Source organism: Duganella sp. GW821-FHT01E12 (assembly GCF_059422325.1).
In genome coordinates, this window is sequence record NZ_JBWKWR010000004.1 from 57,166 (window position 1) to 168,119 (window position 110,954).

Sequence of the window (110,954 nt, forward strand, 5' to 3'; positions counted from 1 at the left end):
CAAGTGCAACCCGCTGATGACCACCTGCACGGGCAACGGCGAAACCACGCGCGGCACCTACCAGACCCACCTGTCGCTGATCGGTATCGCTTACAACTACAAGTTCTAAGCCGAAACGACGCAGCATAAAGGGCCTACGGGCCCTTTTTTTACGCCTATTGGCTGGTGGCCGGCGGTGGCGCGCTGCTTTGGGCCGGCGGGTTGGCGGGCGGTGTGGTGTTGGCCGGCGGCGTGGCAGGGGAGGCCGGCTCGGGCGCGCTGACGCTGGGCGGCGCCTGGTCGGCCGCGTGCTTGTTGCAGCCGCCTAGCACAGCGGCGCACAGGGCTGTGCCCAGTAATAGTCGGGAAGTCAGGGAGAGCGAAGTCATCATTTTTTCCTTTCAACTCGGGGAAAAAATTAGACCGCGCGGCCGCTGGCCGGTTCCGTGATTTACGCTTGCGGCGTAGCCGCGGCCGGGCGCGATGTTATGTTCGACATCGACGCCAAATAAGTTCAGGCGGCCTTGCGGTCGCTGTCGACCGGCAGTTCGGCGTCGCTGTCGAACACGCGCAGGTCGGTCTCGCCCAGCACCCGGCTGGTGACGGTGCCGGCCGCGATCGAGCCGCTGACGTTGAGGGCGGTGCGGCCCATGTCGATCAGCGGTTCGATCGAGATCAGCAGGCCGGCCAGCGCCACCGGCAGGTTCATCGACGACAGTACGATCAACGCGGCGAAGGTGGCGCCGCCGCCGACCCCGGCCACGCCCACCGAACCGATGGTGATGATGGCCAGCAGCGGCGCGATGAAGCCCAGCGTGAACGGATCGATGCCGACGGTGGGCGCGATCATCACCGCCAGCATGGCCGGGTAGATGCCGGCGCAGCCGTTCTGGCCGATGGTGGCGCCGAACGAGGCGGCGAAGTTGGCGATGCCTTCCGAGGTGCCCAGGCGCAGCGTCTGGGTCTGCACGCTCATCGGGATGGCGCCGGCGCTGCTGCGCGAGGTGAAGGCGAAGGTCAGCACCGGCAGGATTTTCTTTACGTAGCGCGCCGGGTTCAGGCCGGCCCCGGCGACGAGCGCCAGGTGCACGCAGAACATCAGGATCAGCGCGCTGTACGAGGCCAGCACGAAGTCGATCAGGTGCAGGATGTCGGTGTAGCTGGAGGTCGACACCACCTGCGCCATCAGCGCGAACACGCCGTACGGGGTCAGGCGCAGCACCAGCGTGACGATGCGCATGACGATGGCGTGGGCGACCTGGATGAAGCGCTCGAACGAGGCGAACACGTCCGGCTTCTTGTCGTGGATGCCGGTGGCGGCGATGCCGATAAACACCGAGAAGATCACCACCGCGATGGTCGAGGTCTTGCGCCCGCCGGTCATGTCGAGGAAGGGATTGGCCGGGATGAAGCTCAGCAGCATGCCGGGCAGGGAGATGGCCTGGGCCGCCCCGACCTTGCCCTGCAGGTAGACGCCGCGGGCGGCATCGGCGGCGGAGGCGGTCAGGCCGACCGCGCTCAGGTGGAACAGCTTGGCCATCAGGATGCCGAGGCCGGCCGCGACGAGGGTGGTCAGCATCAGCAGGCCGATGGTCAGCGCGCTGATCTTGCCCAGCGAGTTGATGCCCTTGAGCTTGAGGATGGCGGAGATGATGGACACCATGATCAGCGGCATGATGATCATCTGCAGCAGCTTGACGTAGCCGGAGCCGACGATGTCGAGGTAGTCGCCGGTGGTTTGCAGCTCGGCCGCGCTGGCGCCGTAGATCGCCTGCAGCGCGGCGCCGAGCAGCACGCCCAGGCCCATGCCGGTGAACACCCGCACCGAGAACGAAGCATGCTTGCGCTGCTGCGCGTACAGCACGCCCAGCAGGGCCAGCGCCGCCAGCAGGTTGAGAATTACGTTGATCGTCATGGGCTGCCCTTTGCTGCGAGATGGATTGTGGTCGAGGCCGGTAAACAAGCGGCCATTTTATATGCGATTGGCGCGCCGGGACGAATATTTGGTGATAACCATATACGCAAAACGGTGGGGTCAAGTCTGACATTCGGACACGAGCTCTGCCGTGGCCGGCCCGCCACGGCAGAGCTCGTGTCCGAATGTCAGACTTGACCCCCGCTGTGTAGCCAGATGTCGAAGCGGGTTGTGCCGTCGCCGGTGGCGGCCAGGCGGTAGGGGTAGCCGTGACGGTTCAGCACTTCGCGCACGAACAGCAGGCCTATCCCCTGGCCGCCTTTCTTGGTGGTGAAGAAGGGCGTGAACAGTTGCCGCGCCGGCACTTCGCCCAGCAGGTCGCCGCTGTCGATCACCGACAGCCGCACGCCGCCTTCCTCGGCCGCCAGCACGAACTCGATCCGCTTGTCGTCGCCCGCGCCCGCTTCCACCGCCTCCATCGCGTTCTTGACCACGTTGAGCAGCGCCTGCTCCATCAGGTGCCGGTCCAGCGCGACGGCCGGCACGTCGTCGCAGCGCTGCCAGCCGATGTGGATGCCTCGGCTGCGGCAGGGCTCGCGATACAAATAAAGTATGTCGTCCATGACGTCGCGCACGGCGTTGGGCCGCAGCTCCGGCGCCGGCATCTTGACCACCCGCGTGAAGCGCTCGATGAACTCGCCCAGGCTGACGTTGCGCCGCTTGACGGCGACAATGGCGGTGCTGAAGTCCTCGCCGTCGCGCTCGGCCAACTGGCTGCGGTAGTACAGCAGCGAATCGAGCACCGAGCCGGTGGCCGCCACCGTGTTGTTGACCTCGTGCGCCAGCACGCGGATCAGCTTGTCGTACGCGGCTTTTTCCGAGCTCTCCAGCTCGGCCGTCAACTCCTCGACCAGCAGGAAGTGGCGGGCGAAGCCGCGGTCGTAGAAGCGCCCCCGCTGGCCACGGTAGCGGCGGCCGTCGGTGTCGGTCAGCAACTGGCTTTCGCCCAGCGGCAGCGCGTCGAGCTGGGCCAGCAGGCCCGGATAGTCGCCGCCGGCGTCGGCCGGCAGGCAGGCCGACAGCGGCTTGCCCTTGGCGTCGTCGCGCTTGAGCAGCGCCTGCGCGCTGGCGTTGAGCAGGCTGATGCGTCCGTCGAAGTCGAACACGATGACCGCGCTCGGCGTGGCCTCCAGCAGGCGGTCGAGGAAGCCCTGCTGTTCGCCCAGCTGCAAACGCTCCTGGTACAGCGCGCCCAGCATGGTGTTGAACAGCTGCACCAGTTCATTGAGTTGCGGATCGCCGCTCTGCTGCAGCCGCGCAGCGTAGTGCTGGTCCTGCAGCAGGTCGTGGAAGTGGCGGGTGTAGCCGAGCGGCTCGAGCGCGCGCCGGATCAGCCGCACGCCCAGCGCAAAGCTCAGCAGCACGGCCGCCTCCAGCCCCAGCATCAGCAGCGGCGCCTGCCTGAACAGGGTGATGGCCAGGCCCAGGAACAGCAGGTGGGCGGCGCACAGGTAGGCGTACAGGCTGCGGCGCAGGCTCATGCGCGCGCTTCGTGGCCGGCCTCGGACCCCAGGCCGTGGCGTTCCAGCCGCCGGTACAGCGCGGTGCGGCTCAGGCCCAGCGCCTTGGCCACGCGCGAGATATTGCCCTGGTGCTGCTCCAGCGCCTTGGCGATCATGTGGCGCTCGACCTGCTCCAGCGTCATGCCGTCCACGCCCAGCCGCTGGCCGCCCGGCGCGCCGCCGTGCTCGTGCTGCTCGGTGGCGATGAAGTCCGCTTGCTTGAGTTCGCTCTTGCCGACCAGCAGCAGGGTGCGCTCCAGCGTCTGCTTGAGCTGGCGGATGTTGCCCGGCCACGGCTGCGCGCTGAGCCACTCCAGCGCGGCCGGCGCGATGGTGGCCGGCCCCAGGCCGTAGCTGGCCGCCACCTGGCCGATGATGTGGCGCGCCAGCAGCGGGATGTCGCTGCGCCGTTCGCGCAGCGGCGGCAGGCGTATCGTGATCAGGTTGAGCCGGTAGAACAGGTCTTCGCGGAACTCGCCGGCCGCCACCAGCTCGGCCAGCTCGCGGTTGGTGGCCGACACCACGCGGATGTCGGCCCGCTCCATGCGGCTGGCGCCCACCGCCTGGTAGGTCTGGTCCTGCAGCACGCGCAGCAGCTTGACCTGGTCCGAGCGGTTGAGCTCGCCGATCTCGTCGAGGAACAGCGTGCCCCCGTGCGCGCTGGCGACGTGGCCCTTGCGGTCGCTCTTGGCGTCGGTGAAGGCGCCGCGCACGTGGCCGAACATCTCGCTCTCGAACAGCGACGGCGTGATCGCCCCCATGTTGATCTTGACGATGGCCTGCGCCGCGCGCGGGCTGTTGCGGTGCAGGGCGTCGGCGATCAGCTCCTTGCCGCAGCCGCTCTCGCCCAGGATCAGCACCGGCGCCCTGGTGGCCGCCACCTGGCCGACGGTGGCCAGCACCTTGAGCAGGCGCGGATGCTCGCCGACGATGCCGCTGAAATCGAACTGGGCGTCGAGCGCGGCGCGCGTCGGACAGCCGGCCGGGGCAGGCGCGACGGTGTCGAGCGTGGTGCGGATCAGCTCCATCAGTTGGGCGTTGTCCCACGGCTTGGTGAAGAAGTTGGCGGCGCCGGCCTGCACGCCCTTGACCGCCAGCGCGATCGAGCCCCAGGCGGTCATCAGCAGCACCGGCAGCGCCGGCTGCAGCCGCTTGATCTCGGCCAGCAGCTGCAAGCCTTCCTCGCCGCTGGTGCGCAGCGAGAAGTTCATGTCCTGCAGCACCAGGTCGACGGGCTGGCGCGCCAGCTGCGCCAGCGCCTGCTGCGGATCGTCGCAGCACACGGTGTCGAAGCCGGACTGCTTGAGCAGCAGCGCCAGCGACACCTGCACCGCGCTGTCGTCATCGACGATCAGGATGCGTTGTTTACGGGATGATTCCATCGATTCAAACTGGCCTATTCATAGTGCAGCGCCTGGGTCGGGCTCAGGCGCGCGGCGCGCCAGCCCGGATAGAGCGAACACAGCAAGGATAGCAGATAGATCACGCCGGCCGATAGCGCCGTGGCCATCAAAAACACCGGCCAGTTCAGGCTCTCGCCCAGCACGCCGGTCAGCGGCAGCTGCACCAGCAACAGCAGCGCGATGACGATGGCGCCCGAACTGAGCAGCATCTGCTCGACGATGATCTGGCCGTAGATGTGGCCGGAATCGGCGCCGATCGCGCGCCGCAGGCCGATCTCCGGGATGCGCTGGGTGGTGTTCTGCCACAGCACGCCGAACAGGCCGAAGGCCACCATCACCAGCAGGAAGGCGCCGATCACGGCCAGCACGGTCAGCGGGATGGTCTGGGCCTTGAACATTGTGGTGCGCATGTCGGCCAGCGGCGAGATGGTGTAGCTCCAGTCGTTGCGCACCAGCTTGAGCTGGCGGTTGAGCGCCGCCTCGAAGGTGCGCGGCGTGCCGGGCCGCACCTTGAGCTGGATCGCATTGAGCGAACCGCCCTCGGTGCTGTTCTGATGGCGCACCAGCATGAAGTTGGTCGGCGACATGAACTCGCCCTGGCTGCGGAATTCCTCGACGATGCCGACCACCTTGTACTGCTTGAGCGCCTGCTTCGGATTGTCCTCGTCCTCGCTGAATACCTGGCCCAGCACCGGCTTGCCGTCGAACAGCTTCTGCGCCAGGCGGCGGTTGATGATCACCGGCTGCTCGGCTGCGCCGTCGTCCGCCCGCGAGAACCAGCGGCCCTCGGCCAGCGTCATGTTGGCCACGGCGGGAAATTCATCGCTCATCTGGAACAGGTTGGAGGAAAACTTGCGCTTGCCTTCGCGCAGCGTGAATTCGCTGGTCCAGTTCGACATCTCGTAGACCGGGAAGCTGGTGAAGCTCACTTCCTCCACTTCCGGCAAGGCTTTCAGGCCCTGGCGCAATTTGTCGTAGACCTGCGGATCGGCTTCGATGCCGGCCGCGGTGCGGGCGTTGAGCCCGACCGACCACACGTCCTGGTAGCGGAAGCCGGTCGGCAGTTGATACAGCTGGTAGCTGCGCAGCGCGAACGCGGCGATGGCGAACACCACCACGAAGGCCAGCAGGATCTCCAGCGACAGCATCATATTGCGCGACTTGCGCTTCCAGATCAATTTCAGTAAGTGGCGCAGCATCATGCGGCTCCTTTCAAGGCGTGGACGGGGTCGAGGCGGGACATCTTCCAGGCCGGCAGCACGCCCGACAGCAGGCCGAACACGGTCGCCAGCAGCAGGCCCATGCCGAAGATGGGCAGGTTCAGCTCGACATGCAGGTAGGGGATCAGGCCCGAGCCCTCCAGCCACCACAGCACCAGCCGCGCACAGGCCAGGCCGATCAGGCCGCCGGCCAGGCACAGCAGCACGTTTTCCAGCACCAGCTGGCGCACCAGGTGGCCGCTGGTGGCGCCGAAGGCCTTGCGCACGCCGATCTCGCTGCTGCGCTCGAGGATGCGGCCGGTGTTCAGGTTGACCAGGTTGAGCGCCGGCAGCGCCATGAACAGCAGCATCAGGGCGCCGATGATGAGCAGCAGCTTGCCGGCGCCGGAGTCGGCCCCTTCCTGCTGCAGCAGCATGCGGGCGAACAGGTCGAGCTTGCTGTCGCCCCAGACGCGGGCGATGTTGTACTGCTTGGGATCGTCGAACACCACGGTCTTGGCGGCCGCCGCGATGTCGCGCTGGATGCGCGGCAGGTCGGCGGCCTGGCGCGCCAGCACCAGCACGCTGAAGTTGCCGAACATCTGGCTGCGGTAGTCGGTCGACGGGAAGGTGGTGACGGGCGCCCAGATGTCGGCGTAGGCGTTGATGTGCATGGCGTCCTCGACCACGCCGATGACGGTGAAGTACTGGCCGCCGATGCTGATCTTCTGGTCCAGCGCCGGCAGGCCGGGGAACAGCTTGCGCGCCGTGCTGGCGTTGACCACGGCCACGAAGCGGCCCTGGTCGACGTCGGCCTGGTCCGGCAGGCGGCCCTGCAGCAGCTTGAAGTCGAGGATCTTCCAGTACTCGGCGTCGGTGCGGCGCATCAGCAGCTCGCTCACGCGGCCTTCCTGGTAGACCGACACGGTCTCCGGCATGGTGGCGGCCGAGACCGCCTCCACGCCCGGCAGCGGCTTGAGGTACTTGTCGATCAGCTTGAAGCCGAGCGGGCTGCGGCGCACGCCCTTGGCCTCGCTGTGGCGCGCCTCGATCAGCATCGCCTGCACGAAGCGCTCGCTCTTGCCCTCGACGCCGGTGGGGTAGAAGGCGTTCTGCAGCAGCGCCGTGACCACCAGCAGCACCACCAGCGTGAGCACGATGCACAGCAGGTTGATCGCGGTGAACAGCTTGCGGCGCATGAAGACCTTCCACGCGGTCAGCAGATAATTCCTGAACATGGCGTCCCCTTAAGCGACCAGCTGGCCGTCGAACACGCGCACGATGCGGCTGGCGCGCTTGGCTTCCTGCTCGTCGTGGGTGACCATCACCACGGTCGTGCCCTCGCTGTTGAGCTTGAGCAGCAGGTCCATCACCTCCTGGCCCATCTTGCTGTCCAGGTTGCCGGTCGGCTCGTCGGCCAGCAGCACCTGCGGCTGGCCGACGATGGCGCGGGCGATCGCCACGCGCTGCTGCTGGCCGCCCGACAGCTGGTTCGGGTAGTGGTCCATGCGCGCGCCCAGGCCGACCTTTTCCAGCGCCTCGCGCGCCAGCCGCTGGCGCTTCTTGGCCGACAGGTCGCGGTACAGCAGCGGCAGCTCGACGTTGTCGATCACGCGCAGGTCGTTGATCAGGTGGAAGCTTTGGAAGATGAAGCCGAAGGTGTTGTTGCGCAGCTTGGCCACATGCTTGTCCTTGTACGAGGCCACCGGCGCGCCGCCCACGTGGATGGCGCCGCTGCCGGGACGGTCCAGCAGGCCGATCAGGTTCAGCAGCGTGCTCTTGCCGCAGCCGCTGGGGCCCATGATGCAGACGAACTCCGATTTTTCGACATGCAGGTCGATGTCCTTCAGGGCCAGGGTTTCGACCTTGTCGGTCTGGTAGGTTTTGCTGACGTTGCTCAGGCGGATCATGATAGTCCTTTCGATGATTATTGGGCGACGCGGATGCTGTCGCGTTCCTTGTAGCGGGTGGTGTCCGAAACGATGAGGCGGTCGCCGGCGCGGGCGCCGGACAGGATCTCGACGGCCTTGCCGTCGCTGGCGCCGATGTTGAGCGTGGTCTTGCGGGCCACGCCGTCGCGCACCACGAAGATGTCCTGCGGGCCGCGGCCGTTGAAGGCCGGGCCGTAGTCGGCCAGCAGCGTGCGCTGCTTCTGCTCGGTGACGATGTTGACCTCCACCCGCAGCTTGTTGCGCAGCATAGGGTGGCTGGGTTGGTTGAGCGTGACCAGCAGCTTGACGGTGCCGTTCTGGATCTCCGGCAGGATGGTCTGCACCACGCCGTCCAGCCGCACGTTGCCCTGCTCGACGCGCACCGCCTGGCCGGCGTTGAGCGCGCGCGCGTGGAAGTCCGACAGCGAGGCCTCGACCTTGTAGTTGCTCAGCTCGGAGACCTTGGCCACCAGCTGGCCGGTGGCCAGGCTGGCGCCCTCGTCGGCCAGCAGCCAGGTCAGCATGCCGGCGAACGGCGCGCGCACCTGGGTCTGCGCCAGCAGCTCCTGTTGCTGCTGCAGCTGCTTTTGCAGGATGCTCTTCTGCAGCCGCGCGCCCTCGATGCCGGACGAGGTGACGCGCTTGCTGTCCTCGATCTGCTCGTGCTGCTGGCGCAGCTGGATCTCGTTGCGTTTGACGTTGAGCTCGGCGGTCAGCAAGTCCTCGGCCGAGACGCCGCCGGCCTTGCGCAGCGTCTGGTAGCGGCCCAGCTTGACGCGGGTCGCTTGCAGGTCCAGCTCCAGCAGCTCGATGGCGCTGAGCAGCTGCTTGCGTTTCTGGTCCATCTCCAGCGTCAGCGCGAGGATGCGGTTTTCCTGCTGGGCCAGCTGCTCGCGGATGCTGTCGATGGCCAGCACGATGGTGCGGTTGTCCAGTTCCAGCAGCAGCTCGCCGGCCTTGACCTGCTGGCCCAGCTTGGCGTGGACCTTGGCCACGTGGGTCTGGATCGGGCTGGAGACCAGTTCCTCGTGGACCGGGATGACGATGCCGGAGGCGTTGATGGTGTTGGCGATGTTGCCGACGCGGACCTCGGCCAGCACCACGCTGGCGGCGTCGACGCTGGGGCTGACCACGCGGTTGATGCCCCACGCTGCCGCGCACAGCGAGGCCAGCACGGCGGCCACGACGAGCGCGGTCTTGCGCTTGCGGCGGGAAAGGATATCGGGGTTGAGCGCCTGGTCCATGGGGTGCGATAGAGAGCTAGAGTTGCGCTCTCCATTGCAATAGCCGTGCCACCTGCCGGCGCGGCGCGCAAAGCCAGCAAAATCAAGGCTACTGCGCGATCCGGCGCGTGGGGCGGGGCGGGCGCGCCTGCCCGCCTTCGTTCAACACCGTCCGGATACGGACACCCCGGCCGCGACTAAGCGGGGCGCGGCCCGAGGTGCTTGCTCATGCCGGTGTAGGCCAGGCTGTGGCCGTCGATGCGGAACAGGTCGGGGATTTCGCCGGTTTGCTGGAAGCCGTTGCGGCGGTACAGCGCGATCGCCGGCGCGTTCACCGACAGCACTTGCAGGTCGATCCAGTCGAGTCCTGCCGACGCGCGCGCCCAGTGCGCGGCGTGGGCGATCAGGCGGCTGCCCAGGCCCAGGCGGCGGAAGGCGCGGTCCACGCCCATGCCCAGCAGGCAGCGGTGGGCGGCGTGGCGTTCGGGATGGGCGCGCAGGTCGACATGGCCGGCGATGCGGCCGTCGTCCGCGCGCGCCACCCAGACCCGGCGCCAGCCGGGCGCGTCCAGCGGCGTCACCATGCCGGTCTTGAAGGCGTCGGCCTTGTCGGCGGGGAAGCGGGAGTCGCCGCGCGGCAGCGGCTGGAAGTAGGCGGTGTCGCCCCGGCCGTTGTCGGACAGGTGATCGTTGAGGTAGCGGAGAAACGCGTCGAAGTCGGCGGGCTCCAGCAGGTCGATAGGTGGTTGGCTCATCGGCCGATTGTAGCGTATCGTCATTCCCGCGCAGGCGGAAAGTCATTTTCCCCAGTGGGGAAAAGTCATTTTCCCCAGTGGGGAAAATGACGGGGGCTTAGGCGGCGGTGCGGAGCGGGGCGCTCAGCGCCTGTTGCGACGGCTTGCGCTGGGCGAGCCTGGACACCGGCGCCGCGCGGCGGTCGGCGGCCAGCTTGAACACGCCCACCAGCTGCACCAGCTGATGCGCCTGGTCCTGCTGCGCTTCGGCCGCGGCGGCCGCCTGTTCGACCAGGGCGGCGTTCTGCTGCGTCACCGTGTCCATCTCGGCGATGGCCTGGTTGATCTGCTCGATGCCGGCTTCCTGCTCGTGGCTGGCGATGCTGATCTCGCCCATGATCTCGGTGACGGACTTGACTGCGGCGACGATCTTTTCCATGGTCGCGCCGGCCTCGCCGACCAGCTCGGTGCCGGTGGCGACCTTGCCGACCGAGTCGTCGATCAACGCCTTGATCTCCTTGGCCGCGGCGGCCGAGCGGTGCGCCAGCGTGCGCACCTCGGTGGCCACGACCGCGAAGCCGCGGCCCTGTTCGCCGGCGCGCGCAGCCTCGACCGCCGCGTTCAGCGCCAGGATGTTGGTCTGGAAGGCGATGCCGTCGATCACGCTGATGATGTCGACGATCTTCCTGGCCGATTCGTTGATCTCGCCCATGGTGTGGACCACGTCGGCCACCACGGCGCCGCCGGCGACGGCGGTCTGCGAGGCGGTGGCGGCCAGCGTGTTGGCCTGGCGCGCGCTCTCGGTGTTCTGCTTGACGGTGGCGGTCAGCTCCTCCATCGACGAGGCGGTTTCCTCCAGCGAGCCGGCCTGCTGCTCGGTGCGCGAGGACAGGTCGAGGTTGCCGGCGGCGATCTCGGTGGCGGCCGTGACGATGGAATCGGCGCCGCCGCGCACCTGGCCGACGATCTCGGCCAGGCTGTCGCGCATGGCGGCGATCGCGAACAGCAGGCTGCGCTGGTCGCCGCTGCGGGTGGCGATGGGCACGGCCAGGTCGCCGGCCGCGATCCGGCTGGCGATGCCGGCCACGTAGTCCGGCTCGCCGCCGAGCTGGCCCAGCAGCTTGCGCGAGATCAGCATGGCGCCCGCCACGCCGGTGGCCAGCGACAGCAGGCCCATCGCGATGGCCAGGTTGCGCGCCTGGACGTAGGTGGCGTCGGCCTTGACGCGGCTCGTTTCCATGGCCTCGCTCTGGTGGGCGATCAGCGCGTCCAGGCGGTTCATATAGGCCGACTGCAGCTCGCGCATCTGGTTCAGCATGTAGTCGACGGCGCCGTCGACGTCGCCGGCGCGGCGCTTGCGGATCACCTCGTCCAGCGCGGCCTCGTAGGGCGTGCGCGCCGCCTGCAGCGCGGCGAACATCTCGCGTCCGGTCGCGGACTTGACCAGGCCGGCCAGCTTTTGCGTGGCGGCCTCGATGTCCTTGCGCTTGTCGGCGATCACGTCCAGTTCCTTGGCGGCCTTGGCGTCGTCGCGGATCAGCAGGGCGTTGCGCAGCGAGCGGGCGATCCGGTTGCTGTGGTTCATCAGCGCCTGCGCCTGCGCCACCTTGGTGTAACTGTCGGCGACGATGGCGTCGGTGCCGTCGTTGAGCTTGCCGAGGCTGGCGATGTTCTGCACGCTGGCGATGGTCAGCATCAGCAGGATGGCGCCGAAGCCCAGCCCCAGCCGGGTGCTGACTTTGAGGTTCTTGATGTTCATGTCGTGATTCCGTTTCTCGTGAAAACGTGCGTCCCCGCAGGGCGGGGCTGGACGCGTTGGCGGGTGCAAGGCCAGGGAAGGCTGGCGACCGCGGGGCTTGGGCGGATCGGCCGTGCGTCAAGTTGTGGGCCGTTAATATACATTAAGATTTATTCCAGAGCAATTAATTGCGTTGGAGCGGGAGGGGGCATGCTATGATCGAAAATCCCGCTTTCTTGCGAAATACACTACTCATGGCCCATCGATTCCACCGCCGGCTGTGTGCCGCTTGGTTGATGTTGGCGCTGGCCGGTACGGTGTCGGCGCAGCAGACCAGCTATACCTTCGGCGTGGTGCCGCAGGAGTCGGCGTCGCAGCTGGCCGTCAACTGGACGCCGGTGCTGACGGCGCTGTCGGAGCAGGCCGGCGTCAAGATCAGCTTTGCCACCGCGCCGGACGTGCCCACCTTCGAGCGCCGCCTGGCGGCCGGCGAATACGATTTCGCCTACATGAACCCCTATCATTTCGTGGTCTACCACGCCAAGCCCGGCTACCGGGCGCTGGCGCGCGCCAAGGGCGAGCGGCTGCGGGGGATGGTGGTGGTGCGCAAGGACAGCCCGCTGCGCGAGCTCAGGCAGCTGTCCGGCGCCACGCTGGCCTTCCCGACTCCGGCCGCCTTCGGCGCGACCCTGCTGGTGCAGGCCGAGCTGCGGCGCCAGGGCGTGCCGTTCAAGGCCGCCTTCGTCAAGTCGCACAACTCGGTGTACCGCGACGTGGCGCAGGGCCTGTATCCGGCCGGCGGCGGCGTGCCGCGCACCCTGGACCTGCTGGACCGCCGCATCGCGCGCGAATTGCGGGTGTTGTGGACCAGTGCGCCTTTCACCACGCACGCCATCGCCACCCGTGCGCAGCTGGACCCGGCCGTGCGCCAGCGCGTGCTGGCGGCGATGATGCAGATGAACCTGGACCCTGTGCAGCTCAAGCTGCTGGCCGGGATAGGCTTCGACGGCTTCGAGCCGGCCCAGGACCAGGACTGGGACGACGTGCGCCGCCTGGCGATCTCGCCGGCCGACGCCCGGATCCAGGAATAAGCCATGCGGCTGGCCCTGAGCTTCCGCGCCAAGACCATCCTCGGCATCGCGCTGATCGAACTGCTGCTGCTGGGCGTGCTGGTGTTCAGCGTGCTGCATTTTTTGCGCGAGTCCAACGAGCAGCAGGTGCTGCGCCATGCGCGCGTGACGGCCGAGACCTTTGCCGCCATGTCGCGCGACGCGGTGATCAGCCACGACCTGGAAGGCTTGCAATCGTTCGCCCGCCAGCTCAGCAGCACCGAGGGCACGCTGTACGCGCAGGTGCTCGACGCCGACCAGCGCGTGCTGGTGGAGGCGGGCCAGCCGCAGGCGCTGGCCAAGCCCTTCGTGCCGCACGCGTCCCTGTCCGAGGCGGCCGACGGCATGTTCGCCGTCAGCAGCCCGGTGGCGGTGGCCGGCGTCACCTACGGCAGCGTGCGGCTCGGGCTCGATGTCGCCAGCCTGGAGCAGACGCTGGCGGCGGCCCAGCGCTGGAGCCTGGGCCTGGCCGCGCTGGAGATGGCGATGGTGGCCCTGTTCTCGCTGCTGCTGGGGCGCTATCTGATCCGCCAGATCGCGCAGTTCACGCACGGCGCGCAGACGATCGCGGCCGGCCAGCTGGGCGGCCAGCTGGCGGTGGTGGGCAACGACGAGATCGCCCAGGCCACGCGCGCCTTCAACCACATGTCGCAGGCGATCCAGCAGGGGCGCGAGACGCTGGAGGCGCGCGTGCGCGAGCGCACCGAGGAGCTCTCGCGCGAGCGCGACGCGGTGCTGGTCGAGCGCAACCGGGCCGAGGCCGCCACGCGCGTCAAGAGCCAGTTCCTGGCCACCATGAGCCACGAGATCCGCACGCCGATGAACGGCATCCTCGGCATGCAGCACCTGCTGCGGCTGACCGAGCTGAGCCCGCAGCAGCGCGACTACGTCGACAAGACCTACGCGGCGGCCCATTCGCTGCTGGGCATCCTCAACGACATCCTGGATTTTTCCAAGGTCGAAACCGGCAACCTGGTGCTGGAGCAGGTGCCGTTCAACCTGGAGCAGATGCTGCGCAACCTGGCGCTGATCCTGGGCACCAGCGTGCAGGACAAGCCGGTCGAGGTGCTGTTCGACCTCGACCCGGCGCTGCCGTCCGAGCTGCTGGGCGACGCGCTGCGGCTCAACCAGGTGCTAGTCAACCTGGCCGGCAACGCGGTCAAGTTCACCGAGCGCGGCTCGGTGGTGCTGGGCGTGCGCCTGCTGGACGGCGACGACCGCCAGGTCCGGCTGCACTTTGCCGTGCGCGACACCGGCATCGGCATCGCGCCCGAGCAGCAGGGCAGCATCTTCGATTCCTTCACCCAGGCCGAAAGCTCGACCACGCGGCGCTTCGGCGGCACCGGCCTCGGCCTGGCGATCAGCCAGCGGCTGGTGCGCCTGATGGGCGGCGAGCTGCAGGTGGAGAGCGCGCCCGGCGCCGGCAGCACGTTTTCGTTCACGCTGTCGTATGGCCGGGGGGCGCCGGGCGCGCCGCGCGCGGACCTGCCGTTGAAGGTGCTGGTGGTGAGCGCCGGCGAACAGTCGCGCCAGCTGCTGCAGGCGATGATCGCCGGCTTCGGCGGCCAGTCCGACCGGGTCGCCGACCTGGCCGGCGCGCTGCCCCTGCTGCGCGCCGGCGGGACGTATGAACTGTTCCTGTTCGACGGCGTGGACAGCTGGGACGGCGTGGTGCGCCTGCGCCGGCTGACGGCGGCGCCGTTCGTGGCGCTGGCCGCGGCCGAGGCCACGCACGGCCTGCATCAGCGCATGCAGCAGGATGCCGGCGTGCTGGACCAGGTTCTGATGAAGCCGCTGACGCCGGCCATGCTGTACGAGGCGCTGCAGGCGCTGGCGCAGCGGGACGGCGCCGCGAGCGCGGCGTCGCCCGCCGCCGTGCCCGCTGCGGCGCCGGGGCTGCGGCTGGCCGGGCTCAGGCTGCTGCTGGTGGAGGACAATCCGCTCAACCAGCAAGTCGCCTGCGCCTTGCTGCAGCTGGAAGGGGCGGAGGTGGACGTGGCCAACAACGGCCGCGAGGGCGTGGATCAGGTGATGAGCGGCCCGTTCTACGACGCCGTGTTGATGGATATGCAAATGCCGGTCATGGACGGCAACGAGGCCACGCGCCTGCTGCGCGCGCATGGCTACCGCAGCCTGCCCATCCTGGCGCTGACGGCCAATGTGCTGGAAGTCGAACGCGACGAATGCCGCGCCGCCGGCGTCGACGACTTCATCGCCAAGCCGATCGAATTCGAAGACATGGTCGCCATGGTGGCCCGGTATTGCGCCCCGGCCGTGTACCGGGCCTGAAAAAACGCGCCGCTGGTAGCGTTTCCATTCTACACTTGGCGTTCTATTCACTTTGCCAAGGTTGATGGAACATCATGCGCGCCAACTCTTCCCGTCTGGACGTGATCGACGCCCTGCGCGGCTTCGCCATTGTCTCGATCATGCTTCTGCACAATATCGAGCACTTCGATTTCTATTTTGTTCCCGCCGGCTTGCCGGCCTGGCTGGTGGCGGTGGACAAGATGATCTGGGACAGCCTGTTCTTCCTGTTCGGCGGCAAGTCGTACGCGATCTTTGCGCTGCTGTTCGGGCTGACGTTCTACATCCAGGATCACAACCGCGAACTGCGCGGCGAAGATTTCCGCGCCCGCTTTGCCTGGCGCATGGTGTTATTGCTGGGATTCGGCCTGTTCAATTCCATGTTTTATCACGGCGACATCCTCAGTATTTATGCCGTATTGGGCCTGGCGCTGATTCCGGTGGCGCGTTTGCGCAGCGGCGCGGTGTTATGTGTCGCTGTGTTGTTATTGTTATTGCCGCACGCCTGGGTCGAATTCTTCCAGGCGCTGCCCAATCCGGACGAGAAACTCGCCGATCCGGCGTCATGGGCATATTTCGGCCGCGCAGAAAAATACATGGCGCATGGTTCCGCACTCGACGTCTGGCTGGGAAATTTAAGCAACGGCAAAATCGGCGTCATACGCTGGAGTTGGGAAAATGGCCGCATATTCCAGATTCCGGCTTTATTTATGTTGGGTATGTTGGCGGGCAGAAAAGGGCTGTTTATTCCCTCCATTCCGAACAAGATATTCTGGTGTAAAACACTGGTCATTGCTGTCCTGGCGTTTATGCCGCTCTATCTTTTGAAAAGTAATCCCGACCTGTGGCATATCGGCGCCGCGCTGCGCCGGCCTTTATTGGTGATAGTGACGTCGTGGTCGAATGTGGCGTTCATGGCGGTGCTGGTATCCGGCTTCACGCTGCTGTCTTATGCGGGCAATTGGTTGGGCATATTCTCGCCGTTGGGCCGCATGAGTTTAACCAGTTATGTGGTGCAATCCATTGTCGGCACGTCGATTTATTATGGCTTCGGCCTGGGGATGTATCAATATACCGGCGCCAGTTTCGCGCTGGCGATAGGATTGACGCTGGCGGTGCTGCAACGGCAGTTCAGCGTCTGGTGGCTGGCCCGGCACAAGCAGGGGCCGCTTGAAACGCTGTGGCACAAAGCCACCTGGATCGGCGCCCGGAGCGAAGCCATGCCAAATATTGGCGCGAATATACCAAAAAACAGCTTGTGAAGGGCGAGCGGCGGCGATGGCTGATCAAGGTCTTATTCGTCGTCGGGAGCGATCCAATGAATGCGGCCATGGCCGGCCTCATTCAATCGGCTGATTAAAGGCGCGGCTGCGCTTTCGGGTAGGCTGAATTCGAACTGCACGTGGTCGGAATGCGCCACATTATCGAGGCTGGCGCCGGCCAGTTCAATTTCGCGGCGAACCAGGCCTTCCATCGCATAAGGCGCGGTGCAGGTCAGATAATGCAGCTTGATAATCGCGATTTTCTCGGATTTTAATAATGCCTGGGCCACGCTGTCGGTATAAGCGCGCACCAGACCGCCGGCACCCAATTTAACACCGCCGAAATACCGCACCACGGTGGCTAATACACCTTCCAGGTCCTGGTGGCGTAATACGTCGAGCATGGGGCGGCCCGCGGTTCCACTCGGTTCGCCGTCGTCGACCGCGGCAGATTGGCCCCCGGCTAATAATGCCCAGCAGACGTGGGCGGCGCCCGGATGTTGCGCCCATAATTCGGCCACCACTTTTTGCGCGGCGCTCCGATCCGTCATGGGCTGAACGCAGGCAATAAAGCGGCTTTTTTTAATCAGCAATTCGTGGTGAACGGCTGTGGCGATGGAGAAGGGCATGGCGGGATTTCTGGCACGGCGGCGGTATAAACCGGGCTATGGTGCCAGAAATCCGGAGGAAAGACAAAAACGCGCTTAGCGGTTGCTGATTTTGAGGCCGTCGCTGTCGGTGAAGTTGCCGAGGACGACGATAATAAAATCGATCAGCGCCCAGATGCCGAAGCCGCCGAAAGTGAACAGCATTAACAGGCCGGTGCCGATTTTGCCGACGTAAAAGCGGTGCACGCCCAATACGCCCAGGAAAAAGCACAGCAGCACGGTGACGACATAATCCTTGTCCGAACGCGGGCCGGAGGCGGCGCTGGCATGTTGCGGCGCGCCGCAATGTGGGCAAGTCGGTGCTGTCTCGTGAATCTCTTTGCCGCAACCGCGGCAGAATACCATGCCCATGTTTTCCCTTTTTGTTTTGTCTATGTTGTTGTAGGCTGGATTGCCTAGGCGGAATATTATAGGTGGGCAGCCGCCTTAGCTTTCTCACCAACTGTAACGATCTGCTAAAATTCCAGCCCACCTACCAGACCATCCCATATGAGCAATTCCTCTCCCGCGCCGCACCACTCCGCCACAGACAGCGATCAGGGGGAAGACGACGACCTGATGCGCCGGCTCGGCCTGAACGCCAAGGGCGTCGTGCTGGCGCGGCAGGAGGGCCGCGTGTTCCTGCGGCTGAGCGGAGTGGTGTCGTACCAGGGCTTGCAAGTGCCGTATGACCTGGTGCCGGCGCAGGGCGTGCTGGCCAAGGCGTCCAAGTGGCGCAAGATGGATGCGGACACCCGCTCCCAGCTGCTGCTGGAGCGCGCCAGCGACGCGGTCGGCGAAGAGCTGCGCGGCTATGTCGGCGTCTTCGTGCAGGAGATGGCCGACGCCTGCGACGATTGCGGCCTCGATGCGCAACCTTTCCTGGGCGCACTGGCCGACATGCAGATTTCCGAGCCGGCCGGCATCGTGTTCGACCGCATCCGGCAGCGTCTGGAGCACGCCGTCGAGCGCGACATGGAGGAGCAGCACGCCGAGCGCACCCGCCAGAGCATCAACCTGGCCGAGTATCCCGCCTCGTTCGACGTGGCGCGGCGCATGAAGCGGCGTTTCATCGCGCTGCTGGGCCCGACCAATTCCGGCAAGACCCACCAGGCGATCGAAGCGCTGGCCAAGGCGCCCAGCGGCGTCTACCTGGCGCCGCTGCGCCTGCTGGCGCTGGAAAACTACGAACGCCTGCAGGCCATGGAGGCGCACGGCAAGCCGCTGGCCGTCAGCCTGGTGACGGGCGAGGAGCGCCGCCTGGTGGCCGGCGCCACGCACGTGGCCAGCACGGTGGAGATGCTCGACACCCGCACCCCGGTCGACGTGGCGGTGATCGACGAAATCCAGATGCTGGCCGACCGCGACCGTGGCGCCGCCTGGACCGCCGCCGTCTGCGGCGCGCCGGCGCAGGTGGTGTACCTGGTGGGCGCGCCGGAAGCGCGGCGCGCCATCGAGGTGCTGGCCGAGCGGCTGGAGTGCGAACTGGAAGTCCACGTGCTCAAGCGCAAAGGCCCGCTGTCGATGGAGCCGAGCGCCGTGCGCAAGCTGAGCAATCTGCGGCGCGGCGACGCGGTGATCTGCTTCTCGCGCCGCGAGGTGCTGATGTGGCGCGACATGGTGACCGAGCTGGGCCTGTCGGTGGCCACCGTGTACGGCAACCTGTCGCCGGAGGTGCGGCGCGCGCAGGCCCAGCGCTTCCGCGACGGCGCGGCCGACGTGGTGGTGGGCACGGACGCGATCGCGATGGGCCTGAACATGCCGATCGCGCGCATCGTGATGACCACCTCGGTCAAGTACAACGGCTACGAGGAGGAAGAGATCCCGGCCGCGCTGGCGCGCCAGATCGCCGGCCGGGCGGGGCGCTTCGGCGTGCACGAGGAAGGCCTGGTGGCCGGCTACGACAACGAGACCCACAACGTGATGCGCTCGCTGCTGAAGGAGAAGCCGGTGCCGCTCAAGACCACCGGCTTCGCCGTGGCGCCGACGCTGGAGCATCTGCACCGGATCTCGTCGGTGACCAACGAGCACGCGCTGGCCAAGCTGCTCAAGCGCTTTGTGCACAACATCGACGTGCCGGACGGTTTCTTCTATCCGCGCATCACCGAGGACCAGTTCGAGCGCGCGGCCTGGCTCGACACGCTGGAGCTGACGGTGGCGGAGAAGTTCGCGCTGTCGCTGGTGCCGATCTCGTCCAAGGTGCCGTCGCTGCAGCGCGCGTGGGAGCACTGGGCCACAGCGCTGGCCGCCAAGAAGATCACGCCGATCAAGACCGAGCAGGTGCCCTTGCACTACATGTCGCTGCAGGAGGTGGAGGACGCCTGCCGCATGTATTCGGCCTACGCCTGGCTGGCCTACCGGCAGCCCGACTACTTCCCCGATACCGAGCGCGCACAGCAGTTGTCGCGCCAGGCGTCCGAGCGCGTGGACGCGCTGCTGCAGGATCAGAACTCCGCGCTGCGCAAGCGCCAGCCGAAGAAGTTCCGGCGCTGATGGCGCACGGCGACGGCGCCAGCGAGCGCATTGACGCGATTGACATCCTGCGCGGCATCGCGCTGTTCGGCGTGCTGATGGTGAACCTGGTGTCCGAATTCCGGGTGTCGATCTTCCAGCAGTTTCTGCCGCCCGATCCGGCCACCGGCATGCTCGATGGCTGGGTCGAAACGCTGGTGCGCGCCGGCTTCGAGATGAAGGCCTTCGCGGTGTTTTCCTTTCTGTTCGGCCTGGGGCTGGCGGTGCAGTTCGAACGGCTGGCGGGAACCGGTCGTCCGCGCTATTGGCTGACGCGGCGGCTGGCCGTGCTGCTGGTGTTCGGCCTGGTGCATCTGCTGCTGATCTGGAACGGCGATATCCTGACCGAATACGCGCTGGGCGGCTTGCTGGTGTTGCCCTTGCTGGCGGCGCCGGTCTGGGCGCTGGCGCTCGCGGCGGCGTGCCTGTTTGCGCTGTATCTGTTCATCGCCGTGGTGCCGGTCGGGATACCCTGGCCGGAAGCCGCGTGGTTTGAGCAGCATGTGGCGCTGGCCAACCAGGTTTGCGCATCGGGCAGCTTTGCCGAGCTGCGCCGCTTCAGCCTTGACGAGCTGCCCTACCTGCTGCCCTTGCACCTCTACGTCTTCCCGCGGACGCTGGCCTTGTTCCTGCTGGGCGCGCTGGCGTGGCGTAGCGGTGTTGCGCGGCAGCCGGGCGAGCATCGGCGCTTGTTGACCGCCGTCGCCGTGCTTGGCGTGGCGGGCGGCGCGGCGTTGTCGGTGCTCGACATGGCGGCGGGCATGGGCCAGACCCTGCTGGCCGCCGGCTATGCGGCGACGGTGCTGTTGCTGGCACAGGGCCGTCTGTTGCGCGCCTTCGCCCCCCTCGGCCGGATGGCGTTCACCAACTACATCGCCCAATCGCTGATCTTCGGCTACATCTTCTTCGGCTATGGGCTGGGGCAGTTCGGCCGCCTCGGCGCCGCGCCGGTGTTCCTGCTCGGACTGGGTGTGTACGCGGCGCAGATGGCGTTCAGTGCCTGGTGGCTGCGCCACTATCGCTACGGGCCGCTGGAGTGGTTGTGGCGGACCATGATGTACGGCGCCGTGCAGCCCATGCGCCGCACGGCTTGAGGCGGGCGCTCAGGCCGCGCGCGCGACCTTGTTCAGCACCAGCTGCTGGAGCGGCTGGTCGTGCTGGTCGCAGCGGGCGCGCAGCAGGGCCAGTTCCAGCGTCTGCTTGTTGGCGAAGGCATCTTTGATGGCTTCCTTGTACCAGTGCGGGTCCAGCGATTCGGTGGCGCCGGCGTGGGATTTGCGGTCGATTTCCTGCTGCAGATTGACCAGGCAGTCGTACGGATCGATCGCCACGCCGAAGTGCTGCTGCATCAGGCCGCGCAGCTTGACGATGTCCTGCACGCTGGTCTTCTTGTCGTAGAGGTAGGTGCCGATGAAGGCCGCGATACCGAGGACGGCGACGGCCATGCCGCCCAGGCTGACGCGGTCGGAAATCGGGTCGCGCGCAAACAGCAGGGCGATGACGACGGCCACCGGCAGCCAGACCCGCAGGTAGCCGCACAGCACCGAGCGCCAGTTCAAGCCGTTCAGTTCATAGCAAGCGTTGGTCTTGCTCTCGACGTAGTAGCTGGCCCTTGGTATCAAAGGCAGGTACCAGAGATGGCCGAAGACGGTCTTGATCGAGATATTGCCGACGTTTTGTACCGAGCCATAGCTCCGTTTGCCCCAGATGAATAACATTTTGTGCCCTTTATGCAATATTGGGCTGAATAATACAGCAATGATGCCATGGAGAAATACGTACTTTCTCACCAACCATGCGCCATCAAGCTGCCAAGCTCGGCTATCATGGCGGCCGGTTGGCGTAAGCTGGATGTTTAGGAATGGGAATGAATGCAGCAAGGGGAGGGGCCGGCGCGGTTCCGCCGCAGTTTGGTTTGATTAATCTGTTGAAGGCCGGTGCGGCGCAGTTGATTGTCCTGCACCATCTGGCGTTTTACGGCCCGATGTCCGATCAGGTGCGGCCGCTGATGCCGGAATTGATCGACTGGCTGGCCGGTACTGCGCGCATCGCCGTGCAGGTGTTCCTCGTCATCAGCGGCTTCCTGCTGGCCAAATCGCTGTCGCCGGCCGGTGCCGCCGGGCTGGCCGATCCGCTGGGTGCGATCCGCCGGCGTTACGCCAAGCTGGCGCCGCCGTTCATGGCCGCCACCCTGCTGGCCGCCGTCGCCTCCTCCTGGGCCGGCAACTGGATGACCCACAGCTCGGTCTCCGCGCCGGCCACCCTGAGCCAGCTGAGCGCCCATGCGCTGCTGCTGCATGGCGTGCTGGGCTATCCCTCCTTGTCGGCCGGCGCTTGGTATGTCGCCATCGATTTCCAGTTGTATGCGCTCACGGCCGTGGCGCTGTGGCTGGCGGGCCGCGTGGCAGGCCAGCGCGCCATGCCGTGGCTGGTGCCGGCCATGGCCATGCTGGGCATCACGGTATCGCTGCTGCATTTCAACCTCGACCCCGACTGGGACAACTGGGCGCCGTATTTCTTCGGCAGCTACGGCCTGGGCATGATGGCGTGGTGGGCCAGCGACCGCCGCCGCGCGCCCGGCGCCGTGGCCCTGCTGCTGGCGATGGCGCTGTTGCCGGTGTCGGCGGCCTTGTTCCTGGATTTCCGCAGCCGCATCGCGCTGGCGCTGGTGGTCGCCTGCCTGCTGTACCTGTTCGGCCGCGCGGAGACGGTGTCGGCCGGACGCGCCTGGGCCGTCGTCAACGGCCTGGGGCGGATATCGTACTCAGTGTTCCTGATCCATTTCCCGGTCTGCCTGCTGGTCAACGCGGCGTTCAGCCGCTTCGTGCCGGAGGGGCCGCTGTGGCAGGGCGGCGGCATGCTGCTCGCGTGGGCCGCCAGCCTGGCCGCCGGCGCCGCGTTTTTCCGCTGGGTGGAAACGCCGCTGGGACGCGCCGTCCAGCTGGCTACCGCGAAGGGCCGCCAGCGCCCCGGTCTATCGTTGCCTTCAGTGCTGTCGTGACCGCCTCGGCGATATCGTCCTGCACCATCAGCAAGTCGTCGACCGGCTTGTCATAGGTTTCCGACCACAGGACGAAGCCGTTGTCTGCCTTCATCAGGCGCGCCGCGACGCGTAAGGTGTTGCCCGATTTGCGCACGCTGCCGTCGAGGATGTAGAGCACGCCCAGCTTGCCCGCGATCTCGGCGACGGGCGCCGGTTTGCCCTTGAAGTAAAACGCCGCGCTGGGCGCCGGCACCTTGTAGCCCGGCAGCTTGCTGAACCTGCCGATCAGTTCCTCGGTCATGCCGTCGGCGAAGGTTTCATTGGACATGCCGTCGGTCAGGTCCGCGAACGGCAGCACGGCGATCGACTTCTGCGGCGGCAGCGCGGGCGCCGTGGCGTGCCGCTCGGTCGCCAGCGTGTTGTGCAGCCAGAAGACGATGCCGATCAAAATCGGGATGCAGGCCGTGGCCAGGAACACCAGGCGGCTGCGCGTGGCGTGCGAGGGCGGTGGCGGGGGCGCGGCCGGCGCGGCGAGCTGGTCCGGCTCGCGCCAGGGGCCGACCTCGGCCACCAGCTTGTAGCCCTGGCGCGGCACGGTGACGATGTAGCTGGCCTCGCCCAGCACGCGCCGCAGCGAGGCGATCGCCTGGTACACCGAATCGGGCGTGACGATCACGCCCGGCCAGACCTGGCTCAGCAGCTCGTCCGCACTGACGAGCTCACCCGCGCGCCCGGCCAGACAGAGCAGCAGGCGCAGGGTGCGCGGATCGAGCCGCACGGAGTCGCCGCCGCGCGCCATCTCGCCCGACGCGGTGTCCACACACCATGCCCCGACGCGGAACTTGGCCATCGCTGAAGTTTCCATGCCGCTCCGAAGATTTGTATTTTTGATAGCGTTGCATTATAGCCCGCCCTTGCGCCGCGCATTTCAGAGACTTTCAGAACTCTTTCAGACGAATTTCAGGACTTGCGGCGCCGCCGGCGGCATTGTGGCGGCTCACCACATTGAAGGAGTTCCCGATGAAATACCTCTTGCTGCCGCTGTTCTCGCTGATCGCCCTGCCTGCCGTCTGTGCGGAGACGCTGACGATCGATCCCTATCACAGCGCCGTCGTCTTCAGCTGGGACCATCACGGCTACACCAACCCGGTGGCCCGCTTCGAGAAGATCGAAGGCCAACTGGTGCTGGATGAGGACTTGAGCAAGTCCTCGGTCTCGGTGAAGCTGGCGGTCGACGGCCTGCACACCGCGGTCGCCGCCCTCGACCAGCAGCTGAAAACCGCCGAGTTTCTCGACGCCGCCACCTTCCCCGACATCACCTTCAAGAGCACCAGGATCGAACAAGGGCCGATGGACAGCCTGAAGATCAGCGGCAATCTGTCGCTGCACGGTGTGACCAGGCTGGTGGTCCTGGACGGCAGGATCAACAAGATCAAGCGCGACCCGATGGGGAAGGAGACCGAGGCCGGCTTCGAGGCGATGGTCAAGCTGAACCGCGCTGATTTCGGCGTCAACAAGTATTTCCCGAACACGGCGCGGGAATTGACGGTTCACATCACGCTGGGCGCGAATTCGGAAGGCTCGTAAGCAGCGGCCCGGCGCCCGTCACAGCTTGACGCTGAGCTGAACCGCCACGGTGCGCGGCGATACCGGGATGTCGAACGGCAGCGCCAGGCCCGGCGCCAGGCTGGGCTCGCGCGCGTCGGCATCGAACAGGTTGCGCACGGTGGCGGTCACGGTCCAGCCGTGCGGCAGCTGCCGGGTGAGGGACGCATCCACGGTGCGGTAGTCGGCAACGGGCGCGCGCGCGTCGCCGGACGGGCGGCGCCGGCCCGCGACCCAGTTCAGCTGCGGACTGAATTGCCAGCCCGGGCCGAGGGTCCAGTCCAGGCGGGTGTTGGCGTGATGGCGCGGCGCGTAGCCCGGATCGCTGTGGGTGGCCGTGTCGTGCGCGTTCTGGCGCGCGTAGTTGGCCTGCCAGCGCAGGCCGGGATTGAGCTCCCACGCCAGTTCGACTTCGCCGCCGTTGCCGTCGATGCCGCCGCTGTTCTGGTAGGTGGCGCCGGGCGCCGGCGCCGGGTTGGGCACGGAGCGTATCAGGTCTTTCAGCGTGTAGCGGAACAGGCTGAGATTGATGTTCAGGTCGGCGCGCGCCTGCCAGGCCAGCGCGGCCTCGGTGGTGGTGATGGCCTCCGGCCGCACCTGCGGGTTGCCCATGTTGACCGGGTTGATGCCGGTCTGTTCGTTGAAGCTGGGCGAGCGGAAGGCGCGGCCGTGCAGCAGCTTGACCGTGATGTCGAGGTCGGCGTCCCACACCAGCGCCAGGCGCGGGTTGGTGGTGCCGCCGAAGTCGGAGTAGTCGTCGTGCCGCACGCCGGCCGTCAGCGCCCAGTCGCGCGCGAACTGCCACTCGTCCTGCGCGTAGACGTAGTTGATCTTGCGGCGCTGCGGCCGGATGTGCGGCTGGATGGGGCCGTAGTCGATCACGGCGCCGGTCGGGATCGGTATGCCTACCGGACTGATCAGGAAATTCTTCAGCGTCTCGACCCCGTACAGGTAGAGGTCGTCGTGGCCCGCGCCCAGGCGCAGCGCGTGCCGGCTGATGCCGCTATAAGTGGCAAAGGCCGAGCTGCGCAGATTGCGTTCCCAGCGGCCGGGGCCGCCGATCATGCCGTTCGGGAACAGGTTGGGGCCGATGCGCGCGCCGGCCGGGAACAAGCCCAAGCCGTCCGGCGATTGCTCGGTGAAAAACATATAGCTCAGCGAACCGCCCACGCCCCAGTCGTTGGCGAAGTCGGGCGCGGTCCACGACAGCTCGCTGGCCGCATAGCCGCTGCGCGGGGTGTGGTCGGGATCGAGCGCCGAATTGACGCCGAGGCCGGTGCCGACGTCGCTGCGCCACTTCAGGTTGGTGCGCCAGCGCCAGCGCTGCCAGGACAGGTCGAGGCTGCCGTCGTAGGCCTTGTAGCCCGTGTTCATCGGGCCGGGGGCCTTGCTCACATGCGTGCCGAAGCGGCGGTCGTTCAGCGTTTGCGCATCGGCTTCGACCAGCGTGCCGGCGCCGTCGGTGCGGCCCACCTGCAGGAACGCGGCGATGGACAGTTGGTCTTGCTTGTGGCCGTATTCGAGCCAGGCGTCGCGCGCGTTGAACGAGCCGGCCCGCGCGCCCACGCGCAGCCCCGGCATTTGTTCCGCCGTCTTGGTGATGATGTTGATGACGCCGGCAAATGCGTCGGCGCCGTACAGCGCGGAGCCGGGGCCGCGGATGATCTCGATGCGCGCCACGTTGGTCAGCGGCATGCTGGCCCACATATTTCCCTTGTCGCCGTTGTAGTCGGTGTTCATGCGCAGGCCGTTGAGCAGCACCAGCACCTGGGGATTGGTGACGCCGCCCGCGCCGATGCCGCGGATGATGTAGTTGGGCGCATACATGGTCGCCACCCGCGTGACGTGGATGCCGGCCACCGCCTCCAGCACATGGTCCAGGTCGGTGGCGCCCATCGCGGCGATGTCCTCGGCCGTGACCACGGAGGCAACCGCCGGCGCGCGGCGCAGCGGCTGGGCCGAACCGGTGGCCAGGCTGATGGCGGAGCGGTCCATGCCGTACAGGGCGAGGTCTTCATCCTCCGGCTGGGCTGCTGCAAGCGACAGGGGATGCCAGGCCGTCAAAGCCAGGGCGACCAGCCAGGCTGGTGGAAAATCTGCCATGCGTGCAGCGCGCGGAAAAAGGAGCGGTTTCATTTCGAAAGTCGAGCAACAGCAGATGCTCCACAATACACGGCGCTTGGCTCTTTAACAATTGACTGTTGTCAAAGCGCATCAGGAGGCGGGCCCGGCTGACGGGGCGCCTGGGCTGAATTTGTTGCATTGTAGAACTTACAAATATATTTCTTGCACTTATCTGGCAAGGCTGATATCTTTCGGTCCTGCATTCAGGAAATTTAAATTTCAAAATAGAAATTTTTGCCAACCTTGCCAGAACCATACAATGAAAACCACCTTTAAAATTGCCTTGTTGAGCACCGCCCTTGTCGCCGCTGTCGCGCAGGCTGGTAATCCCCATTCTGGTCCTGGCACGTCCAGCGCGAAAGACGTCAAGCTGGCCGGGGACAATGCGGACAAGTACGTGCTGGTCCTGGGGGCCAACTTCAACCCCATCCAGTCGACCCAGGGTTTCGACAGCGCCTTTGTGAGCGCTTCCGGTACGGCAGCCAAGGGCTGGAGCCTGGCTGAGACGGTCGAATTCAACGATAAGACCAACTCGCTGACGTTCTTCGACAAGGCACCGACCGACGGCCTGACCTTCTCCTTCACGGAGGCGGCCAACCACATCAGTGGTACCTGGACGGTCACCAACACCAGCGCGACCAAGAACACCACGCTGGACCTGGCCTTGTCCTTCCATGCCGGTAACAACGTCGGCAGCTTCCTGTTTAACGACCAGGCCATCCTGGCCGGCCAGAAGCTGACCGGCAGCTGGGCCATCAATTGGCTCAACAACGTCAAGAGCCCGGACAGCATTCCCGGCTTCTCGAATATCGGTTTCTACACTGGAGAGCGGTCGTACTTCACGTCGCCCGTGCCTGAGCCGGAAACCTACGGCATGCTGCTGGCCGGCCTGGGCCTGATCGGCTTCGTCGCCCGCCGCCGCCGCGCCAAATAAGCGCTTCACGCAAAATCAAACGCCAGCTTGCTGGCGTTTGATTTTGCGCGGCTTTTGTTGCATGGCTACTGCTGCGGCTGATCGGCTTCCCGAATGAAGTCGATGAAGGCGCGCAGCGGTTCCGGCACCAGCCGGCGCCCCGGGTAGTAGAGGAAGGGGCCGGAGAACGACAGCCACCACGGCTCAAGCACCGGCACCAAGGCGCCGCTGGCGAAATGGGGGCGCAACCAGTCCTCGAACAGATACACGATGCCGCTGCCGCCGATCGCCGCGTCCACCAACAGGTCGGCGATCGCCCCGCTCTGCACATGCAGCGGACCTTCGGCGTCGATCTGCAAGGTCTCGCCGTCGCGGGTGAATTCCCATGGCGGCATGGCCCGTCCGGCGAAGCGCAGGCGCAGGCAGTCGTGCTGCAGCAGGTCGCGCGGATGGCCGGGGTGTCCGCGCCGGCCGAGGTAGGAGGGCGACGCGGCCGCGGCAAAGCGCTGGATGCGCGGGCCGATGGGAACCGCGATCATGTCCTGCTCCAGGCGCTCGTCGTAGCGTATGCCGGCGTCGCAGCCTGCCTCCAGCACGTTGACGAAATTATCGTCAGCAGTGATGTCGAGCCGGATCTCGGGATAGGCGGCCAGGAAGCGCGGGACGAGCGACGGCAGTATCAGCCGCGCCCCGCTGACGGGGACGTTGAGCTTGAGCGTGCCGCTGGGACGGCCGCGGTAATCGTTGACGGCATCGAGCGCGGCCTCCACTTCCGTCAGCGCGGCGCCGAGCCGGGTCCGCAGGCGTTCGCCCGCTTCGGTGGTGGCGACGCTGCGCGTGGTCCGGTGGAGCAGCCGCACGCCGACTTGCGCCTCCAGGCGGCGCACCGCCTCGCTGAGTCCCGATGCGCTGAGCCCGCTGGCGCGTGCGCCTTCACGGAAGCCTTTTGCATTGGCGACGGCGAGAAACGCGGTGAGGTCGGCGAGGTCTATTTTCACTGTGCGGATTTTCGTACGGGGTGTGTTGATTATACCTACTTATCGAACGCCGGCTGCGCGTCTACACTGGCCTCTGTTCAAACAGAAGGAATTCAAATGCACCAGTCCTACACCACTTTCAAGCTCGGCAGCCGCACGGTCAACCGGGTGGGCTACGGCGCCATGCAGCTCGCCGGCCCGCACGTTTTCGGCCCGCCGGCCGACCGCGCCGGCGCCTTGGCCGTGCTGCGGGCGGCTGTCGAAAACGGTATAAATCATATCGACACCAGCGACTTCTACGGCCCCCACGTCACCAACCAGTTGATACGCGAAGCGCTCCACCCCTATCGCGACGATCTGATCATCACCACCAAGATCGGCGCGCGGCGCGGAGCGGATGCCTCCTGGCTGGCCGCCAGCTCGCCCGATGAACTGAGGCAGGCAGTACACGACAACCTGCGCAACCTGGGCCTGGGCGTGCTGGAGGTGGTGAACCTGCGCGTGATGATCGATCCGATGCAGCCAGCCGAGGGCTCGATCGAGGAACCGCTGACCGCGCTGGCCGAGCTGCAGCGCCAGGGCCTGGTGCGCGAGATCGGCTTAAGCAACGTCACGGCGGCGCAGGTGGCGCAAGGGCGCGGGATGTGCGAGATCGTCTGCGTGCAGAATCACTACAACCTGGCGCATCGTCAGGATGACGCCCTGATCGATGCGCTGGCGAAGGATGGCATCGCCTACGTGCCGTTCTTTCCGCTGGGTGGATTTTCGCCGTTGCAGTCGGCGACCTTGTCGGCCGTCGCCGCACGGTTGCAGGCGCAGCCCAACCAGGTGGCGCTGGCGTGGCTGCTGCGCCGCTCGCCCAACATCCTGTTGATTCCGGGGACGTCGTCGCTGGCGCATTTGCGCGAGAATATCGCGGCGGGTTCCTTCGTGCTGCCCGATGACGCGCTCGCCGAACTGGATCGCATGGCGCCGCGCTGAGCCGCGCACCGTCGCTGTTGTGGTTTTGCAACTAAACGAAAGTTGTAAGTTCGTCGATATTGTCAATCGAAAGGTTTTTGTGTAAGGAATCTCCCTGATTTGTCGATATTCTTTCTTTTTGTTGACCGTGAATTATTTGTATCCTACATTTGACCGTGGTTAATTTACGAAAGAGAAAGATAACGAAACAAATCGGGAGAGTCTGCATGAAGAAGTCACCTGGGGTACGCGTTGCCGCTGTTTGTAAATCTCTGCTTGTCCTGAGCCTGCTGTCCACCGGCGCCTTGATGCACGGCGCCCACGCCCAATCGATCACCGGCGGCTTGTACGGTTCGGTACCGGAAGGTACAGCCGCCGAGAAAATGAGCGTGACGGTCACGAGCGCGCAGACCGGCTTCAGGCGCGACCTGCAAATCGATGCGCAGGGGCGCTACAAGACGTCGGGCCTCAACCCCGGCCTCTACACCGTCACCTTCAAACGGGGCGAGACGGTCATCGGCGAGCGCCTGGTCAGCGTGAAGCCGAACAGCGAAACGGCGGTGGTTGCCGTCGCGGCGGAAAACCAGGGCGGCAAGGACGCGCAGGCCATCGTCACCGTGAGCGGCCACTCGGCGCAGACGGCGGTGCTCCCGATCGACGTGTCCACCCCGGAGCTGTCGAGCCATTACAGCCGCGAGCTGATCAATACGCTGCCGCTCGGCGGGGCGGCCAACGCCGAATCCATCGCGCGCCTGCGCTCCAACGTGCGCTACGACCAGAACACGACCGGGCTGGTGCAGCTCGGCGGCGCCTCGCCGGCGGAGAACCGCTACTACCTCAACGAGTTCGACACCACCAACGACCGCACTTTGCTGGGCGCCAACCGCCTGCCGCGCGAGGCGATCCAGGACACGGAGGTGATGGCGGGGAACTTCGGCGCCTCGTGGACCAACGCCACCGGCGGCATCATGGCGCAGACCGTGCGCCAGGGGACGAACAAGTTCCAGGCCGGCTACTCGCTGTACTACACGCCGGGCACGTCGGGCAATCTGATGCCGCCGGAAAAGGACATCCGCGACGGCCAGGGCGGCTATTATCGCTACGCCTCCAACAACCGCACCGAGGCCAGCACGACGAACTACCTGTGGGCCTCGGGCGCGCTGATCAAGGACAAGCTGTTCGCCTTCGCGCTGCTGGGCGACAAGCTGCCGTCGCGCAGCTACACCTACAGCCAGAACCGGCAGACGGTGTCCGACTCCAGCAGCAAGAACGCGCTGCTGAACCTGACCTGGAACATCAACGACGACCACACGCTGAACCTGACCGGCTCGCGCACCTGGAGCCGCACCAGCACCGACACCTACCGCCTGCAGTCGGACTACACGACCCAGGTCGGCGCCTACTCGTCGAGCTCGTCGTCGCCGGTGACGGAGCGCATGCTGATCGCCAATTACCACGGCAACCTCACGAACAACTTGTCGGTGCGGCTGATGGGCGGCTTCCTCGGTCAGCTCAACGACCGCGCCCACGGCGCCGAGGACATTCCCTACGTCGATTCGTACAACAGCCAGAACCAGAAGACCACCAACATCGGCATCCAGGACCGCACGGTGAACTTCCGTCCCGACGACTACTGGCGCCGCGGCTACAAGGGCGACGTGACCTGGAACCTGGACCAGCACAAGATCGTTTTCGGCGTCGAGTTCTACAAGCACTTCCTCGGCCAGGACTGGCACACGCCCACGGCCGGCTGGTACACCTACTACGATCGCCCGAGCGCCGTGCAGCTGGCCAACGGCGAGCAGGTCGGCGGCAAGTACGTGGGCTATTACTTCAACCGCGAGTACGGCCGCATGGTGTCGCAGAACAAGGCGGCCTATCTCGAGGACTACTGGAAGGCGGGCGACAGGGTGACGCTGTATGGCGGACTGCGCTTCGACAAATTCATCAACAAGGATGCGCTGGAGCGGCCGCTGTTCTCGTTCCCGATGACCTCGCCGCGCCTGGGCGTGGCGTGGGACGTGAACGGCGATTCCAGCCTGAAGGTCGGCGCCAACCTGGGCCGCTATTCGCTGGCCATGCCGTCCAACTTCAGCTTCGGCGTGGGCGAGTCGCATCTGGAGCAGCGCAAGTGGTACCGCTACAGCGGCATCGACCCGGTCAGCAAGGCGCCGCTGGGACTGACGCAGATCGGCTCCACCTACACCATGCCGGGCCGCGACGGCATTCCGCCGGAGGCCTACCAGGTGGCCACGACCAACCTCAAGGCGCCTTACCAGAACGAGTTGCAACTCTACGTGCAAAAGGCGCTGGGCCGTGGCTGGGTGGGGCAGGCCGACTTCGGCTACGCCGACCTCAAGCGCGTTATTAACTCCACCTGCTACGGCCAGGGCATCGGCGACTACGCCAACGCCCACGGCTATCCGAACTACCGCAGCGACTACGAGTGCTTCGAGCTGAACCCCGGCGAGGACGTGACCGTCACGCGCGATTTCCGCGGCGACGGCAAGCTGGAGTCGCTGACCATACCGGCCTCCGCGTTCGGCCTGCCCAAGCCCAAGCACAAGTACATCCACCTGACGCTGGACGCGAACCACGCGCGCAGCGCGGCCGAGCCCTGGTACCTCAACCTGAGCTACACCTTTACGCGCTCGTTCGGCAACGACAACGGCTTCCTCAACCTGGAGAACCGCAATGCCGGCTACATCGGCCAGACCGGCATCTATGACTTCCCCGAGACCGCGCTCGGCGCCAGCGGCAACCTGACCAACGACGTGCGCCATGCGTTCACCACGTCCGGGGTCTACTACTTCCCGAACGGCCTGCGCACCAGCGGCGTCGTGAGCATGCACAGCGGCGAGCCGGTCAGCTGCTTCGGCCTCAAGCCCGACGTGAACAGCCTCTCCTACAACTGGGGCAGCTGGGGCCACTACTGCGACGCCAGCACCACGCCGGTCGGCGTCAAGACGGCCGGCACCAGCGGACGGCTGCCGTTCTTCTGGCAGTTCGACCTGGGCGTGGGCTACGACGTCAGCGTCGGCGCGCACAACAAGCTGAGCATCGACGTGAGCATCCAGAACCTCACCAACCGCCGTGGCGTCACCGACCGCTACAACACCTACAGCGCCGATGTGAACGCGGACAATACGATCGTGCCGGATGTGAACTGGGGCATCCCCAGCCAGTACCAGACGCCGCGCAGGGTATCGTTCGCGCTGCGCTACAACTTCCAATGACCTAGACCGGAGACGCTACCTTGAAATACTCGAAACCCCTGCAGGCGATCTTGCTGGCGCTGGCCATGACCGGCACGCTGGCGACGGCGGCCGCGCCGGCCGCGCGCGCGCCGCACTTCGCCATCGACGGCGCGCAGTTCAAGCTCGACGGCAAGCCCTACATCATCCGCTCCGGCGAGATGCACTATCTGCGCGTGCCGCGTGCGGCCTGGCGCGAACGGCTGCGCATGGCGCGGGCGATGGGGCTCAACACCGTGACCACCTATGCCTTCTGGTCGCAGCACGAGCCGCAGCCGGGACAGTGGGACTTCTCCGGCCAGAACGATCTGCGCACCTTCATCAAGACTGCCGCCGAGGAAGGCTTGAACGTCGTGTTGCGGCCCGGTCCCTACGTGTGCGCCGAGGTGGATTTCGGCGGCTTCCCGGCCTGGTTGCTGCGCACGCCGGGGCTGCGCGTGCGCTCCATGGACACGCGCTATCTGGAGGCCAGCACCCGCTACTTCCAGCGTCTGGCGAAGGAGGTGGGGGATCTGCAGAGCAGCCGTGGAGGCCCCATCCTGATGCTGCAGATCGAGAACGAGTACGGTTCCTTCGGCCGCGACCATGACTACCTGCGGGCCGTGCGGACGCAGCTGCGCAAGGCCGGCTTCGACGCGCCGTTGTTCACGTCCGACGGCGGCGCCGGGCGGCTGTTCGAAGGCGGCACGCTGGCCGATGTGCCGGCCGTCGTCAACTTCGGCGGCGGCATGGACGACGCCAAGGGTTCCATCGAAGAGCTGGCCGCGTGGCGCAAGCAAGGTCCGCGCATGGCCGGTGAATACTGGGCCGGCTGGTTCGACCACTGGGGCGAGCAGCACCACCGCCAAAGCCCCGAGGAGGCTGCGCGCACGGTGGACTGGATGCTATCGCAGGGCGTCTCGTTCAACCTCTACATGTTCCATGGCGGGACCAGCTTCGGCTGGCTGGCGGGCGCCAACTCGTCGGGCACCGAGCCCTACATGCCCGACACGACCAGCTACGACTACGACGCCGCGTTGGACGAGGCCGGCCGTCCGACGCACAAGTATCTCGCGCTGCGCGAGGTCATCGGCAAGCATGTGAAAGAGGCGTTGCCGCCGGTGCCGTCGGCGCCGCAGCCGCGCGCGGTGCCAGCCTTTGCGCTGAAGCCGGCGGGTGGCCTGCTGCCGCAGCTGGAGATGCTGTCCCAGGCCCGGCCTTCGCGCTGGGTGCGGGCGATGGAGGAGTTCGGCCAGAACTACGGCTACATCCTTTACCGCAAACACCTGGACGCGCCGGCCAAGGGAAGCCTTGTGCTGGAAGGGCTGCATGACCAGGCCACTATTTTTGCCGACGGCCGCGTGATCGGCCGCATGGACCGGCGGCATGGCGAGAGCAAGCTGGCGGTGGACCTGCCGGCAGGCGCACAGATCGACTTGCTGGTGGAGGCCATGGGGCGCATCGGCTTCGGCCCTAGGCTGGTGGACGACAACAAAGGCATTACGCGCGCCGTGAAGCTGAATGAGGACGAGCTGGAGGGATGGATGGTCTATCCGCTGCCGATGGATGCCGCGGCGCTGAAGCGCCTCCCTGTGGCGGCGGCTGGCGACCCTGCGGCGCCGGGCTTCTGGCGCGGCACGCTGCAGCTGGACAAACCGCTGGATACCTTCCTCGACACGCGAGGCTGGGGCAAGGGCCAGGTATGGGTCAACGGCCACCACCTTGGACGCTTCTGGGAGATCGGCCCGCAGCAGACGCTCTATCTGCCTGGCTCGTGGTTGAAGGAGGGCGGCAACGAGGTGTTGGTGTTCACCACCGAGCAGCCCACCGCGACCACCATGCAGGGCTTGGCCGATCCGGTCTTCGATACGCCGCAGCCACGCTGAGCTAAGAACGGCACGGGAGGACGGCTGCTGCCATCCCGTGTCTCGGCCTCGGGCATTGCTTTCTGATGATTTATGGGTCAGCGAGAAGTCCACGTGATAGTGTTCGTCGTGCCTGACCGACGCTTAATTATTTGCAATAATGTCATTATTTCATTATTTTGATGTTAGAATGAATATTCTTTTTGACACTAATCAAAACAACATTCTACGGATAAAAAATGAAATTATTCGCCTCCATTTCGTTAGCTGCGGCATTAACCCTTTCCTCCGCAGCAGCCAGCGCCGCGCCGACTGTCATCACATTTGACGACATCGTCACCAGTTCTTACGCTCAAATTGCAAATGGTTATGCGGGCCTCAATTGGGATAATTTTTATGTGCTCAACGGACCAATCTTCATCCCTGACACGGGGTACACGCACGGTACGGTTTCCTCGCCGAACGTCGCTTATAACCGCAATGCCGATTCGGCGTCGTTCTCGAGTGCGACAGCGTTCACGCTGTTGTCGGTTGATGTTACCAAGGCATGGAAGGCTGGCATCACTCACTTTGATGGCTACGTTGGAAATACGCTGACGTATTCGATGGATGTCACGTCGTCGACAGTTGCGCCGACTCTGGCGACATTCAATTGGGCGAATCTGAACAAGGTGACGGTATCGGACGGCAACGAGACTTATCAGTCAGCGTTTGACAACCTCACCATCTCGGCGGTTCCGGAGCCGGACGCGTACGGCATGCTGCTCGTCGGGCTGGGCTTGATTGGTTTCATGGCTCGCCGCAAATTTGCCGCTTAACCCTGAACCGCCACACCCGATCCCGCTGCATGCGGGATCGCCCCAGGTTTGCGGTAGGCGCTGAGGGGACGGCACGGCAGCGAGAAGTCCACGTGATAGTGTTCGTCGTGCCGGACCCACGGCGTGGTTTTCATGAAGGGCAGGGTGGTGCGCAGATCGCGCCCGCGCGATGTCTGGAACAGCCTTGCCGCCAGTTCTTTTTGGAAGATCACTCGCTCGATTTTCACATGGCGTTTTTTTGCGGCGTCGGCCAACTGGTGCAGGTGTTCTGCCATGGCCTCAAAATCGATATGCAGGTCGTCCAGCACGCCGTTCGCGTCAAACTCAAGGCCATACCCAAACTTGTTCAGCGCGTTCGACGGCAGCAGCGCCGGCTGGTTCTTGCTGTCGAGGACGGGAACCATGAAATCGACCGATAGCCCGGCCTGATGAGTGTGATGCGGCTTGATTTGCCCGCCATTGGCCAGCCCTGTTTCGCCGTACATGAAGCGTTTGTCGGGCGCGGCCTGATACACGGAGTCGTAAGCGTCGACTACGATATCGCGGACGCTCTGATGCACATAGGTCCGGCCCAGCGCGACGCCGACGCTGCTGTAGGGAACAAAATTCTTACCCTGCGCGGGAAGCTGCACGCCGTCTTGCAGGCGGCCGTTCGCCGGCGTGCCGTAGCACGTGCTGGCGTTTGCGAGCGCCAGCGGAAGCGCAAACAGTACTGCGGCTTTCAGGATATGGTGCCTGAGCCACAAGCAGGATCGAATGGCCCAGACACCGGTGCGCGGCACCTCGTCAGATGTTTGCCTTCTAGCTTGCTTCGTCACGGAAGTCAGGTTGTTATACTCAAGGGGCGATGCACCCCCAGAGAGTCGGAGACTATGGGTTGGCAAATAACGCAAACTGGACACTCCAAGTCGAATCCTGCTCTGATTAAAAACGATTTATACCATTTTTTGTGCGCGCTTTTTTCGAGGCGCGGCGTGGTAGTGGCGTTAAAGCCTGCGCCCGCGCTGTCGTCTCGGACTGCGCTGAAATCCCGCTCACGCCTTTCGGCTGTGGCTTGCCCTCAATTCGGAAGTGCCTGAAGAATTTGAGTTTTCGGCTCACGCCCCTTGGATCGGAAAAGAAGGGCAGAGAAAATTCCTGCTCGGCTAGCAGCACCATGCGCCAGACGGTGCCGCCGAAGAAGCGAAACGTCAGCGCGTTCGGCGGCTGCAGGCTCAGCTCAGCAAACGTGCCGGTCGAATACATCGCGCCGAGCACTGCAGAATCCACCAAAGCCATATCGGCATCGAACATATAAATCCGCAGCATGTCCTCGAAGGGAATGTCATCGGTGAGGAAAACAATGCGATAGCCATGCCATTCCACAGCTGCTTCCAGCACGGCTCCGGTCACGATCAGCCCGGTGGGCTCGGCGTCCAGCAGTAGTTCGGAAGTGGCCAACGCCGCATCCGTGTAAGGCGTCGCCAGCCGTGTCGCGAATTCCGATGTCGAAAGTAATCTCACGAGATTGCTCTACCATATAAAACCAACGCCGAAGGCCGCGAGAGCACCTCCGACAAACGCACCTATTGTCACACATACCGGCGCGCCAGGTCCGCACGCCAAGCCCGCGAGAGCACCGGTCGCTACGCTTCCGCCGATCCCCGCCGTGGTAGTGACCAGCTCACGCTTGATCGCAGTGGATTTGTCTCGGGCGGTGAGCACGTTATACGTCGACAGCGCCAATGACAGCAAAATGAGGCCACGTCCCAAATACGACAACCGCAACATATTGTGTGTGATGCCAGGTTGCGATCTGCCGGCCGACGCGACAACCTCGGCAAATACTCGGTTCTGCCTTGATGGGGTGAGCTTTGCGAAGATTGCGTTCTTCCCAAATAACTTCGATGTCTTTTCGGCGATCAATGCATTCAGATTGCGACCCTCGGGCTTTTTGTATTCTGCGAGGGCACGGCCAACGGGTGTGCTCTTCGACCTGGTGAGCTGCATGACGACGTTCCGTGTGGCCTGGGCCTGCTCTGCCGCCTGCGCCCAAGTCAATTTCCCTCTGGCGACCTCGCGACGAAGATTGTCCGACATCTCCTTAATCTCGCGCGCGTACATTCGGCGTGAAGTGGAATCAATTTCCAGATGCATTCCTACGATGGCTGTTGTTGCTTCCAATGATTTGATCGCGTTTTCGAATGTTTCTTTGTCGGACTGCGGCATGGTGGCCTCCTGTCAAAGGTGTCTGACGAGCGTACTGCGTTGTTGGCTGAGGGCGTTTGAACCGCCGCAAAGTGGTTGCTGGTGTCGCTCTGCTAGAGGTAGATAGGGGAATATTTTGAAGAAGCTAGCGATTTCATGAGACGAATGTGCCTAGGGGACTTACCGTGTTTGATCGTAGTGACGTAGTCCGAATCGGTGACGCGGAGTTCGAATCCGTGGATCTGCTCGCTGTAGGCGTCGCCTCGACCAGCTGGCAGTGGCTGGGTGTGGGGTATGGCTGAGCTTGCTATCTCGGCTGCTTTTGATGTGGAGTTGCCGGTCCATTTCTGGTCTTGTCGGCGGTAGGGCCCGTCAACTGCGGCGCAAGTGTGGCTTGAGCTAGCCAGTGTGCGGGCTGTGTGCTCTTGAGCGGAAATCGGTGTTTACACCGTAAATGCACGAGCGTACTATTGATGAAGTATCAACTGAGATTTCGTTCCCGCAATGCAGAACTCTTGAAAAGGGAAACTTGAAGATGCCGCCTGAATTTCTGTATAGATATCGTTCGTTCAAGAGTGCACTAGACGAAGAGAGTTTAACGACGAATCTCTTATGGTTTGCTGACCCTAAGGAATTCAATGATCCTATGGATTGCAAGCCGCACTATATTTTTGATGGTGGAGATGAGCTAGCCATTGCGCGGTTCCGAGAGCAGACCTTTTTTCGTGCTGCAAGACGAGACGATTCGACGCTACATGGAGTTGAGCTGCGAAATCGAATCTCTGCATATCGGGATCAGTATCCTAATGTAAATGAAGAATTTTGGAAATTCGCGCATGAAACAGTTGAGCACTATGTTAGAGACGTTGGAGTGCTTTGCTTGACGGAAACTGGCCAGTGTCCAGTGATGTATTATCACTATGCGGATGCACATAAGGGGATTTGCCTCAAGTATCGAACCGCTGATCTTTTTAGTTATGCGGAGCCAGTTGAATATACAGTTGACTATCCAAGAGTAGATTTTTTTGCGGATGATGAGGGTAATGATTTTAAGAAATTATTCTTAACTAAATACCTTAGCTGGCAATATGAGAAAGAATGGCGGTTAGTGGAATTCAGCCGAGATTTTACGAGAGATCCGCGCCATCTTGCGTATCCCGCTCCATTGCTTGAAGGAGTTATTTTTGGGATGTATTTGCCGCAGCTCAGTCGAGAACGGATCGCGGAACTTTTGCGGGCTGGTGGTCGTCACGTGACCTTGTACGAGGCAAAATTAAGGCCGGGCTCGTTCCTTCTTGATATTGTGGCGTGCGGACAGACTTAGGTAGCGGTGCTCGTTTTCATATTGATAACGTGTGACGTTTGTGTACTGGTGAGGATGGGGCGCTCCAGTTGCTCCGTCATCACTTTCCTTGAGGAGATCATATTGGCGGACCCGAAGATTTACCGAGTTTTGTTGAATGAAGATTGGGAGCTTGAAGATCTTTACGAGTTCCCGCATGCCCTTTCTCAATGCTATGCATTCGTCTATTGCTTGGATTCCGAATTGGAGCCGCGAGATCGTGATCGGATTAACTACGCTATACGGGGATATCCGTGGCGTGGTGGGTATAGTTATGTGAACATCTATTCCGTATTTAAGAATCAAATACCATCCGATGAACGTCCTAAAATTGATTCAATCCGCAAGGCTTCTCCTGGTTGGCTTGACTTAATCCTGAATGCTAATGTTGCGTATCAGTTGGCTGCGGCGGTCACGACGCTAGCCGGTGCAGCGACAGCCGCCGCTGCTGCCTATAAGAAGGCTTATCAGTTGATTTTAAGTATTAACGCAGAACGTAGGAAAGCTCAGTTGGCGAAGATGTCGGCCTCCACGATGCAGTTAAAGTCAATGAATGCGATGTGCACTGAGCTGGCGAAGAATTTAGGCTTCAAGAGTCTGAAGGAGCTTCACGAACACACTGGTGATCCTGAAGTTTCTCTGAAGCTACTGATGGCACACTACCGAAGGATGTCGGTACTTTTGGAATATGCTCAAAAGGGAAAGGCAACGCTGACACTACCCAATCTGCTGGGAGGCTCTGACAAGACTTCTTGATCGGAAAGAGCTAGCGTACACCAGCGCTTCTGAAGTGACCAGAGAGCGACCAGAAACAAAAAAGCCCACGAACCGAAATTCGTGGGCTTCCTTGATAATTCTTGGTAGGCCGTGCGGGATTCGAACCTGCGACCAACGGATTAAAAGTCCGCTGCTCTACCAGCTGAGCTAACGACCCAAAGGTGCAATACCTTGGCTTTCTTCGAGTGGTAGGCCGTGCGGGATTCGAACCTGCGACCAACGGATTAAAAGTCCGCTGCTCTACCAGCTGAGCTAACGACCCCCGAAGAAGCGAGATTATAGGGGGTAATGAGTCCGGCTGTCAAATACCCCCAAGTAATTATTTGCCGCCGAGGCGTTCTTTTGCCGTCACCGCTGCCGCCGAGTCAGGATAAGTCTTGATCAGGTCCTGCAGCGTCTTCTTGGCGGCCTTGTCTTTCAGCTCGGTCTGGCAGCTGGCGATGACCAGCATGGCTTCAGGCGCCTTCGGGCTGTCGGCGTAGTTCTTCAGCACCAGCAGTTGGGCCGGGATGGCGCTCTTGCAGTCGCGCTGCAGGAAGTAGGAGCTGCCCAGGTAGTACTGCGCGGTGGGCGCGTAGCTGGAGCCCGGATAGCGCTGCATGAATTCGGCGAAGGCCGTGCCGGCCGCCTTGTAGTCGCCCGAGCGGAAGGTCTGGTAGGCCGCGTCATAGGTGCGCTGTTCGTTCGGATCGACTTGCGTGGTCTTGCCGTCGATGGTCACTTCGCGCGGCTCCAGCTTGCGCAGGCGGGCGTCGAGGTCGACGTAGAAATCTTTCTGGCGCTTTTGCGCGTTGGCCAGCTCGTTGCTCAGCACTTCGATCTGGCCGCGCAGCTTGGCCACTTCCTGCAGCGTCATTTCGTTTTGCGATACCAGATCCAGCGTGCTGGACTTGTCGGACTTGGTGTCGATGCGGGCGTTCAGCTCGGCGCGCATGGCTTCGACCTTGGCGCGCAGGTCGAGCAGGGCTTTGCGGGCTTCGTCGTCGTCGAACAGCCCGGCGTGGGCTTGCAGCGGCAGCCAGGTCAGTGCGGCCAGCAGGGCGGCGCTCAGGCCGGATTTGGAGAGTTTCTTCATGTCGGACGCTTTCACACAAATCTAAATGGAAACGGGGCGGGACGCGGTGTTATCCGCGTACCGCCCCGTATTATGCCTGTCACCCGGCAAAAGGGTAGTGCTTTCGATTACTTGTAGACGATGTCTGCACGACGGTTTTGCGCCCATGCTTCTTCGTTCGAGCCGGAGGCTTTAGGCTTTTCCTTGCCCAGCGATACGGCTTCGATCTGCGATTCCGACACGCCCAGCGTGGTCATGGCCTTGCGCACGGCTTCGGCGCGCTTCTGGCCCAGGGCCAGGTTGTATTCGGAGCCGCCGCGTTCGTCGGTGTTGCCTTGGATCAGGATCGAGCGGGCTTTGTTCTTGGCCAGGTAGGCGGAGTGGTTTTCCACCACTGGCTTGCCGTCGTCGCGCACGACGTAGCTGTCGAAGTCGAAGTACACGCTGCGGTTGGCCAGCACGCCTTTAGGATCGTCCAGCGGATCCAGCGATTTGGTTTCGACCGGGGCGACGGTGCGGGTGTCAGGCTGCGGCTGCGGTTTGGTTTCGACTTGACGCTCTTCCACCTTGGCCGGCTCGGCGATTTTGACCGGGGTCGAGCAGGCGGACAGGATGGCGGCGGTGGTGACGATGAAAGCGAGGCTGCTGAGTTTACGCATTTGATTCTCCTAGAGATGAAAGGTAAAAGTTACTGCATGAATGGACCCCAGGTGGGCTCCTTGATGTTGCCCGCCTGAGTGGTCAGGCGTTGCTTTACACGTCCATCCACCGAGACCACAGCCAGCGATTTGCGGCCGCCGGCTTGAGTGGCGTACATGATGTATTTGCCGTTGGGGGCAAAGCTTGGATACTGGTCGTCGGTGCTGTCGGACAGGCGCTGCTCCTGGCCGCTGGCCAGGTCCATCACGTACAGCTGGTAGTTGCCGTCGCGGCGGGAGATGTAGGCCAGGGTCTTGCCGTCGGCCGACACGCGCGGGCTGATGTTGTAGTTGCCGGTGAAGGTGACGCGCTTGGCCTCGCCGCCGTCGGCGCCCATGCGGTAGATCTGCGGGCCGCCGCTGCGGTCGCTCATGAAGTAGATGCTGCCGTCCGGCGCGAAGTTGGCTTCGGAGTCGATGCCGGCGCTGTTGGAGACACGCTTGAGGTTGCTGCCGTCGGCGTTGACGGTGTAGATCTGCGTGTGGCCGTCCTTCGACAGCGACACCGCCAGCTTGTTGCCGCTCTGCGCCCACACCGGCGACGAGTTGCTGCCTTTTTCGTTGGCCACCACGGTGCGCGCGCGGTTGACCAGGTTCTGCACGTAGACCACCGGCTTCTTCTGTTCGAACGAGACGTAGGCGACCTTGGTGCCGTCCGGCGACCACGATGGCGAGATGATGGGCTCGTTCGAGCGCAGCGCCATCTGTTCGCCTTCGCCGTCGGCGTCGGCCACCAGCAGTTCGTAGTGGCGTTTGTCGTACTCTTTGACGTAGGCGATGCGGGTGGAGAAGGCGCCGCGGATGCCGGTCAGCTTCAGGTAGACGTCGTCGGCGATGTTGTGCGCGGTCAGGCGGGTGAACTGCGGCGCGCGCGCCACGTTCAGCTGCGACAGCTCGCTTTGCTTGACGGTGTCGAACAGCTTGTAGCGCACCTCGTAGTCGCCGGACGCCGCCTTGGCGACGGTGCCGACCACCAGCGCGTCGGCGCCCTTGGCCTTCCAGGTGCCGTAGTCGATGTTGCTCATGCTGTTGATCACGCCGGCGTCGATCAGCTTGAAGGCGCCGCTGCGCTCCAGGTCGGCCTTGATGATGGCGGAAATCTGTTGCGGCGCGATGTTCTCGTCCGCGAAGCCGGCCACGGCGACCGGGATCTGGTTGCTGCCGACGCCGGAAATTTCGATCCGCATCTGTGCCTGGGCGCCGCTGGCGGCCAGTGCCAGCGCGGCGGTAAGGATCGCTTGGTTCAGTTTATTCATGGTGCTCATCAGTGCATATCCTTCATGTTGAAATCGGCGACAAACTCGCGCTCTACCGTACCATCTTTTTTCTTGGGTAGTGGTGACGATTTGGCGATCGCGTTTTCGATCGCGCTGTCGTAGGCGGCCGAGCCGCTGCTCTTCATCTTGCGCACGCCGATGATCTCGCCGGACGGCAGCTGCGTGATCTGGTAGGTCGCGCTCAGCGTATCGTCCACCGTGCCGTACACCAGGTTGCTCTTGATCTTGGCGCGGATGGCCGCCTGATAGCCGCCGTCGACCTTGCCGCCGGTGGAGGTGGCGGCGGTGCCGGTGCTGCCCTTGGCGGCATTGCCGGTGATGCGGCTCATCTCGGCGGCGAAGGCCTTGTCGCGCGCGGCCTTGTCGGCCTTCTCGGCTTTTTCCTTGGCGGCCTTCTCGGCCAGCGCGGCTTTCTTCTTGTCCTTCTCGGCCTGTTCCTTCTCGTCCTTCAGCTTTTGCTCGGCTTCCTTCTTGTCGGCCAGCTTCTTGGCGTCGAGCTTGGCCTGCTTCTCTTCGGCTTCCTTCTTCAGCTTGGCTTCCTTGGCCGCCTCGAGTTTTTCCTGTTCGAGTTTCTTTTTCAGCTTCAGGCGTTCCAGGGCGATGTCCGGTTCCTTCGGTGTCGGCGGCGCCTCCACCGGTTTCGGCGGGGCGGCCTTGACCACCGGCTCGGGTTCCGGTTCGGGCTCCGGCTCGGGCTTGACCTGCGGCGGCGTTGGCGCCGCCTCCTGCACCTTCATGTCCCAGATTTCGGCCTGCACGGTGGTCGGCTCGTTGCTCTGCCAGCTCACGCCCACCCACAGGAACAGCAGCAGCACGGCGTGCATGGCCGCGGCCAGCGCCATCGAGCGCCAGCCTTCGTTTTGTCGCGGCACTTTGTAGGGGCCGCCTGCCGTTGCGGGTTTCATCGTATGCACTGTGATTTACTTGGTCGACAAACCGACCCGGTTGATGCCCATCTTCTTCGCTTCCGAGATCAGCTGGATCACGTCGTCGTACTTGCTTTCCTTGTCGCCGGCGATCAGCACCGGATAGTCGGGATGGTCGTTGTGGATGGCGCGCAGCTTCTTGACCAGCGCGTCGCGGTTGGGCGCGGTTTCCGGCGCCTCCTCACCCTTGCCTTTGACGCCGATCGACAGCGCGCCGTTCGGCTTGATGATCACCTGCACGTAATCGCTGGGCGGCTTGGTGGAGCGCTCGGCGCTCGGCAGGTCGACCACGCTCGGGTCGTTGGCCGATGGCATGACCATGAAAATAATCAGCAGCACCAGCATCACGTCGATGTAGGGCACGACGTTGATCTCGGACTTGAACTTGCGGCCGCGGCCGCCGCGCATGCTGCTGGAGAAAGAGGAAGCCATGATTGCTCTGCCTTCTTAACGCGACTGACGTTGCAGGATGTTGGAGAACTCTTCGACAAAGCTCTCGAAGCGGATCGCCAGGCGGTCGATGTCGTGCGAAAAACGGTTGTATGCGACCACGGCAGGGATCGCCGCGAACAGGCCGATGGCGGTGGCGATCAGTGCTTCGGCGATGCCGGGGGCGACCGCCGCCAGCGTGGCCTGCTGCACGTTGGCCAGGCCGCGGAAGGCGTTCATGATGCCCCACACGGTGCCGAGCAGGCCGATGTACGGCGACACCGAGCCGACCGAGGCCAGGAAGGCCAGGTGCGATTCCAGCACGTCCATCTCGCGCTGGAAGGCGGCGCGCATGGCGCGGCGGGCGCCGTCGAGCACCGCGCCGGCGTCCATGCTTTCGCGGGCGGCGGTGTAGGCGGCCTTGCTCTTGATGAACTCACCCATGCCGGCTTCGAAGATGCGCGCCAGCGGGCCGCTGTTGGCGCGGTCCTTGCCGGCGTTCTGGTGCAGCGCGTGCAGGTTGCCGCCGGCCCAGAAGGTTTTCTCGAATTCTGCGGTCAGGCGGCGCGCCGAGCGCACCGCGAACATCTTGCTGAAGATGTAGGTCCAGCTGGTCAGCGAAATACCGAACAGCAGCGCCATGATCAACTGCACGATCAGGTGCGCGTTGGTGATGAGGGACAGGAAGGAGAGGTCTTGGGTGACGTTCATGTATAGGTTCAGTCTGTTTTGATGGTACTACGCATTTTTTCGGCAACCGCTGCCGGCACGGCGCGCGGCGCCAGGTCGGAACCGACGCAGCCGACCTTGACGCGGGCGGTGTTGAGCAATTGTTCGCCGCACCAGGCTTGCTGCACGAACAGGATCGAGGCGCGGCCTAGCTTTTCGATACTAAGTGTTAATTTTAGTTCATCGTCCAACCTGGCAGGCGCATGATACTCCGCGCTGACGCTTTTGACGACGAACAAGACATCATGTTCGTGGAGCAAAGCGTGCTGTTCGACGTGGATGGCGCGCAGCCACTCGGTGCGGGCGCGCTCGAAGAATTTGAGGTAGTTTGCGTAATAGACGATACCGCCGGCGTCGGTGTCTTCGTAGTAGACCCGTACGTTCCAGATAAACTCTGCAGGCATGTTATTTTGACTACTAGTAAGATTGAGCAACATTCTACGCGATTTTATTGTTTTCGTTGAAGCTTGGACGGGCCAAATCACGTCGATTCCGACATTTCTGCGGATTTTTCAACAGGCGCGCAAAAGATTGCACTTGCGACAGTAAAGCGTTTTCCCGGCAACTTGCCAAGGATTGTAACAACCGCTTACGAATCGGTTCAGGAATGAAACGTCGCCTAAGCCCCTCTTAAGCAAGAGGGGCTGGAAACGGGTTACAGGTTGCGCTTGATCGCCAGCGGGCCGTAGCCCTGGCAGGTCGGCATCATTTCGATGCGGTTGATGTTGATGTGGGCCGGCAGCGTGGCGATCCAGTAGGCGGTGTTGGCGATGTCCTCGGCCGTCAGCGGCTCGGTGCCCTCGTAGACCTTGGCCGCGGCCGCGTCGTTGCCCTTCAGGCGGACGTTGGAGAACTCGGTGCCGCCGCACAGGCCGGGCGCCAGGTTGGTGGCGCGCACGCCGGTGCCGACCAGGTCGGCGCGCAGGTTGAGCGTGAACTGCTCGACAAAAGCCTTGGTGGCGCCGTACACATTGCCGCCGGGGTAGGGCGTGTCGCCGGCCACCGAGCCGAGGTTGATCACGGTGCCGCTGCCGCGCGCCACCATCGCCGGCAGGATGGCGCGGGTCATGGCGACCAGGCCGCTGCAGTTGGTGGCGATCATCGTGTCCCAGTCCTCCAGCGACGATTCGTGCGCCGGCGTGACGCCCAGCGCCAGGCCGGCGTTGTTGATCAGCACGTCGATCTGCGACCACTCGGCCGGCAGCCCGTCCAGCGCGCCCTTGATCGACGCCTTGTCGGTCACATCCAGCACGATGGGGCGGGCGGCGGCGCCCAGTTCGGCGGCCAGCGCCTGCAGGCGGTCGGCGCGGCGGCCGCTGATCAGCACTTTGTGGCCGTTCTGGACGAAGGTGCGGGCCATGGCGGCGCCGAAGCCGGCGGTGGCGCCCGTAATGAAGACGATCATGATCTATCCTTATGCGTGAGTGGAAACGATGGTCAAGTGTAGCCGAAATGGCAGTATGGCCAGCCCCCGCCATCAAAATCGGCATAAGATTGCCTTTTAAGCAATCATTTCCTTGCTCAAATCTGGCGCATAAATTACAATCGGGCTTCCATTACGTCTCACGTAACTGGCGAAAAGCTCCGGTCATCACCATTTTGGTGCGTGGCGGCCGGTCGGCGAAAGGTGGGCATCCACCGGGAAACGTGAGATTTCAACAGCCGTTCGCCTGGGCAGCCATCGATGGAATTGCACGAAGAGGCTGCCTATCCGCTATCGGCTTCCCTCATTCGATCCAACCTGCCAGTAACAAGTTACTCAATTCGATTGGAGTTTTTACATGTTCGCAAAAGATCACACCCTCGCCAACGTTGACCCGGAATTGTTCGGCGCCATCCAGAAGGAAAACACCCGTCAGCACGATCACATCGAACTGATCGCTTCGGAGAACTACACCTCGCCGGCCGTCATGGAAGCGCAGGGTTCCCAGCTGACCAATAAATACGCCGAAGGCTATCCAGGCAAGCGCTACTACGGCGGTTGCGAATACGTCGACGTCGTCGAGCAACTGGCGATCGACCGCGTCAAGCAGCTGTTCGGCGCGGAAGCGGCCAACGTGCAGCCGAACTCGGGCTCGCAAGCCAACCAGGGCGTGTTCTTCGCCGTGCTGAAACCGGGCGACACCATCATGGGCATGTCGCTGGCCGAAGGCGGCCACCTGACCCACGGCATGCCGCTGAACATGTCCGGCAAGTGGTTCAACGTCGTCTCCTACGGCCTGACCCCGGAAGAGGACATCGACTACGCCGCCATGGAAGCGCTGGCCAAGGAACACAAGCCTAAGCTGATCATCGCCGGCGCCTCGGCGTTCTCGAAAAAGATCGACTTCGAGCGCTTCGCCGCCGTCGCCAAGGCCGTTGGCGCCTACTTCATGGTCGACATGGCGCACTACGCCGGCCTGATCGCCGCCGGCCTGTATCCAAACCCTGTGCCGCACGCCGACTTCGTCACCTCGACCACGCACAAATCGCTGCGCGGCCCGCGCGGCGGCATCATCCTGATGAAGGCCGAGCATGAGAAGATCATCAACTCGGCCATCTTCCCAGGCATCCAGGGCGGCCCGCTGATGCACGTGATCGCCGGCAAGGCCGTCGCGTTCAAGGAAGCGCTGACGCCTGAGTTCAAGGCTTACCAGCAACAGGTCGTCCTCAACGCCGACGTGCTGGCCAAGACCCTGATCAAGCGCGGCCTGCGCATCGTCTCCGGCGGCACCGAGTCGCACGTGATGCTGGTGGACCTGCGTCCGAAGAACCTGACCGGCAAGGAAGCGGAAGCGATCCTGGGTGCGGCCCACATGACCTGCAACAAGAACGGCATCCCTAACGATCCGCAGAAGCCATTTGTGACTTCCGGCATCCGCCTGGGTTCGCCTGCCTTCACCACCCGTGGCTTCAAGGAAGCGGAAGCGGAACAAGTCGGCAACCTGATCGCCGACGTGCTGGACAACCCGCACGACGCCGCCACCATCGACCGCGTGAAAGCGGCCGTGAAGGTTCTGGCTGACAAGTTCCCTGTCTACGCCAAGTAATCTGCAGTACCGCGACGCCGGCGTGTGCCGGTGTCGCGTCATCGAATAGCGCCAATATGAAATGTCCGTTTTGCCAGCATGAAGACACCCAGGTTCTCGATACGCGCGTATCCGAGGAAGGGGACGCCATACGCCGGCGCCGGCGCTGCGGAAAATGTGATAAACGATTTACCACGTACGAGCGCATCGAGCTGGTGATGCCGTATGTGGTCAAGAAGAACGGCAGCCGCACCGAGTATTCGTCGGCCAAGCTGCGCGGCAGCCTGACGCTGGCCCTGCGCAAGCGCCCCGTGGCGGCGCCCGCCGTCGATGCGGCGATCTTGTCGATCGAGGAAAAACTGCTGACCAGCGGACAGCGCGAGGTCGATACCGGCTACATCGGCGAGCTGGTGATGCAGGAATTGAAGCGCCTCGACAAGATCGCGTATATCCGTTTTGCTTCCGTCTATAAAAACTTCGAAGACCTGGCCGAGTTCCAGGACGCCATTGCCGAAGTCGGGCAGGAACGCAAGCCGCGCAAGGCTTAGTTTCCCGCGCGTTATGCGCCGGCCCAAGGCTGGCGCACCTTTGATGCACCTCATGTTCTCTGCAGTAGTCGCTGCTAACTTCTAGCACTGTCCTCGTCGACTTGCGGAGGTGTGCGATGCGCACGCGCGCTTATATGCCGGGCTTTACGCTGCTGGAAATCCTGATCGCCGTGCTGTTGCTGGCGTTTGGCATCGTCGGCGGCGTGGCGATGCAATTGTCGGCGCTGCGTGCGCGGCATCAGGCGGCCTTGTTGTCGCAAGCGAGCTATGTCGCGGCCGGCCTGGCCGAACGCATGCGCGCCAACGCCGCGCAAATGCATCTGGCCGACGGCGCCAATCCCTATCTGCTGCTTGACTACGATGCGCTGGCCGAGCCGCACCCGCCGGCGCCGCCGGCGCTGTGCTATGGCGGCGCGTGCGACAGCGCGCAGCTGGCGCTGTTCGATCTGTATGAGGCGAAGATGCAGGTGAGCCAGTATCTGCCGGCGGGACGGTTGCGCGTGTGCCGCGACGGCAGCGGCAGGGCGGCCTGGGCTTGCGGCGGCGGGGTGGGGGCGCCGGTGGTGGTCAAGGTCGGGTGGCGCGAAAAAAATCCTGACGGCACGCCGCACAAGGATGCGGGCGGCGAGTTCGCGCCGGCGCTGGCCCTGGTCGTCGGAGCGACGCGATGAGCGCCCGGCCTCTTGTGCGCGGCTGGACTGTCGTCGAGTTCGCCATCGCCGTGACGCTGGGCTTGATCGTGAGCTTGCTGGCCAGCGGCTTGCTGCTGTCGGCCGGCAGCAGTTACCGCAATCACGGCGAGTACGTCGGGCTGAACGACGGCGGCCGGCATGCGCTCGACATCATGGCCCGCTCGATCCGGCAGGGCGCTTACATCAACTGGGACGGCAAGGCCGCGCCGATAGAACTGGATGACGCCGCGCGGGCGCCCGTCGCGGGGCTCGATGCGCGCAGCGTCAGCCGGGACAGCGCGGACATCTCGGGCCTGTTGCCGGCGGTGGCGCACGGCAGCGATGTGCTGGCGCTGCGTTTCTCCGGCACTGGCGTGGGCGGCAATGGCGACGGCTCCAATCTCAATTGCGCGGGCTTCGGCGTGGCCGCGCCGGATGCGCCCGATGCGCGCGGTTGGAGCATCTTCTACGTCGCCGACGACGGCGCCGGCGAGACCGAGCTGCGCTGCAAGTACCGCGGCGCTTCCGGCTGGGGTGCGGACGCCATCGTGCGCGGCGTCGATTCCTTCCAGGTGCTGTACGGGCTCGATACCGACGTGCCGGCCGACGGCGTGCCCAATGCCTACTTCAACGCCAGCGGCATCGATGCGATGGACGCCGCGCTGGCGCTGACCGGCGCGACCGCCGCCGAACGCTTGCGCGACTTCCATCGCAAGACGTTCTGGAAGCGCGTGTGCAGCATCCGGGTGGCGCTGCTGCTGCACGGCGAGAGCAACACGCGCGCCGATACGGGGGCGGCGCAATACGATCTGTTCGGCCCGGCCTATTCCGATGCGCACGGCGACGACGAGGGCGTGCGCATTGCGGAGGCGAGCCTGCCGCCGGCGCAGCGGGCGCGGGCGCGCAGGGTGGTCGGCATGACGGTGGCGCTGCGCAACCGGAGCGGCTAGTCATGGCGCGGCAGCGGCAGAGGGGCGTGGCGGTGTTGATGTGCCTGATGATGCTGATCCTGGTGATGTTGCTGGGCGTGTCGGCGGCGCAAATGAGCTTGCAGGGCGAGCAGGCGGCGCGTGGCGAGCGCGATCGGGAAGTGGCGTTGCAAGCGGCGGAGGATGCCATGGCAGATGCGGAGCGCGATATTCAATCCGGCACGGCGGCGGCCAGCGCCTGCGATACGGCGCCCGCCTGGCAGCGGGTGGACCTGTCCGGCGTGGAGGACGGCGGCGCCTGCACGCTGGCCTATGGCGAGCACACCGGGGCGGCGATGCTGACGGCGGAAGGCGCGCTGCCGTTCAGGAAGCCGCGCTATCTGATCGAGCGCATGGCCTGCCACCAGCCGGGCGAGGATGCGACGGCCGTCAGTTATTGCTACCGTGTGACGGTGATCGGCTTCGGGGCGCGGCCGGGGACGGAGCTGGTCCTGCAGTCCGTGTTCAGCAAGCCGGAGTGAGGAGGGAATATGCAAAGAGCGATGCCTGGCCGTGGACGCATGCTGTCGTGGATGCTGATCGGTCTGCTGCTGATGTTGTTGCCGGTGCTGGCCGTCGGCGTGCATGCGGCGCCGCCGCTGCTGAAGATCGCCAGCGATCCCCTGGCCGCCGCCTGCCGTCCATCGGCCCCGGCTGCGGGAGCGCGGATGGCGGGCACGTCGCTGCTGCTCACGGCGGCTGCCGGTCTGGCCGTGCCGTCCGCGCCGGTCGGCGACGTTCTCAGCGCCACGCTGGACGCGGGCGACAGTGGCGGACATTTTGAGCGCATCCGCTTGCCGCCGCTGGGCGTGTCCGCGCCGGGCGCGCTGCTCTGGGATGCCGGCGCCATCCTGACCGGCGCGCCGGGTCGTCCGCCGGTGCCGGAACCCGAGGCGCGCAAGCTCTACACGGCCATCGTCCAGGCCGACGGCCGGCTGGCCGGCATTCCCTTTGCATGGCCCGCCTTGTCGGCGCCGCAGCAAGCGTTGCTGGACCAGGCGCCGCCGCCGCGCGCAGCCGCCAGCGACGGTTTGGGCGAACGGCGCGTGGCCTATCTGCGCGGGGATCGCAGCGACGAAGGCACGCTGTTCCGCCGGCGCAGCAGCGTGCTGGGCGACTCGATCAACAGCCTGCCGGTGGAGGTCGGCCCGCCGTCGGGCGCCGCGCTGGATGCGGGTTATCTGGCCTTTCGCGAACGTTACAAGACCCGCCGCACCATGATCTACCTTGGTGCCAACGACGGCATGCTGCATGGCTTCGACGCCGGCAACGGCAACGAACTGTACGCCTATCTGCCGGATGCGCTGATGCCCGCGTTGAACCGCTTGCCCAGTCCCGGCTATGTGCACCGCGCCTATGTCGACGGCCCGGCAAGCAGTGGCGATGCCCTGATCGCCGGCAACTGGCGCACGGTGCTGCTCTCCGCGATGGGCGGCGGCGCGCAGGGCTTGTTCGCGCTGGACGTGACGGATCCCGAAGCGCTGAACGAGGAGGCCGCGCTGTGGGAGTTCACCGACCGCGACGATCCCATGATGGGCAATCTCACCACCTTGCCGCAGCTCGCCAGGGTGCGCACCAGCCATGACGGGGAGGTGGCCGGCTACCGCTATTTCGCCGTCGCCGCCAGTGGCTTGAACAACTACGGCGGCGACGGCCACTTCAGCCGCGCCGGCAAGGGCGCCTTATTCCTGCTGGCGCTCGACAAGCCGCGCGATGCGCCGTGGAAGCTGAACGTCAATTACTACCGCTGGACCACGCCGATCTCGGACGCCGCGATGGCGAACGGCCTGAGCGCCCCGGCACTGGCCGTCGACCGCGATGGCGCGTTGAGCTACGCCTATGCCGGCGACCTGCAGGGCAATTTATGGCGTTTCGATTTCGCCGCGTGGCCCGGCATCGCGCCCCAGTTGCTGTTTGCCGCCCGCGACGCGGATGGCAGGCGGCAGCCGATAGCGCAGCGGCCCATGCTGGCCTATGCCACCGGCGGCGGCTACATGGTGCTGTTTGGCACAGGCATGTTATTCGACCGGTCGGACCTGTCCGCAGGCAGTTTCGCTACCCAGTCGTTCTATGGCATCCATGACAGTCTGTCCGTGCCGATGGATGCCGTGACGGGACGGCGCCAGTTGACCGAGCGCGTGCTGGATGCTACGTCTGCCGAGTTGTTCGACATCGGCGGCGCCGGCATCGCGGCGGACAGCAAGGGCTGGTATGTCGACTTCCTGCAATCGTCGCGCACCGGGGAACGCAGCATCAGTGGCGGCGCGCTGGTGGGCGGCGCGGTGGTGTTCAACACCTTGTTGCCGGGCGCGGACAAATGCGACGCGTCGCGCAGCCGCACCTACGTGCTCCAGGCGCTCAGCGGCCTGCCGGATGGCCGCAGCACAGCCAGCATAGCGCCGGCCGCGCCGATAGTCGGCCTGCTGCAAGCGACCTACACGATGTCGGCGCTGGTGCCGCAATCGTCCAGCCGCAGCACGCCCGATCCGACCGGGCAGGTGGTGGTGGAAAAAAACTACGCGCTGGTCAACGTGTCGGCGCGGGAGGTGATGCCGGCGGGCACAGTTAAAGTGCGCTTGAGGTCGGGGCGGCTGAGTTGGCGCGAGGTCGCCAATTGGCGCGAGCTGCACGAGGCCGTCAAATGAAGCGCGTTCGGGAGCGTGCGTTCAGCATGATCGAGCTGCTGGTGGTGCTGGTCATCCTGGCCGTGCTGGCGGCGCAGGCGATGCCGAGTTTTAAGCAGCACGTGATCCGCGCCCGCCGCGCCGAGGCGCAAGCCGCGTTGCTGGAGTTGATGCAACAGGAGGAGCGGTTCTACACGCGGGCCAACACCTACATCGCCTTCTCGTCGAGCGCCACGGAGCCGGAAGCCCGCCAGTTCAAGTGGTGGAGCAGCAACGGCGCACCAGCCAGCGCCTACGAAATCGAAGGCAAGGCTTGCGACGGCGAGCCGATCTCGCAATGCGTGCAGCTCGTCGCCACGCCCGGCACCGCCTTGGTCGACCGTGGCTTTCGCGACGACGATTGCCGGCAGCTCAAGCTCACCAGCAGCGGCTTGCGCCTGGCGACCGGCCCGTCCACCCGCTGCTGGCCGTGAGGGTGGCGCGATGCACACGCCATCTTCCATGCGCGGCCATACGCTGGCCGAACTATTGATCGTCCTGGCGCTGATCACGACCCTGCTTGGCGTCGCCGTGCCGAACTATCACGCCGGGTTGAAACGGCAGCAGTTGCGGGTGGCCGCCAACGACCTGCTGGCCGCGATCAACCTGACGCGCTCGCAGGCCATGGCGCGCGGCGGACGGGTCTTGATGGCGCCGCTGGACCCGGCCGGCACGTCCTGGCGCGAGGGCTGGGTGGTGTTTGTCGACGATAACGGCAACCGCCGCCTTGACGCCGGCGAGCTGCTGTTGTCCAGGCACGGGCCGATCGCCGACGGCATTGCCGTCTACTCGGCGTTCTCGTCGGCCGCAACGCCGCAATATCTTGCTTATAATGCTGCTGGGCGCGCCTGCAGCGCGGGCAACAGCCTGGCGGCGCGCTGGGGCACGCTGTCGCTGGCGCGCGGCGACGAAGTGCGCAACATCAAAATTAATATGCTGGGCCGGGTGCGCGTATGCGACCCGGCGGCGGGCGACGCCAGCTGCACCAGCGCCAAGGACTAAGGACAACGTGAACATCAGCAACGATCTCGAAGGCATGACGCTGGCGCTGGAATGGGCCGCCAAGGGGCTGTACACCACCTCGCCGAATCCGCACATCGGCTGCGTGATCGTGCGCGGCGGACAAGTGATCGGCGCCGGTGTCACCCAGCAGGCCGGCAGCGACCATGCGGAAATCCAGGCGCTCAAGGATGCGCAGGCGCGCGGCAACGATGTGCGGGGCGCCACCGCCTACGTCACGCTGGAGCCGTGCAACCACCACGGCCGCACGCCGCCCTGTTCGGACGCGCTGGTGCGCGCCGGCCTGGGGCGCGTGGTGGCGGCGATGGAAGACCCGAATCCGCTGGTGGCGGGGCAGGGCATGGCCAAGCTGGCCGCCGCCGGCATCGAGACCAGCGTCGGTCTGCTGGCCGAACAGGCATACGAACTGAACATCGGCTTCTTCTCGCGCATGACGCGCGGCCTGCCATGGGTGCGCATGAAGACCGCCGCCAGCCTGGACGGCATGACGGCGCTGCACAACGGCGTCAGCCAGTGGATCACCGGGCCGCAGGCGCGCGCCGACGGCCACGCCTGGCGCGCGCGCGCCTGCGCCATCCTGACCGGCATCGGCACCGTCAAGGCCGACGATCCGCAGCTCAACGTGCGCGCGGTGGAAACGCCGCGCCAGCCGCGCCGCATCGTGGTCGACAGCAAGCTCGACATCGATCCGTCCGCCAAGGTCCTGCAAGGCGGCGGCACCTGGATCGCGGCGGCGGTCGCCGATCCGGAGAAGGAGGCCGCGCTGCGGGCGGCGGGCGCCGAGATCATCCTGCTGCCCAACGCCGGCGGCAAGGTCGACCTGCCCGAGCTGATGCGCGAGCTGGGCCGGCGCCAGATCAACGAGCTGCACGTCGAGGCCGGCGGCAAGCTCAACGGCTCGCTGATCCGCGAAGCTTGCGTGGACGAGCTGCTGGTCTACCTGGCGCCGATGCTGCTGGGCGACGCGCAAGGCATGTTCGCCCTGCCGGCGCTGGCCGAGCTGTCGCAGCGGCGGCAGCTCAAATACCACGAGGTCAAGCAGATCGGCGAAGATTTGCGTATCCTTGCACGATTCACTCATCATTAAGATTGCACTCACATGTTTACTGGAATTGTCGCCGCTATCGGCAAAATTGAATCGGTCAAGCCGCTCGAAGGCGGCTCGTTCGCGGGCGTGCGCCTGGACATCAACGCCGGCGGCCTGCCGCTGGCCGACGTCGCGCTGGGCGACTCGATCGCCATCAACGGCGCCTGCATGACCGTGGTGGAAAAGGACGACAGCAACTTCCGCGTCGACGTCTCGCGCGAAAGCCTGAACTGCACCGTCGGCCTGGACACGCTGACCGAGGTGAACCTTGAAAAGGCGGTCACGCTGAGCGAACGCCTGGGCGGCCACCTGGTGACTGGCCATGTCGACGGCCTGGGCGTGGTGCGCAAGTTCGAGGCGGTGGGCGAGTCGTGGGAGCTGGTGATCGAAGCGCCGCGCGAGCTGGCCAAGTTCCTGGCCTTCAAGGGCTCCATCGTCGTCAACGGCGTGTCGCTGACGGTCAACCGCGTGACCGACATCGGCGCCGGCAAGGACCTGGTGTGCCAGTTCTCGATCAACCTGATCCCGCACACCATCGCCATGACCACCCTCAAGCATCTGCAGGTGGGCGATCAGGTCAACCTGGAGATCGACCTGATCGCCCGCTACGTCGAGCGCATGGTGTCGGTCGGCGCCGCCGGCAAGTAAGGCCCCGCAACGCCCGCTGCGGCGGGCGTTGACAGCGCCTCACACCTCGACTAGCATACCTACCAACTAGTCGGTAAATTTGATCTTATGAACATCAACTCGGATTACAGCCAGCGCGCCGTGGTGCAGTCGCAAGACTTGCCTTGGGTCGATTCCCCCGCGCACGGCATACAGCGCAAGATGCTGGAGCGCGACGGTGGCGAAGTGGCGCGTGCGACCTCCATCGTGCGCTACGCGCCGGGCAGCAGCTTCCCCAGCCATCTGCACGAGCTGGGCGAGGAGATCCTGGTGCTGGACGGCGATTTCTTCGACGAGTCCGGCAGCTACGGCGCGGGCGCCTATCTGAAGAATCCGCCGGGATCGTCGCATGCGCCGGGCTCGGTCGGCGGCTGCACCTTGCTCGTCAAGCTGCGCCACATGGACCCGCACGACGCGCAAGCCGTGCGTATCGATACCGGCGCCACGGCCTGGCTGCCGGGCCTGGTGCCGGGCTTGTCGGTGATGCCGCTGTCCGAATTCGGCGCCACCCATACGGCGCTGGTGCGCTGGGCGCCCGGCACGCTTTTCAAGCCGCACCGGCACCACGGCGGCGAGGAGATCTACGTGCTGGAAGGCGTGTTCGAGGACGAGTTCGGCCGCTACCCGGCCGGGACCTGGCTGCGCAGTCCCCACCTGAGCGCGCATCAGCCGTTCAGCCGCGAAGGCTGTATCATCCTCGTCAAAGTTGGCCACCTGCCGGTCGCCGACCATCAAGAGAACCAGTAAATGAAGCATTTTTCCGAGATGTCAGAGTCCGCGCTGCGCGTGGTGGATGCGGCCGAGGGCCTGATCCAGCAGCGCGGCTACAACGGCTTTTCCTACGACGACGTGGCCAAGCTGGTCGGCATCAAGAAGCCCAGCATCCACCATCATTTCGCGACCAAGGGCGATCTGGCGGCCGCGGTGGCGCAGCGCTACACGCACCGTTTCCGCGAGCAGTTGCTGCGCATCGAGGTCCAGCACGCCAAGGCGGCCGACCGCCTGGGCGCGTATGCCACGCTGTTCGAGAACACCTTCGCCGCCGGGCAGCGCCTGTGCGTCTGCGGCATGCTGGGGGCGGAGGCCAACTCGCTGCCGGAAGGCGTGGCGCATGAAGTGAGCCGTTTCTTCGAGGCCAACACCGATTGGCTGGCTATGGCGATTGCCGAGGGCCAGCGCGCGCGGCAGCTGCGCGCCCAGCCGGAGGCGCGCGCGCTGGCGGAGGCCTTCCTCGCCACGTTGGAGGGCGCGATGATCGTGGCCCGCTCGGTGCGCGGCGCGCGCGGCCCGGCCGGCGTGGCGCAGACTTTTCTGTCGACGCTGCTGGCCTGACGGCGCGGTGGGGGACGTCAGGCCGGGGACAGCGGGATTTTTCCTCGCGCGGCCGGCGCCGGCGCCGGAATGTTGACAATTAATCCAGAGGAGGCCTTCTAAAGCCGGCCATTTGGCGGATAAAAGCTGGCTTTTGCGGTGGGGCGGGCGTAAATCCTTTAAAATAGCGCCCTGTTCCAGCTCCGCTACAAAGGATTAAAAATGTCTATTTCCAGCACCGAAGAAATCGTCGCCGAATTGCGCGCTGGCCGCATGGTGATCCTGGTCGACGAGGAAGACCGGGAAAACGAAGGCGACCTGGTGCTCGCGGCGGACTTTGTGACGCCTGAAGCCATTAATTTCATGGTCAAGCACGCGCGCGGCCTGGTCTGCCTGACCCTGACCGAAGAGCGCTGCGACCAGCTGAACCTGTCGATGATGTCGGCCCGTAACGGCACCGCCTTCGGCACCAATTTCACCGTGTCGATCGAGGCGGCCGAGGGCGTGACCACCGGCATCTCGGCGGCCGACCGCGCCAAGACCATCCAGGTGGCCGTGGCCAAGGACACCCAGCCGTCGGACATCGTCCAGCCCGGCCACATCTTCCCGCTGAAGGCCCAGCCAGGCGGCGTGCTGATGCGCGCCGGCCATACCGAGGCCGGCTGCGACCTGACCGCCATGGCCGGCCTGACCCCGGCCTCCGTGATCTGCGAGATCATGAAGGACGACGGCACCATGGCGCGCCTGCCGGACCTGCTGGAGTTCGCCAAGGAACACGGCCTGAAGATCGGCACCATCGCCGACCTGATCCACTACCGCAGCCGCAACGAGTCGCTGGTCGAGAAGATCGGCGAGCGTCCGCTCAAGACCGCGCAGGGCGACTTCCGCATGATCGCCTTCCGCGACAAGCCGAGCGGCTCGGCCCACCTGGCGCTGGTGCACGGCGACATCGAGAAGAGCAAGGAAACCCTGGTGCGCGTGCACCAGCCGGTGTCCATCCTCGACATCCTGGAATCGGAAGCGACCACCCACTCGTGGAACCTGTCGTCGTCGCTGGCGGCGGTCAAGGCGTCCGAGCGCGGCGTGATCGTGCTGCTCAACTGCGAGGAGACGGCCGAGCAGTTCTTCGCCCAGTTCGACGCGCTGGGCAAGCCGGAAACCAAGCCCAAGGGCCGCGCCGCCAGCATGGACCTGCGCAGCTACGGCATCGGCGCGCAGATCCTGCGCGAAGTGGGCGTGTGCAAGATGCAGCTGCTGGCCAGCCCGCGCAAGATGCCGTCGATGACGGGCTTCGACCTGGAAGTGACCGGCTACATGGCCAAACCGAACTAATTCAACCCAACACACAAGAGGCACTCCATGACTGTAGGAAGCTACGAAACCAATTTGTCCGGCGACGGCCTGCGTATCGGCATCGTCCAAGCGCGTTTCAACGAAGATGTCTGCCACGGCCTGCTGTCGGCCTGTCTGGCCGAACTGAAGCACCTGGGCGTGGCCGACGAGGACGTGCTGCACGTGACCGTGCCGGGCGCGCTGGAAGTGCCGCTGGTGCTGCAGAAGATGGCCGAGTCGCAGCAGTTCGACGCGCTGGTCGCGCTGGGCGCCGTGATCCGTGGCGAAACCTACCACTTCGAGCTGGTCTCGAACGAATCGGGCGCCGGCATCACCCGCATCGGCCTCGATTATGGTATTCCTATCGCTAACGCGATCCTGACCACCGAGAACGACGAGCAGGCCGAGGTCCGCATGGCCGAAAAGGGCGCCGATGCGGCGCGCGTGGCGGTGGAGATGGCCAATCTGACCATCGCGCTGGAAGAGCTGCACCAGGATCAGGGCGACGACGAGTAAGAACAGGTAGGAACGGCGCAGTGTGCCGGTATGCGCCGGCGCACTGAGCCGGATTTTGTAAGTATTTAAGAACAGGTATAACCATGACAGATAAAATTTTGCACGCCAACCCCAGCAAGAACCGCACGCCGCGCCATCGTGCGCGCGAGTTTGCGTTGCAGGGTTTATATCAGTGGCTGCTGAACAATGAAGACGCCGCCACCGTGGTGAACAACATCCGCGCCGCGCACGGCTTCGACAAGGCCGACGGCGACCACTTCACGGTGCTGCTGTACGGCGCGATCAAGGATTCGGTGGCGCTGCGCGAGAGCTTCGCGCCGCTGGTCGACCGCGGCGTGGCGGAACTGTCGCCGATCGAGCACGCGGTGCTGCTGATCGGCGCGTTCGAGCTGAAGAACAACCTGGAAATCCCTTACCGCGTCGTCATCAACGAGGCGGTCGAGCTGACCAAGTCGTTCGGCGGCATCGACGGCCACAAATACGTCAACGGCGTGCTGGACAAGCTGGCCGCCCGGGTCCGCCCGGACGAAGTCGCCGCCGACAAGAAACGCTAAGCAGCGTCCGGTACTGTCCGAAGCCACCCAAGGTATCTTGCGGTGGCTTTTTTTATTTGGGGTTTGACGGGGAGGGGATGGCGCCGCAGAATCCGTTGATTTTCAATCAATGTCGAGGCGCATCATCGAACTGCATACCCTGGAGCGGGCGCCGGTCTGGCGCCGCCGTGGCTGGCTGGCGCTGATCGCCGGCGCGCACATGCTGGCGTTTATCGGCTGGCGCGCGCCTGAGCGGCCTCTGGCGGCCTCCGTGGGGCGCCACGAGGCCATCACGTATATCCTGGCGCCGGCGAAAGCGCGGCCCAGGGCGGCAGCCCGGCCCCGGCCCGCCGTTAAATCGGCCGCGCCGCGCATGACCTTGCTGCCGGCCGCGCCGCAGCCTGTGCAGCAACCGGCACAGCCGCAGGCCCCGCAAGCCATCACGCAGACCACGCCGCCGCCCGATCCGTTCGCTCAGCTGCCCGCCAAGCCGGCCGAGGATCTGCTGCAGCGCTCGCTCAAGAGCGCGGCCGCCGTCGACCGGCAGCTGCGCAAGGAAGCCTGGAATCCGCGCGACAAGAAGATCGCCAACGAGGCGACACCGCTGAGCGTGGCCATGGCCGGCGCCTACGTCGGCAACGACAGCGGCACCACCACCGAAAACCTGACCACGCCGGACGGCCGCGCGATGACGCGCGTGCGCACGCCGGGCGGCAGCACCTACTGCGCCACCACGCAGTCCAACCACAGCGCGGCGACCGATCCCTTCCGCGACGGCGTCAAGACCGCCGTCGGCACCTGCCCGAAAAGCTTCGGAAAGTAAGACGCAAAAAAACCGCCAGTACCGAACGCGACGTTAAGCGCGTTCAATACTGGCGGTTATTTGTGCCGTTAAATCAGAGACCGGCGATCTGGGTGCCGCTGACCGATTTGTCGACCGCCGCGACCGGCGGGGTAGGCTTGGCTGGCGCGGCGGCCATCATCGGCGTGATGGTCGGCACTTTCTTGCCTGCCGAAACCTGCTTCAGGCGCTGGTACTCGGCCAGCACCTTGGAGCCGTAGCCGTCGTCGTGTTCGAACGCGGCGGCGCCGACGTAGATCTTCAGGCCGGCTTCGACCGAACCGCCACGGGTGACGTAGTCCTTCAGGATCAGCGAGCCGACGCGGATGTTGGCCACCGGATTGAGCGCGGCCTGCAGGCCACCCATTTCCTGGAATTTATCGTGGTGCACCTTCGACATCACCTGCATCAGGCCCTGCGCGCCGACCGGGCTTTCCGCGAACGGATTCAGGCCCGATTCAATCGCCATCACGGCCAGGATCAGCAGCGGATCGAGCTTGATCTCGCGCGCCGTCAGGTAGGCGGTGGATACCAGCATGTTGGCGGCGTCACCCGCCACGCGGTAACGCTTGGACAGCCAGGAGGTGACCCATTGCTGCTGCTTTTGCGTGCCCAGCAGGGCTTTTTCTTCGGCGGTCAGCGGTGCGGTGCTGGCGGCCGGGGCGGTGGCTGGCGTTTCCATCAAGGCCGACAGGGGCGGGGCCACGACGGCGACAGCTTCGACTTCCGGTTCGTGGTTCAGGCTGTTGCTCAGTGCCTTGGCCAGGTCGGGACGGACAAACAGTACTGCCATTACTACTAAAGCGGTCACACCCAGAATGGTCAGAGTGTGCTGGGCGGTGGTCAACACGCCCTTTGCCGATACGCGAGTCGTGGAAAACCACGCTGCTGGCTGGCGGGCCATGGTGCGGGCAAACTGCGTTGCACCGTTGAAACGATTAATCATAGAGTTCCCCTGAAATGTCCGTAAAAGCGGGTCCCCGCCAGCGTTGAACGCAGCTAACCGGGTGCTAATGCCGTGCATCAGAAATATCATCGTCCGTCGCCGCTGGGAGCGCGCGTTGGACGCCGTCATTGCTTGCTTGAGCTGATGTTTCCCTGTGGTATTCGATCAGTCGCAATACAACTTCTTTCGGGGGTAAGGCAGACGCCTTTTGAAAACACTCCTTAAAATGTCATGTGGAGCCCCGACTCCGTGAATGAATGAGCAACACATTTGCGTGGTCCGCTTACCGGGCTCAACCCGTGCTGAACCGTGTTCTCTTCAAGTAGGGCAAATTGTAGAAGCCGTTTTATATCAAGTCAATACTAACGCAAGGCAAAGCTATAACTTATAAATCTTACTTTTTTGCTTGTGTTGCGCCTAAAACCAATAAAATCAACTACTTGACCTGTCTTTTTAAACAGTATGCTGCGTTGTAAGAAAAAATTAAAAAACAATGAAATATTCTGATTTGCGAGATTTTATTTCTCAACTGCAACGAATGGGCGAACTTAAGCCCATTTTGGTCCCTGTTTCACCGCATTTGGAGATGACCGAGGTGTGCGACCGCACTTTGCGGGCCGGTGGACCGGCTTTGCTGTTCCAGAATCCGACCGGACACAGCATGCCGGTGCTGGGCAATCTGTTCGGCACCGAGCGCCGCGTGGCGCTGGGCATGGGCGCCGACAGCGTCAGCGAGCTGCGCAAGATCGGCCACGTGCTGGCGCGCCTGAAGGAGCCGGAGCCGCCCAAGGGCTTCAAGGACTTGATGGGCATGGGCTCGCTGGTCAAGGCGGTGTGGGACATGGCGCCCAAGGAGTTGCGCGGCGCGCCGTGCCAGGAGATCGTGTGGGAGGGCGCCGACGTCGACCTGGCCAGGCTGCCGATCCAGCATTGCTGGCCGGGCGATGTCGCGCCGCTGATCACCTGGGGCCTGGTGATCACCAAGGGGCCTAATAAGAAGCGCCAGAACCTGGGCATCTACCGCCAGCAGGTGCTGGGGCCGAACAAGGTCATCATGCGTTGGCTGGCCCACCGCGGCGGCGCGCTGGACTTCCGCGAACACGCCATCCAGAGCAAGGGGCAGCCGTATCCGATCTGTGTGGCGCTGGGCGCCGATCCTGCCACTATATTAGGCGCGGTGACGCCGGTGCCGGACAGCCTGTCCGAATACCAGTTCGCCGGCCTGCTGCGCGGCAGCCGCACCGAGCTGGTCACGGCCATCGGCAGCGAGCTGCGCGTGCCGGCCTCGGCCGAGATCGTGTTGGAGGGTCATATCTATCCGGACGAAAACCACCCGAGCGGCTACGAGCACGCGCTGGAAGGCCCGTACGGCGACCACACCGGCTATTACAACGAGCAGGACTCGTTCCCGGTGTTCACCATCGACCGCATCACGATGCGCCGCGATCCGATCTACCACTCCACCTACACCGGCAAGCCGCCCGACGAACCGGCCATCCTGGGCCTGGCGCTGAACGAGGTGTTTGTGCCGCTGCTGCAAAAGCAGTTCGCTGAGATCACCGACTTCCACCTGCCGGCCGAGGGCTGCAGCTACCGCATGGCGGTGGTGCAGATCAAGAAGCAGTACGCCGGCCACGCCAAGCGCGTGATGTTCGGCGTGTGGAGCTTCCTGCGCCAGTTCATGTACACCAAGTTCATCGTGGTGGTGGACGAGGACGTCAACATCCGCGACTGGAACGAGGTGATCTGGGCCATCACGACCCGCGTCGATCCGACCCGCGACACCACGCTGGTGGACAACACGCCGATCGACTACCTGGACTTCGCCTCGCCGGTGAGTGGCCTGGGCAGCAAGATGGGCATCGATGCCACCAACAAGTGGCCGGGCGAAACCACGCGCGAGTGGGGCACCACGATCAGCATGTCGCCCGATGTGAAGGCGCGCGTCGATCAGATTTGGCAGGAGCTGGGGCTGTAGGTTATAATTGGCGCTGGCGGGCCCCTGCGCATTGTGGCATGGCTAACCTGGTCAGGTCGGGAACGAAGCAGCCACGGCTATTAACCATAAGTGCCGCAGATCAGGCTCGCCTCCTTCGGGAAAATGAAAAAGCTGCCAAGGGCAGCTTTTTTTATTTGTTCCTCTTCAGTTACTCGTCATCCAGCGCAGCTTCCAGCGGCCGTTCCGACGCCACCATCAGCGGGTTCTCCTTCAGCAGGGCGGCATCAGGCTTGAGCTTGATGAGGTTCTTCGCATCCGTGTTGTAGGCGGTGGTGCCCACCTTCAGTTGCGCTGGCTTGCTGAACTTGAACACCACCGTCTTCACGTTCGGTACGAACATGCTCATCGCCCCGGCAACCTTCTTGATGCCGGCGTTCATCTGGCCGATGCTGCCCATGACTTGCGCATAGTTCCACTGCGTACCGTCAGGCAGCAGCGCAAGCACCTCCAGCGCGACCGCGGACTTTTCTTCCTTCGGCAGGCTGGTCATGATCTTGGTGTCGTCCGTCATCCACTTGGGATTCGGCACCAGGGCCAAGCGGAAGTCGGACGACAGTGGCGGCAGCAGTTGACGTTCGCTGCCATGAACCACGGTCAGCACGACATCGGCTGGCTTGTAGTTCTTGTTCTTGGGCTTGATGGCCAGGAAAACGCTGAGCTTGTCGCGCTCCGTGGCGGGCAGGGCGTAGAAGCGGTCGATGCGCGTATCTTCAACCAGCTTCTTATATGGCACCCATTCGCGTTCGTCGGCGTGGGCGGCGAGGGACAGCAACAGCAGCGGCAGCAGGGCAAGTTTCTTCATATATTTTCATGTTAAAAGAAAAACACATTGTAGGGCAGTCCGCCCCGATTACCCAATCCGGCCACGCCTTGTTACAATTGCCGTTTTGGCGACCCTGCGCCGCATCTTATTAGCTGAGCAGGACAGGCCCTTTGCATCCGCTATCTACGGTAAAATCCCAGCATGTCCTATCAAGTCCTCGCCCGTAAATACCGCCCCAAGAATTTCGAAACGCTCGTCGGCCAGGAGCACGTCGTGCGCGCGCTCACGCACGCCCTGCACAGCGGCCGCCTGCACCACGCCTATCTGTTCACGGGAACGCGCGGGGTCGGCAAGACCACCTTGTCGCGCATCCTGGCCAAGTCGCTCAATTGCGTCGGGCCGGACGGCAACGGCGGCATCACGGCCACGCCGTGCGGCGTGTGCGAGGCGTGCACCGCGATCGACGCCGGCCGCTTCGTCGACTATATCGAGATGGACGCGGCGTCCAACCGCGGCGTCGACGAGATGGCGCAGCTGCTGGAGCAGGCGGTGTACGCGCCGAGCAATGCGCGCTTCAAGGTCTACATGATCGACGAGGTGCACATGCTGACCAACCACGCCTTCAACTCGATGCTGAAGACGCTGGAGGAACCGCCCGAGCACGTCAAGTTCATCCTGGCGACCACCGATCCGCAAAAGATCCCGGTGACGGTGCTGTCGCGCTGCCTGCAGTTCAATCTGAAGCAGATGCCACCGGGGCACATCATCGGCCATCTGGACAACATCCTGGGGCAGGAGGGCATCACTTTCGAGGCGCCGGCCTTGCGCCTGCTGGCGGCCGGCGCGCACGGTTCGATGCGCGATGCGCTGTCGCTGACCGACCAGGCGATCGCCTACGCGGCCGGCGCGGTGACGCTGGACGCGGTGCAGGGCATGCTGGGTGCGCTGGACCAGTCCTACCTGATCCGCCTGCTCGACGCGCTGGCCGCGCAGGATGGCGCGGACCTGCTGGCCGTGGCCGACGAGATGGCCACGCGCAGCCTGTCGTACAACGGCGCCTTGCAGGACCTGGGCACCTTGCTGCACCGGATCGCGCTGGCGCAGACGGTGCCGGCCGCCTTGCCGGAGGATTTGCCGGAGTACGCCGATATCGTGCGCCTGGCCGCCGCCTTCGATGCGGAAGAGGTGCAGCTGTATTATCAGATCGCGGTGCATGGCCGCAATGAACTGGGCCTGGCGCCGGATGAGTACGCGGGCTTCTCGATGACCTTGCTGCGCATGCTGGCCTTTCGGCCCGGTGTAGGCGGAGCCGAGGGGCAGCCTGCTGCGGCGCCTGCGATGTCGCGTCCGGCGGCGGTGGCTGCGGCGCGTGCCGCGGCGGCACCGCCTGCGCGTGCGGCTTCGCATTTGCAGGCCAGCCACGCCAGTGTGACCCCGGCGGCGGTGGTGGCCGGTGCGGCTGCCGCGATGGCGCGGGCGGAGGCGCCTGCTCCGGCCGCGTTTGCAGCGCCGGCTTCGGTTGCTTCCAACCCGTCTGCCAGTGCGATGCCATCCGCGCATATTGCGCCAGCAGCGCCAGCGCCTGCCGCCGCTGCGCCAGCGGCGATGCATGCACCGGCCGCCGTTGCCCCGGCCAGCGCGCCGGCCGCGCACGCTGCATCTGCGACGGCGCCCGCCCCAGCGGCTTCGGTCGCGCCGGCTGCACCGATCAGTGCTGCGCGCGCCGCCATCAACGCTGCCCTGGAGGCGGCACGTGCGGCTTCCAAGCCGGGCGCGCGATCCGCGTCGGCGAGTTCGGCACCGGCCGCGCCGTCGGCCCCGGCACCTGCTGCGGCGCCGTCGAGCGGCGCGCCGACATCGTCGTTTGGCGCAGCGCCAGATGCCGGGCCTGCCGCTTCCTCGCAGCCCGCCACGTTCACGCCGCCTTCGCAACCGCACGCGCCGAGCGCTGCGTACACGCCGCCTGCCGCCCAGGCATCTCCTGCTGCGGTCGCACCATCGCGTCCTGCGCCGTGGGAAGACATGCCGCCAGCGGCAATCATGGGTGGCGATGCGCAAGCGGCCGTGCTGGAAGCGCCGGTGCGCCAGGTCGCTCCGCAGCAAGTCGCGCCGCCCGCCGCGCCCGCAGCCAAGCCCGCGCCGCAGCAGGCTGACGACGAGGATGACCTACCGCCCTGGGTCACTGAATTTTCCGACGATAGCGCGATAGCGCACTCCGCGCCGGCCTACGCGCCGGACCAGCCGCCGTCGCACGCATCCTCGCCGGCGCCAGCGCGCGCGCCGTCGCACGGACAAGCGCATGCGCCAGCGCGCGCGCCGTCGCAGCATCAGGCGCCGCCGCCGCTGGCCTATGCCGACGAGGCGCAGGCGGTCGTCATGCCGGCCCGCGCCGCGCCGGCCCCGGCCAAGGCGCCGCACGCCTACGTCATCACGCCGGTGCCGGAGCTGAACTGGGACGGCAACTGGCCGGCCGTGGCGGCCGCCTTGCCGCTGCGCGGCGTGGCCCAGCAGCTGGCCATGCAGGCCGAGCTCATCGAATGCAGCATCGACGGCAACGCGGCGGTCTTCAAGGTCCGCGTGCCGATCGAAACCTGGCGCACGCAAGGCAACGTCGACAAGCTCACCGTCGCGCTGGCCGAACGCTTCGGCCGTCCGGTGCGCGTGGACACCGAACTGGGCGCCGTCTGGTACACCGCCAGCGCCGAGGCGCAGGCGCACCGCGAAGCCTGCCAGCGCGCGGCCGAGGACACGGTCGCCAACGATCCCTTTGTGAACAGCCTGATCCGCGAGTTCGACGCCTGGGTCGTGCCCGGCTCCATCACGCCGCCGCCCGCCATGCTGGCGTCGGCCGCGGCCAACTGAACACCTGTTTAATTTTCAATCCACGGAGAATCCCATCATGATGAAGAACCAACTGGCCGGCTTGATGAAACAAGCGCAAGCAATGCAGGACAACATGAAGAAGGCGCAGGACGCGCTGGCCCTGATCGAAGTCGAAGGCCAGTCCGGCGCCGGCCTGGTCAAGGTCGTGATGACCTGCAAGAACGACGTCAAGCGCGTGTCGATCGACCCGTCGCTGCTGGCCGACGACAAGGACATGCTGGAAGACCTGGTGGCCGCCGCCTTCAACGACGCCGTGCGCAAGGCAGAAGCCACCTCGGCCGAAAAGCTGGGCGGCCTGACCGCCGGCATGAACCTGCCGGCCGGCTTCAAGATGCCTTTCTAAGGGCAGCCGCGACGTAAAGCACCATGTCCAAATCGCTGGAATTTCTGACGGAAGCGCTGCGCCGTCTGCCCGGCGTCGGCCCCAAGTCGGCGCAGCGGATGGCGTTCCACCTGCTCCAGCATGACCGCGAAGGCGCGGACATGTTGTCGCGCGCCTTGCACCAGGCGGTGAACGCCGTGCATCACTGCGCGCTGTGCAATACCTTCACGGAAGAAGACGTCTGCGACACCTGCAACGACGAGCAGCGCGACCGCCGCCTGCTGTGCGTGGTGGAGACGCCGGCCGACCAGCTGATGATTGAGCAGACCCTGACCTACAAGGGCCTGTACTTCGTGCTGATGGGCCGCTTGTCGCCGCTGGACGGCATCGGCCCCAAGGACATCCATCTGGAAAAGCTGGTGGCGCGCGCCGCCGACGGCCTGGTCACGGAAGTGGTGCTGGCCACGAACTTCACCAACGAGGGCGAGGCCACCGCGCACTACATCAGCGAGCTGCTGAAGGCGCGTGGCCTGCGCGTGAGCCGTCTGGCGCGCGGCGTGCCGGTTGGTGGCGAGCTGGAGTACGTGGACGCGGGCACCATCGCCCGCGCCATGCTGGACCGAAGGGCGACATGACTGAGAAGAACACCGCCGGCCCGTTAGCCGGCATCAAGGTACTGGAACTGGGCACGCTGATCGCGGGCCCTTTTTGTGCGCGTATGCTGGGCGAGTTCGGCGCCGAGGTGATCAAGATCGAGTCGCCCGACGGCGGCGATCCGATCCGCAAATGGCGCGTGCTCAAGGACGGCACCTCGCTGTGGTGGTCGGTCCAGTCGCGCAACAAGAAATCGCTGACGCTCAACCTCAAGCACGCCAGCGGCCGCGCCATCGCGCGCCAGCTGGCGCTGGAGGCCGACATCATCATCGAGAACTACCGCCCCGGCGTGCTGGAGAAGTGGGACATCGGCTACGAGCAGTTGAAGGCCGTCAATCCCGCAACCATCATGGTGCGGCTGTCGGGCTTCGGCCAGACCGGGCCGATGAAGGACTTGCCGGGCTTCGGCGCCATCGGCGAATCGATGGGCGGCCTGCGCTACGTGTCCGGCCATGCGGATCGGCCGCCGGTGCGGGTCGGCGTGTCGATCGGCGATTCGGTGGCGGCGCTGCACGGCGTGATCGGCGCGATGATGGCGCTGCGCCACCGCGACGCCACCGGCGGCCGCCTCAAGGGCGAAGGCCAGATGGTCGATGTGGCCCTTTACGAATCCGTGTTCAACCTGATGGAATCGCTGGTGCCGGAGTTCGACCACGCCGGCGTCGTGCGCGAGCGCACCGGCGGCGCGCTGCCGGGCATCGTGCCGTCCAACACCTACACCACCAAGGATGGCGAGAACATCGTCATCGCCGGCAATGGCGACGCCATCTTCAAGCGCCTGATGCTGGCCATGGGCCGCATCGACCTGGCCGGCGATCCCCAGCTGGAGCGCAACGACGGCCGCGTGCAGCGCACGCAGGAGATCGACGACGCCATCCAGGCCTGGTGCGGCACCCGGGACATCGACAGCGCGCTGACGGTGCTGAAGGCGGCCGACGTGCCGGCCGGGAAGATCTACTCGGTGCGCGACATGATGACCGATCCGCAGTTCGTCGCGCGCGGCATGTTCGAGCAGCACCACTTCGCCGACGGCACGCCGGTCAAGCTGCCGGCGATCTCGCCCAAGCTGTCGGCCACGCCGGGCCACACCAAGTGGATAGGCCCGTCGCTGGGCCAGCACAACGACGAGGTCCTGCGTTCGCTGGGCTACAGCACCGAGGACATCGCCGCGATGAAGCGGGACGGCGTGTTCTAGGCGCCGCTCAAAGCTGGGCGGGGAAGATCAGCGCGTGGCCGGTGTCGCTGGCCGCCGCCGCGTTCAGCGCGTACTGGTTGCCGAGCATGAGGTCGATCGACTCCGGCGGCGACGGATGGCCCAGGTAGTAGCCCTGGGCCAGGTCGCAGCCGTACTGCTCCAGCAGCCTTAGCTGGGCGCCGGTCTCCACGCCTTCCGCCACCACCGCCATTTTCAAGCCATGCGCCATGGCGATGATGGCGCGCGTGATGGCGGCGTTTTCCGAATCCTGCGGCAGGCCGCTGATGAAGCTGCGGTCGATCTTGAGCGCGCGCACGTCGAAGCGCTTGAGGTAGTTCATCGACGAATAGCCGGTGCCGAAATCGTCGATCGACAGGTAGACGCCGATGCCGCGCAGCTGCTCCAGCGTGACCATGGTGGCGCGGGCATCGTCCATCAGCGTGCCCTCGGTCAGCTCCAGTTCCAGCAGGTCGGCCGGCAGGCCGGTCTCGTGCAGCGTGGACAGCACGATCTGGCTCAGGTTCTCGTCCTTGAACTGCTTGGCCGACAGGTTGACCGCCACCCGCAGCGGCCGCGCGTCCGGCGTCTTCCACGCCATCGCCTGGCGGCAGGCGGTGCGCAGCACCCATTCGCCGATCGGCACGATCAGGCCGGTCTCCTCGGCCAGCGGAATGAACTCGGTCGGCGAGATGATGCCGCGCTCCGGGTGGCGCCAGCGCACCAGCGCCTCCACGCCGACGATCTGGGCGCTGGCGACGTCGATCTGCGGCTGGTACAGCAGGTACAGCTCGTTGTTCTGCAGCGCCTTGCGCAGCCCCACCTCCAGCTGGACGTGGCTCATGATCTGCATCGTCAGCGATGAGCTGTACAGCTTGGCGTTGTTCTTGCCGCAGTTCTTGGCGTGGTACATCGCGGTGTCGGCGAACTTGAGCAGGGAGTTGCAGTCCTCGCCATCCTCCGGGTACAGCGAGATGCCGATGCTGGCGGTGACGAAGATCTCGTGCGTGCCCAGCACGAAGGGGCGGCGCATCGCTTCCTTGACCCGGTGGGCCACGTTGAGCGCGTTTTCCACCCGCTCCAGGTCGGGGATCAGGATGGTGAATTCGTCGCCGCCCAGGCGCGCCAGGTTGTTGCCGCCGACCTCGGTGCGCGAGACCAGGTCGCTCGGGCGCGTGGTCTCGCGCAGGCGCTCGGAGACGGCCTTGAGCAGATGGTCGCCGACGTCGTGGCCCAGCGTGTCGTTGATGCGCTTGAAGGCGTCCAGGTCCATGAACAGCACGGCGAACTTCTTGTTGCCCTTGCGCGAGCGCAGCAGCTCGGCCTCCAGCGTTTCCAGGAAGGCCTGCCGGTTGGGGATGCCGGTCAGGCTGTCGCAATAGGCCAGGCGGCGGATCTGCTCCTCGGTGCGCTTGCGCTCGCTGATGTCGCGCACCAGGCCCAGCACCTCGTCGGGGCCGGTGGCCACCAGCCGCGCCTCGAAGTGGCGCACCGGCGCCGGCCCCGCGTGCTCGCCCTGGCGCACGCGCGCGGCCGCGCCGGGCACGGCCAGCTCGTAGTCGAGCGAGCGGATGTGCTGGGTGTCGAGCACGGTCTGCACCTGTTCCAGCATGTGGGCGGCGATGTCGTCCGGCAGCACCTGGTTCAGGTGGCGGCCCACGCACTGGTCGCTGGCGAACACGCCGCTGGCCTCGTGGCCCTGCTCGTAGTCGAGGTAGTAGCCGTCCTTGTTCATGCGGAAGAAGGTGTCGGGGATGGCCGCCAGCACCGCGCGGTGGTGGGCGTCGGCGATGCGCAGGCGGGTGATGGCGTCGCTGGCGCGCAGCACGTACAGCACGCGGTGGCCGAGGATGGGCCAGTTGATCGGCTTGGAGACGAAATCGGTGGCGCCGGCCTCGTAGGCCTTGGTCACCGATTCCAGTTCGTCGCCGCCGGTGACCATGATGATGGGCACGGTGGTCTGGGTTTCCAGCCGGCGGATCTCGCGGCACACGGCGAAGCCGTCCATGCCGGGCATGTCGACGTCGAGCAGCAGCAGGTCCGGCGTCAGGCTCTGGTAGCAGGCCACGGCTTGCAGGCCGTCGCCGGCCTCCACCGCGTCCAGGCCGACCTGGGCCAGCATTTCCAGCATCAGCAGGCGCATGACGGGATCGTCGTCGGCGACCAGGACCAGGCCGCGCTTGGGGGAGGTTGGGGTCGCCATGTCAGGTTTCCTTTTCCAGGATAGCTCCCAACGCCTGCCGCACGGCCTGGAAAGTACGTTCCATGTCTGCCAGCAGGGCTGCGGCGCCGGCGGTGGTGTCGTTGCGGCCCAGCTGCTCGAGCTCGCGGCAGCGCTGGGCCAGCGCGTCGGCGCCGACGTTGGCGCTGCTGGACTTGAGGCTGTGGGCGGCTTTGCGCAGCTGGCCGGTGTTGCCGGTGGCGATGGCCTGGCGCAGCGTGTGCAGGTGGCTGGGGGTGTCGTCCAGATAGGCCTGCAGCACGCGGTCGAGCAGCGCGTCGCCGTTGGTGGCGCTCAGCGCGCGGATGTTCTGCAGCGCCTGCCGGTTGATCTGGCCGCCGGGCGCGGCGGCGTCGGCCGGCGCGGCGGGTTCATCCGGTGCCGGCGGGATGGGCGGCGCGGGCGGCAGGCGCGGCAGGCTGACCCAGCGGCCTATGGTCTGCCCCAGCGCCTGCTGCGTGAAGGGCTTGCTCAGGTAGTCGTCCATGCCGGCCGCCAGGCAGGATTCGCGGTCGCCCTGCAGCGCGTTGGCGGTGATGGCGATGATGGGCACGCTGCGGCCCCGTCCGCGCTGCTGTTCGCGGCGGCGGATTTCGGTGGTGGCCGCGAAGCCGTCCATGACCGGCATCTGGCAATCCATCAGGATCAGGTCGAACTCGTTGGCCTGCACGGCCTGCAGCGCTTCCTCGCCGTTGCAGGCGCGGCTCACTTCCAGCCCCAGTCCTTCGAGCATGGCGCCGGCCACCTCGACGTTGACCGGATTGTCCTCGGCCAGCAGCACCTTGCGCCGCTTGCGCGCGCGCGGCGCCGGCGTGGGGCCGGGGCTGAACGCGGCCAGCGGCGGCGCGACCGGCGCGGCGGCCGGCGGCGGCTCGGGCGCGCGCGTGGTGGGCGGCGCGCCGCGCGCGGGCGTGAGCAGGCAGTCGAACAGGTCGCAGGCGCGTGGCGGCTTGATCAGCTGGAAAGCGACGCCGGCCGCGCGCCGCTGCACGCCGTCCGCGGCGTTGCGTTCGGTGCTCAGCAGCAGCAGGCGCGAACCGGCCAGCGCGGCTTCGGCGCGGATGGCGGCGGCCAGCGCCAGGCCGCTGGTGCGCGGCAGTTCCATGTCCAGCAGCACCACGTCGTAGGGGCGGCCGCCCGCCGCCGCCTGGCGCAGCCGCGGCAGGGCGTCGGTGGCGGTGGCGCTGGCGGTGGCGACGCGCCAGCCGACCAGCAGCTCTTCCAGCTCACCCCGGCTGGTGGGGTTCTCATCGACAATCAAGGCGCGGCATTCCTGGGTGGCGTGGAAAGAAGGATCGTCGACATCGATACGACGTTTGTCAAAATTTACGGCAAACCAAAAGATCGATCCTTGCGTTAGCGCATGGTCCACGCCGATTGTTCCCCCCATCAGTTCCACCAGTTGCTTGGAGATCGCCAGCCCCAGGCCGGTGCCGCCGTGCTTGCGGGTGGTCGAGCCGTCGGCCTGCGAGAACGAGTCGAAGATGCGGGCCCGCGCTTCGCTGGAGACGCCGATGCCGGTGTCGTGCACCTCGAAGCGCAGGCCGACGGTCTGCGCGTCCTCCTGCACCACGGCCACCCTGACGGTGATCTTGCCGCTCTCGGTGAACTTGATCGCGTTGCCCAGCAGGTTGAAGATGACCTGGCGCAGCCGGTTCGGATCGCCGCAGATGGCGATCGGGATATCGTAGGCGATCGCCAGCTCCAGCTCGATGCCCTTGGCCTGGGCCTGCGGCGAGAAGACGTTGTCGATGTCGTCGAGCAGTTCGCGGAAATTGAAGTGGATGTATTCGACCGTCAGCTTGCCGGCCTCGATCTTGGAGAAGTCCAGGATGTCGTTGATGATGACCAGCAAGTGCTCGCCGGAGCGCTTGACCATGTTGGTGTAGTGGCGCTGCTGCTCGGACAGGCGGGTGGCCAGCAGCAGCTCGGTCATGCCCAGCACGCCGTTCATCGGGGTGCGGATCTCGTGGCTCATGGTGGCGAGAAAGGCGCTCTTGGCCTGGCTGGCGGCCTCGGCGGCGTTCTTGGCCTTTTCCAGCTGCTCGGTGCGCACGCCGACCTGGCGCTCGAGCTGGTCGCGGTACTGCGCCAGCGCGCCGTCGCGCGCCTCGACCTGGGCCAGCATGTCGTTGAAGCTGTCGGTCAGCGCGCCCAGCTCGTCGCTGCGCTGGTGGACGATGCGCGGCGTCGGCTGGCCCCGGCTGACCTGCTGGGCCGCCACGATCAGCTTGCTCACCGGCTCGGCGATGCTGCCCTTGAAGCGGGCCGCCGTCAGCAGCGCCATCATGAACGACAGCATGGCCGCCACGGCGGCGGCGGCCAGGTTCTTGAACAGGTCCAGCCACATGCGGGTTTGCGCGCTCTCGATCATCACGGTGCCGATCAACTCGTCCTTGCGGCGCACCGGACGGTACAGCCGCAGCGCGGGCGCCCACAGCGGGCCGCTCTGATAGGTGCGGATCTCCTGCACGCCGTCCTCGGCCGGCAGCTGCTCGGGCGCGTCCTGCTCGGCTGGCAGGGTGGCGGACTTGTAGCGGGCCAGCTGCTTGCCGGTGCTGTCGTACAGCACGGCCTGCTGGATCTCGTCCTCGACCGCCAGCGTGGCCAGCGTCTGCCGCGCCTGCTTGACGTCGGCGTACTGCAGCGCCGCCGCGCTGTTGTTGCCGATCACGCCGGCCAGCGAGGACAGCTGCTTGCGCTCGTCGTCGGTGCGGCTGAGCACGGACGTGGCGGCAAAGGCGATGAAGACCAGCAACAGCGCGCTGCCGGTGGACAGCACTGAGATGATGGTCAGTTTCTGGCTCAGACCGGAACGTTCGAAATTGAACATTGCTGTAGGCGGTGGCAAACGGTGGGCGCCGAAATCGTCGGCGCGGCAAGCTGGTTAGTAAGTGCCAATTGGAAAAATATAGCGTCCGGCGCGCAGCGGCCTTGATATGTGTCTAATCCCCGCACCTTTGCGCCGGCTCAAACAACGCCGCGTATGGCGGCGCAAGCTGGGACGATGGAACGCAAAAAAATCCTGTTCGTGGCCGAGGCGGTCACGCTGGCGCATGTCGGCCGGCCGCTGGCGCTGGCGCAGACGCTGTCGCCGCAGCAGTACGACGTGCACTTCGCCTGCGCGCCCGGCTACGAGGCCTTCCTGCGCGGCAGCCGCTTCGGCAGCTGGCCGCTGGGCAGCATTTCCAGCGCTCGCTTCCTGGCGGCGCTGGCGGCGGGCAAGCCGGTGTACGACACGGCCACCTTGCACAAGTATGTGCAGGACGACCTGCGCCTGCTGCAGGCGGTGCGGCCGGACGTGGTGGTGGGCGATTTCCGGCTGTCGCTGTCGGTCAGCGCGCGCGTGGCGCAGGTGCCGTACATCGGCCTGCTCAACGCCTATTGGAGCCCCTACGTGCCGCAGCGCTACACGGTGCCGGCCATCGCGCTGGCGCGGGCGCTGCCGATCGCGCTGGCGGATCGGCTGTTCCGCCTGGTGCGGCCGCTGGCGTTCGCCCTGCACAGCCGGCCGCTGAACCGCGTGCGGCGCGCCTACCGCCTGCCGTCGCTGGGGTATGACTTGCGCAGCGTCTACGCCGACGCCGACTACGTGCTGTATCCCGACATCCCGGAAATGTTCCCCGCGGTCGGCCTGCCGGCCAACCATTCCTACCTGGGGCCGGTGACCTGGTCGCCGCCCACCGAACTGCCCGGCTGGTGGGATGCGTTGCCGGCGGACAAGCCACTGGTCTACGTCACGCTGGGCAGTTCCGGGCAGGGCGCGCTGTTGCCGCAGATATTGCAGGCGTTGGCGGCCCTGCCGGTGCGGGTGATCGCCGCCACCGCCGGCCTGTCCGATGCCGGCGAGCCGCCGGACAATGCGCATGTGGCGGCCTACCTGCCGGGCGAGGAAGCCGCGCGGCGCGCGCAGCTGGTGCTGTGCAACGGCGGCAGCCCGACCAGCCAGCAGGCGCTGGCGGCCGGCGTGCCGGTGCTGGGGGTAGCGGGCAATCTGGACCAGTATCTGAACATGCGCGCGGTGGCGGCGATGGGCGCCGGGACCTTGCTGCGGTCGGACAGGCTGGACGAGGAAAGCTTGCGCCGCGCGGTGCTGTACTTGCTGGAAAACCCGGCCGCGCGGGCGGCGGCGGCCCGGGTGGCGCAGTTGTTTCAGCGTTACGACATGGCGCAGCGCTTCGGCGTGGCGGTGCAGCGCGCCGCCGCACGGGGATGAGGTAGGCAATCCGCCCGGGGCGCGCTGGCGGCGGGCTGCGCCCGGCGGCTTAGCGCAGGTTTGGCGGCGGCTTAGCGGCGGCTGGCCAGGGCCAGGCCGGCCATGCCCAGGCCGAGCAGGGCCAGCGTGGCCGGTTCGGGCAGCACCGCAAACGAGCGCGAACCGTCGAATTTCATCGGCGGCACAGAGCTGGGCACGGTGCCGTCCCACATGGTGGCCGGCGTGTAGTCGGCGGGTATGCTGGCCGCGCCGGTGAGCTTGTCCTGCAGTACCGAGCCGCTGACGATGTCCAGATAGTTGGCGTCGGCGTAGTCGATCATGAAGCGGATGTCGAAGTAGCCGGCGCCGCCGCCGGGGCCATTGACGAAGTTGCCTTCGTTGAAGATCAGGTGGCCGGACATGATCAAGCGGCCGTCGCCGTCGGGATCGCCGGCGCCGCCGCAGCCGGCCGAGGTCGATCCCGTGCCGTAGCAGCGCACGGTGCCGGGGCCGTCGCCCGGCACCGCCTTGCTGGTCTCGCCCGGCCCGTAGCGGTCGAAGAAGAAGGCGATGTTCTGCACGCCGGCATGCAGCGGATCGACGTCCATCGCGGCCGACTGGCTGGCCGGCAGCGCGAAGTGGGCGGTGGTGGCGGTCTCGCGGTCGACCAGTTCCTGGAAGCGCACCACGGCGCTCAGTTCGAAGCCGGTGTTCAGGCCGCTGGGCGAGACGTCGGCTGCGCCGTTCGACATGCTGCCGATCACCATCTGCGAGCGCAGCTCGCTGAGGTAGGGCCCGGCGTCGGCCGCCAGCGGGCCGATGGCGCCGACCGTCACGCCGGGAATGAAGCCGGTGGCCAGCGCGGTGTTGCTGGCGTTGGTCCACAGGTCGGCATAGCTGCTGTAGGCGCCGCTGCCGGTCGGGTCCAGCCCGACCACCGGCCCGGCATGGGCCGCGCCCGGCCATGCCAGCGCCGAGGCGAGCGTGGCGCCGGCCATGGCCGTTTGGAAATTGTTCATGTTTGTCCCCTGGCTCGATCTCGGCGCCGGAACCGGCACCGTCTCGCACCCCGGAGCAAAAGCCTTGCCAGCGGCCGCGAAGCGCGCGAAATCAAAGGCTTGGCTGCGCAGCGCGGCCGCCGCGGCGCGCCGCTGTAAAGTTTGCCGTCAGTCGATGGCGCGCATCAGGGCTTGCCCGCCGGGCCGACCAGCAAGTCGCGCAGCGGCCGCCGCAGCGAGCGCGCGGTGGCCGGCTTGCCGGCGCCGATGCGGCCCATGAACACGGCCGTCTCCCACACCGCCGGCCCGACCAGCGCCGCGCCCTGGCGCGACAGCGCCTCGGCCTGTTGCTGCATGCCCGGCGTGCCGGAAAACACCCGGCCTTCGCGCACGTAGCGGGCGAAGATCAGCGGCGTCAGTTCCGGCTGCAGCTGCAGGCCCTGGGCGGTGGCGGTCAGCCAGAAGCGCTGCATGGCGCGGCCGGCGTCGAGGTAGTCGTCGACGCGCTGGGCCCGGCGCGGCGCCGTCAGCACGAAGTGGGCGGCGCAGGCGAGGCCGGGGATCAGATCCATCTGCAGGCGCGGCGCCAGCGTGCCGGCCAGCCAGGTGTTGAAGAACTCCACGCGCTGCCAGCGCTGCATGATCCAGCGCATCAGTTTGGCGGTGGCGGCGTCCACGCCCAGCGCCTGGTCGGGGATGCGGTCGTCGCTGTAGCGGGCGTTCCATTCGATCACCGCCTTGTGCACCTGCCACGCCTCCGGCATCGTCAGGCGCAGCTTGGCGTTGCGGAACATCAGCCGCGCCGCCGCGCGCCGCCGGTTGCCTTCCAGCCAGTGCACGCCATAGCCTGGCGGCAGCGCCGCCTCCAGCGCCGAGCGTTCGGCCGGCGTCAGCGGCCGCCGGCTCAGCGCGCGCCGCTGCACGCTGCGCGGCAGGATGGCGTCGGCCAGCGGATCGGGCTCCAGCAGCGGCGCCGGCGTGAATTCGACGGTGAGGGTGGGGCGGCTGTCGGGCGCGCCGAGGTGGCGGCTGGACCGCATCTCCAGCTGGTGGGCGCTGGCGGCGATGGCCATGGTCTCCAGCAGCGCGCCGATCGAGATCTGGCTGGGATGGCCGTCGAGGTCGTAGACGCAATGGTCGCGCGTGTCGTGCCCGTGCACCACCAGGCGGCGGGCGTCGAGGATTTCAAAGCGCCACGGCTGGGTGTTGTCGCCGCTGGGGGCCCAGCGCGCCAGCTCCAGGATCTGTTCCAGCGTGGCGTCGAGGTGTTGCTCCATCTTGCTCATGATTGATCTCCGCGCCGGCGCTTGACCAGCATCATGGTCAGCCGCTGGAGCGGATGGCGGTGGCCGCCGGGGCGCCAGGTGCGGACCAGCTTGTTACGATAGGCATCGAAATGGTAGCCGCGCGGCGCGGCGTCGACCGGGCCCCGGTTCAGCAGGATCTTCAGCGCCTCGGTGGCGGCGGCGCCGGCGCACAACTGGCAGCCCATGATGGTGGACGGCCCGCGCTGCTCCTTGAGGTTGATGCTGGACGGATCGACCAGGTAGCGGGCGTGTAGCGCGGCCGGCGCCAGCCCGACCAGGAAGCGCAGCGCCTTCTCGTCGTCCGGCAGCGTGCCCCAGCCGAAGTACTCCTCGAACGTCATGCGCCCCGGCAGGAAGTTCAGCACGGCCGTGCCCATGCCCAGCGGCGCGGCCGTGATGGCCGGGATGCCCAGCCGCGCGCAGGCGGCGAAGGTGGCCTGGCGCGCGTTGAAGGCGAAGAAGTCCAGGCCGTCCACGTACAGGTCCACGCCCTCGAAGAAGCTGGCCAGGTTGTCGCGGTTGACGCCGCCGGGGAAGGTGGCGAGCTGCAACTCGGGGTTGATGTCGCGCGCCATGCCGGCCAGCACCTCGACCTTGGGCCGGCCCAGCGTGGACATGGCCGCGCCCACCTGGCGGTTGAAGTTGGCGAGGTCGAAGGTGTCGAAATCGGCGATGTGGAAGGCGCCCACGCCCAGCCGCGCCAGCGTGAGCAGGTGCACGCCGCCGACGCCGCCCATGCCGGCGATGGCGATGCGCTTGCCGCGCAGCACCGTTTGTTCCGCCGGCGTCAGCCAGCCGATGTTGCGCGCGAACGCCTGTTGGTATGAGAAAGCTTGCGACATGTGTCTCCCTAGAATGGCCGGCAACGCGGCTCAGCGGAGTTAGACACGGAGGTCGGCGGGGAAGTTCCCCGCCACAATGAAAAAAAAGCCGGTTCTGGGAACCGGCCTTCTGTCAGCAGCAACCGCCGCGCTTGCCCGCGCCGCCGTAGCGGGCCTCCTGGCGTTCGCGGAAGAACTCCTCGTAGCTCATCATCGGCTCGCCCGGATGGGTGGCTTCGCGGTGCGAGACGTAGGTGTCGTATTCGGGCAGGCCCATCATCAGACGCATGCTTTGTCCGAGATAGCGGCCGGCCTTGGCGATCTCGCCCAGCATCACTGCACCGTGGGCATCAGCACCAGCGGGCTCTCCTGCGCGGTCGGCTTGGCCGAGGCGCGCGCCGCCAGCACCGTGCGGATGCCGAACACCAGCACGCTGAGCACGACGAGCACGAAGAAGCCGGCCAGCGAGGCGTCGAGGTAATCGTTGAAGATCACCTGCTGCATCTGCGCCACCGACTTGGCCGGCGCCAGCAGCTTGCCGTCCGCGTAGGCGGCCTGGTACTTGGCGGCGTGGGCCAGGAAGCCGACCTTGGGATTGGCGTCGAAGATTTTCTGGAAGCCCGCCGTCAGCGTGCAGATCAGCAGCCACGCGGTCGGCACCATGGTCACCCAGGCGTACTTGGCGCGCTTCATCTTGAACAGCACGCAGGTGCCGAGGATCAGCGCGATCGCCGCCAGCATCTGGTTGGCGATGCCGAACAGCGGCCACAGCGTGTTGATGCCGCCCAGCGGGTCGACCACGCCCTGATACAGGAAGTAACCCCAGGCTGCCACGCACAGGCCGGTGGCGGTCAGGTTGGCGACCACGTTCTCGGTCTGCTTCATGGCCGGCACGAAGGCGCCCAACAGGTCCTGCAGCATGAAGCGGCCGGCGCGGGTGCCGGCGTCGACCGCCGTCAGGATGAACAGCGCCTCGAACAGGATGGCGAAGTGGTACCAGAAGGCCATCATGAGCTTGCCGCCGACGACGCCCGACAGGATCTGCGCCATGCCCACGGCCAGGGTGGGCGCGCCGCCGGCGCGCGAGATGATGCTGGCCTCGCCGACATCCCTGGCGGTCTGGGTCAGCATCTCCGGCGTGATGTAAAAGCCCATCTGCGAGACCGCGTGCGCGGCGGACTCGGCCGTGGTGCCCAGCAGCGCGGCCGGGCTGTTCATGGCGAAGTAGACGCCCGGCTCGATGGTCGAGGCGGCCACCAGCGCCATGATGGCGACGAAGGACTCCATCAGCATCGCGCCGTAGCCGATGAAGCGGGCGTGGGTCTCGTTCTCGATCATCTTGGGCGTGGTGCCCGAGGAGATCAGCGCGTGGAAGCCGGACACGGCGCCGCAGGCGATGGTGATGAACAGGAAGGGGAACAGCGAGCCGGCCCAGACCGGGCCGGTGCCGTCGATGAACTTGGTCATGGCCGGCATCTTCAGGTAGGGGGCGACCACCACGATGCCCAGCGCCAGGCCGACGATGGTGCCGATCTTGAGGAAGGTCGACAGGTAGTCGCGCGGCGCCAGCAGCAGCCACACCGGCAGCACCGAGGCGACGAAGCCGTAGCCGATCAGCATCCAGGTCAGCTCGGTGCCGGTGAAGGTGAACATCGGCGCCAGCGCCGGGTTTTCCTGCACCAGCTGGCCGCCGAAGATGGCCGCCATTAAGAGGATGAAGCCGATCACCGACACCTCGCCGATGCGGCCGACGCGGATATAGCGGGTGTACACGCCCATCAACAGCGCGATGGGGATGGTGGCCATGACGGTGAAGCTGCCCCACGGCGAGCCGGTCAGCGCCTTCACCACGATCAGCGCCAGCACCGCCAGGATGATGACCATGATCATGAAGGTGCCCAGCAGCGCGATCATGCCGGGGATCTGGCCCAGCTCCGATTTGATCAGGTCGCCCAGCGAGCGGCCGTCGCGGCGCATCGAGATGAACAGCACGATGAAGTCCTGCACCGCGCCGGCGAACACCACGCCGGCCAGTATCCACAGCATGCCGGGCAGATAGCCCATCTGCGCGGCCAGCACCGGGCCCACCAGCGGGCCGGCGCCGGCGATGGCGGCGAAGTGGTGGCCGAACAGCACGTACTTATTGGTCGGCACGTGGTCGAGGCCGTCATTCAGCTTGTTGGCCGGGGTCATGCGGCGCGCGTCCAGGCCCAGCACCTTGTCGGCGATGAACAGGCTGTAGAAGCGGTAGGCGATCAGGTAGACGCAGACGGCGGCGATGACGATCCAGATGGCGCTGATGGACTCGCCGCGCTTGAGCGCGACGACGCCCAGCGCGGCGGCGCCGCACAGGGCGAGCGCGGCCCAGCCCAGCCGGCTGGCCAGGGTGGGTGGCGCGGTGTGGTGCAGTGATTTCATGCTTCCTCCAAGGTGTGGGGCGCCGCTTCAAGGGTGGGGTCAAGTCTGACATTCGGACACGGCCTCTGCTGTAGGCCTCGCCTACAGCAGAGGCCGTGTCCGAATGTCAGACTTGACCCCATGGCGGCTTATGACCAGTATTCAGCAAGCTGATAACCGCCGCAAGCGCACCATTACGCACTATGGCTCGGTACAACTACGTAGCCGGCGCGCGCGGCGGGGGCGTAGAATCGCGCTACAGAATAATTCGGGACGGAACGACATGAAGTTGCGGCAGAAAGTCATCTTCCTGGCCATCACGCCGCTGATCCTGGCGCTGATCGCCATCGCGCTGGCGGTGCGCCATCAGTCGCAGCTGCTGGCTCAGCAGCAGCGCGACACCATCCAGCAAGCCTACCTGAGCAGCAAGGAGGCCGAGCTCCGCCACTATGTCGCGCTGGCCTCGCACTCCATCGCCCACCTGTACGAGTCGGGCCGCGACGACCAGGCCACCCGCGACGAGGCCAAGCGCATCCTGTCCTCGCTCAGCTACGGCGACGACGGCTATTTCTTCGTCTACGATATGCAGGGCAACACGCTGATGCATCCGCGCCAGCCCGAGCTGGTGGGCCGCAACCTGTACGAATTGCGCGACGAGCTGGGCCAGCCGACCATCCAGAACCTGCTGCGGCGCGCCCGCGCCGGCGGCGGGCTGGAGCGCTACCGCTGGGTCAAGCCGTCCACCCACAAGTCCGGCGCCAAGCTGGGCTACGTGATCCCGATGCCGAAGTGGGGCTGGATGATGGGCACCGGCATCTATCTGGACGACGTCGACCAGGCGCTGGCCAAGATCGATGTCCAGCAGTCCGGCAACATCCACAACACCATGCTGTGGATCGCCGCGATCGCCATCGCGGCCGCGGTGGCGGTGGCCAGCTCCGGCCTGGCGCTCAATATCAGCGAGCTGCGCGTGGCCGACGCCAAGCTCAAGGTGCTGGCCCAGCGCGTGGTCGAGTCGCAGGAGGAGGAGCGCGCGCGCCTGTCGCGCGACCTGCACGACGGCATCAGCCAGTGGCTGGTGTCGATCAAGCTGCAGATCGAGGCCGGCATCATCCGCCTGGGCGCCGGGGCCGGGCAGCAGCAGGCGGCGCAGGCGGCCTTCGAGCACGCGGCCGAGCAGCTCAACAACGTGATGGGCGAGGTGCGCCGCATCTCGCACAATCTGCGCCCGGCCATCCTCGACGACCTGGGCCTGGCGGCGGCGCTGCACCACCTGGGCCAGGAGTACACGCTCAGCAGCGGAACCCCGGTACACTTCCAGGCGCAGGGTTGCACCGACGAGCTGCCGGACGTGGCCAACACCGTGCTGTTCCGCCTGGCGCAGGAGGCCTTGACCAATATCGAGCGCCACGCCGGCGCCAGCCGCATCGGCATCGAGCTCACCGGCGAGCACGGCGGCGTCACGCTGCGCATCCGCGACGACGGCGCCGGCTTCGACGCCGAGGGCATCGCGCTGCATCCGATGCGCGGCATCGGCCTACGCAATATGATGGAGCGCATGGACGCCATCGGCGGCCGCTTCGACATCGCCTCGTCCGCCGGCGGCACGGTGGTCACGGCGTTCGCCGGCAACAACAGTTAATACCGTTAATACCGTTTATAAAGATAAAGACATGACAGCCACTATCAAAATCCTGCTGGTCGACGACCATCCCCTGGTGCGCGACGGCCTGCGCGCGCGGCTGGAGGCGATGCCGCAGTTCGAGGTCGTGGCCGAGGCCGGCGGCGCGGCCGAGGCGCTGGAGCAGGCCGCCCGCTGCGACGTCGACCTGGTGCTGATGGACATCAATATGCGCGGCACCAACGGCATCGAGGCGACCGCCCAGTTCAAGCGCGCCTTCCCGCGCATCGCCGTGCTGATCCTGTCGATGCACGACAAGCTGGAATACGTGTCGCAGGCGATCCAGGCCGGCGCGCGCGGCTATGTGCTCAAGGACGCGCCCGGCAAGGACATCGTGGTGGCGATCGAGACCGTCATGTCCGGCGGCATCTACTACAGCGCCGCGCTGGCGCGCCAGCTGGCCCAGCCGCACACCCAGGACAACCAGCTGACCCTGCGCGAGCACGAGGTGCTGCGCCACATCGCCAACGGCGAATCGAACAAGCAGATCGCCCGCGCGCTCGACCTCAGCGTGCGCACCGTGGAAACCCACCGCCTTAACATCAAGCGCAAGCTGGGCATCGAGGGGCAGGCCGAGCTGATCCGTTTTGCGGTCCAGCACGTGCAGTAAAACCGCGCCGGGAACGCTATGCTGTTGTAAAACCAGAGCATCGCTTCTAATTCCGTTAAGCAATTTTTAACAGTGCGTGTTTGTGCGGCAATATCTGCTATATTCCTGCACCGGTTGTGTAGTTGCAATTGTACAAAAGAAAATGTTTCCCGCACGATAAATTGGTTCTATACTGGTCGTATCGAAAATAACAATACTTTCCTATGGTAATTGAGTTTCCACTGGTGGAATTGCAGGCGGTGTCCAATGCTCACAACGAGTGGGTGGCCCTGACTTTTGACTTGTCCGCAGACTCGGGCGACGCCTTCCAGGCGGCGCTGACCTTGCTCAAGACGCCCGACGTATTCGCCGCCCTGGCGCCCCTCGATTGCATCCTGCCGGTGCCGCAGCCAGCGCTGCTGGAACTGTCGCAACTGGAAACCCTGCCGCCCAACCGCGTGATCCTGCGCGTGCCGGCCGCCGCCTGCGCCGACATCCCGGTGCAAAAGAAACTGGCCGGCTACGCCGAAGCCGGCTACCGCATCATGATCGACGGCGTGGCCGGCATGGCCGCCACCCTGTGCGGCGCCCAATCGCTGATGGTCGACGCCGCGCTGACGCTGCCGCCGGTGCTGGCGCTGGTGGCCCAGCCGGGCCCGCACCTGGCCGCCGGCATGGGCAGCGAACAGCGCATCGCCGAATGCGCCAAGGCCGGCTTCGGCTGGTTCGCCGGCGACTTCGCCCTGCATCCCTCGCACGACGCCACCGTCGGCGACGGCACCTCGCGCAAGCGCCTGCTGGCGCTACTGGGCCTGCTTGCGCGCGACGCCGACTCGCGCGAGCTGGAAGTGCTGCTCAAGCAGGACCCGGCGCTGTCCTACCACCTGCTCAAGCTGGTGAACTCGGCCGCGTTCGCGCTCAGCTCGCCGATCCACAGCTTCAGCCAGGCCATCAACGTGCTGGGCCGGCGCCAGCTGCAGCGCTGGCTGCAACTGCTGCTGTACGCGCGCCAGCAGGACGACGGCATGGCCAATCCGCTGCTGCCGCTGGCGGCGGTGCGCGCCGCGCAGATGGAAGCGCTGAGCAAGGCGCTCGGCTGGGACCGCGACCAGCAGGACATGGCCTTCGTGGCCGGCGTGTTCTCGCTGCTGGACGTGTTGCTGGGCATGCCGATGACGGAAATCGTCGCCGCGCTCAGCCTCGACCTGGACGTGGTGATGGCGCTGCTGGACCGCGCCGGCCCGCTGGGCGAGCTGCTGGCCCTGGTGGAACGCCACGACCGCGCCGCGCTGGACCGGGCCGGCATCGACCACGAGACCTACTGGCAGGCGCAGTTGCAGGCCTACCACTGGGCGATCCAGGTGAGCAGGAACATCTAAGCCATGGTCGCGCATCCCGTCTCCGACTTCCTGAGCAACAGCGCGGCCTTGTGCGACGCGGTGTTGCGCTTGCGCGGAGCGGCGCTGGCCGAGGAGCTGGGACGCATCGTGCGCAGCGTGATGAACAGCCCGCTGGGCGAATTCCTGCCGGCCGACACCCACGCCATGCTGCTCAAGCCGCCGGTGGTGGAGGTGCTGGCCGCCAACGACGACGCCGTGCCCAGCCTGACGCAGGACATCCTGTTCGACGACGAATACTTCGGCCGCTTCGTGGTGTCCGGGCGCGCGCACTACAGCTCGCTGGACCGCGAGCACCTGGCCAGCCTGGCCAACCTGGCCGGCAGCGTGCTGCAGGTGCACGCGCTGGCGCAGCGCTCCACCCACGCCTACGTGCAGGTGGAGTCGCAGCTGCAGCACCAGGCGCAGATCCTCGACCACATCCACGAGTCCGTGCTGACCATGGACATGAACGGCTTCATCATCAGCTGGAACAAGGGCGCCGAGCGCCTGTTCGGCTACAGCTCGGTGGAGGCGGTGGGGCGCAACATCCTGTTCCTGTACGACGACGAGGACGAAAGCTTCGACGACACCTTCCTGGAGCAGGGCGGGCGGCTGATGGAGGTGCGGCGCAAGAAGAAGTCGGGCGAGGTGTTCTGGGCCAGCCTGTCGCTGTCGCCGCTGCGCGACATCAACGACCGCGCCATCGGCCTGATCGCCTATCTGACCGACATCACCGAGCGCAAGATGGCGGAAGAGCGCATCCACCACCTGGCCTACTACGACGCGCTGACCAACCTGCCGAACCGCTCGCTGCTGACCAAGCTGGTCGACCAGGCCCTGACCGTGGCCCAGCGCAGCAAGCTGCACGGCTGCGTGCTGTTCATCGACCTCAACCGCTTCAAGCTGATCAACGACACCCTGGGCCGCAAGATCGGCGACGAGCTGCTGTGCGAAGTGGCGCGCCGCTTCCGCGCCGTGCTGCGCGACCAGGACCTGGTGGCGCGGCTGGGCGGCGACGAATTCGCCGTCGGCCTGTTCGACATCGGCCAGCACTTCGAGGCCAGCATGGTGGCGCAAAAGCTGCTGGGGACCTTGAACACGCCTATCCTGATCGACGGCCACGACCTGCGCGTGGGCGGCAGTATCGGCATCAGCGTCTACCCGCAGGACGGCGCCGACGCCGAGACGCTGCTGCGGCTGGCCGACATCGCCATGTACCGCGCCAAGCAGGAGGGCGGATCGGAAGGCGACCACGTCGCGTTCTACAGCCAGGACATGAACCAGGGCATGCAGGAGCGCATGCGGATCGAATCGGGGCTGCGCCACGCGCTGGGCAACGGCGAACTGCTGCTGCACTACCAGCCCAAGTTCAGCATCGACAACGGCAAGATCATCGGCGCCGAAGCGCTGGTGCGCTGGCGCCATCCGGTGCGCGGCCTGGTGCCGCCGGCCGAATTCATCCCGCTGGCCGAGGCCACCGGGCTGGTGGTGCAGGTCGGCGAATGGGTGCTGGAGGCGGCCTGCGCGCAGGCCAAGGTGTGGAAGGACGCCGGCCTGCCGCCGATCCGGCTGGCGGTCAACGTGTCCGCGCGCGAGTTCACCTCGGCGCTGCCGGGGCGGGTGCAGGACACGCTGACCCGCTACGGCCTGGAGCCGTCGTGGCTGGAGCTGGAGATCACCGAAAGCACGCTGATGAACAACATCGACCGCGTGATCGGCATCATGGACCGCATCACCGCGCTGGGTGTGACGCTGTCGCTGGACGACTTCGGCACTGGTTATTCCAGCCTGTCCTACCTGAAGCGCTTCCCGATCGACACCCTGAAGATCGACCGCTCGTTCACCATCGGCATCCCCGCCGACGCCAACGATTGCGCGATTGCCAACACCATCATCAGCATCGCCCAGCAGCTCAAGCACAAGGTGATTGCCGAAGGCGTGGAGACGGTCGAGCAACTGGCCTTCCTGAAGAATTCGGGTTGCGACGAAGTGCAGGGCTATTTGTTTTCGCGGCCGCTGGAGGCCGAAGCGTTCGAGCAAGCGCTGCGCGAGAACTGGACGCCGGGCCGGTCCAGCCGGGCCGCCTGAGGGGAAACGGCGGTTTTGGCACCCAATCGGGGGTGAAATCTGTATAATGCTGCACACTTAGGAAGCGTGGCCGAGTGGTTGAAGGCAGCAGTCTTGAAAACTGCCGACGGTGTGAGCCGTTCGTGAGTTCGAATCTCACCGCTTCCGCCATCTAAGCCCTTGATTATCAAGGGCTTTTTTGGTTTTTGAGCTATAAATATTGAAGTAAAACGGCAGGTAAATAGATGGGCTTTTAGACTAGTTGCGGAAATGATTTCCGCAACTAGTGTCAGCGAGTCGGCTTGACCGACTGCCCGACGCGGCGATAAACGCGGTCGGTGATGTCCTGCTCGGTGTGTCCCAGCAGCGCGCTAGCGTCGGCCGCGTCGACGATTTCGCTGGCCGATTTTGCCCGGATGTCGCGGAACTGGAACAGGGCGATGCGCTCCGCCAGCACCAGCTGCTCTTCCTTCTTGCATGCGTCAATTGCCGCCTTGCGAGCGGCGTCAAACCTCAGTCGTAGATGCCACTTTTGCAGTTGCTGGCCGTCCGGCAACGACACAAGGTAAGAGCCAGGTTTGCGCCCTGGGCGGGCTTGAATGCGCTCGATCACGACGGCCAGCTCAGACTTGATGTCGCCCTGGGTGAGCATGATGCGCAACAGCCTGCCTGTCTTGCCTTGGCGTACCAGTAGCGCGTTGCCGTCGATGTCCGGGTCGGCCATCTTCAGCACGTCTGCTGGCCGCTGGCCAGTGAGGTAGTTCAGGTCCATCGCGTCCTGCAACTCGACGCACGCATGGCGGTACACTGCGTCCCAAACCCCCTTATCAGCGTAGAAGTCGCGCGGCTTCTCCTTGTTCTTGCGGATGCCTCGGCAAGGGTTCTCATTCGTCGTATAGCCCCACTCGCGGGCCATATTGTAAATGTGGGACAGCAACGTGACCTCGCGGTTTGCACGCACCTTGGCGCTGCGGGCATCCCGGTAGCTGGCGATGTGCTGCGGCGTCAGCGCGTCGACGGGCGCGTTGCCGAACACCGTGCGCAGCTGGCGTATCGAGCCGTTATTCTCCCGCTGCGTGGCGACGGCTTTCATTGGCAGAATATCTTTGATGTACCGGTCGAAGACAAAGCGCATGAGCGATGCGTCGGTCGGGACGGGCTTGCACTCCAGCTGCGCCCACTTACGCTTCGCCTCGTTCAGGTCCGTACCCAGCGGGAACTCCTTGCGCTTTCCGTTCTCGTCGCGGCCGCTGTAGTAGTACCCGATCCATACCTCGCCGGATTTGAGCGTCCGCCGGCGTGGGATCATTCGCGGGGGCAGCTTCTTGCCCGTAGTTTTTGGTCGCATGTCGTTCCTTAACGTACTTTGGAGACGTCGAATTGCCAGCCAGCCGCTGCCGGCGATGCCAACGCCGAAGGGTTGATGCCGGCCATGCGTAGCCTGGCGTACAGGCGCCCGATCTTGGGCGTGCCGGCGCGATTCTGGAAGAACACCCAGCCGTTCTTGGTCAGCCAGTCGATTTGATCGCTCTTGCGGATGCAGCCGGATATCTCGCTGACCTCATCGTCAGACAGGGTTTCGCTGGTGATCGGCAGTTCAAACATCGCGCTCATTGCTGCACCTTGCTGCCGCGATTTGCGGGCGTATAAGCGTCGAAGTCAGCCATGTCCAACGTCTCCATCAAGTACAGCAGCCAAGCCTGGCTGGCGCCGGCCTGCAACTCCATCGAGGCGCCTGCATATACCGATGCTGGCAGTGCTGGTGGCACATCAACGATCATCCAGCGGCGGTCTGAGTTGTCCGGTGCAATTGCATCCACGCGGCCGGAGAGGAAGACAAAATTCATGTGATTCGGTACGCTCAATCCTGGCTTTGCCTTGCGGCTGATAACGATCTCGCGGGAAGTAAGCAGGGACTTGGTTACGGCCATTGCGCTACGCGTGCATTCGAAATCGTTGACCACCATGTAGCGGCGGCCGAGTGCCCAGCTGTTAAAGGGGCTATCGAATTGTTGTCCGACCATGCCAGCCTGCAGGCCGTACATTGGTTTGATCAGCGTGCTGAAAATCAGGTCTTTGCCGGACCCCTGTCCTCCTCGCATCCACAAGGCGGTTGCCATCTTTGCGCCGGGATTGCGGAGAGGAAAGGCCAGCCAGCGGAGTATCCATTCAGCGGTATCAAAGTCGCCGTCGCACAGGTGCAGCAGGATTGCGTTCAGGTTTGGCGTTAAGTCGGGGCCAGGCGCACGAAGCGCCATTACGGGCTTACTACGAGTGAACATAACTTCGCCAGCTGCAGGTGCTTTGTCAAAGGAAAATAGCGTGGACAGGTCAATTTTTTTGAGCGCGCGCTGGATGATTTTTTTAAACTGGTTCTTCATTTTCGTTCCTTGATCGGTGTGTAATTGGTGGGGTTATTTGGTTGGGAATGGCCAGGCCCCAGCTGGTGACACCTCGACGTTGCGGTGCTTCTTCACTTTGACGACTGGACCGGAATCGACCGCGGACTTTTGGGATTCGCTGGTCTTCGCCTTCAGCTGCAGCTTCGGACGCGCAACTACTGGCGCCAGACCGATCGCTTCTTGAACCTGTGGCTCAACGCCGGCTTGGTCTTCGCCGGCCGGCGCCGCCTCGGCAGGCGTCTCGGCGGCGCTGGCCGTAATTCCCTCATGCTTCACCAGTTCGAGTAAGGCGGTGTCGGTGGCGGTTGGATCGTCATCAACATCGTCCACGTGCAAGGCGTTGCTCAGCATGGCGTCCATGATGAGCAGCTGTACCTGTGCGGCGTCAGCTGCATCAATGTAGGCGCAAACTTCGTCGTCGCTGCGGCCGAACGAGTAAAGGTCGCCGATCAGATCATCGGGAAGACTGTAGTCATTCCAGTCGCGGATGATTAGCTTGGCCAGTTCGCGCAGCATATGCAGCGATAGGCCGTTCTCCGCACGTGCTCGGAGCTTTCGATAGAGAGCCACCCGCTCAGCGGAAGCCGCCGCAGCTTCTTTAGCTTCCTCTTCGAGTTGCTTCTGCCGAGCGGATTCTTCCTCCTGTTTTTTCTGCGCGGCCGCAGACAGTTTTGGGTCATTCGCACCGGCTGCGATCCGTGCTTCACGCACGCTTGGAGATTCGCAGGCGCCAACCTTCTCAAGCGCTGCTTGGATGGCCGCGCGGTCGTAGAGTGCCTCGACGGTGCCATCGGTGTCCTTGAGATATTTGACGGGCGAGGGCAGGTCGCCCGCAGCAAGGTGCTTGACCACTGTGCCGGCCATGCCTGTCTTTGGCGCCACGCGCTCGAATGCGGAGATATGGTGCCCTGCGGTCACAAACTCGGCATCATCATCCCAATTGTGAGGCGTGGCGTCTTTGGCTTCCTTGCCTTCCAGGACCGGGATACCTTTCTTGGTGGCTATAACGATGATGCGCTGATAGTGCGCGGCTTTTTTTTCAGCAAAACAATCAGGGTCCGTGCAGACGTCTGCATTCTTCGCATCGGGATAGATTTCCGGTTGATTGCCGGTGCGCTTGGGGCACTTGATGCAGTTGCCCGCTTCGGTCAGCAGCTTTGCATCCTTGACGTCGAAGAGCGCGGTTTCCAAGCCCAGGGTATAGCGCCCGGAAATGTGAGTTGCTGCCTGGCGTACTGACATGGGTTCGTTATTCCACTGCGGCGCCATGATTTCGCTCAGTGCGCGATCCTGCAGTGCGGGGACCGGAATGCGTGCGATCAACAGTGCGGTCGACGCGGGGAGGCGCTGGATATCGTCCAGGAACATGTCGCGTGCTTTGATCGACAACGCGCACAACTTCAGACGGCCGTACACGTAGGACCGGCTTTGCTTTACTTTCTTCGCCAGCTCGTCGGCGTTGTAGCCGTGCTTGAGCATCAATTGCTCGAACCCGATGGCTTCCTCCAGTGGGTGCGGGTTCTCGCGCTGAATATTTTCCAGTAATTGAATCTCGGCCGCCTGTCTGTCCGACAGGTTTTTGATGCTACCTGGTGCGGCATATAGGCCGGCCATAATCGCAGCGCGGAAGCGGCGTTCGCCGGCGACGACTTCGAGAATCTGAGGTGCCTCTGCTGTTGGCGTGACAGGGCGCATCAGGATCGGTTGGAGAATTCCAACTTCAGCAATGTTTTCCGCAAGCTGCTGCAGCGCTTCAGGATTGAAGCGCGTGCGGTTTGTATAGGAGATGCGGACCAAGTGAAGAGGGACATCGCGATAGCCCTCAGTCACCAACTCGTCAACGATGATTACCTGGTCAGCGGGCGTTGGAACTACGGGCGGTGGAAGAACAACAAGTTTGCTCATGGTGAGGTGCTTTCGTTAATCGCGGTCGTTTGCCGCTTGGCGTTTGAAATCGGTACGGGGAAGGTCGCGGCGCGTGTGTTTGCGTGCATAGGAGTGCAGCGCCACGCTGAGGGCGGGATTCTTGAGTGCGGCGTCGAGTGGACCCGAGACATTTAATGCTCGGTGAGCGGCCGCGAGAGCAACGTCTGTGGGCGTAACAGTCACGCCGCATGCGGAATCCCCTTGGCGCGCGGCAGCCGCTGCATACGCGCTGTAGCTGCTTTCTGCTGCCGTCGTGTAGACATCGGTATGTTCGGCTGTGCGGACCTTCACCAGGAACTGGTGCATGAGATGGTCATGCAGCGCGATTGCTAAGTGCAGGTCGTCTGCAGTATCGCCGCGTGCGCCAGCGAAGCCTGCCTGACGTAGCAAGTCATTTGCGCTTTTCGCGGCCAGGCTGAGCCGGTCGAAGCTGACCATGAGTGCAGTCGCGCAGTCTTCAATGGTGCCGTCTGAGAGAGTTTTTGCGATCACGACAACCTCGCTGAGGTGTCGGCGCCAGTATGTGCAGACGTCTGCACACGTTGAACCGGCTGATCTAGGTTGCGTGCCTTAATGTAGTCGCGGCCTTTCAGGCCGGCATAGGGGTCCGAGGTCGTCGTGCGAATCCTAACCTTTGGATTCGCAGTGAGATTTGGCTCGGTGAAGCTGGTCGGATTGGATTCGTTCGGGATCATCTCTGCTCCTATCAAGTATTGATACGAGCAAAAGTATAGATAATCTATTCTTTCAAGTAAAGAAAAACTATACTTTTTATTTTGCGCTAGTTGAATTCTCTCCAAAAGTAACAACAGATACCAGTTGGCTCACCTCAGCCGCCAGTGTCGCAGCGAGCCATTTGGCGTCGGACTTTATGGTCGACTCCCATCCTTCAAAATCGCCGGAGGTGAGGAGGTGATTCAAGGCGCTCAGCTGGGCCGCACGCATTTCTAGATAATCGGCATGGCTATCTGCGGTGAGAGAAATCTGTACGCCTGGGAATACTGAAATGGTTCTTGCGCCATCCGTTGCGCAAGTGTCATTGTTGTCAGTTTGCATCTAAAGTTTCCAGAAATAATTACTAGGGGGTGCAATTATAAGGACAATGACTTCACCGTGTAGCTATCGGCCTTCCTTAGCTTTATCTAAACTCCCGCTCTATGAGTAGAGATATAGCCCCCTTTGGTTTACGTATGCCGTCCGAGCTGAAGGAGCGCATCGAGAAGTACGCACGTAAGAACTCCCGGTCCATAAATTCCGAGATTGTGGGCAGGCTTGTTTCCAGCGTTGACGCAACCGAGCGTCCGCTGTGTGAGTATTCGGATGGGGAATTGATAAAAGAACTGATGGACAGATACGAGCGCGGCGCAGTGTCCATCAGGATTGGGTGGCCAGATCAGGCCGAACCAGAAAAAAAGTAGTCTATTTCCTGCGGGGCGGACACGTGTCGAGTAGCGTGATGATTGCGCTTTGAATGTGCGGTGGTACGTCTCGCTCGTGCAGCGCCGTGGTTATGTGAGCAAAAAAATACTCGTAGCCGGGTGCTGCTGGCACCGGGTCTTTCCCTGGGGCGATCCCACCCTCGCCACTACTGCTTTTCGCCATGACGGAGGGCGGAAGCGGATGGCCGGTGATTTTACTAATGGCCACCAGCTGGGCAATACTCGGTAAATGTTTGCCGAGCTCCCAGTGCGATATGTTTCCCTTAGTGTTTCCTCTGGCTGTCCGCAGCTCCAATGCCAATTTGGCGCCAAGCGCTTCTCCTGAAAGCTTTGCTTGCTTCCTGGCGGTCCTGACCCATGTTGCTATCTCGTCTTTAATTTCCATTTGGTGATCGTATAGGTTTTCTATACCAATTTGGGATAGAAGAACTTGACTTAAAAGTATAGAAAAACTAGACTTCCGCTCTGGCTTACTTTCTATCACTCCAATGAACCCTTCACCGTTAGACCAAGTTGTGTCGCTTGTTGGCTCAATGCAAGCGCTCGCGCTACACCTGGGCGTTACAAAAGGCGCAGTAGGGCAGTGGAAATTGCCCGGTCGGCGGGTTCCTGCTGAGTATTGCCCTTCAATTGAACGGCTTGTTTGCGGGCAGGTGCGTTGTGAGGCGTTGCGCCCGGATGTTGACTGGGGCTACCTGCGTGGCACAGCTGCTGCCGCTTCGTCGCTTCACTGACGGATGGAAGTGTAAGTTCAAAACAGTAGTGCCAAAACCATAATTTATAGGAACTTGTATGGATCTCCGCAAAGCAGTTGTAAGGATGGTGAACGCAGTAAATGGCGGCTGGACTGTGGCTGCGGCGCACCTCGGCATGACCGAGAACGCCTTGCGCAACCGTGTGTATGAGACGAAGGGACAGACGCTGTCGACCAACGATAAGCTGACCCTGCAGGAACTCTCGGGCACCACGTTGTTTGTCGAAGCTCTGGCGGCGGCCAGCGGCGGCACGTTTGTTCGCCTCCCTGAGATTGGCCAGCACGGGAACGAATCGATACAGCTGATGTTCAATGAAATGTATTCGCAACTGGGCGAGCACTTCAAGCTCTTCATGGCGGCAATCGAGGACGGCGTGATTGACTCGGCCGAGCGCACGGACATTCAGGCTCATGGCGCCGAACTGCACCGCAAGGTTGAACAGCTGCAAGCGCTGATGTTCAGCCTGTACTGCCGCCACACTGGCGCGGTCAAGGTCACTGCTGCTGCGGAGGTAGAACATGTCTAACTTCGACTTGCCGCGCCGTGGCAGCTCCCCGCACTTGTGCCTGTCCGCCTTGAACAACGTCGGCGGCGAAGCCTCTATCCAAGCCTTGATGAAAGTGCGCAATTGGAAGGGCAGGATTGCGCCGTTCCGTGCGGACGTCATCGAGCGCCTGACGCGGTGCGACCTGATCGCCACGGTTGGCGACCAGTGCTCAATCACTCGGGCCGGCCGCAAGTTCCTGGGCATCAAACTGGAGGAGGCCGAAGGCCCACCGGTCGTTCCTGTCGGACCGCGCTACGTGGCGCCTATGCGGCCGCTTAACGTGGCCAAGCATTTTCCCCCGCGCCCCCTGCGCCCGGAGGGCGACGACTTCCGCGCGATCCCGTCGCTGATGGCCGGTCAACGCGTTGAGTATCGCCCTGGAGTGACTGCTTCTGATGTCTGATTTTGACGCTATTCCACAAGAGCTGCGTCAGCGGCCACAATGGCTCGTATGGCGTTTCGAGTCGAACCCGAACCCGGCGAAGAAGAAGCCGCTGAAGGTTCCGTATTGGATCAATGGCAAGCGCCGCCGTGGCGCCCAAGGGGATCAAGCCGACCGCAATAGCCTGGTCACGTTCGACCTCGCCCTGGGCGCGCTGGCCGCGTCCAATGGTCACTATACGGGCATCGGATTTGCGTTTCTCCCTGGTGACGGGCTGATCGGCATCGACATCGACAAGTGCATCGATCAGGAGACAGGGGAGGTCAGTGACCTGGCGATGCAGACCATCGGCGGCTGCGGCTCCTACACCGAATATTCGCCCTCGGGCACAGGCGTCCACATAATTGTCGCCGGCGCCACCACGACCTTTAAATCGAACGACATCGGCCTGGAAGTTTTTTGCTCCAGCCAGTTCTTCACGTTCACCGGCCGCCAGTTCGCCGGCTCGCCCGATGCCATCAGCCCGATTTCGGAAGCTGAGCTTGACCGCCTGCGCGTGTTGGTCCGTGGCGCTCGTCCTGCTGCTGCTCCGGCGCGTGCCAACCCGTCGGCCCCCCTTTCCCCCGGCGCGGGCGACCTCCGCGCGCGTCTCGACGCCGCCCTGGCTTACATCAGCCCTGAGGGTCACGACACCTGGATTCGTGTCGGTATGGCGCTGTATAGCGCCCTGGGCGAGAACGGCTTCCGCGTATGGGATTACTGGTCGTCGCGCGCGGAAAACTACGGCGGCGAAGAAGAGCTGAAAAAGCGTTGGGCGTCCTTTGGCAAGCGCGGCGTCAACATCACCGAGGCGACCATCTTCAAAATGGGTCTTGACGGTGGCTGGAAGCCGCCGCGTTCCGTCCTTCCTCCTCCTATCAAGCCTGGCTCTTCGTCCCCCCGCCCCCCCGCCGGAAGCGAAGCCGGCGGCTTGTCCGCCGCCCCCCCGCCCCCGGCGGGAAGCGATGGCGGCCTAATCAGCGCGGGGCCTGCCCCGCGAGGAGAGGAGTTAATTCAAGCGGGGGCAGAGGCCCCCGAAGACGACGACCAAGTCGTCGAAGTCGCAGCCGGTGGCGCCGCTGCTCCGTTCGCGGCCGCCGTCGAGGCGATGTCGGCCACATACGATTATCCGCTGGCCCATGACGACACCGAGCTGGCCAGCCTGGCCAACCTCGATGACGTCCCCTTTGGCGAGAGCGCGGCGCTTTTCGCCGGGGGCGAGGGGGCGGGAGGGCGTGCCAAGAAGGAAAAGCCGAAAAAGGAATACGGCCCGGAGCACTGGCTTGCGGTTGAGGACGTGCTCGACAACTTCATCCTGATCTACGGCGAAGACCTGGTGTGGGATTGCCGGCAGCGAATGCTGATGAAGCTTTCGGCAATGCGAACGGTAGTGCAAAACAACGACGTGATGAAGTTTTGGGGTGGTGAGGCGCGCAAGTGGGTGTTGAAGAAAAACATTGTGTTCGATCCGACGGAGACGCCCAGTCCGGCGCGCAGCGGCCCGACAGCGACGGTCAACCTGTTCAGCGGTTGGCAGATGACGCCGAAGGCCGGCAAGTGCATCCAGATACAGGCCCTGTTGCTTCACCTGGTCGACGGCAACAACGACATGTTCGACTGGATTGCCCGATGGCTGGCTTACCCGCTGCGCAATCCCGGCGCCAAGATGGAGACGTCGATCATCATGCACGGTGATGAAGGCTCCGGTAAGAACTTCTTCTTCGAGAAGGTGGTCAAGGCGATCTACGGAGAGTACGGCTACGTGATCGGCAATCAGCAACTGGAAGCCCCGTTCAATGACTGGGCCTCCATGAAGCTGTTCATGGTGGCCGACGAAGTGGTGACGCGGGCCGAGCTGAAGCAGATGAAGGGCAAGTTGAAGTACCTGGTGTCCGGCGACACGATCATCATCAATCCGAAAGGTTTGCCGGAACACAGTGAGCGGAACCAGATGAATTTCGTGTTTCTGTCGAACGAGCTGCAGCCGCTGGCGCTGGACAAGACCGACCGCCGCTACCTGGTGGTATGGACGCCGCCGGCGCTGAGCAAAGAGTTCTACATCAGCGTAGCGGAGGAGATCGACCTGGGCGGCATACAGGCGTTCTATCACTACCTGATGCATGAGCTGGATATGGGGGACTTCAACGAGCACACGAAGCCGATCTACAACCAGGCGAAAGACAACCTGATTGAGAAGAGCTTGATGCCGTCGGAGCGGTTCTACCGCGAGTGGTCGAGCGGGCTGCTGCCGCTACCCTTTATCACCGTGGGCGTGACGCAGTTGTACGAGGCATTTCAGACGTGGTGTACGCGGTCGGGTGAGTCGCGGTACACCACGCAGACGATGTTCAGCCCGTCCGTCGAACGTTATGCCGGCGCGGTGCTCAAGAAGCAGCCGATCAAGTACGAGTACGGCGAGGTAGTAAAGCAGCGCATCGTCTTCCTGATCGGGGATCACCCGGACGGTAAGACGCTGCGCGAGTGGGCGGAATCAGCATGTGGGCTGTTCGAGTCCGCGCTTAAGTCGTATAAGAGCCGGAATTTTGTTGATGTTGAGGGGTAGCCGCCAACATCGGAGCAAACCCCCCACATAGCAAACCCGCATGAACACAGGGGATGTTGGCGGTATTGGCAGTATTGGCGGTTTTTGTCTCACCCACGCGCACGTAGAGGGCTGGCGCATGGAAAGCAGCAGTAAAGGCGGCGGAAATTTTTATATCAATTCAGATTTAACTATCAACACTATCAACACTATCAACAAAGCTAGTAAAAATCAGACTCTCCAATGTGGGGGGTAGTGTTGGCGGTATTGAGGGTTTGGAAAAAACGACATAACCGCGCTGGTCGGGCAGCAGCGCGGACCAAAACTAAGCATAGGATCGTGATGAAAGAGTTTGAGGCGAGGATGGACAACTGGCGGCGTGTGGTGATGGGCAGCGGCGGTAGCTCGGCGGCGTGCTGCGCAAGTTGGGCGAAGTGGTATGTCGCGTTGCGCACGTCGGAGGCCCCGCCGGCAAAGGAGGTGCTGGACGAGAAGTTTAAGCCGTTGCGCGGCATCGTCAGCGCGGACCAGTTGGACGGGTGGATGATCGAGGCGGCATGGCGGCTGCTGGGTGACTACAACGACCGTCAGGCGTTGAAGTTCATCTATATCCATCAGTGGCCTGAGGACAAAATCCGGCGCCATTTGGTTGGTGTGCGCGGCCCGCACGTTCGCTTGGTGGTGGCGCGCGCGAGAAATAACCTCGTTGCCATCTTGAAAAAGCTGGACGCCGCCGCTACCATCGCATCTACAACTTGCCTGCCGGGGTGTCCCGTGCCTACCGCCGAAACGACGCTTCCTTGAAGGAGGCGCTGTTTCGTCGGTAGAAGTTGGAGAAAAGCCCGCTATTCATCGCGGGTTTTTTTTTGCGCGTTGCTGTGAGCTTCGCGCCAGTCGCCTGATTTTATTGCCCTAAGTATTTTCGATTTGATCCAGCGGTCAATGTCTGAGCCATCGCGTGGAATCTTAGAGGAGGTGAAAGGACAGTGGTTGCAAAGCAGAACGGTTGCGGGTTCCTCCCCGTACAAGCTAACTGACTTGCCTCTACAGTCACCAGAACACTTGTCGCATTCAGCCCGCAAGTGGCAGATTTCACCGTCTTCAGCGTAAGTCCAATGCCATTGCATTCCATAGAACCTGTCCATACGGTAGGCCCACCACGTTTCTTCGCTCAAAGCGGCCAGCGTATTGCGAACTAGCATGTATGCCAGCAGCGTCGTGCATAGTCCAAATAACCCCACAAGCCATCGTGGTACATCTGTGGACGAAACTAACCATGTCCAAGATGTCAAAACAAGGTTCCATAACTTTGACCACCAGTTGACCACAAGGCCGATGGTAATTACGGAACCCAGCAATGCCACAGTCAGCTTCGTGAATACTTCTTTTGCTGTGGAAGCGAGCCAACGCACAATCGACATCAAGGTATTTCCTTTGAATAAGCAGGTTAAGCCCTGATTGTACCGGTTCACCATCAACATATTTGAAAAGCAAGTTAAGGTCTCTATGGCAATCAAGGTGGATGTGCGCGGCAGCATGGACAAGATCATTGCGGACCTGGGCAGCTTGAAGAAGGGTGTTATCGAGAAGGCCGCGCCCCGCGCGCTCAACAAAGTGATCGACCAGGTGACGACCGCCACCGCCCGCGAAATCCGCGCTTCCGGCTACAAACTCAAGGTGGGGATCATCAAGAAGAACCTGACCAAGCAGCGGGCCAGCGCAGGCAAGCTGCAGGCCGTCGTCCGTGCTTCGGGCCGGCCAATCGCGCTTATCAACTATGGCGCCCGTGAGACTGCGAAGGGCGTCTCGGTCGATGTGCTCAACGGGCGCAAGGTTATCACCGGCGCGTTCATCGCCATCAAGGCCAACGGCCAAAAGGCCGTGTATGTCCGTTCGGGCAAGACCCACAAAAAAGTGCTGAAGAACGGCCGTGCGATATGGAGCGGCCTACCGATCAAAGAACTGTATGGCCCGAGCGTGCCCGACGGCCTGGCCAACAAATCAGTACAAGAGGCGCTGCAGCGTCTGGTCGAGGAGAAGTTCCCCGACATCCTGCGTCAGCAGATCAAATACCTATCGAAGTAACCACCACTGGAGAACTGCATGGAGAACCAACACCGCATCATCAAAGGCTATCGTGAACTGAGCGCCGAGGAGATAGCGCTGATGAACGAGATCAAGGCCAAGGGCGAGGAGCTGCGCGTCCTGGTGGCCAAGGTCGCCGAGGTAATCAAGGATGTGCCGCCTGCGCCGGCAGGGATCGAGCATGAAGCCGATCATCCGGCCTACTGGCTGCGCTATGCCGAGGGCAGCTTCCGTACCGGCGTCATGTACGCGGTGCGCGCCGTGGCACAGCCGGCATCGTACTGATGCGTCGCCTTGATGATGAGCTGGCGCGCCTGGCGGCCAAGGCAGTGCATACGTCTGCACTGACGGATCGCATGGCACAGAGCGCCCCTCGCGTGCTGCAGGGCTGTGTGTTGTACCTCGATGGCAAGCCTGTCGGCCAAGTACATAGCTTCGCGCTGGCGCCTGCATCCAAAGGCGAGGCCCCGGCCAAGAAAATCGGCGGGTCCTTTTCCAGCTTCGGACCACGCGGGGCCGAAGACCCCGGAAATCCGCCAGATGTCCGGGCCTGACCGGGTTAATTGGTGGGGTCCAAATGATAGTCAACCAACGACAACTCTCTGAAATCACCGGCGTTTCGACCGTCACGCTGACGGAATGGCAGAAAGCCGGTATGCCCATGGTCGAGCGCGAACAGAACGGCCTGGCCAACGAGTACGACACTGTGCATGTCATCCGCTGGATGGTACAGCGCGAGCTGTCCAAGGTGCAGGCCGAGTCCCAGCGCGACAGGCTGACGCGCCTGCAGGCCGACGACATGGAACTGACGCTGGCCAGCAAACGCGGCACGCTGATCGCGGTCGACCAGATCGAGCCGACATGGCTGGGCATGGTCGCCGCCGCGCGTTCGTACATCCGCGCGGAACCCGACCGGCTGGCGCAGCTGCTGGAAGTGACCGAAGGCGCGGAAGCAAAGCGCACTCTTTTGCAGGAAGCCTTCGATGAATTTTTACACAAGCTCTCAACCTACGACCCCGGCGACGACGAAGAAGACTAACCCGCTGCGCGCGCTGATGCGCAAGGCGGTGAAGAAGTTCGCGCCGCCACCGAGGATCACCGTGGCCCAGTGGGCCGAGAAGTACCGGGTGCTGTCGTCCGACACATCCGCCCTTCCTGGGAAATACAGCCTGACCATCACGCCATACCTGCGCGGCATCCTGGAGTGCATCACCGACAGGACGGTGCGCAAGGTGGTCTGCCAGAAGTCCGCGCAGGTCGGGTGGACGGACGGCGTCATCAACAATTTCGTCGGCTACACCATGCACGTCAACCCCGGCCCGACCGGGATCATGTTCCCGAAGGACCAGAGCGCGAAGGACTACAACGTCGAGAAGTTCATCCCGATGGTGGAGGCCACGCCGGTGCTGGCCGAGGTGGTCAACGTCAAGACGCGGTCCAACGAGAACACGCAGAACCGGAAGAAGTTCGCCGGCGGCTTCCTGAAGATGTTCGGCTCGAACTCCACCGGGGGCGTGAAGTCGACGCCGCTGAAAAACGTGGTGGTGGAAGAGCCAGACGACTGCAACTTGAACATTAAGGGGCAGGGGGATTCGATCAAGCTGGCCGAGGAGCGCGTCAAGACGTTCCGCGACCACAAGCTCCTGGTGGGTGGCACGCCGTCGATCCTGGGCGTGTCGAGTATCGCGGCCGAAATGGAACTGTCGGACATGCGCTACTTCTACGTGCCGTGTCACGACTGCGGCGAATCACATGTGCTGGAGTGGGCCAACGTTCGCATCCAGCACGACGAGTCGCGCACGCACATGATCTACGGCACGGCGCTGCCGGACACCGCCGCGTACGTCTGCCCGCACTGCGGCTCAGCCTGGAACGACGCGAACAAGAACCGCAACGTCCGCAAGGGCGAGTGGCGCGCGACCGCCGAGTTCCGGGGCGTCGCCGGCTTCTACCTGAACGAGCTGTATAGCTCCTTCCCGGAGTCGACGCTTACGCGTCTGATCGAGAAATTCCTCAGCGCCCAGCATGAGCTGAACCTGGGAGAGCCGGGCGCCATGATCGCGTTCTGGAATTCGTCCCTGGGCCTGCCTTATGAGTACAAGTCGGATACCCCCGACGAGGAAACGCTTAAGGCGCGCGCCGAGGATTACCCGGAAATGTCCGTGCCCTGGGGCGGCCTGGTGCTGACCGCCGGCGTCGACGTGCAGCACGGCCGCCTGGCGGTGGTGATCCGCGCGTGGGGCCGGGGCGAGGAATCATGGCTCGTCTACTGGGGCGAGATTCACGGCCTGACGGTCGTGGCCGAGCAGGGCGCGTGGATCGATCTGGACGCGCTGCTGACGCAGGAATTCCGGCACGCCAGCGGCGCCAAGCTGGGCATCCGCGCGGTGTCGATCGACTCGTCGGACGGCACCACTTCGGACGCCGTCTACGCCTATGTGCGCGCGCGGCAGGCACGCGGCTACATGGCGATCAAGGGCGCGTCGGAAACGGGCGAGGACAAGCGAGAGATTTTCGCCAAGCCTGGCCAGTCGGTCGACGTGGACAAGAAGAGTAAGGCATGGAAGTACGGCCTGAAGCCGTACATCGTGGGCACCACGCGGGCCAAGGACTTGATGATCGAGGGCCGCATGCCACTGACAGGCACCGGCCCCGGACGTATCCACTGGTACAAAACGGTGCGGCCCGACTACTGGGAGCAGATCACCGCCGAGATCAAGGCGCCGCACCGGACTGCGCGGCACCGCAAGGTGTGGCAGAAAAAGTCCGGCGTGCGCAACGAAGGCACTGACTGCGAAATATACGCGCTGCACGCGGCACGTTCGCTCAAGCTCAACCTGTTCAAGGAACACCACTGGGCGGAGCTTGAAAACCGAGTCCGACAAAAACAGTTCTTCGAGGATGAGGACGACACACCATCGCCGGCGCCGGCACCGGCAAGTGCTGCTGATGACGCGCCTGTCGCGGAATCCGCGGTCCATGCAGAACCCGAGCCAGAACCCAAAGCCCCGCCAGCTCCACCGCCGGCGGCCAAGAAACAAAACAAGCCCGCCCCACGTCGGGCAGGCTATTCCGCGACGAGCTGGTAAATGAATATTCCACCAACCCTTGCAGCTGGCGACTCGGCCAGCTGGACCGATACGAGCTTTCGTACCGGCGACGGCCGCACAGTGAGTTCGCCAGGCTACGGCCTGTCCTACTCGCTACGCGGCGCCTCGGCCGGCCTCGACCTGGCGTCGACGCCGAACGGCGCCGGCTGGTCGACGGCGATCACCACCACGCAGAGCGCGGCGTTGAACCCGTCGGCCGGCAACGCGATCTGGTACTGGCAGGCGTACGCGACAAAGGGCGCAGAGCGCGTGCTGGCCGGCGAAGGCGCGCTCACCGTCAAGCCGAACTTCGCTGGCCTGAACGGCACCTTCGACGGGCGCACGCCAGCCGAGCGCGATCTCGACGCGGTCAAGGCCGAGATCAGCAGCCGTATCAGCGGCGGCGCAACGCTGGAGTACAGCATCGGCAGCCGGAACCTGAAGAAGGAACCGATTGCCGCCCTCATGGCCCTGCAGGACCGCCTGCAAATGACCGTCAACCGCCAGAAGGCCGCCCAGCGCATCGCAAACGGGCAGGGCAATCCTGGCAAAGTTCTGGTGAGGTTCCGCTGATGTTCGCAAAACAACGTAACTGGCTGGCTACCATGCTGGCCCCCCAGCCGACGTACGGCCAGGTGGAGCACGACCTACCGCGCGCCGCGCCGCGCGCGGCACCGGTGGTGGCGCGCAGCGGCAAACGCACATACGCCGGCGCCGTGCAGAACCGGCTGACGTCGGACTGGTTGACGACCAACACGTCGGCCGACTCCGAAATTCGCATGAGCCTGCGCGTGCTGCGCAACCGCACGCGCCAGCTGGTGCGAGACAACGACTACGGCAAGAGCGCGATGCGCAACATCCGCAACAACGTGGTGGGCAAGGGCATTGCCTTCCAAGGCCAGGTGATGATGCGGCGCGGCGGCCGGCTGGACGAGAAGACCAACAACGCCATCGAAAAGGCATGGCTGAAGTGGGGCCGCAAGAGGACCTGTCACACCGCCGGTACGCTGTCGTTCAAGGACATACAGCGCATGGTCATCACTTCGGTGGCCGAGTCGGGCGAGGTGCTAATCCGCTTTATCTATCAGCCGTTCGGCGGCGGCAAAATTCCCTTCGCCCTGGAGATCATCGAGTCCGATCAACTGGTCGATGAATGGAACGGCCGCGCGGAGAACGGCAACGAGGTGCGGATGGGCGTCGAGGTCGACCAGTGGCAGCGGCCTGTCGCGTACCACCTGTACCCGAAGCATCCGGGGGACTATCAGTTCACCGGCGTGCCGCAGGCCAACCGCTACATCCGCGTTCCGGCCGAAGAAATCCTGCACCTGGGCGTGCCGGAGCGCGTGGGGCAGACCCGCTATGTGCCGTGGTTCCACACGGCCCTCAAGCGCCTGAACAACCTGGGCGGCTATGAGGAAGCGGAAATCGTCGCCGCGCGCGCCACAGCGGCCGTGATGGGCTTCATCCAGTCGCCCGAGGGCAACGACGCCATTGGCGACGACGGCATCGAGGCGGGCGAGCGTGTCTACGACTTCGAGCCGGGGACGATCAAGGAGCTGCAGGCGGGCGAAACGTTCGCCGGTTTCAATCCGACACGCCCGAATGCGCAAATGGACCCGTTCATGCGACTGATGTTGCGCGGCGTCGCCGCCGGCATCGGTCAAAGCTACGAGTCGCTGTCGCGCGACTACTCGCAATCGAACTATTCCAGCTCGCGCCTGGCGCTGCTGGATGACCGGGACAACTGGCGCGTACTGCAGGAATGGATGATCGAGAGCTTTTTACAGGAGGTCTACGAGAAGTGGCTGGAAATGGCGGTGCTGTGCGGCGTGCTGAACCTCCCGGCGTACGAGATCGATCCAGAAATCTACAACGAGGTGCGCTGGATGCCGCGCGGCTGGGAATCTGTGGACCCGCTGAAGGAGGCCACGGCCAACCGTCTGAACGTCCGTTCCGGCTTCACCACGGCGCAGGCGGTCATCAGCGAACAGGGCGGCGACTATGAGGAGGTGTACAAGCAGCTGCGGCGCGAACGCGACCTGGCTGCCGAATACAACCTGGTCATGGAATCCGATCCGCTGCAGACAGATAACAAGGGGGCCAGTCAGGCGGGCGAGGTGAAGGAAAACGACACCGGCCAGGATGAAGCGGGTAATCCGATCCCCGAATCGGAACCCGGAGAGGAGGCGGCAACGAGCGCCGAATCGTAGTTCCGCTTTACTCACACGAAGCCGCTGGATGCGAATCCAGCGGCTTTTTCTTTTGGAGCTTTGAATGCCAACAGCATCTGTGCAGACGTCTGCACAAACATCCAACCGCAAGCGTCTGGACGACGGCGCGGCGCTGGGGCCGCAGCGGCGTTTCCTGTCGTTGCGTTCGCAGGACGCGCCGGCACTGGACGAAGAGGCCCGCACGCTGGTGCTGACCTTCTCCAGCGAGTTGCCGGTCGAGCGTTGGTTCGGCATGGAGATTCTGTCGCACGAACCTGGTGCGGCTGATCTGTCCCGCCTGAACGATGGGGCGCCGCTGCTGTTCAACCACAACCCCGATGACGTGATCGGTGTGGTTGAGTCGGCCACCATCGGCGCCGACAAGCGCGGCCACGCGGTTGTGCGCTTCGCCAAGACGGCGCGCGGCGACGAAATGATGGGCATGGTGCAGGACAACATTCTGCGCAATGTCTCCTTCATGTACGACCCCGAGTATTACGTGCTCGAAACCGACAGCCCGAACGGCTACAGCGACAACGACACGTACACCGCCCCGCGTTGGCTGGCGTACGAGATTTCCCTCGTCACCATCCCGGCCGATCCGACCGTCGGCGTCGGTCGCTCTGCAGCTGCCGGCGAAGGCCGGACCTTGCGCGTCGAAACCCGCGTGCGCAGCACCGAACCCAGCAACACCACCACTACCACCCCGGCACCCGCCGTAATTGTTGAGGACAACACCATGAAGAAGAAACACATCCTGATGAACCAAGCCGGCGCCGATGTGGCGCCCGCCGGCGGCGCCGGCGCATCGACCGTTATCCACCTGACGCAAGACCAGATGCGTATCGCCGAGCGTGAGCGCCAGACCGCCATCCGCGCGCTGGGCGACAAGTGGAAAAACACCGATCTGGCCATGCTGCTGATCGAGGGCGGCACCAGCATCGAGGGCGCCCGTTCGGCGTTCCTGGAAGCGCTGGAAAACGACTCGAAGAAGCAGACCCCGGCGGCCGGCGCGCGCGTCGACATGAGCGAGAAAGAGCGCCGCAGCTACTCCATGCTGCGCGGCATGCAGGCGCTGCACTCGAAGGAATGGAAGGCGGCGGGCTTCGAGCGCGAGGTGTCGAACGAGATCGCGCGCCAGCTGGGCCGCAATCCATCGGCCGAGGGCATGTTCCTGCCGTCCGATCTGCCGTTCGCGCCCGATCAGGCACACCAGCGTGCGTTCTCGCTGATCTCCGGCCAAAGCCGCATGAACTCGCAAATGCGCTCCGCGTTCTCGGTTGGTGCGGGCGCCACCGGCGGCAACCTGGTTGCCACCGAACTGCTGTCGGACAGCTTCATCGAAGTGCTGCGCAACGCGATGGTGACGCCGGTGCTGGGCGCGCGCTTCCTGTCCGGCCTGGTGGGCAACATTGACATCCCGCGCCAGATCAGCGCGTCGCAGACGTCGTGGGTGGGCGAATTGACCGCCGGCGCCGAGTCCGAGGCGACCTTCGACAAGGTGCAGCTGCGTCCTAAGAACCTGACCAGCTGGGGCATCATCTCCCGCATGATGATGATGCAGGCCACGCCGGCAATCGAAATGCTGGCCCGTGTCGACCTCATCGCACAAATGGCCCTGGCGCTGGACTTGGCGGCCATCTCCGGTAACGGCGCTGGCGGCTCCCCGACCGGCATCGTCAACCAGGCCGGCGTGCTGTCGGTCGTTGGTGGCGCCAATGGCAAGAACGTCGACTTTGACGACATCATCAAGCTGTACACGGCGCCGCGCGTTGCCAATGCCTCGCAGAACTCGATGGCGTTCGCCATGAACAGCAAGGTGATCGGCTACCTGGCGTCGCTGAAGGCCACCACCGGCACCTACCTGTGGGACCCGCAGGGCGGCCTGACGGCCGGCTCGCCGGATCGCATCAAGGGCAAGCCGTACGGCGAGTCGCAGCAGCTGCGCAGCACCCTGACGAAGGGCACCTCGGCGGGCATCTGCTCCGAGATCATCTACGGCAACTGGCTGGAGCTGCTGATCGCCGAATGGGGCGCTATCGAAGTTGCCATCAACCCATACGACTCGACGCTGTTCAAGTCGGGCGACGTGGTGCTGCGCGCCATCCAGACCGCCGACATCGGCGTGCGCCACGGCGCTTCGTTCTCGGTGATGTCGGATGCGCTGACCCCTGGCTTCTAAGCCGCAGTTTTCTTAATTCGTGGGCGGCACCCAACACCGCCCACATCATCATCGTTAGGAGTTACCCATGAAATTTATCGTTCGCGCAGGTTTTGTCGTCCATGACCGCAAAGTTGTCGAGATCGGCGGCCAGCCGCAAGTGCAGGAATCGAGCTACTACGAAGGCCAGGAGGCCGACTTTGACGAGGCGACGGCTGCGCTGCACGCGCACAAGCTGGAGCCAGTTTGCAAGAAGGCTGACGCCTACCTCACCGCGAAGTTCCCGCTGCCGGTCGCGCCGGCGGCGGGCGCTGTCATCGACTACGCGCTGCTGGCTCAAGCCATCGTCGCGGCGCAGGCCATGGCCGCCGCCAATGCACCGTCGGCGGCCTGACCATGAAGACCTACACCATCAAGCCAGGCTTCTCGTTCCGCCTCGATGATGCCGGCACCATGCGCGGCGCCGGCGAGCGCATCGAGCTGGCCGACGACGTTGCCAAGCTGCATGCGGAAAAAATCGACCTGGTCGAGGAGGGCGCCGAACAGACGGCCGCGCCAGCTGCGGCTGAACCGGAGTAGCCGTGTTCAAGGAAGACCTTGACGTTTTCCTGCGCGAGTTTGGCGTGCCGTGCCTGGTGACAGGTCGGCCCGACGTCCCATTCCTCGGCATTCCCGAACAGCCGGATGTCGAGGTGCGCGTCGGCGGCTTCAATTCGAAGTCGACCATGTACGCGGTGCTGGTGAAGACCAGCATCGTGAGCGCGCTGGAAGTCAAATTCGGCACGGCCTTAACGGTCGACAGCGTGGCGTACACCGTCCGGGAGTGCGAGCAACTGGACGACGGCGCCTTTTCCCAAATCAACATGTCCAAGGTATGAGCACTGAATCAGTCTGTAACCGAATCATCAGCCGCATGGTCGATGCGTTGATGAACGCCACCGGCGCCGCCGACCGCGTGTATGAGACGCGGGAGGCGGCATTCGCCCGCAACGAAATGCCTTGCATCGTAGTCGCACAGCCGGAGGACGAGGACACGAGAGCCATGTCCGCCGGCGTGGACGAAAACACGGTGCTCATCACCGTCAGCGTGCTGGTGCGGGCCGAGCCTTGGCGCACCGTCGCCGACACCATCGCCGTTGACGTGCATCGCATCCTGAAGCGCGACGTGCAGCTGCAGGCGATGGTAGTCGACATCCGCAAGCAGGGTCGGAAGTGGGAGGGCGAAGAGGCCGACCAGACAGCCGGCTGCGACAGCATCACCTACCGTCTGATTTACCTGTCCAGTTCGGACGACATCACTACAACCATCTAACAATCGAAAGACTATCAACATGGCACGTCATTTTGGCTCCGGCATCCTGTGGGCAACCCCCATTCAGGACGCGCTGGGCAACGCAATCGCGAACCCGACGCCGTTCCAGTTCGGCATCCTGCAGGACATCGGCATCGACGCCTCGTATGAAGAAAAGCTGCTGTACGGCTCGAATACGTTCCCGGTGGACAGTGGCCGAGGCAAGGGCAAGATCGGCCTGAAGGCCAAATTCGCCAATATCAACATCCTGCCATTCACTGCGGCTTTCTTCGGTCAGTCGGCAGTCAACGGCCTGATCACCACCGTCAACGACGGCGTCGGCGTCGCCGCTGCCGCTACTGTAACCGTCGCGCCTCCTGGCGGCGCTACCTATTTCGCCAACCTGGGCGTGCGCAGCGACGCCAACGGTACGCCGATGATCCGTGTGGCCAGCGCGCCCACCACCGGCCAGTACACCTGCGACGGCGTCGGCGGCTACACCTTCGCGGCAGCCGATGTGGGCAAGACCGTCTTCATCGACTATCAGCACATGACGGCGGCCGCCGGCAAGCTGCTGACCGTCACCAACCTGCCGATGGGCCTCAACCCGACGATCAGCCTGGACATGTCGATGGCGCGCAACGGCAAGGTGCTGACGCTGAAGTTCCCGAAAGTCACCAGCTCCAAGTTGTCGATGTCGACCAAGCAGGAAGACTTCATGGTTCCCGAACTGGACATGAGCGCCTACGCCGACGACAACGGCGTGGTGTGGAAGTGGAGCGCATCCGAATGAGCGCTATCAAAGTACCTGGAAAGAGCCTTACGCTGGCTGGTCAGGAGCTGGTCCTGGCGCCGCTCAATGCGGCGGCCGTCAAGCAGTACCGCGACGAAATCAAGGGCGTTTTCGTGGGCGACATGCCGGACATCGAGCTGGTGGCCAAGCTGGCGCATGCGAGCCTGACGCGCAACTACCCCGCGATGACGCTGGCCGAGGTCGAGGACATCATCGACTACGGCAACCTGTTCGAAGTGTGGGAAGAGCTGATGAACTTGTCCGGCCTGGTGGCGCAGGCGGGAAAAATGATGCGGCGGGTGCAGGATCAGATGGCGGCGACTGGTTTGAAGATGCAATCGCCCACATAGTCGCCAGCACCGGCTGCACGCCGCAGCAGGCATGGACGGAGTGGGACATCCCTTCGATTGTGTCGATGAACAAATACTGGCGGCAACATCCGCCAGTTCACTTGCTGATTGCAGCACAAGTGGGCTATCAGGCCCCTGTCGAGGAAGAAGACAAGGAGCTGACGGCTGACGATTTAATGGGAATGTTCCCGATGCCCGCCTAACCGGCGGGCTTTTTTTTGAGGTGCGTATGTCCGGTGCGGATAAGACAGTTGACTATGCGGTCACAGCGGACCCGTCCGGCTTCACCGCCGGCGTCGAGAAGGCCGCCGCAGACGCTAAAAAGGCGGCAAAGGATATTCAGGGAAGTTTCGAGGCCATGCAGTCCCACATGGGGCAGCTGACTGGCGCCTTGGGTTCTGTGACCAAGCTGTTCGGATCGCTGACCACGCTGATTGCCGGCGGCTCGGCTTTCAAGGCGGTGATCAGCGAGTCGAACGCCTGGACTGGCGAGGCGAAGAAGCTGTCGACCCAGCTGGGCATCACCACGGAGCGCGCCAGCGTAATGATGGTGGCGACGCGGCACATGGGAATGGATTCGGAGGTGGTGACGCTGGCGGCCGGAAAGATGGCCAAGCAGATCGCCACCAACAGCCAGGCGTATGACAAGCTGGGTGTGAGCGTCAAGGATGCGTCGGGCCAGTATCGGCCGACGCTGGACATCATGGGCGAGGTCAACGCCAAGCTCAAGGAAATCAAGAACCCTATCGAGCAAAACATCGCCGGCACGCAGATTTACGGTAAGTCGTGGAACGAGGTGCGCGGCACAATGAAGCTGACCACCGAGGAGATCAAGGCGGCCGAGCAAAAGACGAAAGACCTGGGCCTGGTGGTCGGCGAGGAAGGCGTGGCCAACGCCAGGAAGTACAAGGAGTCGATCAACGACATGAAGCTGGTTATGACCTCCCTGGAGGTTCAGGCCGGCAACGCAGTCTTGCCCGCCTTCGTGCGGCTCGGCTCTTGGATGAGCGGTGTCGGCCCCGTCGCCGGCAAGGCGCTGGGCATGACGCTGGAGTCGCTGGGCGAAATCTGTTCTATGGTTGGCGACTTGGCGGTCGACCTGTGGAATACCTGGCGCGACAGCTTCAGCCAGATCGGCGAGCTGTTCGCTGATGCCCTCGGAACGAAAGCGCCGAGCGCGATGGAATTCTTCGGCAACTGCCTGAAGGTGATCGAGATCGCCGTGTTGGGTTGGAAGCTGACCGTGCAGACCGTCATCGAAATTGTTGTGGGATATCTGGATTACCTCGTAACCAGCATCATGCGGATGGCCCGCACCGCCGACCGCGCGCTGCACGGCGACTTCGCCGGCGCGAAAAAGGCATGGGAGACGGGCACGGCGGCATTGGAGGAAGTCCAGCGCAAGCACTTCGACAAGCTGGTCAAGATCGCGCGCGATGGCAAAGACAAGCTCGACGCCATCATCAACCGTGCGCCATCGAACGGCCCGGAAATCAAGGACAAGGAGATCAAGGGCGGCCCGACGTATGACTTCAGCCCGGAGAAGGATGACAAGGCCAAGAGCCGCATCCACGAATGGGACGCCAAACTGGCGGCCGACAAGGACAGCTACGCCAAGGCGCAGGCCATCGCCGGGACCGCCATGGAATACAGCCAGGCCATGGAACGGGACTACTGGAAGAGAATCCTGGATACGACTCGGATGTCGAAGGAGGAGAAGGCGCAAGTCGAGCGCAAGTATTACGCGTCGATGGCGGCCATCCGCAAGGACGACTTCGAGAACGAGATCGCCGGCGAGAAGTTGAAGCTGGAGACGTTCAAGAATAACCACCTGGAACGCCTTGCCATCGCCAACCGCATGTACGAGGAGAACGTCGCGCGGTTCGGCGCCGAGGCCAAGGAATCGAAGGCGGCGCTGGCCGAGGTCTACAAGGAGCAGCGCGCCTTCGCCGATCAGACCATCGCTGTGAATCGTGCGATGGCCGAGGCGCGGCGCAACGCCGAGCTGTCGGCCATCGATGCAGCTCAGCAGGATGCGGAGCAGCAGCTGGCGCTGCGCCGGATCACGGTCGACCAGATGCTGGAGCTGGAGCGGGGCTTCGAGGCCAAGCGCTACCAGATTCGCATGCAGGCCCTGATCGAGCAGGAAGCCATGATGCACGGCCCCGACGAGGACCCCATCGCGCTGCAGCAAATCCACGCTCAAATCGAGGCCGCCGAACAGCAGCACCAGGCCAAGATGACCGCGATCAAGAACAAGGCCACGCTGGAGCAGAACAAGTCGGTGCAGGGGCTTTACTCGAACATGCAATCGGGGCTGGCCAACGTCATCGCCGGCACCGCCAAGGGCACCATGACCATTTCTCAGGGGCTGAAGGGCCTGATGCAATCGGTAACGGGTTCCGTGATCGACATGCTGGCGCAGACGGCGGCGCAGTGGCTGATGAACCTGGTTCTGACCGAGACGGGATCGAAGGCGATGGCGGTCAGCGAAATCTCCGCCAACGCCGGCATCGCCGGCGCCGCCGCCACCGCGTCGGCCGCAGCGATTCCGCTGATCGGCTGGGCGATGGCGCCGGAGGCTGGTCTGGCCGCGTCGGCCGCCGCGATGGCGTACATGCCGATGGCGTCGGCCCGCAACGGCTTCGACATCCCGGCCGGTGTGAACCCGATCACGCAGCTGCACGAGAAGGAGATGGTTCTGCCGGCGGCGCAGGCGGACGCGGTGCGCAGCATGGCCGACGGCGGCGCCGCCGCCGGGCAGACGATCAACTATCACGATTATTCGGGCAAGTTGTCGCAGGACGAGATCCGGCGCAATGCCCGCGTCATCGCCAAGGTTCTACAGGATCACGCAAAAAAATCATGAGTAACCTTCAATTTCCAACCCTGCCAGGCGTGATGTGGAAGTCCACATGGACGCCTGTATTTCGCACCCGAGTGCAGGC

At 64.4% G+C, this 110,954-nt stretch carries 108 protein-coding genes, 3 tRNA genes, 1 other RNA gene and 1 riboswitch (2 of these 113 only partly in view); of the genes, 66 read left to right on the top strand and 46 right to left on the bottom strand.

Features of this window, described 5'->3' with window-relative positions; all coding sequences use genetic code 11:
- A protein-coding gene (locus tag AC07WS_RS13390; RefSeq protein WP_494729564.1) for an OmpP1/FadL family transporter crosses the window boundary here: on the top strand, positions 1-109 show its final stretch. The gene continues 1,304 nt to the left of window position 1, outside the view; only the last 109 of its 1,413 coding nucleotides appear in the window; its start codon lies off the left edge, out of view; it ends in the stop codon at positions 107-109.
- A 46-nt stretch (positions 110-155) separates the two neighbouring features.
- Here AC07WS_RS13390 and AC07WS_RS13395 read toward each other — a convergent pair whose 3' ends face one another.
- The 10 genes from AC07WS_RS13395 to AC07WS_RS13440 all read right to left on the bottom strand — a co-directional run bounded on the left by AC07WS_RS13395 (position 156) and on the right by AC07WS_RS13440 (position 11,705).
- Positions 156-368, bottom strand: a complete 213-nt coding sequence (locus AC07WS_RS13395) for a hypothetical protein (protein WP_494729565.1) — start codon at positions 366-368, stop codon at positions 156-158.
- 125 nt (positions 369-493) lie between these two features.
- Complete coding sequence (locus tag AC07WS_RS13400; RefSeq protein ID WP_494729566.1) at positions 494-1,894, bottom strand: L-cystine transporter; 1,401 nt, start codon at positions 1,892-1,894, stop codon at positions 494-496.
- Between the two features lie 188 nt (positions 1,895-2,082).
- Positions 2,083-3,435, bottom strand: coding sequence for a sensor histidine kinase (locus AC07WS_RS13405; protein ID WP_494729567.1), 1,353 nt, complete (start codon positions 3,433-3,435; stop codon positions 2,083-2,085).
- Positions 3,432-4,838 carry a sigma-54-dependent transcriptional regulator gene (locus AC07WS_RS13410; RefSeq protein ID WP_494729568.1) on the bottom strand — a complete coding sequence of 469 codons (1,407 nt, stop codon included), beginning with the start codon at positions 4,836-4,838 and terminating at the stop codon, positions 3,432-3,434. The genes AC07WS_RS13405 and AC07WS_RS13410 overlap by 4 nt, the downstream gene beginning before the upstream one ends.
- Before the next feature lie 14 nt (positions 4,839-4,852).
- Positions 4,853-6,058, bottom strand: coding sequence for an ABC transporter permease (locus AC07WS_RS13415; RefSeq protein ID WP_494729569.1), 1,206 nt, complete (start codon positions 6,056-6,058; stop codon positions 4,853-4,855).
- On the bottom strand, positions 6,058-7,296 hold the full coding sequence (locus AC07WS_RS13420; protein WP_494729570.1) for an ABC transporter permease: 1,239 nt from the start codon (positions 7,294-7,296) through the stop codon (positions 6,058-6,060). The genes AC07WS_RS13415 and AC07WS_RS13420 overlap by 1 nt, the downstream gene beginning before the upstream one ends.
- Positions 7,297-7,305: 9 nt before the next feature.
- A complete protein-coding gene (locus AC07WS_RS13425; protein WP_161089663.1) occupies positions 7,306-7,968 on the bottom strand; it encodes an ABC transporter ATP-binding protein in 663 nt (220 codons plus the stop codon).
- A gap of 17 nt (positions 7,969-7,985) precedes the next feature.
- Positions 7,986-9,233, bottom strand: a complete 1,248-nt coding sequence (locus AC07WS_RS13430; protein ID WP_494729571.1) for an efflux RND transporter periplasmic adaptor subunit — start codon at positions 9,231-9,233, stop codon at positions 7,986-7,988.
- A 176-nt stretch (positions 9,234-9,409) separates the two neighbouring features.
- Complete coding sequence (locus AC07WS_RS13435; protein ID WP_494729572.1) at positions 9,410-9,967, bottom strand: GNAT family N-acetyltransferase; 558 nt, start codon at positions 9,965-9,967, stop codon at positions 9,410-9,412.
- 97 nt (positions 9,968-10,064) lie between these two features.
- Positions 10,065-11,705, bottom strand: coding sequence for a methyl-accepting chemotaxis protein (locus tag AC07WS_RS13440; protein ID WP_494729573.1), 1,641 nt, complete (start codon positions 11,703-11,705; stop codon positions 10,065-10,067).
- A 233-nt stretch (positions 11,706-11,938) separates the two neighbouring features.
- On the opposite strand from AC07WS_RS13440, the gene AC07WS_RS13445 reads away from it, so the two are divergent.
- The 3 genes from AC07WS_RS13445 (at position 11,939) to AC07WS_RS13455 (ending at position 16,362) form a co-directional block, all read left to right on the top strand.
- Positions 11,939-12,775: a phosphate/phosphite/phosphonate ABC transporter substrate-binding protein gene (locus AC07WS_RS13445; protein WP_494729574.1), complete on the top strand. Its 837-nt coding sequence runs from the start codon at positions 11,939-11,941 to the stop codon at positions 12,773-12,775.
- A gap of 3 nt (positions 12,776-12,778) precedes the next feature.
- Positions 12,779-15,082, top strand: coding sequence for a HAMP domain-containing sensor histidine kinase (locus tag AC07WS_RS13450; protein ID WP_494729575.1), 2,304 nt, complete (start codon positions 12,779-12,781; stop codon positions 15,080-15,082).
- A gap of 74 nt (positions 15,083-15,156) precedes the next feature.
- Positions 15,157-16,362 (top strand): DUF418 domain-containing protein, encoded by a 1,206-nt coding sequence (locus AC07WS_RS13455; RefSeq protein WP_494729576.1) that lies wholly within the window; start codon positions 15,157-15,159, stop codon positions 16,360-16,362.
- A gap of 32 nt (positions 16,363-16,394) precedes the next feature.
- On the opposite strand, the gene AC07WS_RS13460 is transcribed toward AC07WS_RS13455, so the two are convergent.
- Positions 16,395-16,991: an IMPACT family protein gene (locus tag AC07WS_RS13460; RefSeq protein WP_494729577.1), complete on the bottom strand. Its 597-nt coding sequence runs from the start codon at positions 16,989-16,991 to the stop codon at positions 16,395-16,397.
- A gap of 75 nt (positions 16,992-17,066) precedes the next feature.
- The gene (locus tag AC07WS_RS13465; RefSeq protein ID WP_117015264.1) at positions 17,067-17,381 is read right to left on the bottom strand and encodes a TM2 domain-containing protein; all 315 of its coding nucleotides are present in this window, start codon (positions 17,379-17,381) and stop codon (positions 17,067-17,069) included.
- Between the two features lie 138 nt (positions 17,382-17,519).
- Between AC07WS_RS13465 and AC07WS_RS13470 the strand changes: the two genes are divergently transcribed.
- Positions 17,520-19,502, top strand: a complete 1,983-nt coding sequence (locus tag AC07WS_RS13470) for a helicase-related protein (protein ID WP_494729578.1) — start codon at positions 17,520-17,522, stop codon at positions 19,500-19,502.
- Positions 19,502-20,614: a DUF418 domain-containing protein gene (locus tag AC07WS_RS13475; RefSeq protein WP_494729579.1), complete on the top strand. Its 1,113-nt coding sequence runs from the start codon at positions 19,502-19,504 to the stop codon at positions 20,612-20,614. The genes AC07WS_RS13470 and AC07WS_RS13475 overlap by 1 nt, the downstream gene beginning before the upstream one ends.
- 9 nt (positions 20,615-20,623) lie before the next feature.
- On the opposite strand, the gene AC07WS_RS13480 is transcribed toward AC07WS_RS13475, so the two are convergent.
- Complete coding sequence (locus tag AC07WS_RS13480) at positions 20,624-21,238, bottom strand: hypothetical protein (protein ID WP_494729580.1); 615 nt, start codon at positions 21,236-21,238, stop codon at positions 20,624-20,626.
- Positions 21,239-21,381: 143 nt separating this feature from the next.
- Here AC07WS_RS13480 and AC07WS_RS13485 point away from each other — a divergent pair, with 143 nt between their 5' ends.
- Positions 21,382-22,521 (top strand): acyltransferase family protein, encoded by a 1,140-nt coding sequence (locus tag AC07WS_RS13485; RefSeq protein WP_494729581.1) that lies wholly within the window; start codon positions 21,382-21,384, stop codon positions 22,519-22,521.
- Here AC07WS_RS13485 and AC07WS_RS13490 read toward each other — a convergent pair.
- Positions 22,466-23,368: a winged helix-turn-helix domain-containing protein gene (locus AC07WS_RS13490; protein ID WP_494729582.1), complete on the bottom strand. Its 903-nt coding sequence runs from the start codon at positions 23,366-23,368 to the stop codon at positions 22,466-22,468. The genes AC07WS_RS13485 and AC07WS_RS13490 overlap by 56 nt on opposite strands.
- 155 nt (positions 23,369-23,523) lie before the next feature.
- Between AC07WS_RS13490 and AC07WS_RS13495 the strand changes: the two genes are divergently transcribed.
- Positions 23,524-24,090 (top strand): YceI family protein, encoded by a 567-nt coding sequence (locus AC07WS_RS13495; protein ID WP_494729583.1) that lies wholly within the window; start codon positions 23,524-23,526, stop codon positions 24,088-24,090.
- 18 nt (positions 24,091-24,108) lie between these two features.
- Here the strand turns inward: AC07WS_RS13495 and AC07WS_RS13500 are convergent, their stop codons facing one another.
- Positions 24,109-26,211 (bottom strand): TonB-dependent receptor plug domain-containing protein, encoded by a 2,103-nt coding sequence (locus AC07WS_RS13500; RefSeq protein WP_494729584.1) that lies wholly within the window; start codon positions 26,209-26,211, stop codon positions 24,109-24,111.
- Positions 26,212-26,491: 280 nt separating this feature from the next.
- Here AC07WS_RS13500 and AC07WS_RS13505 point away from each other — a divergent pair, with 280 nt between their 5' ends.
- Complete coding sequence (locus AC07WS_RS13505) at positions 26,492-27,166, top strand: FxDxF family PEP-CTERM protein (RefSeq protein ID WP_494729585.1); 675 nt, start codon at positions 26,492-26,494, stop codon at positions 27,164-27,166.
- A 65-nt stretch (positions 27,167-27,231) separates the two neighbouring features.
- On the opposite strand, the gene AC07WS_RS13510 is transcribed toward AC07WS_RS13505, so the two are convergent.
- Positions 27,232-28,143 (bottom strand): LysR family transcriptional regulator, encoded by a 912-nt coding sequence (locus AC07WS_RS13510; RefSeq protein ID WP_494729586.1) that lies wholly within the window; start codon positions 28,141-28,143, stop codon positions 27,232-27,234.
- A 96-nt stretch (positions 28,144-28,239) separates the two neighbouring features.
- On the opposite strand from AC07WS_RS13510, the gene AC07WS_RS13515 reads away from it, so the two are divergent.
- The 4 genes from AC07WS_RS13515 (at position 28,240) to AC07WS_RS13530 (ending at position 34,998) form a co-directional block, all read left to right on the top strand.
- Positions 28,240-29,103: an aldo/keto reductase family oxidoreductase gene (locus AC07WS_RS13515; RefSeq protein WP_494729587.1), complete on the top strand. Its 864-nt coding sequence runs from the start codon at positions 28,240-28,242 to the stop codon at positions 29,101-29,103.
- Positions 29,104-29,309: 206 nt separating this feature from the next.
- The gene (locus tag AC07WS_RS13520) at positions 29,310-32,318 is read left to right on the top strand and encodes a TonB-dependent receptor (RefSeq protein WP_494729588.1); all 3,009 of its coding nucleotides are present in this window, start codon (positions 29,310-29,312) and stop codon (positions 32,316-32,318) included.
- A 20-nt stretch (positions 32,319-32,338) separates the two neighbouring features.
- Entirely contained in the window at positions 32,339-34,201 is a 1,863-nt protein-coding gene (locus AC07WS_RS13525; protein ID WP_494729589.1) for a glycoside hydrolase family 35 protein, read from the top strand.
- Between the two features lie 218 nt (positions 34,202-34,419).
- Positions 34,420-34,998 (top strand): PEP-CTERM sorting domain-containing protein, encoded by a 579-nt coding sequence (locus AC07WS_RS13530; RefSeq protein WP_494729590.1) that lies wholly within the window; start codon positions 34,420-34,422, stop codon positions 34,996-34,998.
- On the opposite strand, the gene AC07WS_RS13535 is transcribed toward AC07WS_RS13530, so the two are convergent.
- The 3 genes from AC07WS_RS13535 to AC07WS_RS13545 all read right to left on the bottom strand — a co-directional run bounded on the left by AC07WS_RS13535 (position 34,995) and on the right by AC07WS_RS13545 (position 37,206).
- Positions 34,995-35,816, bottom strand: a complete 822-nt coding sequence (locus AC07WS_RS13535) for a penicillin-insensitive murein endopeptidase (RefSeq protein ID WP_494729591.1) — start codon at positions 35,814-35,816, stop codon at positions 34,995-34,997. The genes AC07WS_RS13530 and AC07WS_RS13535 overlap by 4 nt on opposite strands.
- Positions 35,817-35,922: 106 nt before the next feature.
- Positions 35,923-36,501, bottom strand: a complete 579-nt coding sequence (locus AC07WS_RS13540) for a hypothetical protein (RefSeq protein ID WP_494729592.1) — start codon at positions 36,499-36,501, stop codon at positions 35,923-35,925.
- A gap of 9 nt (positions 36,502-36,510) precedes the next feature.
- Positions 36,511-37,206, bottom strand: a complete 696-nt coding sequence (locus tag AC07WS_RS13545; RefSeq protein WP_494729593.1) for a hypothetical protein — start codon at positions 37,204-37,206, stop codon at positions 36,511-36,513.
- A 433-nt stretch (positions 37,207-37,639) separates the two neighbouring features.
- On the opposite strand from AC07WS_RS13545, the gene AC07WS_RS13550 reads away from it, so the two are divergent.
- Both AC07WS_RS13550 and AC07WS_RS13555 read left to right on the top strand, forming a co-directional pair.
- Positions 37,640-38,509 carry a DUF2971 domain-containing protein gene (locus tag AC07WS_RS13550; RefSeq protein WP_494729594.1) on the top strand — a complete coding sequence of 290 codons (870 nt, stop codon included), beginning with the start codon at positions 37,640-37,642 and terminating at the stop codon, positions 38,507-38,509.
- A 102-nt stretch (positions 38,510-38,611) separates the two neighbouring features.
- The gene (locus tag AC07WS_RS13555) at positions 38,612-39,283 is read left to right on the top strand and encodes a hypothetical protein (protein ID WP_494729595.1); all 672 of its coding nucleotides are present in this window, start codon (positions 38,612-38,614) and stop codon (positions 39,281-39,283) included.
- Positions 39,284-39,385: 102 nt separating this feature from the next.
- Here the strand turns inward: AC07WS_RS13555 and AC07WS_RS13560 are convergent.
- The 10 genes from AC07WS_RS13560 to AC07WS_RS13605 all read right to left on the bottom strand — a co-directional run bounded on the left by AC07WS_RS13560 (position 39,386) and on the right by AC07WS_RS13605 (position 45,822).
- A tRNA-Lys gene (locus AC07WS_RS13560) sits at positions 39,386-39,461 on the bottom strand.
- Positions 39,462-39,490: 29 nt separating this feature from the next.
- Positions 39,491-39,566: transfer RNA gene (locus AC07WS_RS13565), tRNA-Lys, on the bottom strand.
- A gap of 57 nt (positions 39,567-39,623) precedes the next feature.
- Complete coding sequence (gene ybgF / locus AC07WS_RS13570) at positions 39,624-40,379, bottom strand: tol-pal system protein YbgF (protein ID WP_494729596.1); 756 nt, start codon at positions 40,377-40,379, stop codon at positions 39,624-39,626.
- Positions 40,380-40,486: 107 nt separating this feature from the next.
- A complete protein-coding gene (gene pal, locus AC07WS_RS13575) occupies positions 40,487-41,017 on the bottom strand; it encodes a peptidoglycan-associated lipoprotein Pal (RefSeq protein WP_494729597.1) in 531 nt (176 codons plus the stop codon).
- 29 nt (positions 41,018-41,046) lie between these two features.
- Positions 41,047-42,321: a Tol-Pal system beta propeller repeat protein TolB gene (tolB, locus tag AC07WS_RS13580; protein WP_494729598.1), complete on the bottom strand. Its 1,275-nt coding sequence runs from the start codon at positions 42,319-42,321 to the stop codon at positions 41,047-41,049.
- Complete coding sequence (gene tolA / locus AC07WS_RS13585) at positions 42,321-43,238, bottom strand: cell envelope integrity protein TolA (RefSeq protein WP_494729599.1); 918 nt, start codon at positions 43,236-43,238, stop codon at positions 42,321-42,323. The genes tolB and tolA overlap by 1 nt, the downstream gene beginning before the upstream one ends.
- A gap of 15 nt (positions 43,239-43,253) precedes the next feature.
- The gene (locus tag AC07WS_RS13590) at positions 43,254-43,691 is read right to left on the bottom strand and encodes an ExbD/TolR family protein (RefSeq protein ID WP_494729600.1); all 438 of its coding nucleotides are present in this window, start codon (positions 43,689-43,691) and stop codon (positions 43,254-43,256) included.
- A 15-nt stretch (positions 43,692-43,706) separates the two neighbouring features.
- On the bottom strand, positions 43,707-44,399 hold the full coding sequence (tolQ, locus tag AC07WS_RS13595) for a protein TolQ (protein WP_161097057.1): 693 nt from the start codon (positions 44,397-44,399) through the stop codon (positions 43,707-43,709).
- An 8-nt stretch (positions 44,400-44,407) separates the two neighbouring features.
- On the bottom strand, positions 44,408-44,821 hold the full coding sequence (ybgC, locus tag AC07WS_RS13600; protein WP_494730007.1) for a tol-pal system-associated acyl-CoA thioesterase: 414 nt from the start codon (positions 44,819-44,821) through the stop codon (positions 44,408-44,410).
- Between the two features lie 251 nt (positions 44,822-45,072).
- Positions 45,073-45,822, bottom strand: coding sequence for an SDR family NAD(P)-dependent oxidoreductase (locus AC07WS_RS13605; protein WP_494729601.1), 750 nt, complete (start codon positions 45,820-45,822; stop codon positions 45,073-45,075).
- Positions 45,823-45,974: 152 nt separating this feature from the next.
- A riboswitch (ZMP/ZTP riboswitch) is annotated at positions 45,975-46,100 on the top strand.
- A gap of 98 nt (positions 46,101-46,198) precedes the next feature.
- On the opposite strand from AC07WS_RS13605, the gene glyA reads away from it, so the two are divergent.
- From glyA to AC07WS_RS13685, 16 genes are all read left to right on the top strand, one after another.
- Positions 46,199-47,446, top strand: a complete 1,248-nt coding sequence (glyA, locus tag AC07WS_RS13610; protein WP_494729602.1) for a serine hydroxymethyltransferase — start codon at positions 46,199-46,201, stop codon at positions 47,444-47,446.
- Between the two features lie 56 nt (positions 47,447-47,502).
- Positions 47,503-47,973: a transcriptional regulator NrdR gene (gene nrdR / locus AC07WS_RS13615; RefSeq protein ID WP_117015241.1), complete on the top strand. Its 471-nt coding sequence runs from the start codon at positions 47,503-47,505 to the stop codon at positions 47,971-47,973.
- A 116-nt stretch (positions 47,974-48,089) separates the two neighbouring features.
- The gene (gene pilV / locus AC07WS_RS13620; RefSeq protein ID WP_494729603.1) at positions 48,090-48,644 is read left to right on the top strand and encodes a type IV pilus modification protein PilV; all 555 of its coding nucleotides are present in this window, start codon (positions 48,090-48,092) and stop codon (positions 48,642-48,644) included.
- Complete coding sequence (locus AC07WS_RS13625; protein WP_494729604.1) at positions 48,641-49,594, top strand: PilW family protein; 954 nt, start codon at positions 48,641-48,643, stop codon at positions 49,592-49,594. The genes pilV and AC07WS_RS13625 overlap by 4 nt, the downstream gene beginning before the upstream one ends.
- Before the next feature lie 2 nt (positions 49,595-49,596).
- Positions 49,597-50,094: a pilus assembly PilX family protein gene (locus AC07WS_RS13630; RefSeq protein ID WP_494729605.1), complete on the top strand. Its 498-nt coding sequence runs from the start codon at positions 49,597-49,599 to the stop codon at positions 50,092-50,094.
- A 9-nt stretch (positions 50,095-50,103) separates the two neighbouring features.
- Positions 50,104-52,257, top strand: coding sequence for a pilus assembly protein (locus AC07WS_RS13635; RefSeq protein WP_494729606.1), 2,154 nt, complete (start codon positions 50,104-50,106; stop codon positions 52,255-52,257).
- Complete coding sequence (locus tag AC07WS_RS13640) at positions 52,254-52,709, top strand: type IV pilin protein (protein WP_494729607.1); 456 nt, start codon at positions 52,254-52,256, stop codon at positions 52,707-52,709. Before AC07WS_RS13635 ends, AC07WS_RS13640 begins: the two co-directional genes overlap by 4 nt.
- A gap of 10 nt (positions 52,710-52,719) precedes the next feature.
- Positions 52,720-53,277 (top strand): GspH/FimT family pseudopilin, encoded by a 558-nt coding sequence (locus AC07WS_RS13645; protein WP_494729608.1) that lies wholly within the window; start codon positions 52,720-52,722, stop codon positions 53,275-53,277.
- A gap of 7 nt (positions 53,278-53,284) precedes the next feature.
- Entirely contained in the window at positions 53,285-54,382 is a 1,098-nt protein-coding gene (gene ribD, locus AC07WS_RS13650) for a bifunctional diaminohydroxyphosphoribosylaminopyrimidine deaminase/5-amino-6-(5-phosphoribosylamino)uracil reductase RibD (RefSeq protein ID WP_494729609.1), read from the top strand.
- Between the two features lie 12 nt (positions 54,383-54,394).
- The gene (locus tag AC07WS_RS13655; protein WP_494729610.1) at positions 54,395-55,030 is read left to right on the top strand and encodes a riboflavin synthase; all 636 of its coding nucleotides are present in this window, start codon (positions 54,395-54,397) and stop codon (positions 55,028-55,030) included.
- A gap of 87 nt (positions 55,031-55,117) precedes the next feature.
- Positions 55,118-55,795, top strand: a complete 678-nt coding sequence (locus tag AC07WS_RS13660; RefSeq protein ID WP_494729611.1) for a cupin domain-containing protein — start codon at positions 55,118-55,120, stop codon at positions 55,793-55,795.
- A complete protein-coding gene (locus AC07WS_RS13665; protein ID WP_494729612.1) occupies positions 55,796-56,380 on the top strand; it encodes a TetR/AcrR family transcriptional regulator in 585 nt (194 codons plus the stop codon).
- Between the two features lie 201 nt (positions 56,381-56,581).
- On the top strand, positions 56,582-57,691 hold the full coding sequence (gene ribBA / locus AC07WS_RS13670) for a bifunctional 3,4-dihydroxy-2-butanone-4-phosphate synthase/GTP cyclohydrolase II (protein ID WP_116989461.1): 1,110 nt from the start codon (positions 56,582-56,584) through the stop codon (positions 57,689-57,691).
- Positions 57,692-57,718: 27 nt separating this feature from the next.
- Positions 57,719-58,207 carry a 6,7-dimethyl-8-ribityllumazine synthase gene (ribH, locus tag AC07WS_RS13675; protein ID WP_117015231.1) on the top strand — a complete coding sequence of 163 codons (489 nt, stop codon included), beginning with the start codon at positions 57,719-57,721 and terminating at the stop codon, positions 58,205-58,207.
- An 83-nt stretch (positions 58,208-58,290) separates the two neighbouring features.
- Entirely contained in the window at positions 58,291-58,761 is a 471-nt protein-coding gene (nusB, locus tag AC07WS_RS13680; protein ID WP_161083094.1) for a transcription antitermination factor NusB, read from the top strand.
- Between the two features lie 109 nt (positions 58,762-58,870).
- On the top strand, positions 58,871-59,563 hold the full coding sequence (locus tag AC07WS_RS13685) for a hypothetical protein (protein WP_494729613.1): 693 nt from the start codon (positions 58,871-58,873) through the stop codon (positions 59,561-59,563).
- A gap of 73 nt (positions 59,564-59,636) precedes the next feature.
- On the opposite strand, the gene AC07WS_RS13690 is transcribed toward AC07WS_RS13685, so the two are convergent.
- The gene (locus tag AC07WS_RS13690; RefSeq protein ID WP_494730008.1) at positions 59,637-60,485 is read right to left on the bottom strand and encodes a transglycosylase SLT domain-containing protein; all 849 of its coding nucleotides are present in this window, start codon (positions 60,483-60,485) and stop codon (positions 59,637-59,639) included.
- 535 nt (positions 60,486-61,020) lie between these two features.
- Between AC07WS_RS13690 and ubiD the strand changes: the two genes are divergently transcribed.
- Both ubiD and ffs read left to right on the top strand, forming a co-directional pair.
- On the top strand, positions 61,021-62,505 hold the full coding sequence (gene ubiD / locus AC07WS_RS13695) for a 4-hydroxy-3-polyprenylbenzoate decarboxylase (RefSeq protein WP_494729614.1): 1,485 nt from the start codon (positions 61,021-61,023) through the stop codon (positions 62,503-62,505).
- 15 nt (positions 62,506-62,520) lie between these two features.
- An RNA gene (gene ffs, locus AC07WS_RS13700) (signal recognition particle sRNA small type) lies at positions 62,521-62,619 on the top strand.
- A 55-nt stretch (positions 62,620-62,674) separates the two neighbouring features.
- On the opposite strand, the gene AC07WS_RS13705 is transcribed toward ffs, so the two are convergent.
- The gene (locus AC07WS_RS13705; protein ID WP_494729615.1) at positions 62,675-63,328 is read right to left on the bottom strand and encodes a DUF2987 domain-containing protein; all 654 of its coding nucleotides are present in this window, start codon (positions 63,326-63,328) and stop codon (positions 62,675-62,677) included.
- A 162-nt stretch (positions 63,329-63,490) separates the two neighbouring features.
- On the opposite strand from AC07WS_RS13705, the gene dnaX reads away from it, so the two are divergent.
- The 4 genes from dnaX to AC07WS_RS13725 are packed head-to-tail and all read left to right on the top strand — an operon-like array spanning position 63,491 to position 68,343.
- On the top strand, positions 63,491-66,151 hold the full coding sequence (gene dnaX, locus AC07WS_RS13710; protein WP_494729616.1) for a DNA polymerase III subunit gamma/tau: 2,661 nt from the start codon (positions 63,491-63,493) through the stop codon (positions 66,149-66,151).
- A gap of 37 nt (positions 66,152-66,188) precedes the next feature.
- The gene (locus tag AC07WS_RS13715) at positions 66,189-66,515 is read left to right on the top strand and encodes a YbaB/EbfC family nucleoid-associated protein (RefSeq protein WP_070272932.1); all 327 of its coding nucleotides are present in this window, start codon (positions 66,189-66,191) and stop codon (positions 66,513-66,515) included.
- Between the two features lie 23 nt (positions 66,516-66,538).
- On the top strand, positions 66,539-67,129 hold the full coding sequence (recR, locus tag AC07WS_RS13720; RefSeq protein ID WP_494729617.1) for a recombination mediator RecR: 591 nt from the start codon (positions 66,539-66,541) through the stop codon (positions 67,127-67,129).
- Entirely contained in the window at positions 67,126-68,343 is a 1,218-nt protein-coding gene (locus AC07WS_RS13725; RefSeq protein ID WP_494729618.1) for a CaiB/BaiF CoA transferase family protein, read from the top strand. Before recR ends, AC07WS_RS13725 begins: the two co-directional genes overlap by 4 nt.
- 7 nt (positions 68,344-68,350) lie before the next feature.
- Here the strand turns inward: AC07WS_RS13725 and AC07WS_RS13730 are convergent, their stop codons facing one another.
- Both AC07WS_RS13730 and AC07WS_RS13735 read right to left on the bottom strand, forming a co-directional pair.
- A complete protein-coding gene (locus AC07WS_RS13730) occupies positions 68,351-70,543 on the bottom strand; it encodes a putative bifunctional diguanylate cyclase/phosphodiesterase (RefSeq protein WP_494729619.1) in 2,193 nt (730 codons plus the stop codon).
- 1 nt (position 70,544) lies between these two features.
- Positions 70,545-73,394 (bottom strand): hybrid sensor histidine kinase/response regulator, encoded by a 2,850-nt coding sequence (locus AC07WS_RS13735; protein WP_494729620.1) that lies wholly within the window; start codon positions 73,392-73,394, stop codon positions 70,545-70,547.
- A gap of 174 nt (positions 73,395-73,568) precedes the next feature.
- Between AC07WS_RS13735 and AC07WS_RS13740 the strand changes: the two genes are divergently transcribed.
- A complete protein-coding gene (locus AC07WS_RS13740) occupies positions 73,569-74,777 on the top strand; it encodes a nucleotide disphospho-sugar-binding domain-containing protein (protein WP_494729621.1) in 1,209 nt (402 codons plus the stop codon).
- 71 nt (positions 74,778-74,848) lie between these two features.
- On the opposite strand, the gene AC07WS_RS13745 is transcribed toward AC07WS_RS13740, so the two are convergent.
- From AC07WS_RS13745 to AC07WS_RS13765, 5 genes are all read right to left on the bottom strand, one after another.
- Positions 74,849-75,775 carry a PEP-CTERM sorting domain-containing protein gene (locus AC07WS_RS13745; protein ID WP_494729622.1) on the bottom strand — a complete coding sequence of 309 codons (927 nt, stop codon included), beginning with the start codon at positions 75,773-75,775 and terminating at the stop codon, positions 74,849-74,851.
- A 164-nt stretch (positions 75,776-75,939) separates the two neighbouring features.
- Complete coding sequence (locus tag AC07WS_RS13750; RefSeq protein ID WP_494729623.1) at positions 75,940-77,040, bottom strand: nitroreductase family protein; 1,101 nt, start codon at positions 77,038-77,040, stop codon at positions 75,940-75,942.
- Positions 77,037-77,903 (bottom strand): ThiF family adenylyltransferase, encoded by an 867-nt coding sequence (locus AC07WS_RS13755; RefSeq protein WP_494729624.1) that lies wholly within the window; start codon positions 77,901-77,903, stop codon positions 77,037-77,039. Before AC07WS_RS13755 ends, AC07WS_RS13750 begins: the two co-directional genes overlap by 4 nt.
- Positions 77,904-78,015: 112 nt before the next feature.
- A complete protein-coding gene (locus tag AC07WS_RS13760) occupies positions 78,016-78,216 on the bottom strand; it encodes a YbdD/YjiX family protein (RefSeq protein WP_117015217.1) in 201 nt (66 codons plus the stop codon).
- Entirely contained in the window at positions 78,216-80,300 is a 2,085-nt protein-coding gene (locus AC07WS_RS13765; RefSeq protein WP_494729625.1) for a carbon starvation CstA family protein, read from the bottom strand. The genes AC07WS_RS13760 and AC07WS_RS13765 overlap by 1 nt, the downstream gene beginning before the upstream one ends.
- A 262-nt stretch (positions 80,301-80,562) precedes the next feature.
- Between AC07WS_RS13765 and AC07WS_RS13770 the strand changes: the two genes are divergently transcribed.
- The 5 genes from AC07WS_RS13770 (at position 80,563) to AC07WS_RS13790 (ending at position 86,166) form a co-directional block, all read left to right on the top strand.
- Positions 80,563-81,921 carry a cache domain-containing protein gene (locus tag AC07WS_RS13770; protein WP_494729626.1) on the top strand — a complete coding sequence of 453 codons (1,359 nt, stop codon included), beginning with the start codon at positions 80,563-80,565 and terminating at the stop codon, positions 81,919-81,921.
- Positions 81,922-81,952: 31 nt separating this feature from the next.
- Positions 81,953-82,570 carry a response regulator gene (locus tag AC07WS_RS13775; protein ID WP_494729627.1) on the top strand — a complete coding sequence of 206 codons (618 nt, stop codon included), beginning with the start codon at positions 81,953-81,955 and terminating at the stop codon, positions 82,568-82,570.
- Positions 82,571-82,773: 203 nt separating this feature from the next.
- Positions 82,774-83,928 (top strand): EAL and HDOD domain-containing protein, encoded by a 1,155-nt coding sequence (locus AC07WS_RS13780; protein WP_494729628.1) that lies wholly within the window; start codon positions 82,774-82,776, stop codon positions 83,926-83,928.
- Positions 83,929-83,931: 3 nt separating this feature from the next.
- Positions 83,932-86,016, top strand: coding sequence for a putative bifunctional diguanylate cyclase/phosphodiesterase (locus AC07WS_RS13785; RefSeq protein WP_494729629.1), 2,085 nt, complete (start codon positions 83,932-83,934; stop codon positions 86,014-86,016).
- Positions 86,017-86,076: 60 nt separating this feature from the next.
- Positions 86,077-86,166 (top strand) — tRNA-Ser (locus AC07WS_RS13790).
- 118 nt (positions 86,167-86,284) lie between these two features.
- On the opposite strand, the gene AC07WS_RS13795 is transcribed toward AC07WS_RS13790, so the two are convergent.
- From AC07WS_RS13795 to AC07WS_RS13820, 6 genes are all read right to left on the bottom strand, one after another.
- Positions 86,285-87,343: a site-specific integrase gene (locus AC07WS_RS13795; protein WP_494729630.1), complete on the bottom strand. Its 1,059-nt coding sequence runs from the start codon at positions 87,341-87,343 to the stop codon at positions 86,285-86,287.
- Between the two features lie 8 nt (positions 87,344-87,351).
- Positions 87,352-87,609, bottom strand: coding sequence for a DUF4224 domain-containing protein (locus AC07WS_RS13800; protein WP_494729631.1), 258 nt, complete (start codon positions 87,607-87,609; stop codon positions 87,352-87,354).
- Complete coding sequence (locus AC07WS_RS13805; RefSeq protein ID WP_494729632.1) at positions 87,606-88,376, bottom strand: primase-helicase family protein; 771 nt, start codon at positions 88,374-88,376, stop codon at positions 87,606-87,608. Before AC07WS_RS13805 ends, AC07WS_RS13800 begins: the two co-directional genes overlap by 4 nt.
- A 33-nt stretch (positions 88,377-88,409) precedes the next feature.
- Complete coding sequence (locus AC07WS_RS13810) at positions 88,410-90,302, bottom strand: ParB/RepB/Spo0J family partition protein (RefSeq protein WP_494729633.1); 1,893 nt, start codon at positions 90,300-90,302, stop codon at positions 88,410-88,412.
- A gap of 15 nt (positions 90,303-90,317) precedes the next feature.
- A complete protein-coding gene (locus AC07WS_RS13815; RefSeq protein WP_494729634.1) occupies positions 90,318-90,815 on the bottom strand; it encodes a hypothetical protein in 498 nt (165 codons plus the stop codon).
- Positions 90,816-91,094: 279 nt separating this feature from the next.
- Entirely contained in the window at positions 91,095-91,379 is a 285-nt protein-coding gene (locus AC07WS_RS13820; protein WP_494729635.1) for a hypothetical protein, read from the bottom strand.
- Between the two features lie 101 nt (positions 91,380-91,480).
- Here AC07WS_RS13820 and AC07WS_RS13825 point away from each other — a divergent pair, with 101 nt between their 5' ends.
- Complete coding sequence (locus tag AC07WS_RS13825; protein WP_494729636.1) at positions 91,481-91,741, top strand: Arc family DNA-binding protein; 261 nt, start codon at positions 91,481-91,483, stop codon at positions 91,739-91,741.
- A 1-nt stretch (position 91,742) separates the two neighbouring features.
- Here AC07WS_RS13825 and AC07WS_RS13830 read toward each other — a convergent pair whose 3' ends face one another.
- Positions 91,743-92,147, bottom strand: coding sequence for a helix-turn-helix domain-containing protein (locus AC07WS_RS13830; RefSeq protein WP_494729637.1), 405 nt, complete (start codon positions 92,145-92,147; stop codon positions 91,743-91,745).
- A gap of 103 nt (positions 92,148-92,250) precedes the next feature.
- Between AC07WS_RS13830 and AC07WS_RS13835 the strand changes: the two genes are divergently transcribed.
- From AC07WS_RS13835 to AC07WS_RS13860, 6 genes are all read left to right on the top strand, one after another.
- Entirely contained in the window at positions 92,251-92,496 is a 246-nt protein-coding gene (locus AC07WS_RS13835) for a transcriptional regulator (RefSeq protein ID WP_494729638.1), read from the top strand.
- A 58-nt stretch (positions 92,497-92,554) separates the two neighbouring features.
- Positions 92,555-93,043: a YmfL family putative regulatory protein gene (locus AC07WS_RS13840; RefSeq protein ID WP_494729639.1), complete on the top strand. Its 489-nt coding sequence runs from the start codon at positions 92,555-92,557 to the stop codon at positions 93,041-93,043.
- Complete coding sequence (locus AC07WS_RS13845; protein ID WP_494729640.1) at positions 93,036-93,467, top strand: hypothetical protein; 432 nt, start codon at positions 93,036-93,038, stop codon at positions 93,465-93,467. Before AC07WS_RS13840 ends, AC07WS_RS13845 begins: the two co-directional genes overlap by 8 nt.
- Positions 93,460-96,048: a DUF5906 domain-containing protein gene (locus AC07WS_RS13850; protein ID WP_494729641.1), complete on the top strand. Its 2,589-nt coding sequence runs from the start codon at positions 93,460-93,462 to the stop codon at positions 96,046-96,048. Before AC07WS_RS13845 ends, AC07WS_RS13850 begins: the two co-directional genes overlap by 8 nt.
- A gap of 40 nt (positions 96,049-96,088) precedes the next feature.
- A complete protein-coding gene (locus tag AC07WS_RS13855; RefSeq protein ID WP_494729642.1) occupies positions 96,089-96,283 on the top strand; it encodes a hypothetical protein in 195 nt (64 codons plus the stop codon).
- Between the two features lie 86 nt (positions 96,284-96,369).
- Positions 96,370-96,831: a hypothetical protein gene (locus AC07WS_RS13860; RefSeq protein ID WP_494729643.1), complete on the top strand. Its 462-nt coding sequence runs from the start codon at positions 96,370-96,372 to the stop codon at positions 96,829-96,831.
- Positions 96,832-96,872: 41 nt separating this feature from the next.
- Here the strand turns inward: AC07WS_RS13860 and AC07WS_RS13865 are convergent, their stop codons facing one another.
- Positions 96,873-97,565 (bottom strand): hypothetical protein, encoded by a 693-nt coding sequence (locus tag AC07WS_RS13865; RefSeq protein WP_494729644.1) that lies wholly within the window; start codon positions 97,563-97,565, stop codon positions 96,873-96,875.
- On the opposite strand from AC07WS_RS13865, the gene AC07WS_RS13870 reads away from it, so the two are divergent.
- The 16 genes from AC07WS_RS13870 to AC07WS_RS13945 all read left to right on the top strand — a co-directional run.
- Positions 97,564-98,112 carry a phage tail protein gene (locus AC07WS_RS13870; RefSeq protein ID WP_494729645.1) on the top strand — a complete coding sequence of 183 codons (549 nt, stop codon included), beginning with the start codon at positions 97,564-97,566 and terminating at the stop codon, positions 98,110-98,112. The genes AC07WS_RS13865 and AC07WS_RS13870 overlap by 2 nt on opposite strands.
- Before the next feature lie 18 nt (positions 98,113-98,130).
- A complete protein-coding gene (locus AC07WS_RS13875; protein WP_494729646.1) occupies positions 98,131-98,397 on the top strand; it encodes an Acb2/Tad1 domain-containing protein in 267 nt (88 codons plus the stop codon).
- Between the two features lie 292 nt (positions 98,398-98,689).
- Entirely contained in the window at positions 98,690-99,151 is a 462-nt protein-coding gene (locus AC07WS_RS13880; protein WP_494729647.1) for a DUF1441 family protein, read from the top strand.
- A complete protein-coding gene (locus AC07WS_RS13885) occupies positions 99,096-101,201 on the top strand; it encodes a phage terminase large subunit family protein (RefSeq protein ID WP_494729648.1) in 2,106 nt (701 codons plus the stop codon). The genes AC07WS_RS13880 and AC07WS_RS13885 overlap by 56 nt, the downstream gene beginning before the upstream one ends.
- A complete protein-coding gene (locus AC07WS_RS13890; RefSeq protein ID WP_494729649.1) occupies positions 101,202-101,774 on the top strand; it encodes a hypothetical protein in 573 nt (190 codons plus the stop codon). It abuts the gene before it with no gap.
- Complete coding sequence (locus AC07WS_RS13895) at positions 101,774-103,411, top strand: phage portal protein (RefSeq protein ID WP_494729650.1); 1,638 nt, start codon at positions 101,774-101,776, stop codon at positions 103,409-103,411. Before AC07WS_RS13890 ends, AC07WS_RS13895 begins: the two co-directional genes overlap by 1 nt.
- 64 nt (positions 103,412-103,475) lie before the next feature.
- Entirely contained in the window at positions 103,476-105,593 is a 2,118-nt protein-coding gene (locus AC07WS_RS13900) for a phage major capsid protein (protein WP_494729651.1), read from the top strand.
- 67 nt (positions 105,594-105,660) lie between these two features.
- The gene (locus tag AC07WS_RS13905; RefSeq protein WP_494729652.1) at positions 105,661-105,966 is read left to right on the top strand and encodes a hypothetical protein; all 306 of its coding nucleotides are present in this window, start codon (positions 105,661-105,663) and stop codon (positions 105,964-105,966) included.
- Between the two features lie 2 nt (positions 105,967-105,968).
- Entirely contained in the window at positions 105,969-106,151 is a 183-nt protein-coding gene (locus AC07WS_RS13910) for a hypothetical protein (RefSeq protein WP_494729653.1), read from the top strand.
- Positions 106,152-106,153: 2 nt separating this feature from the next.
- Positions 106,154-106,450: a head-tail joining protein gene (locus tag AC07WS_RS13915; protein ID WP_494729654.1), complete on the top strand. Its 297-nt coding sequence runs from the start codon at positions 106,154-106,156 to the stop codon at positions 106,448-106,450.
- Positions 106,447-106,884 (top strand): hypothetical protein, encoded by a 438-nt coding sequence (locus AC07WS_RS13920; RefSeq protein ID WP_494729655.1) that lies wholly within the window; start codon positions 106,447-106,449, stop codon positions 106,882-106,884. The genes AC07WS_RS13915 and AC07WS_RS13920 overlap by 4 nt, the downstream gene beginning before the upstream one ends.
- A gap of 19 nt (positions 106,885-106,903) precedes the next feature.
- Positions 106,904-107,656, top strand: a complete 753-nt coding sequence (locus tag AC07WS_RS13925; RefSeq protein ID WP_494729656.1) for a hypothetical protein — start codon at positions 106,904-106,906, stop codon at positions 107,654-107,656.
- Positions 107,653-108,006: a hypothetical protein gene (locus AC07WS_RS13930; protein ID WP_494729657.1), complete on the top strand. Its 354-nt coding sequence runs from the start codon at positions 107,653-107,655 to the stop codon at positions 108,004-108,006. Before AC07WS_RS13925 ends, AC07WS_RS13930 begins: the two co-directional genes overlap by 4 nt.
- A 65-nt stretch (positions 108,007-108,071) precedes the next feature.
- Positions 108,072-108,209 carry a hypothetical protein gene (locus AC07WS_RS13935; protein WP_494729658.1) on the top strand — a complete coding sequence of 46 codons (138 nt, stop codon included), beginning with the start codon at positions 108,072-108,074 and terminating at the stop codon, positions 108,207-108,209.
- A 167-nt stretch (positions 108,210-108,376) separates the two neighbouring features.
- Complete coding sequence (locus AC07WS_RS13940; protein WP_494729659.1) at positions 108,377-110,875, top strand: phage tail tape measure protein; 2,499 nt, start codon at positions 108,377-108,379, stop codon at positions 110,873-110,875.
- Positions 110,872-110,954: the start of a DUF2460 domain-containing protein gene (locus tag AC07WS_RS13945; protein ID WP_494729660.1), read on the top strand. 520 nt of this gene lie beyond the right edge of the window; 83 of the gene's 603 nt are visible here — the first part of the coding sequence; the start codon lies at positions 110,872-110,874; its stop codon lies off the right edge, out of view. The genes AC07WS_RS13940 and AC07WS_RS13945 overlap by 4 nt, the downstream gene beginning before the upstream one ends.

Bases quoted from the DNA above. Each gene is read 5' to 3' on its own strand.
- AC07WS_RS13395 (WP_494729565.1), bottom strand. From the start codon at position 368: ATGACTTCGCTCTCCCTGACTTCCCGACTATTACTGGGCACAGCCCTG.
- AC07WS_RS13400 (WP_494729566.1), bottom strand. From the start codon at position 1,894: ATGACGATCAACGTAATTCTCAACCTGCTGGCGGCGCTGGCCCTGCTG.
- AC07WS_RS13405 (WP_494729567.1), bottom strand. From the start codon at position 3,435: ATGAGCCTGCGCCGCAGCCTGTACGCCTACCTGTGCGCCGCCCACCTG.
- AC07WS_RS13410 (WP_494729568.1), bottom strand. From the start codon at position 4,838: ATGGAATCATCCCGTAAACAACGCATCCTGATCGTCGATGACGACAGC.
- AC07WS_RS13415 (WP_494729569.1), bottom strand. From the start codon at position 6,058: ATGCTGCGCCACTTACTGAAATTGATCTGGAAGCGCAAGTCGCGCAAT.
- AC07WS_RS13420 (WP_494729570.1), bottom strand. From the start codon at position 7,296: ATGTTCAGGAATTATCTGCTGACCGCGTGGAAGGTCTTCATGCGCCGC.
- AC07WS_RS13425 (WP_161089663.1), bottom strand. From the start codon at position 7,968: ATGATCCGCCTGAGCAACGTCAGCAAAACCTACCAGACCGACAAGGTC.
- AC07WS_RS13430 (WP_494729571.1), bottom strand. From the start codon at position 9,233: ATGGACCAGGCGCTCAACCCCGATATCCTTTCCCGCCGCAAGCGCAAG.
- AC07WS_RS13435 (WP_494729572.1), bottom strand. From the start codon at position 9,967: ATGAGCCAACCACCTATCGACCTGCTGGAGCCCGCCGACTTCGACGCG.
- AC07WS_RS13440 (WP_494729573.1), bottom strand. From the start codon at position 11,705: ATGAACATCAAGAACCTCAAAGTCAGCACCCGGCTGGGGCTGGGCTTC.
- AC07WS_RS13445 (WP_494729574.1), top strand. From the start codon at position 11,939: ATGGCCCATCGATTCCACCGCCGGCTGTGTGCCGCTTGGTTGATGTTG.
- AC07WS_RS13450 (WP_494729575.1), top strand. From the start codon at position 12,779: ATGCGGCTGGCCCTGAGCTTCCGCGCCAAGACCATCCTCGGCATCGCG.
- AC07WS_RS13455 (WP_494729576.1), top strand. From the start codon at position 15,157: ATGCGCGCCAACTCTTCCCGTCTGGACGTGATCGACGCCCTGCGCGGC.
- AC07WS_RS13460 (WP_494729577.1), bottom strand. From the start codon at position 16,991: ATGCCCTTCTCCATCGCCACAGCCGTTCACCACGAATTGCTGATTAAA.
- AC07WS_RS13465 (WP_117015264.1), bottom strand. From the start codon at position 17,381: ATGGGCATGGTATTCTGCCGCGGTTGCGGCAAAGAGATTCACGAGACA.
- AC07WS_RS13470 (WP_494729578.1), top strand. From the start codon at position 17,520: ATGAGCAATTCCTCTCCCGCGCCGCACCACTCCGCCACAGACAGCGAT.
- AC07WS_RS13475 (WP_494729579.1), top strand. From the start codon at position 19,502: ATGGCGCACGGCGACGGCGCCAGCGAGCGCATTGACGCGATTGACATC.
- AC07WS_RS13480 (WP_494729580.1), bottom strand. From the start codon at position 21,238: ATGTTATTCATCTGGGGCAAACGGAGCTATGGCTCGGTACAAAACGTC.
- AC07WS_RS13485 (WP_494729581.1), top strand. From the start codon at position 21,382: ATGGGAATGAATGCAGCAAGGGGAGGGGCCGGCGCGGTTCCGCCGCAG.
- AC07WS_RS13490 (WP_494729582.1), bottom strand. From the start codon at position 23,368: ATGGAAACTTCAGCGATGGCCAAGTTCCGCGTCGGGGCATGGTGTGTG.
- AC07WS_RS13495 (WP_494729583.1), top strand. From the start codon at position 23,524: ATGAAATACCTCTTGCTGCCGCTGTTCTCGCTGATCGCCCTGCCTGCC.
- AC07WS_RS13500 (WP_494729584.1), bottom strand. From the start codon at position 26,211: ATGGCAGATTTTCCACCAGCCTGGCTGGTCGCCCTGGCTTTGACGGCC.
- AC07WS_RS13505 (WP_494729585.1), top strand. From the start codon at position 26,492: ATGAAAACCACCTTTAAAATTGCCTTGTTGAGCACCGCCCTTGTCGCC.
- AC07WS_RS13515 (WP_494729587.1), top strand. From the start codon at position 28,240: ATGCACCAGTCCTACACCACTTTCAAGCTCGGCAGCCGCACGGTCAAC.
- AC07WS_RS13520 (WP_494729588.1), top strand. From the start codon at position 29,310: ATGAAGAAGTCACCTGGGGTACGCGTTGCCGCTGTTTGTAAATCTCTG.
- AC07WS_RS13530 (WP_494729590.1), top strand. From the start codon at position 34,420: ATGAAATTATTCGCCTCCATTTCGTTAGCTGCGGCATTAACCCTTTCC.
- AC07WS_RS13545 (WP_494729593.1), bottom strand. From the start codon at position 37,206: ATGCCGCAGTCCGACAAAGAAACATTCGAAAACGCGATCAAATCATTG.
- AC07WS_RS13550 (WP_494729594.1), top strand. From the start codon at position 37,640: ATGCACGAGCGTACTATTGATGAAGTATCAACTGAGATTTCGTTCCCG.
- ybgF (WP_494729596.1), bottom strand. From the start codon at position 40,379: ATGAAGAAACTCTCCAAATCCGGCCTGAGCGCCGCCCTGCTGGCCGCA.
- pal (WP_494729597.1), bottom strand. From the start codon at position 41,017: ATGCGTAAACTCAGCAGCCTCGCTTTCATCGTCACCACCGCCGCCATC.
- tolB (WP_494729598.1), bottom strand. From the start codon at position 42,321: ATGAGCACCATGAATAAACTGAACCAAGCGATCCTTACCGCCGCGCTG.
- tolA (WP_494729599.1), bottom strand. From the start codon at position 43,238: ATGAAACCCGCAACGGCAGGCGGCCCCTACAAAGTGCCGCGACAAAAC.
- AC07WS_RS13590 (WP_494729600.1), bottom strand. From the start codon at position 43,691: ATGGCTTCCTCTTTCTCCAGCAGCATGCGCGGCGGCCGCGGCCGCAAG.
- tolQ (WP_161097057.1), bottom strand. From the start codon at position 44,399: ATGAACGTCACCCAAGACCTCTCCTTCCTGTCCCTCATCACCAACGCG.
- ybgC (WP_494730007.1), bottom strand. From the start codon at position 44,821: ATGCCTGCAGAGTTTATCTGGAACGTACGGGTCTACTACGAAGACACC.
- AC07WS_RS13605 (WP_494729601.1), bottom strand. From the start codon at position 45,822: ATGATCGTCTTCATTACGGGCGCCACCGCCGGCTTCGGCGCCGCCATG.
- glyA (WP_494729602.1), top strand. From the start codon at position 46,199: ATGTTCGCAAAAGATCACACCCTCGCCAACGTTGACCCGGAATTGTTC.
- nrdR (WP_117015241.1), top strand. From the start codon at position 47,503: ATGAAATGTCCGTTTTGCCAGCATGAAGACACCCAGGTTCTCGATACG.
- pilV (WP_494729603.1), top strand. From the start codon at position 48,090: ATGCGCACGCGCGCTTATATGCCGGGCTTTACGCTGCTGGAAATCCTG.
- AC07WS_RS13625 (WP_494729604.1), top strand. From the start codon at position 48,641: ATGAGCGCCCGGCCTCTTGTGCGCGGCTGGACTGTCGTCGAGTTCGCC.
- AC07WS_RS13630 (WP_494729605.1), top strand. From the start codon at position 49,597: ATGGCGCGGCAGCGGCAGAGGGGCGTGGCGGTGTTGATGTGCCTGATG.
- AC07WS_RS13635 (WP_494729606.1), top strand. From the start codon at position 50,104: ATGCAAAGAGCGATGCCTGGCCGTGGACGCATGCTGTCGTGGATGCTG.
- AC07WS_RS13640 (WP_494729607.1), top strand. From the start codon at position 52,254: ATGAAGCGCGTTCGGGAGCGTGCGTTCAGCATGATCGAGCTGCTGGTG.
- AC07WS_RS13645 (WP_494729608.1), top strand. From the start codon at position 52,720: ATGCACACGCCATCTTCCATGCGCGGCCATACGCTGGCCGAACTATTG.
- AC07WS_RS13655 (WP_494729610.1), top strand. From the start codon at position 54,395: ATGTTTACTGGAATTGTCGCCGCTATCGGCAAAATTGAATCGGTCAAG.
- AC07WS_RS13660 (WP_494729611.1), top strand. From the start codon at position 55,118: ATGAACATCAACTCGGATTACAGCCAGCGCGCCGTGGTGCAGTCGCAA.
- AC07WS_RS13665 (WP_494729612.1), top strand. From the start codon at position 55,796: ATGAAGCATTTTTCCGAGATGTCAGAGTCCGCGCTGCGCGTGGTGGAT.
- ribBA (WP_116989461.1), top strand. From the start codon at position 56,582: ATGTCTATTTCCAGCACCGAAGAAATCGTCGCCGAATTGCGCGCTGGC.
- ribH (WP_117015231.1), top strand. From the start codon at position 57,719: ATGACTGTAGGAAGCTACGAAACCAATTTGTCCGGCGACGGCCTGCGT.
- nusB (WP_161083094.1), top strand. From the start codon at position 58,291: ATGACAGATAAAATTTTGCACGCCAACCCCAGCAAGAACCGCACGCCG.
- AC07WS_RS13685 (WP_494729613.1), top strand. From the start codon at position 58,871: ATGTCGAGGCGCATCATCGAACTGCATACCCTGGAGCGGGCGCCGGTC.
- AC07WS_RS13690 (WP_494730008.1), bottom strand. From the start codon at position 60,485: ATGGCCCGCCAGCCAGCAGCGTGGTTTTCCACGACTCGCGTATCGGCA.
- ubiD (WP_494729614.1), top strand. From the start codon at position 61,021: ATGAAATATTCTGATTTGCGAGATTTTATTTCTCAACTGCAACGAATG.
- AC07WS_RS13705 (WP_494729615.1), bottom strand. From the start codon at position 63,328: ATGAAGAAACTTGCCCTGCTGCCGCTGCTGTTGCTGTCCCTCGCCGCC.
- dnaX (WP_494729616.1), top strand. From the start codon at position 63,491: ATGTCCTATCAAGTCCTCGCCCGTAAATACCGCCCCAAGAATTTCGAA.
- AC07WS_RS13715 (WP_070272932.1), top strand. From the start codon at position 66,189: ATGATGAAGAACCAACTGGCCGGCTTGATGAAACAAGCGCAAGCAATG.
- recR (WP_494729617.1), top strand. From the start codon at position 66,539: ATGTCCAAATCGCTGGAATTTCTGACGGAAGCGCTGCGCCGTCTGCCC.
- AC07WS_RS13725 (WP_494729618.1), top strand. From the start codon at position 67,126: ATGACTGAGAAGAACACCGCCGGCCCGTTAGCCGGCATCAAGGTACTG.
- AC07WS_RS13730 (WP_494729619.1), bottom strand. From the start codon at position 70,543: ATGGCGACCCCAACCTCCCCCAAGCGCGGCCTGGTCCTGGTCGCCGAC.
- AC07WS_RS13735 (WP_494729620.1), bottom strand. From the start codon at position 73,394: ATGTTCAATTTCGAACGTTCCGGTCTGAGCCAGAAACTGACCATCATC.
- AC07WS_RS13740 (WP_494729621.1), top strand. From the start codon at position 73,569: ATGGAACGCAAAAAAATCCTGTTCGTGGCCGAGGCGGTCACGCTGGCG.
- AC07WS_RS13745 (WP_494729622.1), bottom strand. From the start codon at position 75,775: ATGAACAATTTCCAAACGGCCATGGCCGGCGCCACGCTCGCCTCGGCG.
- AC07WS_RS13750 (WP_494729623.1), bottom strand. From the start codon at position 77,040: ATGAGCAAGATGGAGCAACACCTCGACGCCACGCTGGAACAGATCCTG.
- AC07WS_RS13755 (WP_494729624.1), bottom strand. From the start codon at position 77,903: ATGTCGCAAGCTTTCTCATACCAACAGGCGTTCGCGCGCAACATCGGC.
- AC07WS_RS13760 (WP_117015217.1), bottom strand. From the start codon at position 78,216: ATGCTGGGCGAGATCGCCAAGGCCGGCCGCTATCTCGGACAAAGCATG.
- AC07WS_RS13765 (WP_494729625.1), bottom strand. From the start codon at position 80,300: ATGAAATCACTGCACCACACCGCGCCACCCACCCTGGCCAGCCGGCTG.
- AC07WS_RS13770 (WP_494729626.1), top strand. From the start codon at position 80,563: ATGAAGTTGCGGCAGAAAGTCATCTTCCTGGCCATCACGCCGCTGATC.
- AC07WS_RS13775 (WP_494729627.1), top strand. From the start codon at position 81,953: ATGACAGCCACTATCAAAATCCTGCTGGTCGACGACCATCCCCTGGTG.
- AC07WS_RS13780 (WP_494729628.1), top strand. From the start codon at position 82,774: ATGGTAATTGAGTTTCCACTGGTGGAATTGCAGGCGGTGTCCAATGCT.
- AC07WS_RS13785 (WP_494729629.1), top strand. From the start codon at position 83,932: ATGGTCGCGCATCCCGTCTCCGACTTCCTGAGCAACAGCGCGGCCTTG.
- AC07WS_RS13795 (WP_494729630.1), bottom strand. From the start codon at position 87,343: ATGCGACCAAAAACTACGGGCAAGAAGCTGCCCCCGCGAATGATCCCA.
- AC07WS_RS13800 (WP_494729631.1), bottom strand. From the start codon at position 87,609: ATGAGCGCGATGTTTGAACTGCCGATCACCAGCGAAACCCTGTCTGAC.
- AC07WS_RS13805 (WP_494729632.1), bottom strand. From the start codon at position 88,376: ATGAAGAACCAGTTTAAAAAAATCATCCAGCGCGCGCTCAAAAAAATT.
- AC07WS_RS13810 (WP_494729633.1), bottom strand. From the start codon at position 90,302: ATGAGCAAACTTGTTGTTCTTCCACCGCCCGTAGTTCCAACGCCCGCT.
- AC07WS_RS13820 (WP_494729635.1), bottom strand. From the start codon at position 91,379: ATGCAAACTGACAACAATGACACTTGCGCAACGGATGGCGCAAGAACC.
- AC07WS_RS13825 (WP_494729636.1), top strand. From the start codon at position 91,481: ATGAGTAGAGATATAGCCCCCTTTGGTTTACGTATGCCGTCCGAGCTG.
- AC07WS_RS13830 (WP_494729637.1), bottom strand. From the start codon at position 92,147: ATGGAAATTAAAGACGAGATAGCAACATGGGTCAGGACCGCCAGGAAG.
- AC07WS_RS13835 (WP_494729638.1), top strand. From the start codon at position 92,251: ATGAACCCTTCACCGTTAGACCAAGTTGTGTCGCTTGTTGGCTCAATG.
- AC07WS_RS13840 (WP_494729639.1), top strand. From the start codon at position 92,555: ATGGATCTCCGCAAAGCAGTTGTAAGGATGGTGAACGCAGTAAATGGC.
- AC07WS_RS13845 (WP_494729640.1), top strand. From the start codon at position 93,036: ATGTCTAACTTCGACTTGCCGCGCCGTGGCAGCTCCCCGCACTTGTGC.
- AC07WS_RS13850 (WP_494729641.1), top strand. From the start codon at position 93,460: ATGTCTGATTTTGACGCTATTCCACAAGAGCTGCGTCAGCGGCCACAA.
- AC07WS_RS13855 (WP_494729642.1), top strand. From the start codon at position 96,089: ATGAACACAGGGGATGTTGGCGGTATTGGCAGTATTGGCGGTTTTTGT.
- AC07WS_RS13860 (WP_494729643.1), top strand. From the start codon at position 96,370: ATGAAAGAGTTTGAGGCGAGGATGGACAACTGGCGGCGTGTGGTGATG.
- AC07WS_RS13870 (WP_494729645.1), top strand. From the start codon at position 97,564: ATGGACAAGATCATTGCGGACCTGGGCAGCTTGAAGAAGGGTGTTATC.
- AC07WS_RS13865 (WP_494729644.1), bottom strand. From the start codon at position 97,565: ATGCTGCCGCGCACATCCACCTTGATTGCCATAGAGACCTTAACTTGC.
- AC07WS_RS13875 (WP_494729646.1), top strand. From the start codon at position 98,131: ATGGAGAACCAACACCGCATCATCAAAGGCTATCGTGAACTGAGCGCC.
- AC07WS_RS13880 (WP_494729647.1), top strand. From the start codon at position 98,690: ATGATAGTCAACCAACGACAACTCTCTGAAATCACCGGCGTTTCGACC.
- AC07WS_RS13885 (WP_494729648.1), top strand. From the start codon at position 99,096: ATGAATTTTTACACAAGCTCTCAACCTACGACCCCGGCGACGACGAAG.
- AC07WS_RS13890 (WP_494729649.1), top strand. From the start codon at position 101,202: ATGAATATTCCACCAACCCTTGCAGCTGGCGACTCGGCCAGCTGGACC.
- AC07WS_RS13895 (WP_494729650.1), top strand. From the start codon at position 101,774: ATGTTCGCAAAACAACGTAACTGGCTGGCTACCATGCTGGCCCCCCAG.
- AC07WS_RS13900 (WP_494729651.1), top strand. From the start codon at position 103,476: ATGCCAACAGCATCTGTGCAGACGTCTGCACAAACATCCAACCGCAAG.
- AC07WS_RS13905 (WP_494729652.1), top strand. From the start codon at position 105,661: ATGAAATTTATCGTTCGCGCAGGTTTTGTCGTCCATGACCGCAAAGTT.
- AC07WS_RS13910 (WP_494729653.1), top strand. From the start codon at position 105,969: ATGAAGACCTACACCATCAAGCCAGGCTTCTCGTTCCGCCTCGATGAT.
- AC07WS_RS13920 (WP_494729655.1), top strand. From the start codon at position 106,447: ATGAGCACTGAATCAGTCTGTAACCGAATCATCAGCCGCATGGTCGAT.
- AC07WS_RS13925 (WP_494729656.1), top strand. From the start codon at position 106,904: ATGGCACGTCATTTTGGCTCCGGCATCCTGTGGGCAACCCCCATTCAG.
- AC07WS_RS13930 (WP_494729657.1), top strand. From the start codon at position 107,653: ATGAGCGCTATCAAAGTACCTGGAAAGAGCCTTACGCTGGCTGGTCAG.
- AC07WS_RS13935 (WP_494729658.1), top strand. From the start codon at position 108,072: ATGAACAAATACTGGCGGCAACATCCGCCAGTTCACTTGCTGATTGCA.
- AC07WS_RS13940 (WP_494729659.1), top strand. From the start codon at position 108,377: ATGGGGCAGCTGACTGGCGCCTTGGGTTCTGTGACCAAGCTGTTCGGA.